This window comes from Pseudomonas sp. RIT-PI-o, from assembly GCF_001297215.1.
GTDB lineage: Bacteria > Pseudomonadota > Gammaproteobacteria > Pseudomonadales > Pseudomonadaceae > Aquipseudomonas > Aquipseudomonas moraviensis_A.
The window spans coordinates 1-115343 of sequence record NZ_LHPA01000028.1; the positions used below are offsets into that span (position 1 = coordinate 1).

Genomic DNA, 115343 nt, shown 5'->3' on the forward strand with positions numbered 1-115343 from the left:
CATCTGAACGCATTACCCCCAAGGACTGGCTGGCGCAACAGCCGCTGCAAAGCGGCGAGCGCCTGTACCTGATCATCAGCGCCGCCAGCGACGCCGACGCGCTGAAAACCCTGTACCTCACCGAACCCACCGCCCAGCTCCTGCCGATCTGGGGCGGCACGCCCTACTCCACCTGGCAACCGGTGATGCCCTACCTCACCGAACTCAAACCGAATTCGGCCTTCCTGCCCTGGATCGCCGAAACTGATGCGCTGGACTGGGGCTGGCTGGCGACATCGCGTTCAGCGCCGAACGAAGTGTTCGAACATCTGCGCAGCCTGACGCAGGTGAAGATGCCGGACGGGACGGAGGTTTTTTTCCGCTTTTGGGATGGGCGGCATATTTATCCGATCCTGCGGGGGCTTGGGGAGAAGGCTGGAGAAGTGCTGCCGGTGTTTGAGCGGTATCTGATCAACGGGCAGGCGCTGGAAGTGGGCACGCGGGTCGTGCCGAAGGTGCGGGACTGGCCGTGGTGGGAGGTGCCGAAGGAGTTGCTGGATGGGTTGATGGCAGAAAATCCATCCACCGTTATCGGCAACATGCTGCAGTGGCTACAGGAGGAACACGCCGATCTGTATTTCTCCTTTCCCGAATCGAACCTGAAACAAAAAGTGGCGCGCTTTGTTAAACGCACGCCACTCACGGAAGAAAACTTTACCGGGCTGTTGAAGGCCTATCTGGAAAAAGAGGTGGTGGTATGAGCGTTTTAATGGGCGGGATCGTTGGCGGTCTCACAGCAAAACAACCCGATGCTCAGGCCATCATCAACGACTTCAAGAAGTGCCTGAAGGATTACCGCGAGCATGCCGAAGCCTGGTACGGCGGCATTCTGGATGCGGAGCAGCAATTCAAAGTCGGTGACGAAGTTGGCACGGCTGACAAGGACAGCAAGAAGGAAAATACCCTTTATGCCAACTGTCCTGCGAACGGCAAGCTGGTGCTGATCCATAGTTTCGAGTCCGCGCGCTTTGTGCCGATCGGCAATACGCCAGTTCAACTGACACCGGTCGTCAATGGTCGCTTCATCGGCAAAAACGAAGTTGGACCGACCATCAATAAAACCATTGATGCATCAGGGATTCTTGAAGTTTCAGGCCTTACTCCCAATCAGCAATACAAAATCACCTTCTTCCCGAATCCTACGCGTGCCCAGATCGACAGTTTATTCAACTCCTACCAAGGTGTGATCGGCGAGCTGGGTGGCTGGCTACAAACCCAATGGAGCACCAGCTTCCTGCCGCTCTGGCAAGCTCACACCGATGCCTCCCTTGGAGGTCGCGCCTTGCAGGAGCTGGAAGCGGCCTGGGAAGGCTTCATGAAAGCGATTATGGGATTGTGGGGCGATATCAAAAGTCTCTACGACCTCATCGCCCATCCTCGCGAAAACTACGAGAAGCTGAAAAACTTTTTCACTGAAGAACAGATCAAGAAAATTTACGACGCCTCTGCCGACGCTATTCACACTGCTTTATTGATCGCGAGCGATGAGCCGTTGATGTGGATATACGTCGCGGCCATCGTGGCCTGGGTGAAAATGCTGCCGCCGCAGACTTGTACCGAAGTGCTGGCGCAAATGTCGACAGAGTTCCTGCTCAACATTTTGATCGGCGTTGTCTTGACTGGTGGTCTTGGCTTGGCCGTACGCGTGGGTACAAAGGCCGTCAAAGGGGTACAAAGCAGCGGCAAAGTCATAAAGCTGATTGAAGACTTCACCGGCATGTTGATGAAAGTCAGCAAGTCCAAAGCGACGCCCCATACCGAAGCATCGAAGCCGTTGCTACTCAATGGTGATTCGAAATTCAATCCGGCACGCAAAGCGGATGTTCAGATTGCGCCCCCCAAACCCGCCGAAACGGCCACAGCTCCTAAAAGCAGGCCACCGATCACTGGCGGAAGTGATTCGAATTTCAATCCGACACCCAAAGCGGATGTTCAGATTGCCGCTCCCAAACCTGCCGAAACCGCGACAGCTCCGAAGAGCAAGCTACCGGTCACCGGCGGAAAACTGGAATCCGATGCGCAGATTCAAACCCGTAAAAAAGATGAGCCAGCCTCACGGATCGAGCAAGTAGAGACCGTCGACAACGCCCCCGAACAGCCGAAGAACCCAGCAAAAAAACCTGCACAATGCGTCGACGACACATGCTCAGACGGCGAACCAGTATCGATGGTGACCGGTGAAGAGTTACTGACGCTCACCGATGGGGAACTGGGTGGCCTGCTGCCTTTTGAGTGGACACGCCTATACCGAAGCAGTGCAGTCGAAATTGATAGCCGCCTCGGCTATGGCTGGAGTCATTCGCTGTCTCATCGCTTGCAGATCGACGATGAGGGTGTGCTGTGGACGGACAACGAGAACCGGCAAACCCGTTTTCCGATGCCCACGGAACAGCGGCCGGCCATCACTAACAGCCTGGCTCAGGCAGCGATTTATCTAGGTAATGAACCCGGCGAACTCATTTTGACCCAAGCCGGGGCAAAAACCCGCTTCTACCATTTCCGTGCCGGTCGACTGACCGCGATCAGCGATGCTTACGAAAATCGTCTGCACATCAGTTATGACTTCGTTGATCGTATCCAGCGCATAGATAACGGCGCAGGGCGCGCCCTTTTGCTGCGCTACGAAGACAGACACATCGTTGCTGTCGACCAACAGCAACAACGCCACGAATACAATGAACGCGGCGAACGCCAAGACCCATGGCTGACGATTCATACCCTCGTCACCTACCGATACAACGCACTCAATCAACTGATTTCTTCCACCAATGCGATCGGCGAAACCGAGCATTACCGCTACAACGATCAGCACGTCATCCTTGAGCGACAAATGGCCGGAGGGGCTAGCTTCTTCTGGGAGTGGGAGCGTGAAGGCAAGCTGTCCCGATGCGTGCGTCACTGGGCCAATTATGCGCAGATGGAAGCGCGTTACGAGTGGGACGATAAAGGCTCGGTCATTGTCCATAACGCTGACGGCAGTGAGCTGGTCTATGTGCATGACGAAAATGCACGCCTGGTCAGTGAGACCGCGCCCGACGGTGGTGAAACGCAGAACGCTTATGACGATCAGGGTCGACTGATTGCTGTTAAAGATCCCATGGGAGCGATCACCGAGTATCAGTACAGCGATGCCGGACGCTTGATTGCAGTGATTCCACCGGAAGGTGTTCCGACGCGTTACAACTACTTCAACGGTCAACTTATTGATGTCCAGCGCGGCAAGGCCCGCTGGAAATACGAACGCAACCGTCAGGGCGATATCACCCAACAAACCGATCCTGACGGCAACGAGACCTTCTACAGCTATGACCGTCAGGGACGCTTGCTGGAGATCCGTCACTCCGACGGCAGTCGTCATCAACTGGGCTGGAACAACCTCGGCCAATTGCTGGAAGAACGCCTGCCGGATGGAGGTCAACGCAAGTATCGCTACGATGCGCTCGGCCGGCAAATCACTCGCCAGGACGAATTCGGAGCGATCACCCAATACCAATGGGATGTCGTCGACCGCCTCACTCAGGTCACCCTGCCCGGCGGCGCCACACGTGCGTTTACCTACAACCCGTATGGCCGCGTCACCGCCGAACGCGACGAGCTCGGGCGGATCACCCGCTACGAATACGCCGACAACCTGCACCTCGTCAGCCGCCGGATCAATCCCGACGGCAGCCAACTGCGCTATCGCTACGACAACTCGCAACTCAACCTCACCGAGATCGAAAACGAGCGCGGCGAACGCTATCAACTCGATTATTACTCGAACGGCCTGATCCAGCAGGAAACCGGTTTCGATGGTCGACGCACCGCGTACGAGTACGACCTCAACGGCCAACTGCTGAAGAAAACCGAGTTCGGTGACGACGGTAGTGAACTGGTTACCGAATACCAGCGCGATGCCGCAGGCCGTTTGCTGGTCAAGACGCTGCCCGATGGCGAAGAGATTCATTACAGCTACGACGCACTCGGTCGCCTGGTAAACGTCGACGACGGCCATTGGCCGCTCGCTTATGAATACGACGTGCAAGATCGCTTGATCACCGAACATCAGGGCTGGGGCACCACGCGTTACGCTTACGACAAAGTCGGTCAGCTCAGCCACTGCCGTCTGCCCGATGGCTGCACGCTCGATTACCGTCATTTGTCCGGTGGACGGCTGAGCAGCATCGACCTCAACGGCTCTCGCCTGACCAGCCACCAGTTCAACGCCGGTCGCGAGCAACAACGCCAACAAGGCTTGCTGCTTAGCCAATACCAATACGATGAACAGGGCCGACTACAGGCCCACAGCGTCAGCCAACGGGACAAGCACCTGTTCCAGCGTCGCTACAACTACGATGCCAACGGCAACCTCGCCGGTATTAACGACAGCCGCAAAGGCAACCGCAGCTATCACTACGATCCACTCGACCGACTGATCAGCGTACGCGGCGCCATGCCAGAGAGCTTCGCTCACGACCCGGCAGGCAACCTCCTCGGGCAAAATGACCTGCCCGCAGCCAACCTCGCCAACGTCAAAGGTAACCGCCTGCTCATGCAGGGCGACCGCCACTACGACTACGACGCGTACGGAAATTTGATCCGCGAGCGTCGCGGCAACGGCCAAAAGCTCATCACCGAATACCGCTACGACTGCCAACACCGCCTGATCGGCGTAAGCCTGCCGGGTGGCAGCACCGCAAGCTACAAATACGACGCCTTCGGCCGCCGCATCGAGAAAACCGTCGACGGCCACACCACTGAATTCCTCTGGCAAGGCGAACGCCTCATCGCCGAAAGCGCAGAAAAACGTTATCGCAGCTACATCTACGAGCCGGGCAGCTTCCGCCCGTTGGCGATGCTCGACGGCGAAGGCCCACTAAAGGCTGCCCCGTTCTACTATCAACTCGACCACCTTGGCACTCCGCAAGAGCTCACCGACTACAGTGGCGAAATCATGTGGTCGGCAAAGTACCGCGCCTACGGCAATCTCGCAGCGCTGGATATCAGCGAAATCGATAACCCGCTGCGTTTTCAGGGTCAGTACTTCGACGTCGAGACAGGGTTACATTACAACCGCCACCGCTACTACAATCCGAGCACTGGGCGGTTCTTGACGCCGGACCCGATCAAGCTTGCGGGTGGGTTGAACAGCTACCAGTACGTGCCTAACCCTACGGGGTGGGTGGATCCGTTGGGGCTGGTGTGTAAACAGACAAACGGTGCCACTCCGAAAAAGCCTCCGCAAAAAACGACCCCGCCCGAGGTTGGCGAGACACTTAAATTTGAGCATTTCGAGCAAGCGCGCAATAAGGCACTTGAATGGCTTGAAAGCAATGGATTCAAAGCAGAAAAGCCAACCATTGGGAAGTTTGGTACAAATGCCGGGAAGGTTGTAGGCATGCAAACCGCTGACGGCAAGACTGGCTATCGAATCGAATATGATGAAAGAAGCGGCGCACATATAAACGTTTGGTCAGGAAAAAAGCCAGCACCACATTACCTTTTCAATGCAAGCGAAAAAACCGTATTAAAATTACTAAAGGCATTTAAAAAATGAGCTACTTCGACGAAGAACTTGAGAAAGAATTGTTAGAATCCAGCATTAACTACATGAAACTTAACAATGATGCGCATGACAACGCCGTCTCACATATCAATAGAAATTTTCCGTTTATTGGATCAAAAATCGCTTGGAGCTCACTTCCCAACAGCATATCGCATTCAAAAAACACTATTAACAAAGCCATTGAAGAAATTTCAGAAAAAGCAAAAGACCTCAAAATAACTGAGATTACCTTTATCGGCGACTCGCTAACAGAGAATGCTTACAAATTCCACACCGCCGATCTTAAAAAAATAATAATGACATTCTCTGAAATACCGCAACACACCTATTTTTTCTCCGAGCAGTTTAGTTTGATAGGTTGCATAAGCAGCGAGGGCGAAATCAATTTTAGTGAGACCACTTAAACATGACACATAGCAGAAAAATAGGGGAAATCGATTTTCTATTGAAATAAATCCGCCCCCATTTGCGCCATTCAATCAGAGAAAACAAATATAAAAAACAGGATAATCACACTCATCATCGAAGATACTCTGAAAGCACTCGCAAACATTGAATTTACCTTGATTTTTCTACAAAAAATGGGAAGTTACTATAGCGACAAACCGGTTAAAGAATATCAAAAACTACAACCGAGCTCATTAACGATGACACGTCACTCAGCGACCAATCCAAGATCAAAAAATCATCAGCAAAAATTTTGCCCCAATTCCTGGTGAGGATTGACATGAATGACATAGAGCGTCATGTGGAGGGAATTGAATTCTGGAAGCCTTGAATGATTAGCCGTACGAAGAAATCGGCTGGGCCGCCTGATACGCGTGAAAAACACATCACTGAAACCTTCAAGGCGACTGTCAACTTAAACTCCCCATTCAAGAATAATGAAAAACAGAAAACTTATGCTCAACGCATAATCACCAGATCACATCTCTGCGACCACTCTCACGGATTAAATAACCAAAGGACTGTTATCTTGAAACACTTGAGCCGCACTCTCGCCTTGCTTTTAGCCTTCACCTTCTCCCTAAGCGCAATCGCGCTGTCACTACGATCCGAACAACGTCCCGACGGCACAACTGCCTTGTTGCTCACAAACGAAGCCAGTCCAGAACGGGCTTCCAAGCTTAACCAAGACCCGGCGGTTCGCTCTGCACTCGTTAATTTTTTTGGGTACCAAACCGGAAGTTACACCAATGACAATACGATGATCGTGCAGCAGGTTCTTGAAGCGCTCGATTCGGAAATGTCGACGTTTGTTGATGGTGTGCCTTCCGGCATAAAAGTAATCACCGCCATGGACGACGGTAATAATGGATTTGAGCGCGGCGCATTGCTGCTGGACGACAAGGGGCAGTTGCTCGCCGTAGGACTGGTCAATGGCCACTGCACCGTCAAGTCTCGCGAGGAACCATTGACTTGTAACGATGCGCCGGAAACCGTGCTGACCATTTTCCAGCCAGAAGGCGCCGGCAAGTCTGACGCCGATGCTTTGATCCCCTGGAGTAAGCAACTGCCTCCTATGATGGCGCTGTGGGCGGAGAGTGACGATCCAGAACGCCGAGCCGCTGCGCAGAAGATTGCCCACGTTGAGTACATCGTGACTCAGCCGAAACAGGGAGCCTGGACTGCGGCTCAATTACCTTCCGATTTTCCAAAAGCGATGCTGCCGTTGCTTCCGCAGCGAGCTCACTTGATTGGCGCCGGCGCTCACGGTGTCTTTACGACACCGGGTATGGAGGGCACGTCAATTGACGGTGACTGGGACAAAATAGCCGGACGCCCTCAGCATGAATATGAGGTCATTCTCAGGACTTTTACCGAATACGCGGATGTTATCGACTTCTATCAGCAACATGCAAAGGACGCCGAAGTCAGCGGCAACGAGCGCAAAGCGCTCGTTGAAGGCCGCATCAATGGTGGTACCTATAAAGTAGAAATCACCAATAGAAAAGAAGCCGGCACAGTGATCACGTTTTCCGCTTGGCGGCAGGAGGTCTAATTCATCTCTGAAGACAGAGCGATCATGTGGTCGCTTTGTCTTCTGAGCAAAAGGGACTGAGTAAAAGAGGACAGATTTCTTTCTTCAAACTGAATATAAATCTGTCCCCTTTTCTTAAGGCAGGCTGCTCAGAGCTGATGGGCGCTGTCAGCCCAATAGGAAAGTGGAAATAACCTGAATGATAATTGAACTTGACGGCCTATCCATTTCTTCCGAGCAGGATTTCCACAAGCGGATAGCTTCTGCATTTTCTTGGGCTCAGTACTATGGAAACAACCTAAATTCTCTGTGGGATTTGCTCAGTACGGACGTGGAGCGTCCGATTGAAATAGTATGGAAAAATTCGAAAGAATCTGAACAAAGCATGGGCGAAACTTTTAAAAAAATGATATTTATATTCGAGCGAACAGAAAATCAGGACATATCCCTGGGCTTAGATGAAAAATTCGAATACAAATTAAAGTAAAAAAATTGATACTTGCCAGCGCATTTATTCAACGCTGCAGTAAGCACGATTATCGTTTGAATGATCAGAGCAAAGTATTCACGAATGCAAAGATTCGGAGAGACCCAATGAGATCAAAACTCGAATACAAACTCCAACCCATCCGAGTACCAAGCGGCTGGACAATAACAATCAACAATCTGTTTGAGGTGCAGCTGACACCGGAGACTTGCAACTGGTTCTCTAGTTCGGTACTGATCGGAGGAGTCCGCCAGAGTACCGGCCATTGCTTTGACACGAGAGTCGAGCCCGAAGGGGATCCCGACGGAGAATTTGTGATTGATATGCTAACGATCGAATACGATAGAAGAGGTGAGCCAATCAAAAACTCCGAAAAGTTTCTAGGTGAATTCAGAACCAAAAGCAAAATCGAATTCATTGAAAGAATTGAAGATTTTATGATTGAGGCTTGATTACATCATTGTTCACGAATCAAAAAGATTAAAAACGGCTTTCCGAGCTAAATCTGTATTGACGCCTCAATAAGCGACACAGGAAAAATCGCAGCACAACACTGCGATTTCTCACCCCATAGAATCAATCTGCCGCCAACCGCACCTGCCTCTCCAACTCCACCTTCAACCCCGGCTCCAGCTTCAACTGCCGTGCCAGTTCATCCAGATAGCTCTTCTCCATAAAATTCTCCTCATCCACCAGCATCACACTGGCGATGTACATCTCCGCCGCCATTTCCGGCGTGCTTGCCGCGCGGGCGACGTCGGTGGGGTCGAGGGGTTTGTTGAGTTCGGCGTGGAGCCAGTGTTGCAGCTCCTGGTCGTTGTCGAGTTTGGTGAATTCGCCTTCGATCAGTTCGCGCTCGCGCTCGTCGATGTGGCCGTCGGCTTTGGCGGCGGCGACCAAGGCTTTGAGGATTGCCTGGCTGTGCTGCTCGACTTGCGCGGGTGGCAGGCGGTCGAGGGTTTGTGGTTCGCGTTGGGGTGCGCTGCCTTTCTGGGCGTTGTAGTTGCCGTAGGCCTTGTAGGCCAGCACGCCCAGCGCGGCGAGGCCGCCGTAGATGGCGACTTTGCCGCCGACCTTGCGGACTTTTTTGTTGCCGAGCAGCAGGCCCATCGCGCCAGCGGCCAATGCGCCGCCGCCCGCGCCGGAGAGCAGGCCGCCGAGGCCGCTGGAGCCTGACGAGCCGCCGAGCAAGCCGCCCAGTCCGCTGGCAGCCGACTTGTTGGAAGCGCCACCAGTCTTGTTCTGCAGCATTTCCTGCCCGGACTTGAGCAGTTGATCGAGCAATCCACGGGTGTTCATGTTCCGTCTCCAAACAAGGGTTATCCGGATCTAAGGCCCTCAGCCTAGTTCGAAAGTGCCCGACCCCGACCTGCGAGTGTGCTTCGAGATGTTGCTCGCCACTCAGAAGGGCATGTTTCAAGCGTTACCCAATTGAAAAGGGGCAGGCCTCTCGGCCTGCCCCCTTCTCCCCTCCCCCTTAGAATCGCGAAACACTGCGCATCGCATCCACCAAATACCGCATGGCGATCCGGTCGCTCTCTGACAGCTCTCGATAACGTTCCACCAGTTTCAGTTCCTCGGAGTTGAGGCGGCGTCTTCTGCGCCCGCCGCCCAAGCAAGGGAAGATGCCTAACATTTCGGTGATGCCTTGTATTTTTGCCATGGACGATGTCCTTCTCTATTGAGTCAAGAAACTGCTGAACCTCACATCGCCCTGCCTCTTCGAGCAGCGTCGTGTGCCCCGCCGGCACGAAGGCTTGTATCCGGTCTTGCCCATAGAATAGGAATTAAATCGGCGTTGAAAAGTGGTTTTTAGAGTAATTAATCGAAAAAAGCAGATATGCCCTCTAAATCAGAGAGCCCTGTCAGAAAAATTACAGACATGTCTTGTTTCAATGCCAGATGACACGGTGCAAACAACCCTTTTTGCCCGACAATCGAACCGATTAAGCTAGCGGGCATCTGTTTATAGTCCGTTGCGTTTGGCCGAAGGCATGACCGAACCGTTATTTCCGATCCGACACGTGCCAGGAAAGGCGCGGGATTGCACACGACAGGTTGTATTTATGCACCGCAGGAATTTGCTCAAAGCGTCCATGGCCATTGCGGCCTATACCGGTCTTTCCGCGTCGGGCCTGTTGGCCGCTCGCGCTTGGGCGGCCAATGGTGGCGCCGCCGATGGCGAGGCCCAGGCCTTCGATTTCGAGTCGTTGAAGCGTCAGGCCAAGCAGCTCGCCGGCAATGCCTATCAGGATACGAAACAGGTATTGCCGCCGACCCTGGCGACCATGACTCCACAGAATTTCAACGCGATCCGCTATGACGGCGAGCATTCCCTGTGGAAGGAGAACAAAGGCCAGCTGGACGTGCAGTTCTTCCACGTCGGCATGGGTTTCCGTCAACCGGTGCGCATGTACAGCGTTGATCCGAAGACGCGCATGGCTCGCGAAGTGCATTTCCGTCCGGCGCTGTTCAATTACGAGAACACTTCGGTCGACACCCAGCAGCTCAAGGGCGACCTGGGTTTCGCCGGTTTCAAACTGTTCAAGGCGCCGGAGCTGGATCGCCATGACGTGGTGTCGTTTCTCGGCGCCAGCTATTTCCGCGCAGTCGACGCCACTGGCCAATATGGCCTCTCCGCACGCGGCCTGGCCATCGACACCTACGCGAAGAAGCGCGAGGAGTTTCCCGACTTCACCAAGTTCTGGTTCGAAACGCCGGACAAAAACGCCACGCGTTTTGTGGTCTACGCCCTGCTCGACTCGCCGAGCGCCACTGGCGCCTATCGCTTCGACATCGATTGCCAGGCCGAGCGCGTGGTCATGGAAATCGACGCGCACATCAACGCTCGAACCACCATCGAGCAACTCGGCGTGGCGCCGATGACCAGCATGTTCAGCTGCGGCACCCACGAACGTCGCATGTGCGACACCATTCACCCGCAAATCCACGACTCCGATCGCCTGGCCATGTGGCGCGGCAATGGCGAGTGGATCTGCCGTCCGTTAAACAACCCGGCGACGCTGCAATTCAACGCATTTGCCGACAAGGACCCGAAGGGCTTTGGCCTGGTGCAGACCGATCACGAATTCGCCAACTATCAGGACACTGTCGACTGGTACAGCAAACGCCCGAGCCTGTGGGTAGAACCTACAACCGCCTGGGGCGAAGGCTCTATCGATCTGCTGGAAATTCCTACAACCGGCGAGACGCTGGATAACATCGTCGCGTTCTGGACGCCGAAGAAACCAGTGGCTGCCGGTGATTCGCTGAATTACGGTTACAAGCTGTACTGGAGCGCACTGCCACCGGTGGGCACGCCACTGGCAAGGGTGCACGCGACGCGTTCGGGCATGGGCGGCTTCACCGAGGGCTGGGCGCCGGGTGAGCACTACCCGCCGGTCTGGGCCCGGCGTTTTGCCGTGGACTTCACCGGTGGCGGCCTCGAGCGCCTGCCACAGGGCACCGGGATCGAGCCCGTGATCACTTGCTCCAACGGCAAGGTGCAGGACTTCAGCGTGCTGGTGCTGGATGACATCAAGGGTTATCGGATTCTGTTCGATTGGTACCCGACCAATGACAGCGTCGAGCCAGTGGAACTGCGCTTGTTCATTCGCACCAACGATCGCACGTTGAGCGAGACCTGGCTGTACCAGTATTTCCCGCCGGCGCCGGACAAGCGTAAATACCCTTGAGGTTATAAGGCGGCTGTTCTGGCGTCATTCGCGAGCAGGCTCGCTCCCACAGGGGTCAGCATTCCTATTGTGGGAGCGAGCCTGCTCGCGAAGAGGCCCGCCTGACAACGCAAACTTGTGCCGAATAGAAAAGCCCCGACCATACCGGCTCGGGGCTTTTGCTTTCCAGCCTTCAATCAATCACGCAAATCAGACTCATGAATCGGCTGATCGCGATGGGTCGCGCGCTGATACTGCGCCGGCCACACCGCCTTGCGCCCGCCCAGATCATCATCGGCGTGCAGCGGCCAGTACGGATCACGCAGCAGCTCGCGGGCGAGGAAAATGATATCGGCCTGACAGGTGCGCAGGATGTGCTCGGCCTGCGCGGGCTCGGTGATCATTCCGACAGTGCCAGTGGCAATGCCTGACTCCTTGCGTACACGCTCGGCGAAGCGCGTCTGATAACCCGGCCCGACCGGAATCTCCGCGTTGGCCGCAGTCCCGCCCGACGACACGTCGATCAGATCCGCGCCAAGGGTGTGCAGACGCCGCGCCAGCTCCACGGTCTCATCCGGATTCCAGCCATCTTCAACCCAATCGGTCGCCGAAACGCGGACGAATACCGGCAGTTCTTCCGGCCACACCGCCCTCACCGCTTCTGTGACCTGCAGCACCAAACGGATGCGATTCTCGAACGAACCACCGTACTGATCGCGGCGTTGATTGCTCAGCGGCGACAGAAACTGATGCAGCAGATAGCCATGCGCGGCATGCACCTCGACCACGCTGAAACCGGCCGTCAGCGCGCGTTTGGCCGCGTCGACGAAGGCCTGGATCACTTCAGCGATCTGCCCTTCATCCAGCTGTTTCGGCTGCGTATGCTGCGGATCGAAAGCAATCGGCGATGGCCCGACCGGGGTCCAGCCGCCATCTTCGGGTTTGACGCTGCCATGCTTGCCGATCCACGGCCGGTGAGTGCTGGCCTTGCGCCCGGCATGGGCCAGTTGAATACCGGCGACCGCGCCCTGGGCGGTGATGAAGCGGGTGATGCGTTGCAGCGGAGCGATCTGTTCGTCATTCCACAGGCCGAGGTCTTCGGCGGTAATGCGCCCGTCGGCAGTGACCGCCGTGGCTTCGGTGAAAACCAGCCCGGCACCGCCCACCGCGCGGCTGCCCAAGTGCACCAGATGCCAGTCGTTGGCCAGGCCGTCGACGCTGGAGTACTGGCACATCGGCGACACGGCAATGCGGTTGGGCAGGGTCAGTTGGCGAAGGGTAAAGGGTTCAAGCAGCAGACTCATGGGGCACCTCTCGAATCAGTGGGCAGGCTCCAGGGTTCTGTTTGAAAAGTCGACGAGTGACAGAAAAAGGGTGCAGCACCCGCCCCCGCGGGCAAAAAATTCGACAAGACGTCACAAGGCCAATCAAGCAGTGCTTAGAGCCTAGTCGACAACCGGGAATGACGGAGGGTTCAGAGTAATTCAGTGTGTGAGGACGCTTCGCGAGCAGGCTCGCTCCCACATTTGGAATACATTCCCTGTGGGAGCGAGCCTGCTCGCGAATGGCGTCAGCGCGGTTCGATGTGAGCAATCATCAACTGCACAGTCTCGTTGCCACGAAACTCGTTAACGTCAAGTTTGTAGGCCAACTCGACCCACTGAATCGTCGGGTTCGGCCAGATATCCCGATCGATCCCAAACGCGATGCCATCGAGTTTCACCGAGCCGCATTCGCTTTTCAGCACCACTTTCAAATGCCGTTCGCCAACCACGCGCTGCTCGACCAGCTGAAACACGCCGTGAAACAGCGGCTCGGGAAAATGCTGACCCCACGGCCCGGCGTGGCGCAAAGCGCGGGCCAGTTCGAGGTGGAACTCTTCGACGGCCAGCGTGCCGTCCGACAACATGCGCCCGGTGAGGTCTTCCTCGCGAAGTTGCCTACGCACTTCGGCGTCGAATGCCTCGGCGAACAGCGGAAAATTCTCCTGCGGCAAGGTCAGACCAGCGGCCATCGCGTGACCACCATATTTGGCGATCAGGTTTGGATGCTGCGCCGCGACCACGCTCAGCGCATCACGTATATGGAAGCCCTGCACCGAACGCCCGGAGCCCTTGAGCAAGCCATCACCAGCATCGGCGAAGGCAATGGTCGGGCGGAAATAGCGTTCTTTCATGCGGGAAGCGAGAATGCCGATCACACCCTGGTGCCACTCCGGATCGAACAGGCACAGACCAAACGGCATCGATTCGACCGGCAGATCCTTGAGCTGCGCCAGGGCTTCACGCTGCATGCCCTGCTCGATGGATTTGCGATCCTGGTTCATGCCGTCCAGTTGTGCAGCCATTTCCCGGGCCAGATTGGCGTCGGCGGTGAGCAGGCATTCGATGCCCAGACTCATGTCGTCCAGACGTCCTGCGGCGTTGAGGCGCGGGCCGACGATAAAGCCAAGATCGGTGGAAGTGATCCGCGCCCCCTCTCGCTTGGCGACTTCGAGGATCGCCTTGATCCCGGGCCGCGCCCGCCCGGCGCGAATCCGCTCCAGACCTTGATGCACGAGGATACGGTTGTTGGCATCCAGCGGCACCACGTCCGCGACGCTACCCAGCGCTACCAGATCCAGCAGCTCGCCAATGTTCGGTTGCGGGTTGCTCTCGTACCAGCCGAGGCTGCGCAGGCGCGCGCGCAAGGCCATCAATACATAGAAAATCACCCCGACGCCGGCCAGTGCCTTGCTCGGAAACTCGCAGCCCGGCTGGTTCGGATTGACCAACGCGTCGGCCTGCGGCAGTTCATCGCCGGGCAAGTGGTGGTCGGTGATCAGCACTTTCAGCCCGGCGCGCCTGGCCGCCGCGACGCCTTCGACACTGGAAATGCCGTTGTCGACGGTGATCAACAATTGCGGTTCGCGGGTCAACGCAACTTCGACGATTTCCGGAGTCAGGCCATAGCCGTATTCGAAACGGTTCGGCACCAGATAATCGACATGCGCCGCGCCCAACAGGCGCAAACCGAGCACACCGACGGTGCTGGCGGTGGCGCCGTCCGCGTCGAAGTCGCCGACGATCAGAATGCGCTGGCGTTGCTCCAGTGCCGTCACCAGCAGGTCGACCGCCGCATCAATGCCTTTGAGCTGCTGAAACGGGATCAAGCGCGCCAGACTCTTGTCCAGCTCCGCTTCCGATTGCACGCCCCGGGCCGCGTACAGGCGGGTCAGCAGTGGCGGTAGATCACCAAGGAAAGGCAGCGTGGCAGGCAATTGACGAGGTTCGATACGCATGGGGCGACGGAGACTTCTCTTTGATTCGTGGGAAATATCAGCGGTGTCGCGACCTCAGCCGCGCTCACCTTGCAGCCATTGCAACTGGACTTCGTGCTGACCGCGGTCGTCGGTGACGAAGATCGTGCCTTCGCTGATCATCACGTCCCACTTGATGACGCGCGGCATGTCCTTGGCCAGGGTTTCCAGCACTTCTTGCGGGACGGCAGCGATGTTGACGTTTTTCAGGTTCTTGATTGCCGGGATCACCTTGGTTTCCCACACGCGCAGGCTGCCGTAGGCCAGCAGGCTGGTGCGTTCGGTGCGGCGCGAGCACCAGGTCAGGCGGTCGGCATCCGGCTGGCCGACTTCGATCCAGTGCAGGACGCGGTCATCCAGGCTTTTTTCCCACAAGGCCGGTTCATCCACGTCTGACAGACCACGGCCGAACGACAGCTGCTCGTTGTACCAGAGGGCGTAGGCCAGCAGCCGCACGGTCATGCGCTCTTCAGTCTCCGAAGGGTGACGGGCGATGGTCTGCTTGACGCTCTCGTAGACACTGCGGTCGAGGTCGGTGAGGTTCAGTTCAAATTTGTACGTAGTGGACGGCTGGGCCATGAACGGGCTTCTTGATACGAGGAAAGTCGGCAAGTCTAACCGATGCCACAGGCAATCATCGAATTGATGGCGATCAAGCTGCGGCGTCGGACAGCCGGCTATGTTAAAACCCTCTATCCGCTCAGCCTTGTCCTACAGGATTTCGCATGCCGTTCACCAGCAAACCGCTCTCGGGTCTGAAAGTCATTGAATTGGGTACGCTGATCGCCGGGCCGTTTGCCTCGCGCATCTGCGGCGAATTCGGCGCCGAAGTGATCAAGATCGAATCGCCGGACGGCGGCGATCCCCTGCGCAAATGGCGCAAGTTGTACGAAGGCACCTCCCTGTGGTGGTTCGTCCAGGCGCGCAACAAGAAGTCCCTGACCCTCAACCTCAAGCACCCCGACGGTTTGGCGATCCTGAAACGATTGCTCGGCGAAGCCGACATCCTCATCGAAAACTTCCGCCCCGGCGTGCTGGAAAAACTCGGCCTGAGCTGGGAAACCTTGCATGCGCTGAACCCGAAACTGGTGATGGTGCGCCTGTCAGGTTTTGGCCAGACCGGGCCGATGAAGGATCAGCCAGGCTTCGGCGCGGTTGGCGAATCCATGGGCGGCCTGCGGTACATCACCGGTTTCGAGGATCGGCCGCCGGTGCGCACCGGGATTTCCATCGGTGATTCGATTGCCGCGCTGTGGGGCGTGATCGGTGCGCTGATGGCGCTGCGTCATCGCGAGGTCAATGGCGGACTGGGCCAAGTGGTCGACGTCGCCCTGTATGAGGCGATTTTCGCGATGATGGAAAGCCTGGTGCCGGAGTTCGACGTCTTCGGTTTCATCCGCGAACGCAGTGGCAACATCATGCCGGGCATCACGCCCTCTTCGATCCACACCAGCGCCGACGGCAAGCATGTGCAGATCGGCGCCAATGGCGATGCAATCTTCAAACGGTTCATGCAGGTCATCGGGCGCGACGACCTGGCGAACGACCCGGCACTGGCCAGCAATGACGGCCGCGACAGTCGTCGCGACGAGTTGTATGGCGTGATTGATCGTTGGGTCAATTCGTTGCCGCTGCAAAGCGTACTTGACCTGCTCAACCAGGCCGACGTCCCGGCCAGCCTGATCTTCAGCGCCGAAGACATGTTCAACGACCCGCAATATCTGGCACGGGAAATGTTCCTGCATGCCAAGCTGCCGGACGGCAAGGATTTCAAGATGCCCGGCATCGTGCCGAAACTCTCCGAAACGCCGGGTTCGTCAGAATGGGTCGGACCACAGCTTGGCGAACACAACGCGCAGGTGCTTGGCGAACTGGGCTACGACGCGGCGCAGATCGCCAAGTTGCGTGAAGACGGAGCCATTTAAGCACCGCTGAGCATTCTGGTTTTCGCGCAACCCAATGCGCCGTGAGCAAACGCCAGGCAAAAAGAAACCCCGAGAAGTGGGGAGACGACTCGGGGTTAAACGTGGTCTGCTTCGAGACCCGTAGCAGCAAGCGACAAGCACCGGAGCACAATGCTTGATCCTGCTGTTATGGGGTCTGACTGACAGGGATGCAGGAAGGTTCCCACAAAAAATATTTCATCTTTACAGGGCCGGACGCTTGTCCAGTGCCGCATTGCGCAACGCCGCGATGACGCAGGGTTCCAGCCGTCCTTCGGCGATCATCACGTCGCGGTGCAGGCCGTCCACCACATCTGTCAGCAAGCGCTTGTCGCTCAACTGGGCCTGATTGAATTCGCGTTCCACCACAATGGCGCCGCTGCTGTTCTTCAGCGTCACCAGACATTCACCATGGCTGCCGCGAGGGGTCAGCGTCACCTGATACGGGCTCAGAGCCTCACCGAGCAATAGACTGATACTTTCCATCTCGATCTCCACTCAATAGTCCGAAAACACAGTGCCTGGGGCGTGTTCACATTAAATGACCACCGGCCCGAGAAGAAAGTTCTGCCTCTCGCGCCCCAATCTCGTGGGGGCTGCGTCTGACAGAGCATGCACGGCGAAGATGACAGAAAAATAACCGTCCCCTTCAGGCCTCGATGAGTTCCGGCGGCGAGATCAGATAACTGTCCAGCAGGCCCCTCATCAACACTGCCGAGACCGGCGTTTGCAGACGCCCCAGCAGGCGCAGGCGTTGTTGTCGAAGCACCGGTTCCAGGTCAGTCAACAGGCTCTGCGCGACCGAGCCCAGCAGAATCAGCGCCCGTGCCTCATGGTGCGCGGCCAGATGGTGGATCAGGGCCAGGCCATCCCCACCCTTGAGTTGCGGATCGCAAATGGCGATATCGACCGCACCGCGGTGCCCCAGGGAACACAAGGCTGACGCTAACGAGGGCGCGGTCAGGACGTCGTAGATGCCGATGGCATTGAGCATTTGATGCAATGCCATCAGCTGGAACGGATTGGGTTCAAGAATCAGGACTTTAAGCGAGCGCATGGGCGACCTCTGGAGCGATCATCGCGGACTCTCACCGCAGTTGTCGTCCACTCTAGGCCAGGCGTCTTAAGCCTCCCATCAGAAAAGTAGTCGCGTCTTGCAGGACATTTCCCTTCTTCAATGCAGACATCGGCAGCCGCTCTCAGTCCGGCGTTGAGTGATGTCGGTCCAGCCACCCAACAAGCCGCGCAATTTGCCGTCACCGCTGTAAAACGGCACCGTCCACTGATAGACCTCACGTGGGCCGCCATTGAATAGCAGCTCGCGCTTGCTGAAGCGCGACTTGCGAGTCTGCAGCTGCGCGATGAACTCATCGTGCAGCATCCGCGCGGTCGTTTCGGGAAACGCATCGACCTCGATCAACAACCGCCCCTGCATCTGGTCCAGGCGCACCGACAGAGCCTCTTCGTAACTGCGGTTGCAGATGATCAGACGCCCCTGGAGATCGCGCACGAACACCGGATCCGGCATGGAATCAATCAGGGCATGTTGAAACGCCAACTGATCACCCAACTCCTTCTCCGCCTCACAGCGCAACTTGATCACCGCCGCCAGACGCCTGTTCCACACCAGCGACAGTATCCCGAAAACACCGATCACCCCCATCGCCCAGCATCCCCATTCAACCAACTGCTGCCAGATCGATGGCACGGGCGCCGGTGAAATGCCTTCGAGCCACTTAAGCCGGATCGCTCGCAACTCAGCGGCCGGGAAAGCTTCCAGTGCCTTGTTGAGAATACTCAGCAGCTCGGGCATGCCTTTTCGTACAGCCAGGTGATCGGCTTCCCACTTGCCCTCCACCAAGCCACCGACTTTGAGCATGCCCAGCGGATAGAGCTGCGCGCCGATTTCGTTTTCGATCGTGGCGTAGGCTTCACCACTTTCAACCAGCGCCCGGGCTTCGGCGTAGGTTTTCACTGAGCGTATTTCAATCGAAGGGAAATCACGCCGAATCACATCTTCCAGTGCGTGCCGGGCAGGTAGCACCAACACGCGCTTCGCCAGTTGCTCGAAAGAGTCCACCACTGGCGCATCCGCATGGCCGACAAAAACCCAGCCCGCACCACCGAAAGCGTGGCTGAAATCAAGGAACAGCTTGCGATCATCGCTCATGGCCAGGGTCGTACTGATGTCCGCGACCCCGCTTTGCAGGCGTTCGAGCATGTGGTCGGTGGAAAAGGATTCCTGATGCTCGAATTGCAGCCCGGTCATCGCGGTGACACGCTTGAGCACGTCGTTGTTCAGACCGTTCCACTGCCCGTGCTCGTCCTGAAACAAATACAGCGGGTATTGCACTGATGCCACTGTCACCTTCGGGTTTTCGCGAATCCATTGACGTTCGCGTGCGTCCAGTTCGACAGGCTGCACATTGACGGGCGCATTCGCCTGATCAAGTACCATTTGCGCTGCCATGGCGCTGTGCATCCACCCCAGCACCGCCGACAAAAACAACCAGCCCAGTGCCGGTTTCAAACCTCTGTAAAACAGCATTGCCATTTCCTTCGTGATCGACTCACCCGTCCTTCGTGGGTGAAAACCCGAGCAGTGTGGCAGCAGAAACAAAAAAGCCCGTCAGGAGACGGGCTTCAAAATGTGACAGCTTTTTCAGGCTTAGAGTGGCTTGCCGCGGTTGCCATGCTGGCTGACAAAGGCTTGCACGGCTTTCAGGTCGTTCGGCAGAACCGTGCAGCGCTCGTTTCGCTCAAACAAATCAGAAAGATGTGCAGGTAGTTCGAGCGCTTTTCCTACACCCGCTTTCTCCACTGCCTCGGGAAACTTGACCGGATGGGCAGTGCCCAGAATCACCATCGGGATGTCCAGACTGCGACGGCACTCGCGCGCGGCTTTGACGCCGATGGCGGTGTGCGGATCGAGGACTTCACCGGTCTGCTCGTAGACTTCGGCGATGGTTTCACAGGTCTGGGCGTCATCCACCGCCAGCGAATCGAACAGTTTGCGCGCTTCGGTCCAGCGCTCTTGTTCGACGCTGAAACTGCCGTCCTTTTTGAACGAGCCCATCAGGCCGGCGATTGCCGCACCGTTGCGACCATGCAGGTCGAACAGCAGGCGTTCAAAGTTGGACGAAACCATGATGTCCATCGACGGCGACAAGGTCGCGTGCAGCGTTTCCTTGACGTACTGGTTGCCGCTCATGAAGCGGTGCAGGATGTCGTTGCGGTTGGTTGCGACGATCAACTGGTTGATCGGCAGGCCCATGTTGCGTGCCAGGTAACCGGCGAAGATGTCGCCGAAGTTGCCGGTGGGTACCGAGAACGACACCGAACGCGCCGGACCGCCCAACTGCAGGGCCGCATGGAAGTAGTAAACGATCTGGGCCATGATCCGCGCCCAGTTGATCGAGTTCACCGCCACCAGACGCGTGCCTTTGAGGAAGCTCTGGTCGGCGAAGCTGTTCTTGACCATTTCCTGGCAGTCATCGAAGTTGCCTTCGATGGCGATGTTGTGGATGTTCTCGCCGAAGATCGTCGTCATCTGCCGACGCTGCACCTCAGATACGCGCTGGTGCGGGTGCAGGATAAAGATGTCGACGTTTTCGCAGTGCTTACAGCCTTCGATGGCCGCCGAACCGGTGTCACCGGAAGTGGCACCGACGATCACCACGCGCTCGCCGCGCTTTTCCAGCACGTAATCGAGCAGACGCCCCAGCAGTTGCAGGGCGAAGTCCTTGAACGCCAGGGTCGGACCGTGGAACAGCTCCAGCACCCACTCGTTGCCGTTCAACTGACGCAGTGGCGCAACGGCACTGTGGGCGAACACACCGTAGGTTTCTTCGAGGATCTTCTTGAAATCGGCATCCGGGATACTGCCGGTAACGAACGGGCGCATCACCCGGAAGGCCAGTTCGTGATAGGGCAGGCCGGCCCAGGAAGCGATCTCTTCCTGAGTGAAACGTGGCAGATTTTCCGGGACGTACAGACCGCCATCGGTCGCCAGACCGGCCAGCAGGACGTCTTCGAAATTCAGGGCCGGTGCCTGGCCGCGGGTACTGATATATCGCATTTTTTCAAACCTTCGGTTTGAGCTGCAAGCTGCAAGCTGCAAGTCGCAAGTAAAAGCCAGACTGCTTCTCTCTTGCCGCTTGCCGCCCGAAGCTTGCCGCTGCTTTTAGTTCAAGTGTTCGACGCGGATCCGTACAACCGGGCCGTCGACGCCAGCCAGTGCTTCCAGCGCAGTGATCGCATCGTTGATACGTTGCTCGACTACGCGGTGGGTCAGCAGGATCATCGGCACCAGGCCGTCATGCTCTTCGACTTCCTTCTGCATGATCGATTCGATATTGATGCCGCGCTCCGACAGGATGCTCGCCACCTGAGCCAGTACGCCCGGGTGGTCCTTGGCGTGAATGCGCAGGTAGTAAGCGCTTTCGCAGGCTTCGATCGGCAAGATCGGATGTGCCGACAGCGAGTCCGGCTGGAAGGCCAGGTGCGGCACGCGGTTTTCCGGGTCGGAGGTCATGGCGCGAACCACGTCGACCAGATCGGCGATCACCGACGAAGCGGTTGGCTCCATGCCAGCGCCGGCACCGTAGAACAGCGTCGAACCGGCGGCGTCACCGTTGACCATCACTGCGTTCATCACCCCGTTGACGTTGGCGATCAGGCGATCGGCCGGGATCAGCGTCGGGTGTACGCGCAACTCGATGCCGGCGTCAGTGCTGCGCGCCACACCGAGGTGCTTGATGCGATAGCCCAGCGCTTCGGCATAGTTGACGTCGGCGGTGGTCAGCTTGGTGATGCCTTCGGTGTATGCCTTGTCGAATTGCAGCGGAATACCGAACGCAATCGACGCCAGAATGGTCAGCTTGTGCGCGGCATCGATGCCTTCGACGTCGAAGGTCGGGTCGGCTTCGGCATAACCCAGCGCCTGCGCTTCGGCCAGCACGTCTTCGAACGTACGGCCCTTCTCGCGCATTTCGGTGAGGATGAAGTTGCCGGTGCCATTAATGATCCCGGCGACCCAGTTGATACGGTTGGCGGACAGGCCTTCGCGGATCGCCTTGATCACCGGAATGCCACCGGCCACCGCGGCCTCGAACGCCACGATCACGCCTTTCTCGCGGGCCTTGGCGAAAATTTCATTACCGTGAACGGCAATCAGTGCCTTGTTCGCGGTGACCACATGCTTGCCATTCTCGATGGCCTTGAGTACCAGCTCGCGGGCAACGGTGTAGCCGCCCATCAGCTCTATGACGATGTCGATCTCAGGGTTCGTGGCCACTTCGAAGACATCGTTGGTAATCGCAATACCGGTCGTCTGGAACTGAGGCTTTGGCGTGCGCGTGGCAATTTGTGCCACTTCGATTCCACGCCCGGCACGACGAGCAATTTCCTCGGCGTTGCGCTGAAGTACGTTGAAGGTACCGCCACCGACGGTCCCTAACCCACAGATGCCTACTTTGACCGGATTCACTGTGAACTCCCCATGAAACGGCCGACGCAGGGTCGGCCGGAAAACAACCGCGTGCTCGCGGTTCTCTGTTGATGGCCCGGCGTTGTTGCTGCCGGACCACGATCGTCAACGGCTGCCCGTGACGATGCGAATTACTTCGCGCCCAGCGCCAGTTTGGCGACTTGTGGCGCAGGCTGGTAGCCCGGAATGACCTGGCCGTCAGCCAAAACGATGGCCGGTGTGCCGTTCACGCCGATCGACTGACCGAGGGCGAACTGTCTGGAAACCGGGTTATCGCACTTGGCAGCGTTGATTTCCTTGCCATCGACCATTTTGTCCATGGCAGCTTTCTTGTCTTTCGAGCACCACACCGCTTGCAGCTGTTCGTCGCCCGGCGAATTCAGGCCCTGGCGCGGGAACGCCACGTAGCGCACTTCGATGCCGCGCTTGTTCAGCTCTGGCACTTCGGCGTGCAGTTTGTGGCAATACGGGCAGGTGGTGTCAGTGAACACGGTGATGTGCGATTTGGTCTCGCCCACCGCCGGGTACACCACGGTTTCGGCGACCGGAATGGCATTGATCAGTTTGGAAATGCCCAGGCGTTCGGTCTTCTCGGTCAGGTTGACCGGTTTGCCGTTCTCCAGCTGGTACAGGTTGCCCTGCACGATGTACTGGCCATCGGCGCTCGCGTAGAGCACGCGGCTGCCTTTGAGTTTGACTTCGTACATGCCGGGCAACGGGCTGGCATTGATGCTTTCGACCGGAACCTCGAGTTCGAGTTTTTCCAGGCTTTGACGAATGGCTTTGTCGGCCGCGTCGTCGGCGACGGCAAAGGTGCTCACCAGCGCAATAGCGGCGGCGGCGAAAATCTGGGTCAGACGCATGAGTACTCCTGAGGGCGGGCCAATGAAACGATCAGAACGCCCGTGCGAAACACCGGGTCATAACCGTCCATCGTGCAAACCGGGAAAGCCTAACACATAAGGCCGCGAGGGCCGAATGCGCCTGTCGCCACACATTTGAACGTCACCGCAGAATCCTTGTAGGAGTGAGCCTGCTCGCGATAGCGGTAGTCCTGCCGACACGGCTTTGACTAACAGACCGCTATCGCGAGCAGGCTCACTCCTACAAGGGTTTGGTGTTCAGCCGCGGGGGTGGTGCTTGGCGTGCAAGTCCTGCAGGCGGGCGCGGGCGACGTGGGTATAAATCTGCGTGGTGGAAAGATCGCTGTGGCCAAGCAGCATCTGCACCACGCGCAAGTCCGCGCCATGGTTGAGCAGGTGCGTGGCAAACGCGTGGCGCAAGGTATGCGGAGACAGCGACTTGTTGATCCCGGCGACCTTGGCCTGGTGCTTGATCCGGTGCCAGAACGTCTGCCGGGTCATCTGCTCGCCGCGCTGGCTGGGGAACAGCACATCGCTGGGGCGGCCACCGAGCAATTCCTGACGGCCATCACGCATATAACGCTCGACCCAGACAATCGCCTCCTCGCCCATCGGCACCAGCCGTTCCTTGCTGCCCTTGCCCATCACCCGCAATACGCCCTGGCGCAGGTTGACCTGCTCCAGCGTCAGGCTGATCAGTTCGGTCACGCGCAAACCACAGGCATACAACACTTCCAGCATCGCGCGGTCACGCTGGCCGATGGCGTCACTCAAATCCGGCGCCTTGAGCAGCGCGTCGACATCGGCTTCCGAAAGCGACTTGGGTAACGGCCTGCCCAGTTGTGGCATGTCGACGCGTAACGTCGGATCGACACTGATCAGCTTTTCCCGCAGCAGATAGCGATAAAAGCCACGCACCCCGGAAAGAAATCTAGCGGTCGAGCGCGGCTTGTAGTTCTGCTCCAGACGCCACGCCAGGTGATCGAGGATCAACTCTCGGCCGGCATTGATCAGTTCGAGATTCTTCTCCTGCAACCAGCCGTTGAACAGCGCGAGGTCGCTTCGATAGGCGTCGCGGGTATTGTCCGAAAGGCCTTTTTCCAGCCATAAAGCGTCGAGGAATTGATCAATCAGCGGATGGTCGATGGCAGGCATGGGGGCTCGGGCAGGCTGCTTTTCGCGCGGCGTGCAAATAGTCATTAAAGGGGCGCCAGTCTTTCATAGCCGGCCAGTTCAAGAAACAGGCAGCTTCATTAAGCGAGGGGCGTGCAAGGTGTCCGGTAAATCGCAGGCAACAAAAAAGCAGCCCGTAGGCTGCTTTTTTCTGCATCGGAAGCTGGGCTTAAGCCAGTTTTTCCTTGATGCGGGCTGCTTTACCCGACAGGTCGCGCAGGTAGTACAGCTTGGCTTTACGTACGTCACCGCGACGTTTAACAGCCATGCTGTCGATCTGCGGGGAGTAGGTCTGGAAAGTACGTTCTACGCCAACACCGTTGGAGATTTTACGAACGGTGAACGCACTGTTCACGCCGCGGTTACGCTTGGCGATTACAACGCCTTCGAACGCTTGCAGACGGGAACGATCGCCTTCCTTCACTTTCACCTGAACGACAATAGTGTCGCCTGGGGCGAAGGTAGGGATTTCTTTGGTCATCTGCTCTGCTTCGAGTGCAAGGATGATTTTGTTGGTCATGCTGTGCTCCTAAGGTAAATCGTTCGATCTACCATCGATACGTTGTTAACTATCGTCCCGCTCGCGGATGTATTCCTCGAGCAGCTTCTTCTCTTCTCCAGAAAGCGAGCGGCTTTCCAGAAGATCGGCGCGTCGTTCATAGGTCCGACCAAGGGACTGCTGTAAACGCCAACGCCGGATATGCGCGTGATTGCCACTCAGCAACACGTCGGGAACACGCTGATCCGCATACACCTCCGGTCGGGTGTAGTGCGGGCAATCCAGCAGACCATCCGTAAAGGAATCTTCCTCAGCGGAATCCGCATGCCCTAAAGCTCCAGGCAGCAGTCGTGTAACCGCATCGATCAGGACCATGGCCGGCAGCTCGCCGCCAGACAGTACATAGTCGCCAATCGACCACTCTTCATCGACATGAGCCTCAATAAAGCGCTCGTCAATGCCTTCGTAGCGGCCGGCAATCAGGATCAATGCATCCGATTGTGCCAGCTCGCGTACCGCCGACTGAGTCAGTTGACGGCCTTGGGGGGACAGGTAAATCACCTTCGCCGCCTCCCCGGCTGCTGCCTTGGCCTGGGCCAGAGCATCTTCCAGGGGCTTGATCTTCATCACCATGCCCGGACCACCGCCAAACGGGCGATCGTCCACAGTGTGATGCCGATCCGTCGTGTAATCTCGCGGATTCCAACAGGTCAGCTGCAAGAGCCCCTGTTTGACCGCACGACTGGTGATGCCGTAATCGCCAATGGCGGAAAACATCTCGGGAAACAGACTGATCACTTCTACGCGCAAGTTAGCCACGTTCAGAAATCCGCGTCCCAATCCACCTTCATCTCGCCCGCTTCCAGGTCGACGGCCAACACGCATTGCTCCGTATAGGGCAACAGGCGTTCGCGATCATCCAGGCTGCCAGCGCAAGGCTTGACGACCATTACATCATTGGCGCCGGTTTCCAGAAGATGATCGATTTTCCCGAGCAATTGCCCAAGAGTGTCGATGACCTTCAGACCTTCCAGCTGGTACCAGTAGTACTCGCCTTCGGTCAATTCAGCGAACAGGTTGCGCGGCACGCAGATCTCATAACCGGCCAGAAGACGAGCTTCTTCACGATCATCGAGACCCTTGAGCTTGGCGACCAGGAACTTGTCGCTCCCGCGTCCACTGACCAGCTCGACCTGTTTGACATTGCCTTCGCGCTTGAGCGTCCAGGTTTTGTACTGCAACAGGTTTTCAGTCGGATCAGTAAAGGAATAAACCTTCACTTCGCCGCGAACGCCATGAACAGAATAAATTTTGCCAATAACGATCAAATCATCGGCAGGAGCTGGCGTCGCGTTCATATTGCTCAGGCCGCAGCCTTGGCAGATTCCTTCAACAACTGAGCAACGCGCTCAGAAGGTTGTGCACCAACGCTCAGCCAGTAGGCAACGCGCTCTTGGTTCACGGACAGACGGATTTCCTGACCACGGGCAACAGGGTTGAAGAAACCAACCTGTTCTTTGTGGGAGCCGTCACGCGGGTTACGCGAGTCGGTTACGGTCAGGTGGTAAAACGGGCGCTTTTTGGAGCCGCCAAGGGCAAGACGGATTGTTAGCATGTGAACATCGTTCCTGTAGTCGGTGCTGCAAATCTAAATGCACAGCGGGCATGGGTGCCCGAAAGGCCGCATATTCTAAGGAATATCCGGACTTTTGCAAATGCCTTTTTCCGGCGCCCATGGCATGCCGTGCAGATTTGCATAGAGAGCCGTCGATGAAAACGGCCAGTCAGCTCCCGCCGAGTGCGGGTTTGCTGTGGATCCTGCTTCCTTGCAGGGTCTGCGCCGGTGCGACGACCGGCGCGGATCTTGTGCCCGCCTTACCCATTTCTCTCGCCATATATAAGAAGAATGGATCAGACAGAACGTCTTACATCTTCGGCATGCCGCCGCCGGGCAACATACCGCCCATGCCGCGCATCATTTTTGCCATACCGCCCTTGGCGGTGAATTTCTTCATCATCTTCTGCATTTGCTTGTGCTGCTTGATCAAGCGGCCGATGTCCTGCACCTGAGTGCCGGAACCCATGGCGATCCGACGCTTGCGCGAACCGCTGATCAGCTCAGGGTCACGGCGCTCGGCCGGGGTCATGGAATTGATGATGGCTTCCATCTGCTTGAACTGCTTCTCTGCGGCGTTCTGGGCATTGCCCATCTGCGACAGGTTGACGCCGCCGATGCTCGGCAGCTTGTCCATGAGCCCGCCGAGACCGCCCATGTTCTTCATCTGTTGCAGCTGATCGCGGAAGTCTTCGAGGTCGAAGCCCTTGCCCTTCTTCAGCTTCTTGGCCAGTTTGTCGGCCTTGTCCTTGTCGAGGGTCGCTTCGGCTTGTTCGATCAGGCTGAGCACGTCGCCCATGCCGAGGATCCGCGAGGCGATCCGCTCAGGATGGAACGGGTCGAGCGCCTCGCTCTTCTCGCCCATACCGATGAACTTGATCGGCTTGCCGGTGATGGCGCGCACCGACAGCGCGGCACCGCCACGGGCGTCGCCGTCGACCTTGGTCAGGATCACACCGGTCAGCGGCAGCGCATCGCCAAAGGCCTTGGCCGTGTTGGCGGCGTCCTGACCAGTCATGGCGTCGACCACGAACAGGGTTTCCACCGGGTTGATCGCGGCGTGCAACGCCTTGATCTCGCCCATCATCTCTTCATCGATGTGCAGACGACCGGCGGTGTCGACGATGACCACGTCGATGAATTTCAGCTTTGCTTCTTTGATAGCCGCGTTGGCGATGTCGACCGGCTTCTGGCTCAGGTCGGACGGGAAGAACGTCACGCCGATGTCGTTGGCCAGGGTTTCCAGCTGCTTGATCGCGGCCGGACGGTAGATGTCCGCAGACACGACCATGACCGACTTCTTCTTGCGCTCTTTAAGGAAGCGCGCCAGCTTGCCGGCAGTGGTGGTTTTACCCGCACCCTGCAGACCGGCCATCAGAATCACGGCAGGAGGAACAGCGCTCAGGTTCAGATCTTCGTTGGCCGCGCCCATCAGGCTTTCGAGTTCGGCCTGGACGATCTTCACGAACGCCTGGCCTGGCGTCAGGCTGCGCGACACCTCGGTGCCGACAGCGCGCTCCTTGACCGAATTGACGAAGTCCTTGACCACCGGCAATGCGACGTCAGCTTCGAGCAACGCCATGCGCACTTCACGCAGGGTGTCTTTGATATTGTCCTCGGTCAGCTTCGCCTTGCCGGTAACATGGCGCAGCGTCTGCGAGAGACGGTCGGTTAAGTTTTCAAACATTGCGCGATCCTTTCAGGCCCTGTACAGACCGGGATAATGGCGGCCCAGACCGGAATCAACATGTGCTCGGCGAGCCTGCGGCGTGGGCAGGTCGCGGATTATAGCGAAGACTGCGGCCGGCGGACACCTCGCCGTCAGCTTGCGGAGTCTTTCGTGCCGTGGCGGTTCTATGCCAAACTCAGCGCCTTTCGGGCTCGCCTAACAGGATTTATGCTCCCCTTGTCACCCAGTTTGCTGACCACCCTCGCCGCCGCCCTGCTCTATGCCGCTGCGACCGTCTATCAAAGTACCCGCCTGGCCACCGGCGCCAAGGCGAACAAGCGCCTGCTGGTCAGCCTCGGCGTGTTCGCCGTGCTCGCCCACGGCGCCAGCCTGCTCACTCATCTGTTGACCCCGATCGGCCTGGGCCTGGACTTCTTCAGCGCCTCGAGCCTGATTGCCGCCGCGGTGATTGCCCTGACCCTGCTCGCCTGTTCGCGGATCCCGGTGGAAAACCTGCTGGTGCTGCTGTTCCCGCTGGGCGCTATCACGGTATTGCTGGCGCAGTTCGCGCCGACCGGCACGGTGCAGATCATCGATGAAGAGCCGGGCATCCTCGCCCACATTCTATTGTCCATCCTCGCCTACGGCATGTTCACCATCGCGGTGTTCCAGGCGTTGCTGTTGCTGGTGCAGGACCATCAGCTCAAGCACAAGCACCCGTCCGGGCTGATCAAGAACTTCCCGCCGCTGCAAACCATGGAGAGCCTGCTGTTCGGTTTTCTCTGGGCCGGCTGGACGCTGCTGTCGCTGTCGCTGATCTCCGGCTGGCTGTTCGTCGAGAACCTGTTTGCCCAGCATCTGGTGCACAAGACCCTGCTGGCCTGCCTGGCGTGGATCGTCTTCAGCGTGCTGCTGTGGGGCCGCAACCGTCTGGGCTGGCGTGGCCACAAGGCGATTCGCTGGACCCTCGCCGGTTTCTGCCTGCTGATGCTGGCGTACTTCGGCAGCAAACTGGTTCGTGAATACATTCTGCACATCTGACGGGCGGCATAAATGGACGGTTTGCCCATAGGGCCGATGCTCGCGGTATTTGTCCTGCTGATTTTATGGTCGGGGCTGTTTACCGCCGTCGAAATCGCGCAGCAGTACCTGCTTGCGCAACGTGTCGCCTCGCGCGCCAGCGATAAACCGCTGGCCAGGCTGAGCTTCCCGCTCGACAGCCTGATCCTCTGCAACACCCTGTGCCGCGCCCTTGCGGTGATCATCGCGACGCTGCTGGCGATCTTCCTCTGTGAAGAAAACGGCCCGTGGGCGGCCTGCCTTGGCGCCGGCGCCATCCTGCTGGTGTTCGCCGATTATTTCCCGCGCGCCGTAGCCCGGCGCTATCCCGACGCCGTACTGGCGTTCGGCAACGCTCTGCTGGCCGTGCCGATGAAAATCGTCTACCCGTTCGCCTGGCTGCTCAGCCGTCTCAGCGTTTTGCTGACGACTCCGTTCACGCGAACGGCTCAGGTGGTGCAGCAGAGCGAAGATGATTTGCCGGCCGATCCTGACGACGCCCCAGAGCACCCGGTTCGCGCCCACCCGGTCGCGGGCATTCACGCGCTGGACAACATTACGGTCAACGACATCCTGGTGCCGCGCAGTGATGTCGACGGCATCAATCTCGACGATTCGATCGAAGAGATCATCGAGCAACTGCGCAACAACACACGCACGCGCCTGCCGGTGTTTCACAGCGACATCAATCAGGTCGAAGCGGTGCTCAACACCCGGCAGATCGGCCATTTGCTGAGCAATGGCGAACTCACCCGCGAAGCGCTGCTGGCCGCCAGTTACGAGCCCTACTTCGTCCCGGAAAGCACGCCGTTGCAACTGCAATTGCTCAATTTTCACAAGCAGCAGCGCCGCCTGGGCATGGTCGTCGACGAGTATGGCGAAGTCCTCGGCATCGTCACCCTTGAGGACATTCTCGAAGAGATCGTCGGCGAATTCGAAAGCGAACACAGCCTCGACAACCCGCATATCCATCCACAAGCCGACGGGCGCATGCTGATCGATGGCGCCGCATCGATCCGCGATGTGAACAAGTGCCTGGGCTGGCATCTGCCAAGCGACGGGCCGAAGACGCTCAATGGCCTGGTCACCGAAGCGCTGGAAACCATTCCGGAAAGCGCGGTGTGCCTGAAGATCGGGCGTTATCGACTGGAAATCCTCGAGACCGAGGAGAACCGGGTGAGCAAGGTGCTGATCTGGCACACCTCTTCTGCTCCTGCTTTGGTGCCCGCCAGATAAAAATCAAAAGATCAAAAGATCGCAGCCTTCGGCAGCTCCTACCCTGCGATCTTTTGCGCTTGTTTGATCGTTAGCCCCCTTCCTATAATCGAGGCGCTTACCCAAGCGCCGTCGATCCCTGTGCCTACCCGGCACTACCCGGATCCTGACTGTTTCCGCTGCAAACCGACGACTGTTCCTACTCGAAACAGCGCTCGCGCCCTACCCCACATCCCTGGGTGTTCGACCATAATAATTCGCTCCACTGGAGCTCATGACTGTCAGGGATCACCGCATGACGACCCATACCGCTTACCGCGAAACCGCGCCTGCCCAGCCGACCAATTCCGCCACCCGCGTGGCCACGGCAAGCTTTATCGGCACCGCTATCGAGTTCTACGACTTCTACGTCTACGCCACTGCTGCGGCGCTGGTAATCGGGCCGGTGTTCTTTCCGCAGACCTCCGGCACGGCGCAGATGCTTTCAGCGTTTCTCACTTTTGGTATCGCCTTTCTCGCCCGACCACTGGGTTCGGCACTGTTTGGCCACTTCGGCGACCGCATCGGTCGTAAATCCACGCTGGTTGCCTCGCTGCTGTTGATGGGGGTTTGCACAACCTTGATTGGCGTCTTGCCGGGCTACGACAGCATCGGTGCCTGGGCGCCGATTCTGTTGTGTGTGCTGCGCTTCGGTCAGGGTCTGGGCCTTGGCGGGGAATGGGGCGGTGCGGCGCTGCTGGCCACGGAAAACGCGCCGAAGGACAAGCGGGCCTGGTTCGGCATGTTCCCGCAGCTCGGGCCATCGATTGGTTTTCTGGCGGCCAACGGCCTGTTCCTGACCTTGGCCATGACCCTGGATGACGAGCAATTCCGCAGTTGGGGCTGGCGCATTCCGTTTCTGCTCAGCGCGGCGCTGGTGATGGTCGGCCTGTACGTGCGCCTCAAGCTGCATGAAACGCCAGTGTTTGCCAATGCCATCGCCCGTCAGGAGCGGGTGAAGGTGCCGCTGGTCGAGTTGTTCAGCCAGTATTGGGCGCCGACACTGCTCGGTGCAGCAGCGATGGTGGTCTGCTATGCGCTGTTTTATATCTCGACGGTGTTTTCGCTCAGCTACGGCGTATCCACGCTGGGTTATAGCCGCGAGACGTTTCTTGGCTTGTTGTGCTTCGCCGTGTTGTTCATGGCGGCGGCTACGCCATTGTCAGCCTGGGCCAGCGACCGTTACGGGCGCAAACCGGTGCTGATCATCGGTGGTGTACTGGCGATTTTGTCCGGATTTCTGATGGAGCCGTTGCTGACTCAGGGCTCGACCTGGGGCGTGGCGCTGTTTTTGTGCATCGAGTTGTTTTTGATGGGCGTGACGTTCGCACCGATGGGCGCACTGCTGCCTGAACTGTTTCCGACCCATGTGCGTTATACCGGCGCGTCGGCGGCGTACAACCTGGGCGGCATCGTCGGGGCCTCGGCGGCGCCGTTCTTTGCGCAGAAACTGGTGGCGATGGGTGGGTTGAGCTATGTCGGCGGGTATGTATCGGCGGCGGCGGTGTTGAGTCTGATTGCGGTGCTGTGTTTGAAGGAGACGCGCGGCAACGACCTGAATCGTGTCGCTTGATAGATAGCTATCGCGAGCAGGCTCACTCCTACAGGGGAACGCATTTCAAATTGTAGGAGTGAGCCTGCTCGCGATCGGCGCGACTCGCTTACAGCTCTACAACAACAGCCTTGGAAGCACGGGTCGCCTTGGCACGCGCCGCCTCGATCGATTCATCCCGCGCGAGCGCCACGCCCATGCGGCGCTGGCCGTTCACTTCCGGCTTGCCGAACAAGCGCAGCGCCGTGTCCGGCTCGCTCAGTGCAGCGCCGAGGTTGGCGAATGCAGTCTGGGTCGACAGGCCTTCCACCAGAATCACCGCCGACGCCGACGGGCCGAACTGACGGATCAGCGGCACCGGCAGGCCGAGAATGGCGCGGGCGTGCAGAGCGAATTGCGACAGGTCCTGGGAAATCAGCGTCACCAGACCGGTGTCATGCGGACGTGGCGAGACTTCGCTGAACCACACCTGGTCGCCTTTGATGAACAGCTCGACGCCGAACAGACCACGGCCACCCAGCGCTTCAGTCACTGCTTTGGCAACGCGCTCGGACTCAGCCAGGGCAATCGGGCTCATCGCTTGTGGCTGCCAGGATTCCTGATAGTCACCTTTCTCCTGACGGTGACCGACCGGCGCGCAGAACGTAGTGCCGCCGATGTGGCGCACGGTCAGCAGGGTGATTTCGTAATCGAAATCGATGAAGCCTTCGATGATCACCCGACCTTTGCCGGCGCGACCGCCCTCTTGCGCGTAATCCCAGGCTTTCTGCACGTCCTCGGCGCTGCGCAGCAGGCTCTGGCCCTTGCCCGACGAACTCATTACCGGCTTGACCACGCAAGGGAAACCCAGATCCTGAACGGCTTTGCTGTAGTCCTCGAATGTGTCGGCAAAGTGGTACGGCGAGGTCGGCAGGTCCAGCTCTTCGGCGGCCAGACGACGGATGCCTTCACGGTTCATGGTCAGTTGCGCCGCACGCGCGGTTGGGATCACGGTGAAGCCTTCGGCTTCCAGCTCAACCAGAGTGGCGGTGGCGATGGCTTCGATTTCCGGCACGATGAAATGCGGCTTCTCCGCTTCGATCACTGCACGCAGGGCGGCGCCATCGAGCATGTTGATCACGTGGCTGCGATGGGCGACTTGCATGGCCGGCGCGTTGGCGTAGCGGTCGACGGCAATCACTTCAACGCCCAGGCGCTGCAGTTCGATTACCACTTCCTTGCCCAACTCACCACAGCCACACAGCAATACGCGGGTCGCGGTTGGCGACAATGGAGTTCCGATACGGGTCATCTCAGGTCCTCAAAGGAAGCGGATCATCGAGGAAAGCCACGCAAGTGCACTTTCCATGGGGAGAAAGCGCGGCATTTTACATGAACCCGACGGTTTGGCTTCAGCTGGCGACAGCCTGTTTGCGATCACGCCAAGCCATGATCAGCCAGACGGCAGTGACGCCGGCGAACTTCGAAGCCAGCGCAGTGATGATCACCGGTGGCGTCAGGGCGTCGATCATGCCGAAAAAGATGAAGGTATCCAGCGGAATGCTCAGCGCCGAGCTGATCCACAAGCGGTCGCGCAACGGCCGCTTGGTGATGCTGAACACCAGCCAGTCGATGCACTCGGAGACCGCAAACGCCGTGGCGCTGGCCAGTGCGATGGAAGGGTCGGAGGTAATGTAGGAAAGCACCAGCGCCGCCAGCATCGCCACGATCGCACCATGACCGAAGCGCGTTTGCACCATGTCGCGCAGTACGAACACCAGCCCGCCCCAGGCCGACCAGATGATGTCCAGGTGCGGCGCGGTGGAAAAGGCGAAGTTGATCAGCACGACGCTGCTGATGTAAGCGATGAGGAAAATCATGGAGGCGACCTGGCAGATTGGCGCACAGATTACTTCAGCCAAAGTAGAATCAAAAGATCGCAGCCTTCGGCAGCTCCTACAGGGAAAACGCATTTCAAATGTAGGAGCTGCCGAAGGCTGCGATCTTTTGATCTTAATGCCCGGTTGTCTTACCAATCATCCACACCAACCCACTCGCCTTCGCCCGCTCATGACACGACCCCAGCACCGCCCGACGCTCGTCATTGCTCATGCGGCCCCAGCGGGTGATCTCCTCGACCGTACGCTGGCAGCCGGTGCAGATATCGTCTTCATCCAGCGCGCAAATATTCACGCACGGCGAGGCAACAGGTCGTTCGATGCTGGTCATTCTTCCTGCTCAACCAGATCGCGGGCGTACCGCTGCGAGTTATGCACATAGTGCGCGGCGCTGGCTTCGAGCATCTTTTTCTGCGGCTCGGTGAGTTCGCGCACAACCTTGCCCGGTGAGCCCATCACCAGCGAACCGTCAGGAATTTCCTTGCCTTCGCCGATCAGCGAATTGGCGCCGATGATGCAGTTCTTGCCGATCTTCGCGCCATTGAGAATCACCGCGTTGATACCGATCAGGCTGTAATCGCCGACCGTGCAGCCGTGGAGCATGGCGTTGTGGCCGATGGTCACGCCGGTGCCGATGGTCAGCGGATAACCCATATCGGTGTGCATCACCGTGCCGTCCTGCACATTGCTGTTCTTGCCGATGAGGATCAGTTCGTTGTCGCCGCGCAACACGGCGTTGAACCAGACGTTGGCGCCCTCTTCCAGGCGGACCTTGCCGACGAGCACGGCATTGGGCGCGACCCAGCTCTGCGGATGGGTTTCGACACGGGCGTCGCCCAGGCGGTATTTCATCTTGTTTTCCTCGGGGCTCACGGCCGTTCGAACGACGGCTCAGGTATCGATAAAACTTTTCGGGGGTTGGTGCAGGCTGATTTTGGCGTCATAGAGCAGGTTGATCAACTCGACGATCATGATCGCCGTCAGCCCCCAGATCTTGTACCCGCCGAAGCGATAGCTCGGCACATACCAACTGCGGCCCTGATAGTCGATGCGATGGGTGTGCTCACGGGGATCTTTGCGGAAGAATTCCAAGGGCACGCTGAAGACGGCGGCGATTTCGGCATCATTGGGTTGGTATTCGACAAAATCGGGAATCACCCCGACATACGGCGTTACCTTGATACCGTGCAGGGAAATCAGCGGACTCAGTGGGCCGATGACTTCGACCAGCCCCGGCGGCAGTCCGATTTCTTCTTCGGCTTCACGCAGCGCGGTGAAGATCAGGTCCGGGTCTTCCGGGTCGCGGCGTCCACCAGGAAAGGCGACTTCGCCGCCGTGGGTCGAAAGCCCGCTGGCGCGCAGGGTCAGAACCAGTTCCGGTTCGTCACTGCGGGTGATCGGCACCAGCACGGCGGCTTCGGGGAAACGTGCGTCGGTCTCCAGCGTGCGCGGTGTGTGGTTGCTTACCCTATGCAGTAGCTCGTCCAGCATGAGTGTTCTCGATCAGTGCCTTGCTCCGCATCATGCACCAATCAAAGCGAGCGCCCAAGCCCCCGAAACCCGTCGTGTCGCGAAACGACAACTTGCCGACCGGCCCCGCTGCACGCCAAGATAGGCGCAGCATTCAGGAACCCGAGCATGAAATTTTGCAGCCACTGCGGTAACCCGGTCACCCAGCGCATTCCCGAAGGCGACTCGCGGCTGCGATTTGTCTGCGACAGCTGTCAGACCATTCACTACCAGAATCCCAATATCGTCGCCGGTTGCGTGCCGACCTGGGGCACGCAAGTGTTGCTCTGCCGCCGCGCCATCGAGCCGCGTCTCGGTTACTGGACGCTGCCGGCCGGCTTCATGGAAAACGGCGAGACCATCGAACAGGCGGCCATCCGCGAGACCGCCGAGGAAGCCTGCGCCCGGGTGCGTAACCTGAGCATCTACACGTTGATCGACGTGCCGCACATCAGTCAGGTGCACGTGTTCTTCCGCGCCGAACTGGCCGACCTGGAATTCGCCGCCGGCCCCGAAAGCCTTGAAGTGCAGTTGTTCGATGAAGCCGACATCCCGTGGGACGAGCTGGCTTTCCGCACGGTCGGGCGTACCTTAGAATGCTTCTTCGCTGATCGGCGCGTCGAGAACTACCCGGTGCGTTCGGAATCGATCCCGCCACTGGTGCAGCCGGTCATTGTTGGCTAGAAGATCAAAAGATCGCAGCCTTCGGCAGCTCCTACCTAAAACCTGATTGCGTCACTCCCTGGGGAATCGTTTCAATGCGCTGGTTGCTTGCCCTGTTCTGCCTGTCGTTCGTCAGCGTTTCGCAAGCGTCATTCGTGACCACCGTGACGCCATCGAATACCCCGCTGATCGAGAAAGTCCTGGTACTCAAATCGGCCCACCAACTGCAGTTGATCGCCGACGGCAAGCCGCTGAAGACCTATCGCATTTCCCTGGGCAAGGGGGCGAAGAAAGGGCCGAAACTGATCGAGGGCGACAAACGCACACCCGAAGGTTTCTATTGGATCGACTGGCGCAAGACCAGCGAGAAATTCAACCTGTCGATGCACATTTCCTACCCGAACATCAGCGACGCCGCCCGCGCACGCCGTGAAGGTGTCGAGCCCGGCGGGATGATCATGATCCACGGCACCCCGGACTCGGAAGACAACCCGGAGCAGCTGTTCCACACCCTCGACTGGACCGATGGCTGCATCGCCATGCGCAACGTCGACATGCGTGAAGTGTGGAACCTGGTGCCGGACGGCACCATGATCGAGATTCGCCCGTAACCTCGACCGCTGGTCACCCGTAAAAAAATAAATCAAAAGATCGCAGCCTTCGGCAGCTCCTACAGGGGTGATACCACTCCGAATTGCAGGAGCTGCCGCAGGCTGCGATCTTTTGCTTTTTATCGCCTATCGTTAATACCACTTGATACCACCGCCCCTGAACACCGCCATTTCACTGGGTTACAGGCCATTTACCTGCGTTGACATGGTATGCAAGTGGTATTAGTTTCCGCCCCACAAGCGAGCCACAACAATCCTATACTCGCGACGGAAACGACCTACATGAACGACCTCCAATCCCTACGTCCCGACGACGCCCAGCCGACGCCGCTGTACTTGCAGCTGGCGCGCAATCTGGAAGCGGCGATTCATGCCGGGCAGTGGAAGGCCGAACAGGCAATGCCGTCCGAGCGCAACCTCAGCGACCAGCTCGGCATCTCCCGGGTCACCGCGCGCAAGGCATTGGAAGTCTTGCTCGAGCAAGGTCTGATCCGCCGCCTGCAAGGCTCTGGCACATTCATCACCCCACGTCTGGAACAACCGCTGTCGCGGCTTTCCGGCTTCAGCGAAATGCTGCGTTTGAAAGGCTTCGTACCCAGCTCGAAGTGGCTGGAGCGGGAAATCACTCTGCCGACCCACGAAGAACTGATCCGCCTCGGCCTGTCGCCCAACGACAAAGTCGCGCGGATGAAGCGCTTGCGCAAAGCCGATGACACGGTCATGGCGATTGAAATGAGTACCCTGCCCGCGTCGATCATGCCCAAACCGCAAGCGGTGGGTGATTCGCTCTACGAATACCTTGACGGCATCGGCAAACCGATCGTCCGCGCCCTCCAGCACATTCAGGCGATCAACGCCTCTGACGAGTTCGCCGCGCTAGTCGGCATCGCCCCCGGCACCGCCATGCTGCTGATGACCCGGGTCGGCTATCTGGAAGACAACACGCCGATCGAAGTCACCGACACCTATTGCCGCAACGATTACTACGACTTTGTTGCAGAGCTGCGCCGCTGAGCGCGGCCCCAAGCGAGAACGAAAATGTCCGAAGACAACATCCTCACCGCCAGCGGCTGGGTTCGCGGCCGGCTGATTCACGAACACGGCAAGGTCGTGTCGATCAACGGCGTGCCCTGCGATCCGGCCGATAACGATCTGCCTTATCTGCTGCCGGGGTTCATCGACCTGCACGTTCACGGCGGCGGAGGCAAAGACATCATGGAAGGCGCGGACGCCTTCGAAACCATCAGCAAAACCCACGTGCGCTTTGGCACGACCTCGTTGCTGGCCACCACCATGACTGCGCCCAGCGCCGAGATCTCCAGCGTCCTCAAAGCGGTAGGAGAATTCTGCGAACAGCGTCCGAAAGGCGCCGCGCGAATGCTTGGCGTGCACCTTGAAGGCCCGTACATCAACCCGGGAAAACTCGGCGCCCAACCCAATTTCGCCCACACCGCGTTGATCGCCGAAGTCGAAGAATATCTGGCGCTGGCGCCGATCCGCGTGATTACGATCGCCCCGGAAATCGCCGGCCACGATGCATTGATTCGTGAACTGAGCAGCCGTGGCATCCGCATGCAGATCGGCCACACCCTCGGCAGCTACGAGGAAGGCGTCGCCGCGCTGGCTGCCGGTGCGACCAGCTTCACTCACCTGTACAACGCCATGAGCCCGCTGCATCACCGCGAGCCGGGCATCGTCGGTGCGGCACTCGCCCATGCGCAGTACGCCGAGCTGATCCCCGATCTGCTGCACGTGCACCCCGGCGCCATTCGCGTGGCCCTGCGCTCGATCCCGTGCCTGTATTGCGTGACCGATTCCACCGCCGCCGCCGGTATGCCCGACGGTGAATACAAGCTCGGCAGCCACACCGTGACCAAATGCCTGGGCGGCGTGCGCCTGCCCGACGGCACGCTGGCCGGCAGCACCCTCACCATGGATCAGGCCCTGCGCAATCTGGTGAAGATCGGCTTGCCGATCGCCGAGGCCTCGCAACGTCTGTCGCAATTTCCCGCCGACTACCTCGGCATCACCGAACGCGGGCGCCTGGCCCCGGGTACCTGGGCCGACTGCGTGCGGCTCGATCGCTCACTCACACTGACCGCCGTCATGGTCGAAGGAGAAGACATTGACTTCAAAAATGCTTGAAGAGGCGCTGTCCTCGTTCGAGGCCGTGCAAGCCCAACTGCAACAGCTCGACGCGCCGATGATCGAAATCGCCGGGCGCCTGCGCCGGCAGCCGCCGCAAGTGGCGATGACCGTTGCCCGTGGCAGCTCCGACCACGCGGCGAGCTACTTCGCCTACCTGACCATGCAGCAACTCGGCGTGCCCGTGGCCTCATTGCCGATGTCCGTAGTGACCATGCAGCAAGCGCCATTGAAAGTCAGCGGTCAGGTTGCGTTCGCGTTTTCGCAGTCGGGACAGAGCCCGGATCTGGTCAACAGCCTGCGCCTGTTGCGCAAGCGCGGCGCGCTAAGTGTGTCGATGGTCAACGCCGCCGATTCGCCCCTGGAGGCAGCCTGTGAATTCAGCCTGCCGCTGCTTGCCGGCACGGAAAGCAGCGTCGCCGCGACCAAGAGTTTTATCGCCACCCTTAGCGCCAGCGCCCGCTTGATCGCGCACTGGAAAGAAGACAGCGAATTGCTCGAGGCCGGCAACGCCCTGCCTGAAGGTTTGCGCGAAGCCGCAAAACAGGACTGGAGCGTCGCCATCGAAGCGCTGCGCGATTGTCAGCGCTTGATGGTGATCGGCCGTGGCGCCGGTTTCGCCATCGCCCAGGAAGCGGCGCTGAAATTCAAGGAAACCTCGGCGATTCAGGCCGAAGCGTTCAGCAGCGCCGAAGTCCGTCACGGGCCGATGGCGCTGATCGACGAACACTATCCACTGCTGGTCTTTGCCCCACGCGGCGCCGAGCAGGCTGGCCTGCTGAGCCTCGCGGCAGAAATGCGCCAACGCGGCGCCCGGGTACTGCTCGCCGCCCCGGATGACGTCAGCGAACGCGACCTGACCCTGACCCGCGCCGAGCACCCGGCCCTCGACCCGATTCTGGCGATCCAGAGTTTCTACGTGATGGCCGCAGGCCTGGCCGTGGCGCGGGGCATGGACCCGGATCAGCCACGCCATTTGAGCAAAGTGACCCGCACGCACTGACCGCCGAGATTCAACTGATGAGACCCAGCCATGCCCGACAACAATAAAGAGCTGACCCTCAGCGCCCCGCTCAGCGGCCCCGTGCTGACGCTCGCCAACGTCCCGGACGCGGTGTTCGCCAGTGGCGCGATGGGCGACGGCATCGCCATCGACCCGCTCAACGACACGCTTTATTCGCCCTGCGCCGGCGTGATCATCCACGTCGCGCGCAGCAGCCACGCGGTGACCGTGCGCGCCGACAACGGCGCCGAAATCCTTCTGCATCTGGGCCTCGACACTGTTGAGCTGAACGGTGAAGGTTTCGCCATGCTGGTCAAGGAAAGCGACCGCGTCAGCCTCGGTCAGCCGCTGTTGCGTTATGACCTGGACAAGGTCGGACAGCAGTGCAAAAGCCTGGTCAGCCTGCTGATTCTGACGAACAGCGCGGATTTTCAGGTGCGGCCGATTACCGTCAAAACGGTGAAGGTCGGCGAGCCACTGCTGCACATCATCGCGCGCCAAGCGGTGGCGGCGAATGCCGATACAAGCGGCGGCCCCGAGGCTCGGGGCAAGGTGCGGGTCGCTCATCGCGGCGGCCTGCATGCGCGCCCCGCTGCACTGATCCGGCAAACCGCCCAGGGTTTCAACAGCCAGGCACAGCTGCACTTCAACGGCAAATCAGCGCCGTGCAACAGCCTGATCGGCTTGATGGGGCTGGCGATCGCTGAACAGGATGAAGTGCAGGTCAGTTGTCAGGGGCCGGACGCCGATGCCGCATTGCAAGCGCTGCTCAGCGCATTGGCCACGGCGCTGCCGGACGATCATCACGGGCAAGCGCCGGTCAGCACTGCGGCGCTGAAACGTCCGGCCGAGGCTGGCGTGTTGCACGGTGTTTGCGCGGCGCCGGGGCTGGTCGCCGGGCCGTTGTTTCGCTTGAACGCAATCACGTTGCCGGCGGATATGGGCAACCACGATCCGGTGCAACAGCAACAGACTCTCGAAACGGCATTGAACGCGGTGCGCAGCGAAATCGCCGCTACTCTCGCCCAAGCGAAAAAGCACAGCAACGCCGACGAAGAAGCGATCTTCGCCGCGCACATGGCGCTGCTCGAAGATCCGGCCCTGCTCGACGCCGCGCAGCAATTCATCGCGCAAGGCATCGCAGCGACGCACGCCTGGAGTCAGTCGATCGACGCCCAGTGCGCCATGCTCCAAGGCACCGGCAGTCCGCTGCTGGCCGAGCGTGCCAACGATTTGCGCGACCTCAGGCAGCGCGTCCTGCGCGCCCTGCTTGGCGAGGCCTGGCAATACCAGGTGCCGGCCGGCGCCATCGTCGCGGCGCAGGAACTGACGCCGTCGGATCTGCTGCAACTCAGCGCACAAGGTGTCGCCGGGTTGTGCATGGCCGAGGGCGGCGCCACCTCGCACGTCGCGATCCTGGCGCGCGGCAAAGGCCTGCCGTGCATCGTCGCTTTGGGTGCGCAATTGCTCGATCAACCGCAAGATCAGGCCGTGGTACTCGACGCCGACGGCGGTCGTCTCGAATTGACGCCAAACGCCGAGCGCCTGAGCGAAGTGCAACAGGCGCAAATCCAGCGCCAGCAGCGTCGCGAAAGCCAGCAAGCCAAGGCGCATTTGCCCGCCGAAACCCGCAATGGCGTGCACATCGAAGTAGTTGCCAATGTCGCCTCCAGCAGCGAAGCGGCAGACGCCTTTGCCAACGGTGCCGATGGCGTCGGCCTGTTGCGCACCGAGTTTCTCTTCGTCGATCGCCAAACTGCACCCGATGTCGAAGAACAGCGCAGCGCCTATCAAGCGGTCATCGATGCCATGGGCAACAAGTCGGTGATCATCCGCACCATCGACGTCGGTGGCGACAAGCAACTCGACTATCTGCCACTGCCCGCCGAGGCCAACCCGGTGCTCGGTCTGCGCGGCATTCGTCTGGCCCAGGCGCGCCCGGAAATTCTCGATCAGCAACTGCGCGCGTTGCTGCAGGTCAAGCCGTTGCACCGTTGCCGGATTCTGTTGCCGATGGTCACCGAAGTCGACGAGCTGCTGCACATCCGCCAGCGCGTCGATGCCTTGTGTCTTGAGCTGGGCATTGCCGAGCGCCCGGAGATCGGCGTGATGATCGAAGTCCCCGCCGCCGCGCTGCAGGCCGAACAACTGGCCGAACACGCCGACTTCCTCTCGATCGGCACCAACGATCTGTCGCAATACACCCTGGCCATGGACCGCGATCACGCCGGCCTGGCAGCGCGAGTCGACGCCCTGCATCCGGCGCTGCTACGCCTGATCGCCATGACCTGCGAGGGCGCGGCGGTGCACAAGCGCTGGGTCGGCGTCTGCGGCGCCCTCGCCTCCGACCCGCTGGCGACGCCGGTGCTGATCGGCCTGGGCGTCACCGAGCTGTCGGTGAGCGCGGTGCAGATCGGTGAGATCAAGGACCGCGTCCGCCAGGTGCACGAAGCCGAGTGCCAGCGCCTGAGCCGCGACCTGCTCAAGCTCTCCAGCGCCGCCGCCGTTCGCCACGCCTGTCATCAACATTGGCCTCTGCGCTAACAAAAACAACAAGGACAAACGCCATGTACCAACTCTTCATCGAAGGCCTGCAACGCCTCGGCCGCGCGCTGATGCTGCCGATCGCGATCCTGCCGATCGCCGGCCTGCTGCTGCGCCTGGGCGACACCGACCTGTTGAACATCGCGATCATTCACGATGCCGGGCAAGTGATCTTCGCCAACCTGGCGATGATCTTCGCCATCGGCATCGCCGTCGGTTTCGCCAAAGACAACAACGGCACCGCCGGCCTGGCCGGGGTGATCGGTTATCTGGTGATGATCTCTACCCTCAAGGTGCTCGATTCGACCATCAACATGGGCATGCTCGCCGGGATCGTCAGCGGCCTGTTGGCCGGCGCGCTGTACAACCGCTTCAAGGACATCAAGCTGCCGGAGTATCTGGCGTTTTTCGGTGGCCGGCGTTTCGTGCCGATTGTCACCGGGTTCGCGGCGGTCGGGCTGGGCGTGCTGTTCGGCTACATCTGGCCGCCGATCCAGCAGGGCATCAACGCGTTCGGCGCGCTGATGATGGAAAGCGGCAGCATTGGCGCGTTCGTCTTCGGCGTGTTCAACCGCCTGCTGATCGTCACCGGCCTGCATCACATCCTCAACAACATGGCGTGGTTCGTCTTCGGCAACTTCACCGATCCGACCACTGGGGCATTGGTGACTGGCGATCTGTCGCGCTATTTCGCCGGCGACCCGAAGGGCGGCCAGTTCATGACCGGCATGTTCCCGATGATGATCTTCGGCCTCCCCGCCGCCTGTCTGGCGATGTACCGCAATGCCCTGCCGGAGCGGCGCAAGGTGATGGGCGGGATATTTTTATCGATGGCGCTGACCTCGTTCCTGACCGGCGTGACCGAGCCGATCGAGTTCGCCTTCATGTTTCTCGCACCGCTGCTGTTCCTCCTGCATGCGCTGCTGACCGGGCTGTCGATGGCGATCACCAACGGCCTGAACATTCATCTGGGCTTTACCTTTTCCGGTGGCTTCATCGACATGATTCTCGGCTGGGGCAAGTCCACCAACGGCTGGCTGGTGGTGCCTGTCGGCCTGGCTTACGCGGTCATTTATTACCTGGTGTTCGACTTCTGTATCCGCCGCTTCAACCTCAAGACGCCGGGACGCGAAGACGTGGCCACGGCAGAAAAAGCCGTGCTTTCGCAAACCGAACGCGCCAGCGCTTACATCAAGGCCTTGGGCGGCGCAGAGAATCTGCTGACCGTCGGCGCGTGCACGACCCGACTGCGCCTGGAAATGGTCGACCGCAACAAGGCGTCGGACGCCGGGCTGAAAGCGCTGGGCGCGATGGCCGTGGTGCGCCCGGGCAAGGGTGGCAGTTTGCAGGTCGTGGTCGGACCGCTGGCCGATAGCATCGCTGATGAAATCCGCTTGGCGATGCCGGCGCTGGGCCGTGGGGCGCCGGTTGACACTGCCGTGACAGTCGAGGAGCCGAAGACCGTTGCACTTGCCAGCAACGAGGCGCAGCAGTGGCTGAATGCTCTGGGCGGCCGCGACAATGTGCTGCAGCTTGATTGCATCGCCATGACCCGGATCCGCCTGCAACTGGCCGATGACAAGGCGTTGTCCGAGACGCAGCTCAAAGCGCTGGGCTGCCTGGGTGTCAGCCGCCTGGACGGTGGGGTCTGGCATTTGCTGGTGGGCGACAAGGCAGCGAGTTTGAGTGGGGCGCTGGAGGGGTTGGTCAGTCGCCGGGAGGTCAGCGCGCAGATTTGAATCTGCGCTGGTCTGGCGGGCCTCTTCGCGAGCAGGCTCGCCGCCACCCAGACAGGACATTCCACAAAGAGGCTCCCGACACATACATATATACCACCCCGCAAAACACCTCCCTCGCCATGCTGAGCCTTCATCCTCAGCCTGGAGAAAGTGCCCGTGAGCACCCCCAAAGCACCTACCCCCGAAGAGATCAGAAGCGACCTCAACCAGATCGGCGATTATCTGTTCAACACACCCACGCCGCTGCTTCCCGAACTCAAACCGACCACCGGACAGACCTACCTTAAACGCCTCAACGAACAGCTGAAAACCTACCGGACAAGCTATCAGCAACGCAGCCGTCTGCTTTTTCAGGAGCTGGACACCAGCGACCTGCAAAGCGAAAACGGCAAGAAGCTGATCGCAACCCTGAAGATCAGGCTCAACACCCAACTGATCAACATGGACCTGCGGGACCAGATCGACGGCAAGCCGGCAAAAACCTTCCTCAAATATGACGCGGGCTTCACCGCCATCGAACACGAGGCACAACAGGCCGTCAGTGATCGCCTGCTGCACCCGCAAGCCGGCGAGTTGCTGAAAAAAACCGGCCTGGGCCCGATGCTGCGTCCCGCCATGTATGCACTGCAGTTCAGCTATCAGGCCACCACCGTCGAATTGGCCGGCGCCTTTGTCGTCACGCAAAATGACAGCCCGCGAGTCATCGACCTGCTGAACGGCTCAAACGTCGGCTACGCCGTGCTGTTCACGCCCGCACGAGGCATCGAGTTCTTCAATTCTCTGACCGATCTCGATAGTCACCTGCGCGAGTCGCTGAATTCGCGCAGTGGCCGTCTCGACTTCATGCAAATGCTGCCGACGCGCTATCACGACGTCGGTGCCGCAGGGATCTGGCCGCTATCGCTCGCGCCAATCGACAGCAAACCCCTGTTCGAACACACCTACGACGCGCTGATCGAAAAACGCACGCAGGATATCGAGCGCGCCTTGAGCTTCGCCGACAACCCGCAACAAGACCCCGCGCTGTTGGTCACAGCGCTGGAAAAAGCGGTCACCGCCACCCTGCCGGATCTCACGCCGCGCCTGGAGTTACGCGCACTGACCCTGTTCGAACGCCACTTGCGCTACAGCGCACCGGACTGGTACCGCAGCGCCAGCAGCACAAAACAGATCGAACTGGCGCAGCACTTGAGCAACTACCAGCAGGCGCGGGAACGTTTGCTCGATCTGATGGAGCCCGTCGGCAGTCTGATCGCACTGGCGCGCCAGCAATGGCTGGAACGCCTGAGCGATGATCTGGAGATCGACGATCTCGAGCCGGAAAAACTGCAGATCAGCACCGATCGCCGAGTGCCGGGCTATGGCGTTTATACGCATCAATGCAATCTGCTCGATCTGTCCTTGCGCGGCCCGCACACGGGCGATGAATTGCCGGGCTCGGAATTCCTGAGCTACACCACGCTCACCTACGACGGCGCGCCCTTGCCGGAGCGTTATGTCGACTTGACACCGCAATGGCTGGTCAAGGAAGCGATAAGCCTGGAGCCCCGGGTTGACTTCAATCGCCTGCAAAAAGACATGCACGCCCGAGCCGCAATCAAGCCCGCCATTGAGCGAATGCTTGATCAACGCATCGTCGCCCTCGCCCATACGGCAGTCCTGCAGGGGCACCTGCTCGACAGTGATTTGTCGTTGATCCAGCGCTTGCACAGCGGCGGCGATCCGCTCCTGAGCGCCGCCACTCTGTCGGTGCACGGCGCACAACTGCAGGATGTATGGGTCTTGCGCCAGAGCGACGCCAGCGGCGCGGTCAAGCGTGTCTTGCTGTGCACCCCGCAGGCCCCTCGCGAGCGACAGTTCCAGGCCTTCGACAGTGAGCTTGAATGCCAGACCCATCTGCTGGGCTGGGCCACACACAGCGATACCGCCGACAGCATGACGGGCTACCTGATCAGCCGCGCACCGATGCGCTTTCGCCCGGCGCTGCGCAAAGTACTGGCGGGCCTGAGCTTCAGACCTGAAGCGATGGAACACCAGAAGGTCACTTTCGAACACTGTGGCGACCATCTCGTCTGCCTGAAGGCGATGGCGGTTCACATGCTCGCTACGCGCGTCGATGACTACGACTTCAGCACCCCCCTGTGGTATCGCTCGACCACCGCTGCCGATCGCAGACAACTCTCGACCCTGAGCGAAGAGGCCGAAGGCGCGTTGCGCGGGTTCAACCAGCACGCCTTGTCCGGCAGCCAATTTCCGGCTTTTGATGACTACGTGCACCAACAGGCGAAGATCAGTCTGAACCGCCTGCTCAAGCGCTCGGCCAATGATGTCGACCCGGATACCGTCTGGGCCTACGCGCCGATGTCCATCGTGCCCTCATTGACGCCGAAACCGCTGACGTATACCCAGTTGTATCGCGACGGCTATGCCGATGGCGTCGGTTTTCTCGATGAGAAATTCTCCCGCTCGGCACGTTTCAAGGGGCCGCCGGGTATCGATGTCAGCAACCTGACCGCACAGAACGTCGCACGCTCGGTCACCGGGGTGTGGATCGGCGAACGCTACACCAACAAGGTCAGGGATGACCTGCAGAGCTCGACCAGCGAGGGCTACGATTTCAGACGCAACGCGACCCTGGCGATTACTCAGCGCCAGATGAAGGTCGCCGCGCTGGAATGCCAGCTGCAAGGACATATCAGCCGCAGCGATCGGCAATGGCTGGAGCAAAGCATCACCAGCATGGAGGAAACCTCGGGGCCGACGCGCACCAAATACCCGATCCATCGATTGATGATCGATGGCGAGTGGGTGATGGATGTGTGGCTGTTCAGCCATTCCGATAACCCGGTGTTGCTCTATACCCCGGACGCACCCGACGGTGTCAGGTTTCGCGAAGCGCGGCTGTTCAACTACCTGCTCCAACAGCAGGCCGGCATGATCGAATACCTCACCTCTCGGGTAGGCGTGAGTGCTCAGACGCGAGTGCGGACGTTCCTCGAAAACGCAAAAAAACAGCTCCCCAAAGACCTCGACAAGACTACGCCCAGCCCGGCGCGCTACGATTCAACGCCCGCCACCGCTGCCGTCAGCGATTTGCGCTCGGCGCTGTACAACATGAAGCTGCAGCGCCGGATCGACAACGTCCACGCCACGACCACCAGTCGAGCGCAGATGATCGCCGGGCTGATCTGGACCAGTGTCGAATGGATCGCGGCCATTGCCACCGCCCCTTTCCCGCTGCTCAGTCTGAGCACCGGACTGCTGCTGGCTTTCAAGGACGCGATGCTCGCCCTGCACGCTTATCGGCAGGGTGACCACGGTGAAGCTTTCCAGCATTTGCTCGGTTACCTGTTCAACAGTGTCGGCGCGGTGCTGACCGATCTGCGCCCCGCCCTGCGCTCACTCAAGCTCGCGCGCCGACCGCTGCGCCAAGCGATCGCCAGTGCTGGCAACGAACAGCAGAATGTCGTGACCTTGGTCGATCAGGTAGCGCCTCGACCTGACTGGGATGACATGCGTCCGGTGGTTTTCAGAGGCCGGATTTACCTTGCCGGGAAAAATCCCGACGCACTCGGTCGTTATCTGCTCTATCGCAGCAAGCCGAACTCCCCTGACATCGTCTCGACCGGCATCCTCGTTGTTCGCAATTCAGACGGGGTGATGGTGCGCAGTGGCATGATCGGCGGCGCGCCGAAATACGATGCCGTGCCAGACACACCGAGCCCACGCAAAGACTACGGCGTGGTGCCCAAATACCGGGAGCGCGTCGCGATGCTGATGAATCCGCAATTCCGCGACGACGTAATCAAGAGAGGTCAGGACTACATGGGCGTCTCGCCCCTCTCAACCATGAGCGGCGTAGTTGAGGGTCTGGCCTCGACACGCGCCGCCTATATGGATCAGGTAGAAAAACTCACCACCGATGCCACAGGTCATTTCGCCGAACTCGCCGCCCTGCCCGCTCGCGCCGAAGTCCCGGCAGTTGCTGCCGATACTTCATTTGCGCAGTTGATCAACAGCGACGCATTCAAAGGGAAAAACCTGGTGATCGGCGCCCAACCCGGTTCCATCGCCAGCAAACAGGTGCTGATCGACTCTCTGGACGAACTCATTGCCAGCGGTTTCAAGCGCTTGCATGTCGAGTATCTGGCGGACGACATCTTTCATGCCAAGCTGGAAAATTTCAACAAGAAGCTCAGCTGGGAAAACATCAAAACCCACCTCAGAGGTGTTGACCACGCGCTGGGGCACACGGAGAAGGCGCCGTTCTCCTATCTGGCACTTATGCGCGCCGCCCGGAAAAAGAACTTGCGCGTCCATGCTCTGGACGCCTCGACCAGTTATCAACTGGAGCGCGTCATGACGCTGGCCGACGCCTCGCCGTTGACCCCACGAAGCAACAGCATCAGAAATTTTTATTCGCACAGGAAACTGTCTGCCGATATCGCCGACGCCCCCGACGAACGCTGGATCGTCCTCACCGAACAGTCACGCATGTGCACCTTCGACGAGACACCAGGCCTGGCCGACCTGCACGATGCCATCGCCGTGCGGATTGAAGACATCGACCTGGGTCAACCCGCACGCATCAGCCTCGATTCACCCGGTGCGATCAGCGGTGATGCAGCCGCGAAGGGAGATTATCTTGTGCAAATGCCGACTGCGTACAAGGCACCACGGGCCGTCCCGAAGCCAGTGGCACCGGCCGCGGCTTCCGCTCAATTGGGCGACTACGACATGGCGTCGTCGTTTCACGAGGGTGTGGTCAGGCTGATGCGCGACCGAAACGGCCTCGACACTTTCTTCAATCCCGCGAAAGAAGACCGTGAATTGTTCACGGCCTTTATCGCTACCCGACAGCGCCTGGGCAAAGCGGCCAGAGCCGCCTCCAGCGAATTCAAACATGCGAAGCCAGACGCGCTGCCGGTGATTGCCAGCGACGAAACCTTTGACACGTTTCTGCAAAAACTGGCCGACGGCCGCTTGAATCTGCTGATCGGAGAAAATCCAACCGAGGTGTCAGGCAAGGCGCTGCTCAGGAAACACATGAAGGCATTCAAGGATGCGGGTTATGACACGCTGTACCTTGCGAATATGTTCACCGATCTGCATCAGGCCGAACTGGATATTTTTCATCTGACGCAGCGCATGCCCGAGCGCCTCAGAGCCCATCTGCAAAAGCTGAGCGCGGACCGCCCGAGTGGTTATGTGGGTAACGACAATTTCAACGAGGTCTGTGAGGCGGCGGCCAAATACAACATCCGTATCCGCGCCATCGATTGCGTCGCCAGCTACCACGTTAAAGGGCTGCCGGATCCCGAGCTGTCGAGGAAAGAGATATTCAGCTATTTCGCCACGCAAGTGATCAAGAATGACCAATTGGTCCACGGGCCGCATAAATGGATGGCACTCGTTGACGCCACGCAGACCAACTACAGTCTGGGGGTTCCGGGGCTGGGCGAGACGCTGGGCGCGGTCAGTCTTCACGTCCGCGACAGTACGCCTGGTCTGGCCAGCTCGATCCAACAGGGCGCGTGGTCGACAATGATTCCGGAAAAAGCGGTCAACACACGGGCCGTGCGCAGTGATTTCACCCTGAACATCGCGGTGCCTGGCAAAAAGAACATTGCGCCGACGCCGCCTGTCAGACGCAGCAAACTGACCCAGCCCGGTATGTTCCTGATCGAAAACGAAGGCACGAGCGGAACACGTCTGGTGCATAAATCCAAAGCGGGTGAAATTGTCGTCACGCCGATTCAGGCCAACGACCAAGGCTTGTTGTTCATAGATCGCTGGGATAAGAAAGACCAGGGGTTCAAATACCTGCGAACGCTGATCGAGATGCTTGTGACCGACGTGAAACTGACCCAGGTGAAATAACACCGGTTCGCTTGCGCGTTGTGTAAGAACCACTGGGTCTGGAAGCCCAGTGGTTTTTTTATGACCGAAAGCAAGCGAACGGCCAGGGACCCGGGTTTCAGGTTCGCGGATCAACCCGATCCAGCGCCCGATTCACCGCCAGCTCCGCGAGCATGATGATCTGCTGGATGGCCAGCGCCGTATTGCGCTGCGGCCGACCCAGCTGATCGGCGAAATCGCTGGCCAGAGTGTTGGCTGAAGCGAGGGATTCACAGGCGTGGGCCAGGAGGGTTTCGGTGTCGATTTCCGGCTGGATCACAAACATGGTGCTGGGCGGGTGCGGTTTGCCTGACTGCGGGCACAGGTAAAAATCCAGAGCACGCTTGATCGCTTCGCGGTTTTTGGCGAGGTCGTCGGCGCGGATGGCTTGTTCGAGGGGGGTTGTGGGTTCGAGGGGTGGGTCGGGAACGATTTTGTCCACAGTGCTACTCCTGCTGATATTGATGGGCAGCCATCGATCGCCGGATCTCACGCGGCGAGTAGGTGGCAGCTATGTGCGAGGTGAGATCCACCGGAGCAGGCAACCGGCCAGACCGAAGTCTGCCCGCACACAGCCGCCATAAAGCAGGCAGCAGATTGAGCTGGCGCCAATTATCGTGGTGCTGGCGCCAGTTGCAAGCTATCCGGGGATCTCACTCCCGATCGCTGATTCGCAGCGACGGGAAAAGACTAGAGCCCACACGTCCGACGGACAACCTGAAAACCTTGTGGGAAGGTTCTGGTCATCGGGTACCTGATTTAAACAATCTCAAATTCTCGAGCGCCTGGATGGGCCTCATCGCGAGCAGGCTCACTCCTACAATTGGATCGAGTACAACCTCAAGAAACAGGTCGGCTGTCAGGCCGCCTTCGCGAGCAGGCTCGCTCCCACAGAAAAGCAAAGGCAAGATCACAAGATCGCAGCCTTCGGCAGCTCCTACACGATGAGCGTTAGCTCGAGTAAAGCTTTTGATCTTGATCCACCGGCGACGTCGGAAGGCTGAGTGGAGGGATTGATCCGGGCGTGGGAGCGCAGCGACCGTCTGGCGCAGCCAGACACAGCGAGTGTAGGTGCAGCGGAGCAAACCGGAGCCGCTGCGCCCGGATCAGTCCCGCAGCGAAGGAACCCGAGCCTGCGAGGGCCGAACGCAGGAGCAAGCCTTTTGGGTTACCTTTTTGGCGTTTGAAAAAGGTGACTCGCCGTAAGGGCGAAACCGCCAGCCGCAGCCCCCGAAGAAACGGATATTCACTCAGTCAGCCAGAGCATGGTCGCCTATAAGGGCGCCATCGCGAGCAGGCCAACTCCTACAGAAAAGCAAATCGCAGGCAACAAAAAACCCGCAGACAATCCCTCATCTGCGGGTTTCCCGTTTCAGCAGCCAAGAAGATCAGAAATCTTCCAGCCGCCACACCTCATAAGCCGGCGTCTCGTACGGATGGCTAAGCTTCAAAGCCGCCACAACAGCAACAATCAACTCATCCGCAACAACAAGCTCAACCTTCCATTCCTCAACCCGCTCAACCTGCCCCGCCTCACCAATAAATGGCTGACTCCCGTCCAAAGGTCGAAACTGGCCCAGACCGAGCACCTGCCACGCACAGTGGTCATAGTCACCGATCCGCCCACCACCGGCAGCGAACACAGCCCCTTTGACCACCTCGACATGACTGTCAGGAACAAAAAACGCCAGCTTGTACACAGGCCTTAGTTCACCCAGACGCGAGCATTACGGAACATACGCATCCAAGGTGCGTCCTCGTTCCAGTCTTCCGAACGCCACGAGTTCTGCACCGCGCGGAACACTCGCTCCGGGTGCGGCATCATGATCGTCACGCGACCGTCACGGCTGGTAAGACCGGTGATCCCGCGCGGCGAGCCGTTCGGGTTGGCCGGGTAGGCTTCGGTGACCTTGCCGTGGTTGTCGACAAAACGCATCGCCACGCAACCGGACAGATCGGCTTCCAGCAGCGCTTCTTCGCTGGCGAACTCGGCATGTCCTTCACCGTGGGCGATGGCGATCGGCATGCGCGAACCGGCCATGCCCTGCAGGAAGATCGAGTTCGACTCCTGGATCTGCACCATCGCCACCCGCGCTTCGAACTGCTCGGAGCGGTTGCGCACGAAGTGCGGCCAGAACTCGCTGCCCGGGATCAGCTCGTGCAGGTTGGACATCATCTGGCAACCGTTGCACACGCCCAGCGTGAAGCTGTCGTTACGTTCGAAGAAGCCCTGGAACGCGTCGCGGGCGCGGCTGTTGAACAGCGCCGACTTGGCCCAGCCTTCACCGGCGCCGAGCACGTCGCCGTAGGAGAAACCGCCGCAGGCCACCAGGCCTTTGAACTCGTTGAGGTCGACACGACCGGCGAGGATGTCGCTCATGTGCACGTCGATGGCGCTGAAACCGGCGCGGTCGAATGCGGCGGCCATTTCCACCTGACCGTTGACGCCCTGCTCACGCAGCACGGCAACCTGTGGGCGAATGCCTTTCTTGATGTAAGGCGCAGCGATGTCCTGATTGACGTCGTAGCTGAGCTTGACGCTCAGGCCCGGGTTGTCTTCTTCCAGCAGCGCGTCGAATTCCTGCTCGGCGCAGTCGGCGTTGTCACGCAGACGCTGGATCTGGTAGCTGGTCTCGGCCCACTGACGCTGCAGCAGACGACGCTGGCCTTCGAACACGGTGTCACCGTTGAAGGTGATGTTGATCTGGCCATTGTTGATCGGTTGACCGATCACCGACACGCAGTCGCCCAGACCGGCAGCGCTGAACTGCGCGAGGATGTCCGGGGTGGCGTCCTGGCGAACCTGGATCACCGCGCCGAGTTCTTCGTTGAACAGGATCGCGGCGATTTCCGACGCGGATTCGGCAACACTGTCCAGGTTCAGGCTCAGACCGCAGTGGCCGGCGAAGGCCATTTCCACCACGGAGGTCAGCAGACCACCGTCGGAACGGTCATGGTAAGCCAGCAGGTGACCGTCGGCGTTGAGGCCCTGGATCACGGCGAAGAAGGCCTTCAGGTCTTCGGCATCATCGACGTCCGGCGCGTGTTTGCCGAGCTTGCCGTGTGTCTGAGCAAGGATCGAAGCACCCATACGGTTCTGACCGCGACCGAGGTCGATCAGGATCAGGTCGGTGGTGCCCTTGTCCATGCGCAGTTCCGGGGTCAGGGTCTGACGGATGTCAGCCACTGGCGCGAAACCGGTAACGATCAGCGACATCGGCGAGGTGACAGTCTTGTCTTCGCCGTTGTCGTTCCAGCGCGTGGCCATGGACATCGAGTCCTTGCCCACCGGAATGGTGATGCCCAGCTCCGGGCACAGCTCCATGCCGACCGCTTTGACGGTGTCATACAGACGCGCGTCTTCACCCGGGTGGCCGGCCGCCGACATCCAGTTCGCCGACAGCTTGATGTCGGAGAGCTTGTTGATGCGCGACGCGGCAATGTTGGTGATGGTTTCGCCGATGGCCATGCGGCCCGAGGCCGGGGCGTCCAGCAGAGCCAGCGGAGTACGCTCGCCCATTGCCATGGCTTCACCGGTGTAGACGTCGAAACTGGTGGCGGTGACGGCAACGTCGGCCACCGGTACCTGCCACGGGCCGACCATCTGGTCACGAGCGACGAGGCCGGTGATGGTGCGATCGCCGATGGTGATCAGGAAGCTCTTGCTCGCCACGGCCGGGTGATGCAGAACGCGTTCGATGGACTCGCTGATGTCGAGGTTCGACGGATCGAAGTCATCGCCCAGTTCGGCTTCGCGAACCACCGACCGGTGCATGCGCGGCGCCTTGCCGAGCAACACTTCCAGTGGCATGTCCACCGGGTTGTTGCCGAAGTGGCTGTCGGTCACGGTCAGTTGCGGTTCGGCGGTGGCTTCACCGACGACGGCAAACGGGCAGCGCTCGCGTTCGCAGATCGCCTGGAAGCGCTCGAAGTCTTCCGGGCCGACCGCCAAGACGTAACGTTCCTGGGATTCGTTGGACCAGATTTCGTGCGGGGCCATGCCCGGCTCGTCGTTGGGAATGTTGCGCAGTTCGAAACGGCCACCGCGGTCGCCATCGTTGACCAGTTCCGGGAAGGCGTTGGACAGACCGCCCGCGCCGACGTCGTGGATGAAGCTGAGGGGGTTCTTGTCACCCAGTTGCCAGCAGCGGTCGATGACTTCCTGGCAGCGGCGCTCCATTTCAGGGTTTTCACGCTGCACGGAAGCAAAATCCAGATCCGCCGAGCTGGTGCCGGTGGCCATCGACGAAGCCGCGCCGCCGCCCAGACCGATCAACATCGCCGGGCCGCCGAGCACGATCAGCTTGGAGCCGACGACGATCTCGCCTTTCTTGACGTGCTCATCACGGATGTTGCCCATGCCGCCAGCGAGCATGATCGGCTTGTGGTAACCGCGCACTTCGTCACCGTGCGGGGTGCTGATCGACTGTTCGAAGGTACGGAAGTAGCCAGTCAGGGCCGGACGACCGAATTCGTTGTTGAACGCGGCGCCGCCGAGCGGGCCTTCGATCATGATGTCCAGGGCGGTAACAATGCGCTCAGGCTTGCCGTACGGCACTTCCCACGGCTGTTCAAAGCCCGGGATCTGCAGGTTCGATACGGTGAAACCGGTCAGGCCGGCCTTCGGCTTGGCGCCACGACCGGTTGCACCTTCGTCACGGATCTCGCCACCGGAACCGGTGGATGCGCCCGGGAACGGGGCGATCGCGGTCGGGTGGTTGTGGGTTTCGACCTTCATCAGGATATGCACCGGCTCCTGCACCGCGCCGTACTGGCGGGTTTCAGGGTTCGGGAAGAAGCGGCCGGCAACATTGCCGACGATCACCGAAGCGTTGTCCTTGTAAGCCGACAACACGCCTTCGCTGTGCATCTGATAGGTGTTCTTGATCATGCCGAACAGGCTTTTTTCCTGGCTCTGGCCGTCAATGTCCCAACTGGCGTTGAAGATCTTGTGGCGGCAGTGCTCGGAGTTGGCCTGGGCGAACATCATCAGTTCGATGTCGTGCGGGTTGCGCTTCAGACCATTGAAGGCATTGACCAGGTAGTCGATCTCGTCTTCGGCCAGGGCCAGGCCCAGCTCGGTGTTGGCCTTTTCCAGCGCCGCGCGGCCGCCACCGAGAATGTCGATTGCGGTCAGCGGCTTCGGCTCGGCGTGGCTGAACAGACCGGCGGCCTGCTCGAGGTTGGCCAGCACGATCTGGGTCATGCGGTCATGCAGGGCGTCCGAAATCAGCCGGGCTTCGGCTTCGCTGAACTGGCCGGCGACGTAGAAGGCGATGCCGCGTTCCAGGCGCTGGATCTTGCTCAGGCCGCAGTTGCGGGCGATGTCGCTGGCCTTGCTCGACCACGGCGAGATGGTGCCGAAACGCGGCAACACCAGAAACAGACGACCGGTCGGCTCTTGAACCGGAACACTTGGGCCGTACTTCAGAAGGCGCGCTAGCACCTGCTGTTCGTCGCCGGTCAGGACGCCGGTGACTTCGGCGAAGTGAGCGAATTCAGCATACAGGCCACTGACAGCTGGAACCTTCTGGCTCAGTTGCTCAAGGAGTTTGCTGTGGCGAAAGGCAGAAAGGGCAGGAGCGCCGCGCAGGATCAACATCTTCGGGACAGCCTCGGGAAGGGGTGTGCTTTGAGGCCGTGCATTCTAGCCTAAACCGACCTCAACATCACCCGAAACGCTACGCACGGTTGCACTCGGGTGGCGATCTGTGTTTCTGCCTCCGGGGTCAGGTAAATCGGGCGTTCAGGGACGGCTTATTTTTACTGTAACAAAATGCCGGCAAGGCCCGTATTCAAGGGATTTCGCTCGGATTTGTGATCGCTAGCAGACTACTCCTACGCTGTCGAGATATGGCGCCCGTGGCCGTTTGCGTATACTGCGCAGATGTTTTTCCCAACGGCTTTGCGTCCGCGATACGCCAAATGGCTGATCGCAACCGGACTCTTCCTGATGCTCGGTGGTTGTGTTGATAAACCCAACACACTCGAGCGCGTAAAGGAGGACGGTGTGCTGCGCGTGGTTACCCGCAACAGCCCCGCCACCTACTTTCAGGATCGCAGCGGTGAAACCGGCTTCGAATACGAGCTGGTGAAGCGCTTTGCCGACGATTTGGGCGTCGAGCTGAAGATCGAAACCGCCGACAACCTCGACGACCTGTTCAATCAGGTCGGCAAGCCGAACGGCCCGGTGCTCGCGGCGGCCGGTCTGGTCAGCAGCGACGAGCGCAAGAAGCAGGTGCGGTTCTCCCACTCCTACCTTGAAGTTACCCCGCAGATCATCTACCGCAACGGCCAGTCGCGGCCCACCGATCCGGCGGATCTGGTCGGCAAGAAGATCACCGTGCTCAAGGGCAGCACCCACGCCGAGCAGCTGGCCGAGCTGAAACAGAAATATCCCGGTATCGAATACGAAGAATCCGACGCGGTTGAGGTGGTCGATCTGCTACGCATGGTCGATGAGGGCCAGATTGACCTGACCCTGGTCGACTCCAACGAAGTGGCGATGAATCAGGTGTACTTCACCAACATCCGCGTGGCCTTCGACCTTGGCGACGCGCGCAGTCAAAGCTGGGCGGTTGGTCCGGGCGAAGACAACAGCCTGCTCAACGAAATCAACGCCTACCTGGACAAGGTGCAGAAGAACGGCACCCTGCAGCGCCTGAAAGACCGCTACTACGGCCACGTCGATGTCCTTGGTTACATGGGCGCTACCACCTTCGCCCAGCACCTGCAGCAGCGCCTGCCGAAATACGAACAGCACTTCAAGAATTACGCAAAGAAAGAGAAAGTCGACTGGCGCCTGCTCGCCGCCATCGGTTATCAGGAATCGCTGTGGCAGCCGACGGTGACCTCGAAAACCGGCGTCCGCGGTCTGATGATGCTGACCCAGAACACCGCCCAGGCGATGGGCGTGTCCAACCGCCTCGACCCCAAGCAAAGCATCATGGGCGGCGCCAAGTACCTGGCTTACATGAAGGATCAGCTCGACGATTCGATCCAGGAGCCGGACCGCACCTGGTTCGCCCTGGCGGCGTACAACGTCGGCAGCGGCCATCTGGATGACGCGCGCAAACTGGCGGCGAAGGAAGGACTGAATCCGGACAAGTGGCTGGACGTGAAAAAGATCCTGCCGCGCCTGTCGCAGAAGCAGTGGTACAGCAAGACCCGTTACGGCTACGCCCGCGGCGGCGAACCGGTGCATTTCGTGGCGAACATCCGGCGCTACTACGACATCCTGACCTGGGTGACCCAGCCGCAGCTTGAGGGCGACCAGGTGGCCGAAGGCAACCTGCATGTGCCGGCGATCGACAAATCAAAGCCAACGCAAGAGCCCGCCCCGCTCTAACCCACACCACAAATCGAATTGTAGGAGTGAGCCTGCTCGCGATAGCGGTGTGTCAGTCAATTTGATGTTGGCTGACACACCGCTATCGCGAGCAGGCTCACTCCTACAGGGGGTTGCGGTGTGGCTTATTGCTTGGCGGCCGCGAGGATCAGCGCTTTCATTTCCGACACAGCCGACTTGAAGCCGACGAACAACGCATGCGCCACCAGCGCGTGGCCGATGTTCAGTTCGTTGATGCCCTTGATCGCCGCCACGGCCTCGACGTTGTGGTAATGCAGGCCATGCCCGGCATTGACGATCAGGCCCTGCGCCAGACCGAATGCCACGCCATCAGCGACACGCTTGAGCTCCTCGGCCACTTCGGTGGGGGTTTCGGCATCGGCGTAGCGACCGGTATGCAGCTCGATGGCCGGCGCACCAACGCGCCTGGACGCGGCGATCTGGCGCTCGTCAGCATCGATGAACAGCGACACTTCGCTGCCGATTTTCGACAAACGTTCGACCGCAGCCCTGATGCGCTCTTCCTGCCCCGCTACATCCAGGCCACCTTCGGTGGTCAATTCCTGACGGGTTTCCGGGACCAGACAGATGTGCGCCGGGCGAATGCGCTCGGCGAACGCCATCATTTCTTCGGTGACGCCCATTTCGAAATTCATGCGCGTTTGCAGCACATCCTTGAGCAGCAGCACGTCGCGCTCCTGGATGTGCCGGCGATCTTCGCGCAGGTGCACGGTGATGCCATCGGCGCCCGCCTCTTCTGCGTCCAGCGCCGCCTTGACCGGGTCCGGGTAGCGCGTGCCACGGGCCTGACGCAGGGTGGCGACGTGGTCGATGTTCACGCCGAGAAGAATGCGATTGCTGCTGGTCACGGATGCGCTCCTGAATTGAGAGATTCGGCGCACAGCATATCAGGGCTTGCGAAACAGCTCGCGACTGACAAGCGGACGCCCGCCCAAATGTACCGCGAGTGCCTGGCGCATCAGACGCTTGGCCGCTGACAGCGCACCGGGCGCCGACCAGTCGGCTTCGGCCATGGCCAGCAGTTCAGTGCCGTTGAACAGGCCCGGCTGCAGCAGATAAACCCGCTCGAGTCCGGCGTCCACTTGCAACCGGTAGAGACCGTCCGCAGCCACAGGCTCACCGTGAATGTCGGTGTTCATGGAGAAGCCGTAGCCGAGATCATCAAGCAATCGCCATTCGAAGGAGCGCAGCAACGGTTCCAGTGGTCGACCTTCGGCCAAGGCCAGCAGGGTCGCGGCATAGTGGTCGAATACTCCTGGGTGCGGATCTTCCGCGGGCAACAGGCGAATCAGCAATTCATTGAGGTAGAGACCGCTGAACAGCGCCTCGCCGTTGAGCCATGCGGAGGTGCCGGAGCTCTCCATACGCCCGACATTCTTCAGCTCACCCTTGCCACGGAATTCAACCTCCAGCGCCACGAACGGCCGCGCCAGTGTGCCGGCCTTGCCCCGCGCACTGCGCAACACCGCCCGCAGCCGCCCTTGCGGCGTGAGGAAATCCACCAGTGCACTGGTTTCGCGGTAGGCGCGCGAGTGCAGGACGTAGGCGGGTTGGGCGGGAGGCGGGGTTTGCGACATGAATGTTGTTTCCCGGGTGGGATTGCAAAAAAGATCGCAGCCTTCGGCAGCTCCTACAATGTCTTGTGTACACCTGTAGGAGCTGCCGAAGGCTGCGATCTTTTGATGTTCGAGTCGCTTACAGGTCGCCGTAACCCAGCGAACGCAGCGCGCGCTCGTCATCGGACCAGCCGCCCTTCACCTTGACCCACAGGTTGAGCATGATCTTGGAGTCGAACAGCAGCTCCATGTCCTTGCGCGCTTCGGTGCCGATGCGCTTGATGCGCTCGCCCTTGTCGCCAATGATGATTTTCTTCTGGCCGTCACGCTCGACGAGAATCAGCGCGTGGATGTGCAGGGTCTTGCCCTGCTGCTTGAACTCTTCGATTTCGACGGTGATCTGGTACGGCAGCTCGGCGCCCATCTGGCGCATGATTTTCTCGCGCACCAGTTCGGCAGCGAGGAAGCGGCTGCTGCGGTCGGTGATCTGGTCTTCCGGGAAGAAGTGATCGTTCTCCGGCAGGTGATCGGCGATGACCTTTTCCAGCGCATCGAGATTGTGCCCGTGCTGCGCGGAAATCGGGATGATCTGGGCGTTAGGCAATTGTTCCTGCAACCAGCTCAGGTGCGGCATCAGCTCGGCTTTGTCTTCGATGCGATCGGTCTTGTTCAGCGCGACGATCAGCGGACCGGTCACATACTGCACACGTTCGAGCACCATCTGGTCTTCGTCGGTCCACTTGGTGCGGTCAACGACGAAGATCACCACGTCGACGTCTTTCAACGCCGCCGAAGCGGTTTTGTTCATGTAGCGGTTCAGGGCCTTTTCGCCGCCCTTGTGCATGCCCGGGGTGTCGACGTAGATCGCTTGCACATCGCCCTCGGTCTTGATGCCGAGCATGTTGTGCCGCGTGGTCTGCGGCTTGCGCGAAGTGATCGCGAGCTTCTGCCCGAGGATGTGGTTGAGCAGCGTCGACTTGCCGACGTTGGGACGGCCGACGATGGCAACATAGCCACAGCGAGTTGCGTTTGTATCAGTCATTGCCATTCTCCACGCCCAGGGCAATCAGTGCTGCAGCGGCCGCTACCTGTTCGGCAATGCGACGGCTCACACCCTGACCTCGGCTTTTCTCATTCAGTAAGACCACTTCGCACTCGACGAAGAAGGTTCGGCAGTGCGGTTCGCCCTGGATATCCACCACTTCGTAGCGGGGCAGTTCGCAACTGCGCGATTGCAGGTGTTCCTGCAAGCGGGTTTTCGGATCCTTGTTGGTGTCGACCAGCGTCAAGCCTTCGAACTCACCGGCCAGCCAGGCCAGTACGCGCTCACGGGCGACGTCCATGCCGGCGTCGAGGTAGATCGCACCGATCAGGGCTTCGAGGGCATCGGCGAGAATCGATTCACGACGGAACCCACCGCTCTTCAGTTCACCCGAACCCAGGCGCAGATAATCACCGAGGTCGAAACCGCGAGCCAGTACGGCCAGCGTCTCACCTTTCACCAGGCGTGCGCGCAAACGCGACAACTGGCCTTCGCGGGCCAGCGGAAAGCGATCGAACAGCGCCTCGCCAGCGACGAAGTTGAGGATGGCATCGCCGAGGAATTCCAGACGCTCGTTGTTGCGCCCGGCAAAACTGCGGTGCGTGAGGGCCAGAAGCATCAGTTCCTGGTCCTTGAAGGTGTAACCGAGCTGGCGCTCGAGACGGCTTAGAGAAACGCTCACGGTTTACCCACGCTGAGTTCGTGGCTGGTTTCCACGGCCATCGCCGGGGTACGGCGCAGGCCTGGGACAATTAACGCTGTGTTCAAAAAATAGATCCTGGCGATTGCGAAGCCGATTGTACCGGCTCCAGAAATGCATTCGGCGCTGTGGTCAACAGCGCCGTGTGTAGTTACTTGATCAGACCGACCCGCGAGAAATTCGGCAGGTGGCTGAGTTTCGGCTCCGGCCAGCTCATCCAGACCGCGAAGGCCTTGCCGACGATATTGCGGTCGGGGACCATGCCCAGCAGATCCTTGGGAATGTTCGGATCATCCCAATAGCGACTGTCGTTCGAATTGTCGCGGTTGTCACCCATCATGAAGTAGTGCCCGGCAGGCACCGTCCACGACCGATCCGGAGTGGCGCGGTAGCGGCTCATTTCCTTGCGGATCAGGTGCTCGGCTGCACCGAGTTTTTCCTGGTAGAGCTCCGCGCTGCCCAGCGATCCCGCTTCGGCGCCGACCATCTTCTCGGCAATCGATTCGCCGTTGACGAACAGACGCTTGTCGGCGGTGTAACGCACCGTGTCACCCGGAAGGCCGACCACACGCTTGATGTAGTTGACGTTCGGGTCGCTCGGGTAGCGGAACACCATGACATCGCCGCGCTGCGGATCACCGACTTCGATGATCTTCTTGTCGATCACCGGCAAACGGATCCCGTAGGAAAACTTGTTCACCAGAATGAAGTCGCCGACGTCCAGGGTCGGTTTCATCGAGCCGGACGGAATCTGGAACGGCTCCACCAGGAACGAACGCAGCACCAGCACAATGAACAGCACCGGAAAGAACGACTTGCCGTATTCGACCAGCAGCGGCTCTTTGTTCAGCTTCTCGACCACCACAGCCTCGGGCTGGCTGACACTGCCTTGATAAGAGGCAATGGCAGCCCGCCGACGCGGTGCCAGGAACAGCAGATCAATCAACGCCAACAAGCCGCAGACGAACACGGCGATGACCAGCAACAGCGGGAAATTTAGCGACATAGGACCTGATTATTCCAACCTGAGCACGGCGAGGAAGGCTTCCTGTGGAATTTCCACGTTGCCGACCTGTTTCATGCGTTTCTTACCGGCCTTCTGCTTCTCGAGCAGTTTCTTCTTACGACTGACGTCACCGCCGTAGCATTTGGCCAATACGTTCTTTCTGAGTGCCTTGACGGTTGTCCGGGCCACGATCTGACCACCGATGGCGGCCTGAATCGCCACGTCGAACATCTGACGAGGAATCAGTTCTTTCATCTTCTCGGTCAACTGGCGACCTTTGAAGTGCGAATTGTCACGGTGCACGATCAATGCCAGGGCATCGACCTTGTCGCCGTTGATCAGCACGTCCAGTTTCACCAGATTAGCCGATTGGTAACGATCGAAATGGTAGTCCAGCGAAGCATAGCCGCGGCTGGTGGATTTGAGACGGTCGAAGAAGTCCAGGACCACTTCGTTCATCGGCAGGTCGTAGGTGACTTGCACCTGATTGCCGAGGAACAGCATGTCGACCTGAACGCCGCGTTTCTCGATGCACAGGGTGATGACGTTGCCCAGGTGCTCCTGCGGTACGAGGATATTGGCGCGCACGATTGGCTCGCGCATGTCCTCGATCGCCGACACGTCCGGAAGCTTCGACGGGTTGTCGACGTAAATCGTTTCACCGGTTTTCAGCACCAGCTCGAAAATTACCGTCGGCGCGGTGGTGATCAGGTCCAGGTCGTACTCGCGCTCGAGGCGCTCCTGGATGATTTCCATGTGCAGCATGCCGAGGAAGCCGCAACGGAAGCCGAAGCCCAGGGCGTCGGAGCTTTCCGGGGTGTACTGCAGCGACGAGTCGTTCAGGGTCAGCTTCTGCAGTGCTTCGCGGAAATCCTCGAAGTCATCGGAGCTGACCGGGAACAGACCGGCGTAAACCTGCGGCTGGATGCGTTTGAAGCCCGGCAGCACCGGCACATCAGGAGTGGAACTGAGCGTCAGGGTGTCGCCGACCGGCGCACCGTGGATGTCCTTGATGCTGGCGATGATGAAGCCCACTTCGCCGGCCTTGAGGTCAACGGTAGCGGTGTGTTTCGGGTTGAACACGCCAACGCTGTCGACCAGGTGCACCTTGCCGGTGGACTTGACCAGAATCTTGTCGCCCTTCTTCACCCGGCCATGGCGCACACGTACCAGGGAGACAACGCCCAGGTAGTTGTCGAACCAGGAGTCGATGATCAACGCTTGCAGCGGATCTTCGATGTTGCCGGTCGGCGCGGGAATGGTGTGGACCAGACGCTCGAGCACTTCGTCGACACCCAGGCCGGTCTTGGCGCTGCAGGTGACGGCGTCGGTGGCGTCGATGCCGATGATCTTCTCGATCTCGTCCTTGACGCGATCCGGCTCGGCCTGGGGCAGGTCGATCTTGTTCAGCACCGGCATGACCTCGAGGCCCTGCTCGATGGCGGTATAGCAGTTGGCCACGGACTGGGCTTCCACGCCCTGCCCCGCATCGACCACCAGCAAGGCGCCTTCGCACGCGGCCAGGGAACGGCTGACTTCGTAGGTGAAGTCGACGTGGCCCGGGGTGTCGATGAAGTTCAGCTGGTAGGTGATGCCATCTTTGGCTTTGTAATAGAGGGTAACGCTGTGGGCCTTGATGGTGATCCCGCGTTCACGCTCAAGATCCATGGAATCCAGTACCTGGGCTTCCATTTCACGCTCGGCCAGGCCGCCGCACATCTGGATGAAACGGTCAGCCAGCGTCGACTTGCCATGGTCAATGTGGGCGATGATGGAGAAATTGCGGATATGACTCAAATCACTCACGGATCAACACTCAAAAAGGCTGCAGGCTTGGCCCGCCGAAAAATAGCCGGGAATTGTACCTGATACACGGCGCAAGCGTCACGTTCGCCTGTCACCCGGATCGCATGCAAAAACGCCCCGGTCTGGCGACCGAGGCGTTTTCAGGGTTCAGGCGCTGAATGAAAGCTTGTTCATCAGCCCGCTCGCCTGAGCAGCCAGACACCCGCCAGCGCACACACGCCGGCCGGCACCAGCACCGCAAACAGCGGCGAGAAACCGAATACCAGACTGGATGGGCCCAGCAGATCCTGGACGATACGGAAGGTGAATCCCACCAACACGCCGGTGAAGACCCGCTGACCGAGGGTCACCGAACGCAGCGGGCCGAAGATGAACGAGATCGCCATCAGCACCAGCGCCGCAGTCACCAGCGGCTGCAACACCTTGACCCAAAATGCCAGCCAGTAACGGCCATTGCTCAGGCCCTGCTCGGCCAGATAGTGGATGTAGCCCCACAGACCGCTGATCGACAGCGATTCAGGGGCCATGACCACGGTACTGAGCAGTTGCGGGCTCAACGCGACGTCCCATTGCTCGCTCGGGGTATTGACGACTTCAGTACTGCGCTCATGGAACAGCGTGGTGGCAACGTCGGTGAGCTGCCACTTGTTGCCGTCGAACTCGGCCTTTTTGGCGAAGCTGGAGCTGAGCAGATGGCGCTCCTTGTCGAAGTGATAGCGCGTCACGCCGTACAACAGACCGTTCGGTTGCACCGCGTTGATGTGGATGAATTCTTCACCCTGACGGTGCCACATACCGTGTTTGGCGCTTTGCGCATCGCCGCTGCCCTGGGCCAGCGAGCGATTGGCCTGGGCCATGCTCTCGGTGGCCGGGGCGACATATTCGCCGATCAGTACACCGGCGAGCATCAGCACCAGCATCGGCTTCATGACGGCCCAGACGATACGGCCGATCGACACGCCGGCGGCGCGCATGACGGTCAGCTCACTGCTGCTGGCCAGACTGCCGAGACCGATCAGGCAGCCGATCAGTGCAGCCATCGGCAACATTTCGTAGAGCCGGCGCGGCGCGGTCAACACCACGAAACCGAGCACATCGACCAAGGTGTAGGTGTCGCTGACGTCGCCCATTTCATCGATGAAAGCAAACAGCGTCGCCAGGCCGAGGATGATCGCCAGCACGGCGATGATCGCCATGAATACGCTGCTGCCGATGTAGCGGTCGAGTTTAACCACGGGCCACCTCCAGCGCGGCGCTGCGACGGCTGGCCAGCTTCAGGCGCATCGGCTCCCAATAGAGCAGGCCGAGGCCGATGACCAGGAAGATCGCGTGCACCCACCACAAGCCAAGGGCCGGCGGGATCTTGCCTTTTTCAAGGGCGCCGCGGGCGGCAATCAGGATGGTCAGGTAAGCCATATAAAGAAGAATCGCCGGCAGCAGCTTGAGGAAACGCCCCTGACGCGGATTCACCCGCGACAGCGGCACCGCCATCAGGGTCACGATGAACACCAGCAACGGCAGGGACATGCGCCATTGCAGTTCGGTTTTCGAACGGATGTCGTCACTGCCCCACAGGGACGAGGTCGGCATCGCGTCACGATCGGTGACTTCTTCGCTGACATCCGGCTTGGGCAGTAGCACGCCGTAGGTTTCGTAATGGATGGCACGATAGTCGGCCTGACCCGGACTGCCGTCATAGCGATAACCGTTGTCGAGAATCAGGTAGCGATTGCCGTCGGGGCGAATTTCCTGACGGCCCGATTCGGCAACCAACACGGAAATCCCGCGATCCTTCTGGTCGGCGCCAAGGTTTTTCTGCGAGATGAACACGCTGCCGAGATTGACTCGATCGTCGCTCAGGGTTTCGGTATAGGTCACTCGAGTACCGTCACGCAACGCCTGGAAGCGGCCCGGTTCGAGCGTATCGAACTCGGTCAACGCGTCCTGCTTGTTCAGCAACAGCTGAAACTGATTGGCGCCCTGCGGAGCCAGGCCAAGGCTCAGCCACGCCACCACCAGTGCCACCAGCGTCGCCGGAAACAGGGTCATGCGAAACAGTTTCTGCTGGCTCATGCCGGTGGCCGAGAGCACGGTCATTTCGCTTTCGAGGTACAGGCGACCGTAGGCCAGCAGGATCCCGAGGAACAGACCCAGCGGCAGAATCAGTTGCAGGAAACCCGGCAGACGAAAGCCCATGATCAGGAACAGCGAGCCCGGATCGAGCTGACCGGCCGCAGCCTGCGCCAGGTATTTGATGAAGCGACCGCTCATGATGATGACCAGCAGCACGGCACTTACGGCGCTGAGGGTCAACAGGACTTCGCGGGACAGATAACGGAAGACGATCAAACCAGACACTCCAGGGTTGTCAGGCTAAGGCGGCCAAACAAGCAAACACATCGACCGCCCGCCATGCAGAGCGGTCGAAAAAAGATGCGGCATTATCCTGTGATTGGGTGCGCCTGTCACTGCGCACACTCATCCATCTCTGTAATCCTTTGCCGATCGTACAACCTGGGGGGCGTTCTCAATTAGTTTTCACACCGCGCCGGGTCTGCTGTTGTGCAGGACAAGGCGCGAGAAGCGTGGTTTGGTCATTCCAGATAAGCTTCGAGCAACGCAGCCCTGCACAACAGCAGGCCCCGCCCTTCGGGTTGTGCCTTAAAGCCGGCCAGTCTGCGTTGCAGGCCTTGGAAAGGGAACAACCATTCCCAGCGGCCTGCGCCTTGCCTGGCTGGCTTTAAGGCGACAACGCGGTGTGAAAACTAATTGAGAACGCCCCCTAGGGTTGTCAGGCGCGGGGAGCGAGGTTCAAACTGCGGCCCTTGTCGCGGGCTTTGGCCTGCGCCTCTTCTATTTATAAGCAGGCGACTGCGGACAGCGTCGAACGCCTGCATGTTGACCATTCATTAGGGATCCGGACATGGAACTGGTTGTAAAAAGCGTTAGCCCAGAAACGTTGAAAACCGCCACCCTGGTGGTTGCCGTCGGCGAAGGCCGCAAACTCGGTGTCGCCGCCAGACTGGTCGACGAGTCGAGCGGTGGTGCGATCAGCACCGTGCTCAAGCGTGGCGACCTGGCCGGCAAGGTCGGGCAAAGCCTGTTGCTGCACAGCCTGCCGAACCTGAAAGCCGAGCGCGTGTTGCTGGTCGGCGTGGGCAAGGACGAAGAACTGGGCGACCGTCCGTTCCGCAAAATCGTCGCCGGCATCCTCAACACCCTCAAAGGCCTGGGCGGCGGCGATGCCGTGCTGGCGCTGGATGAAGTCATCGTCAAAGGCCGCGACAGCTACGGCAAGACCCGTCTGCTGGCGGAAACCCTGGTCGACGGCGGCTACACCTTCGACCAGTTCAAGAGCCAGAAAGCCGAACCGCGCGCCCTGAAGAAAATCACCCTGCTGACCATCAAGGCTGCACAGGCCGAAGTACAGCGCGCCGTGAACCACGCCACCGCAATCGCCAACGGCATGGCCTTCACCCGCGATCTGGGCAACCTGCCGCCGAACATCTGCCACCCGACGTTCATGGGCGAACAGGCGAAAAACCTCGGCAAAGAGTTCAAGGATCTGAAAGTCGAAGTACTCGACGAGAAGAAGATCAAATCCCTCGGCATGGGTTCGTTCTATGCCGTTGGCCAGGGCAGCGCCCAGCCGCCGCGCCTGATCGTCATGCAATACAACGGTGGCAAGAAATCCGAGAAGCCGTACGCGCTGGTCGGCAAGGGCATCACCTTCGACACCGGCGGCATCAGCCTGAAGCCGGGCGCCGGCATGGACGAGATGAAGTACGACATGGGCGGCGCTGCCTCTGTGTTCGGTACGCTGCGTGCGGTGCTTGAGCTGAAACTGCCGATCAATCTGGTGTGCATCCTCGCCTGCGCCGAAAACATGCCGAGCGGCAACGCGTCGCGTCCGGGCGACATCGTTACCACCATGAGCGGCCAGACTGTGGAAATCCTCAACACCGACGCCGAAGGCCGTCTGGTGCTGTGCGATGCGCTGACCTACGCCGAGCGCTTCAAGCCACAGGCGGTGATCGACATCGCCACTTTGACCGGTGCTTGCGTGGTAGCCCTGGGCGCCCATACTTCCGGCCTGCTGGGCAACAACGACGAACTGATCGACCAATTGCTCAGCGCCGGCAAGGCCGCCGACGACCGCGCCTGGCAACTGCCGCTGTTCGATGAGTATCAGGAGCAACTGGACAGCCCGTTCGCCGACATCGCCAACATTGGCGGGCCGAAGGCCGGCACCATCACCGCCGCCTGCTTCCTGTCGCGCTTCACCAAGAACCTCAACTGGGCGCACCTGGACATCGCCGGCACCGCATGGACCAGCGGCGGCAAGGACAAGGGCGCCACTGGCCGTCCGGTTCCACTGCTGCCCCAGTACCTGCTGGATCGCGCCAAAGCCTGAACCTGCTGAGGGGCGGCGTCGCTTCATGGCGACGCCGCTCGCTGCTCTGGAACCGCAATGACCAAAGTCGACTTCTACATCCTGCCGAGCGCCGATCCTTCGGCGCGCCTGGATTTTGCCTGCAAGCTCACCGAGAAAGCCTGGCGCATGGGCCATCGCATCTACCTGCATTGCAGCGATGCGAGCCAGCGGGACGATCTCGATGCGCGCCTGTGGGCTTTCAAGGGCGAAAGCTTCGTGCCCCACGGCCCTGCCGACAGTGAACCGGACGGCTTGATCGTGCTGGGATTCGGGGAAGACTGCGGTGAGCATCAGGATCTTCTGGTCAACCTCGACCTGAAAGTCCCGGCCTTCGCCAGCAAGTTCGCCCGCGTGGCGGAGGTGGTGGTGGAAGACCCGACCATCCGAGCGGCGGCGCGGGAGAGTTTTCGCTTCTATCGCGAACAGGGCTATTCTCTGCAAGACCACCGTTTACAGCGACTCTGAGCATTCCAATGGACACTCCGAAACCGCAACAGAAATCCGCACACCTGCTGGACGATCTTGAATCGATCCGCCAGTTGCTCGGCGATGACAACCTGCAACCGCCGCTCTTGACCGACACGGTCGATGACAGCGAACAGGAACAGATTCCAATGCTGTTCGATTCCGTCGGCAACGAGCCGGCGGCCGTCGCGCCACCCCCGGCACCAGCCCCGGCTGCCAAGGCTGCGGCACCGGTCGACAAAGGCCCGGACGCCCTTCTCCATCTGGACAGCGAACTGCGCGCGGCCGCGCAACTGATCATGCAAGACGTGATCGACGACTTCGCTCCGCACATCGAAACCGAAATCAAACGCCGCCTCGAGGCGCGGATGGAGCGGCTGCTCAGCCAGTACGAATAACCCCGCCTTCGGTATTTTTTGTGGCGAGGGAGCTTGCTCCCGCTGGGGTGCGAAGCGCCCCCAAAACCATTCAACAGTGTTTTTGCCGCGAAGCCTGCGTGACAGTGTTTACAACTGCTGCGCAGCCGAGCGGGAGCAAGCTCCCTCGCCACAGAGTTCGCGATCACATTTAGATCTCCATCCGGCCCACCCCGCTCGCCCTCGGCACCATGCCCCGCTATACTTCCCGGCTTTTCCTGAATAAATGCCAATAGGGTCCCGCCGCGCATGGATAAGACCTACCAGCCGCACGCCATTGAAACTTCCTGGTACAAGACCTGGGAGTCCGAGAACTACTTCGCCCCGCAAGGCGCGGGCGAGTCCTACACCATCATGATCCCGCCGCCGAACGTCACCGGCAGCCTGCACATGGGTCACGGCTTCAACAACGCGATCATGGACGCCCTGATCCGTTTCCGCCGCATGCAAGGTCGCGACACCCTGTGGCAACCGGGCACCGACCACGCCGGTATCGCTACGCAGATGCTGGTGGAGCGCCAACTCGAAGCCCAGGGGCAGAATCGTCACGATCTGGGTCGCGAGAAATTCCTCGAGAAAGTCTGGGAGTGGAAAGATCAGTCCGGCGGCAATATCAGCCGGCAGATCCGTCGCCTCGGCTCGTCCGTCGACTGGAGCCGCGAGCGCTTCACCATGGACGACGGCCTCTCGGAAGCGGTGAAAGAAGCATTCGTGCGTCTGCATGAAGACGGCCTGATCTACCGCGGCAAGCGTCTGGTCAACTGGGACACCAAACTGCACACGGCGATTTCCGACCTCGAAGTGGAGAACCACGAAGAGAAAGGTTTCCTGTGGAACCTGAAATACCCGCTGGCCGACGGCGTCAAGACCGCCGAGGGCAATGACTTCCTGATCGTTGCCACCACCCGCCCGGAAACCATGCTCGGCGACTCCGCCGTCGCGGTTAACCCGAACGATGAGCGCTACAAAGCCCTGATCGGCAAATTCGTCGAGCTGCCATTGGTTGGCCGTCGTATCCCGATCATCGCCGACGATTACTGCGACCCGGAATTCGGCACCGGCTGCGTGAAAATCACTCCGGCGCACGATTTCAATGACTACGAAGTCGGCAAGCGCCACAACCTGCCGCTGCTGAACATCTTCGACAAGAACGCCAACGTGCTGCCGGCAGCCCAGGTGTTCAACCTCGACGGTACGCTGAACGAAAGCATCGACGGCAAGATTCCGGCCGAGTTCGCTGGCCTGGAGCGTTTCGAAGCGCGCAAGCAGATCGTCGCCGCGTTCGACGCCGCCGGCCTGCTGGTGAGCGTCAATGATCACAACCTGAAAACGCCGAAAGGCGACCGCTCCGGCACGGTCATCGAGCCGTGGCTGACTGACCAGTGGTACGTATCGACCAAGCCTTTGGCCGAGCCGGCGATTGCTGCGGTTGAAGACGGGCGCATCCAGTTCGTGCCCAAGCAGTACGAAAACATGTACTTCTCTTGGATGCGTGACATCCAGGACTGGTGCATCAGCCGTCAGCTGTGGTGGGGCCACCGGATTCCGGCCTGGTACGACGAGGCCGGCAAGGTCTACGTCGGCCGCGACGAAGCCGAAGTGCGTGCCAAGCACAACCTCGGCCCGGACGTTGCGCTGCAACAGGACAACGACGTACTCGATACCTGGTTCAGTTCCGGCCTGTGGACATTCTCGACCCTGGGCTGGCCTGAGCAGACCGAGTTCCTGAAGAAATTCCACTCCACCGACGTGCTGGTGACCGGTTTCGACATCATCTTCTTCTGGGTTGCCCGGATGATCATGATGACCATGCACCTGATGAAGAACGAAGACGGCACGCCGCAGGTTCCGTTCAAGACTGTGTACGTACACGGCCTGGTGCGCGACGGCCAGGGCCAGAAGATGTCCAAGTCCAAGGGCAACGTTCTTGACCCGCTGGACATCATCGATGGCATCGACCTCGAGTCGCTGGTGCAGAAGCGCACCTCGGGCCTGATGCAGCCGAAACTGGCGAAGAAGATCGAAAAGCAGACACGCGAAGAGTTCGCCAACGGCATCGAAAGCTACGGCACCGACGCCCTGCGCTTCACGTTCTGCTCGCTGGCCTCGACTGGTCGCGACATCAAGTTCGACATGGGCCGCGTCGAAGGCTATCGCAACTTCTGCAACAAGATCTGGAACGCCGCGCGCTACGTTCTGGACAAGGGCGAAGACTGCGGCCAGAACGGCGAAGCCTACGAGCTGTCGCTGGCCGATCGCTGGATCATCTCGCAACTGCAACGCACCGAAGCCGAAGTGACCCGTCAGCTGGATCAGTTCCGTTTCGACCTCGCCGCGCAAGCGCTGTACGAGTTCATCTGGAACCAGTACTGCGACTGGTACCTGGAGCTTTCCAAGCCCGTGCTGTGGGACGAGAACGCGCCGGTCGAACGTCAGCGCGGCACGCGCCGTACGCTGGTGCGCGTGCTGGAAGTGGCGTTGCGTCTGGCACATCCGTTCATGCCGTTCATCACTGAAGAAATCTGGCAGCGCATCGCGCCGCTGGCCGGCATTCAGGGCAAGACCATCATGCTGCAACCTTGGCCGGTGGCCAATGAAGAGCGCATCGATCCGGCGGCCGAAGACGATATCGAATGGCTGAAAGGCCTGATGCTCGGCACGCGCAACATTCGTGGCGAAATGAACATCGGCCCGGGCAAGCCACTGCCGATCTACCTGAAGAACGTCAGCGCTGAAGACCAGCGCCGTCTGACCGAGAACGAAGCGCTGCTGAAGAAGCTGGCGCGTCTGGAATCGATCACCGTTCTGAAGGCTGGCGAAGAAGCACCGCTGTCCGCCACCGCACTGGTCGGCGAGATGGAAGTGCTGGTGCCGATGGCCGGTCTGATCGACAAAGGCGCCGAACTGGCACGCCTGGACAAGGAAATCCTGCGTCTGCAGGGCGAAGTCCAGCGGGTTGGCGGCAAACTGTCCAACGCCGGTTTCGTTGACAAGGCCCCGGCCGAAGTCATCGAGAAGGAACGCGCCAAACTGGCCGAGGCTGAACAGGCCTTGGGCAAACTGGCCGAGCAGCACGCGCGGATTGCCAGCCTGTAACGGCAGATCGCAATGAAAAAGGGAGGCCCAGGTGGCCTCCCTTTTTGTTTCCCACATTTCCCTGTAGGAGCTGCCGAAGGCTGCGATCTTTTGATTTGCTTCTAAAAATCAACATCAAAAGATCGCAGCCTCCGGCAGCTCCTACATGGGTTCGGCGTATGGCGCATCAATGTGGGACAATACCCGCCACTTTCAGCCATACCCGAATCGACCACGCCCATGACCGCCCCCCGCACACCCAAACCTGCGCGCAAGAAGCCTGACTCCGCGACCCCGGCCAAGACCGTAGAGCCGCGTGAGAAGGCCAGCCTGCATCCGCGCAATCGCCATCAGGGTCGTTACGACTTCCCGGCGCTGATCAAGACCACGCCCGAGTTGGCCAAGTACGTGATCACCAACCCGTACGGCAAGGAAAGCATCGACTTCGCCAGCCCCGACGCGGTACGCGTGTTCAACCGGGCGCTGCTCAAGTCGTTCTATGGCATCCAGCATTGGGATATTCCGGCGGACTACCTCTGCCCACCGGTGCCGGGGCGTGCCGATTACGTGCACTTTCTCGCCGACCTGCTGGCGAGCATGAACGACGGCAAGGTCCCGCGCGGCGCAATCGTCAATGTGCTGGACATCGGCATGGGCGCCAACTGCGTGTATCCGCTGATTGGCAACAGCGAATACCGCTGGCACTTCCTCGGCTCGGAGATCGATCCGACGGCCGTGGCGGCGGCTCGAGCCATCGTGCAATCCAACGACCTGAGCAAGGTGATCCAGCTGCGCCAGCAGGAAAACCGCAAGCACATCCTGATCGGCTTGCTGGAGCCGGGCGAGCGCTTTGACCTGACCATGTGCAACCCGCCCTTCCACGCTTCGATGGAAGAAGCGACCAAGGGCAGCGAGCGCAAATGGCGTGCCCTGGGCAAGGCCGATCCGAAACGCAAGTTGCCGGTGCTGAACTTCGGCGGCCAGTCGGCGGAACTGTGGTGTGAAGGCGGAGAAGCACGTTTTGTGACGCAATTGATCGCCGAGAGCGCGAACTTCCAGCACAAAGTGCTGTGGTTCAGCACGCTGGTGTCAAAAGCTTCGAACCTGCCAGCCATCGAAACCGCGCTGAAAAAGGCCGGCGTGCTGGAAAGCCAGGTCGTGGAGATGTCCCAGGGACAGAAGCAGAGCCGCTTCGTGGCCTGGACCTTCCAGACCAAGTCCGAGCAGCAGATCTGGCGGCGCGAGCGCTGGGTGCGCTAACACACTGCGGATTACCTTGTGGGAGCGAGCCTGCTCGCGAAAGCGGTCTATCAGTCGAGATCCAAGGTGACTGAACCACCGCATTCGCGAGCAGGCTCGCTCCCACAATGCTTCAGTGGCATACCCACCGAATTGCAGACACAAAAAAACCGTGCCCCGGATCTCTCCGAAGCACGGTTTTTTTTATCGCTGCGTCTTACTTGTTCACAGCGTCGGTCAGGCCTTTGGCCACAACCAGCTTGATCACTTTCTTGGCAGGGATTTCGATGGCAGCGCCAGTCGAAGGGTTACGGCCAGTGCGGGCAGGACGCTCGGTCACTTTCAGCTTGCCGATACCTGGCAAGGTGATTTCGCCGCCGTTTTCCAGCTGATCGGCAACGATTTGGCCCAGTTGGTCCAGAGCGTTACGCGCGGTGGTTTTCGGCGCGTCGATAGCTTCAGCGATGTCGGCGATCAGTTGGTCTTTAGTAAGAGCCATGTAGTGTTCCTTCCCTATCAAATTCATATGGATTGCAGAGTGCAGTGTCAGCCATCGAGCCCGATCTTCTGGATCTGGCACCCTCGGCGATAACCACGACGAGTCGGGTTATAGATGCCGAAATCAGGGTTTGGTTCGACCTGACAAATGCTGAATGCACGCTTAACGCAGTGACTTCGCGTAAGACCGCGCAAAACTAGCACAGCGACAAGGAAATATCCGCCTCTAGCTACCCATTTGGTCAGCTTTATTGCGCTAAATCGGTAAAAAACCGCATAAGGCCGGGCGCGCGCCCCGGTTTTGCCGTGCAACCCGCGCCAAAACCAGTGGTTGCGGTACACTGAGCGCTTTTTCGGGGGAGCCTGCCCTCCTCCCTTCCAACAGCCGAGAAGCCCATGCCGATCCGTCATTGCATCGTCCACCTGATCGACAAAAAACCCGACGGCACGCCCGCAGTTCTGCACGCCCGTGACTCTGAACTGGCGGAGTCCGCAGCCATCGAAAACATGCTCGCCGACCTCAATGAGAGCTACAACGCCAAACAGGGCAAAGCCTGGGGCCTGTTCCATCCGGAGTCCGGCGCGTTCCCCTTCAGCGGCTGGCTGAAGGAGTACATGGAAGGCGGCCGTGACTTCACCGCATTCAGCAAAGTGGCGGTCGAGCACCTGCAGAAGCTGATGGAAGAATCCAACCTGTCGGTGGGCGGCCATGTGCTCTTTGCCCACTATCAGCAAGGCATGACCGACTACCTGGCGATCGCCCTGCTGCACCACAGCGAAGGCGTCGCGGTCACCGATGAGCTGGACGTTACGCCGTCGCGCCATCTTGACCTTGGCCAACTGCATCTCGCCGCGCGGATCAACGTCTCCGAGTGGCAGAACAACAAGCAGTCCAAGCAGTACATCTCGTTCATCAAAGGCAAGAACGGCAAGAAAGTCTCGGAATACTTCCGCGACTTCATCGGCTGTCAGGAAGGCGTCGACGGCCCCGGCGAAACGCGCACGTTGCTCAAGGCCTTCAGTGACTTCGTCGAAAGCGAGGACCTGCCGGAAGACTCGGCCCGGGAGAAAACCAAGACCCTGGTCGACTATGCCAGCAGCCAGGCCAAACTCGGCGAACCGATGGGCCTGGAAGAATTGTCGGAGCTGATCGACGAAGAACGTCCGAAAGCCTTTTACGATCACATCCGCAACAAGGACTACGGCCTGTCACCAGAGATTCCGGCAGACAAGCGCACCCTCAACCAGTTCCGCCGCTTCACCGGCCGCGCCGAAGGCCTGTCGATCAGCTTCGAAGCGCATCTGCTGGGCTCGAAGATCGAATACGACGAAGAGAACGGCACGCTGATCATCAAAGGCCTGCCGACTTCGCTGACTGATCAGTTGAAGCGGCGTAACTGATGCTCGGCAATGTGTTGAAGAAGGTTGCCCTGGTGCTGCTGGTAGTCGTGGTCTACCAGAACTGGGGCAAGATCGAGCGGGTGTTCAATCCCTCGCAAATGGTCTCGGAGCAGACGCGCGCCCAGGCCAATGTCGTGCTCTACGCCACCGACTGGTGCGGCTACTGCAAGCAGACCAAACGCTTTCTCGACAGCAAGGGCATACCGTTCAAGGAGTTCGACATCGAGAAAAATGTTGAAGCGCGCAAGGCGTATGAAGCATTGGGTGGACGCGGGATTCCGCTGATCGATGTGAACGGCACGTTGATTCGCGGGTTCGACCCGGACGAAATCCTCGCTGCCCTGAAATAACACATAACCGGTGGCGAGGGAGCTTGCTCCCGCTCGACTGCGCAGCAGTCGCAAAACCTGCAAACCTGCTATCGCGCTGAGAAGCAGGGGCCGCTTCGCAGCCCAGCGGGAGCAAGCTCCCTCGCCACAGAGTGTTGCGTGTGATCCGTTATTTGGCTTCGATACGGAAACCAAAGCGCGGAAAGTGCACATGCACCACGCCGCCACGCTCGTCTTCACGGCGAACGATGAGCTCTTCACTGCCGGCAAACAGCAATTCGCCTGCCACCGGATCGACGCCGTAATCGATAGCGGCAATCGCCACCTGCTGCCCGGGCTTGAACCCGTTCGGATCAACGAACTGCTCATCCGGCAACGCCGCCGGCGTCGCGTTACGCGCGACCTCCAATGCCTCGGCAGAGGACATCTCGCTCGCTGCGCCATGGCCGAAGACCAGCACCCGACCCAGCCACGCCGCAACCGCCGGATATTCATCCACCAGCGGCGCCGTCACGTGGGTCGCCTTGAGGAACCACAGCGGATGCGCCAGGGCGAAATCAGCAATCGATGGTTCGCCAAACAGGAAGTCCCCCTGCTCGCGCTGCAACTGCTGCTCCAGACGCGCCATGATCGTCGGCCACTGATGCTTGGCCTGCTCGGCGGACAGACGCGTGGCGCTGCCGCCGCTGAACAAACCGGCGCGGTCGGCGAGGAACGCCTTGATCGCTTCCGGCGGCAATTTGCCGAAACGCACGGCCACCGATTCCGGCTGGAACACCAGGCTCACCGCGTGTTGAAACACCACCGAGTCGGCCCACGCCGCAAAACTGGCGCTGGTCATTTCTTGGCCTTCGGGGAAAAACGCCGGCAGGGCTTTTTCCTGTTCCAGGCGTCGAGCAATCAGTGCAGTGTCGCAATATATGTCTGCGCCAATCTGCAGCACCGGGGTCTTGCGGTAGCCACCGGTCAGAGCGGTCAGATCCGGTTTCGGCATCACCGGCGAGATATGCACCGAGCGCCACGACAAGCCTTTGAACCCCAGCAGCAGGCGGGCCTTCTCGGCAAAGGGGGAGGTCGGGTAATGATGCAGAATCAACTCGGACATGCTCGGCTCCGCCGCTCAGATAGTGAGCCAGCAGCTTAGCGCGCATTTGCTTAGCAGCCTACAGATCTGCCTGATGGGAACCAATCAGTCAGATTGATAAGACGCCACCAGGCACTCTTTGGCGCTCTTCCTGAGTTTCTTGATCAAGCGTTCCTGGCGCAACGCATCGCTCTTGTCGCGGCACAGCTCGGTATAAACCAGCGCCATGGCCGGACTGGAGAGGAAGAACCGTGCGCCTTTGCCGCTTTGATGCTTGGCGAAACGGCGCACCGGATCATCGCTGATCCCGCAGTACAACGAGCCATTGGCGGCACGCACGAGGTAGACGAACCAGGATTTGCTCACGGGTTCGGCAACATCGACGGTTTTTTCGCTAAGGCTGGTCACTTCGGGATCTGAACGTGTAGGAAAACAGGCGGCGATCTTATCAGCGCCCGGCCTGAAATGCCTTCAGTCCCTTCAACGCTTGCGCGCGTACGGCGTTGCGCACCAGCGGCGTCCAGCCCAGCAGCAGGCCTTTGAAACCCAGTGCCTGACGCGACCAGCGCCACAGATCGAAGCGGTCGTGGTGCTCGCAGATCTTGCCGTCGCGGAAGACGAAACGCGCGTGGATATCGTTGATAACGATGTTGCCGGTCTGGCTGAACAGGTAGGTCGCGACCCAATGCGCGCCACCGGTACGCTCGTCGGCGCGGACGTTGTCGAAGGTCAGCGAGAAGTCTTTGGCGCGGGTGGTGAGCATGCGCCACATGTCGCCGGCATCGCGCCCGTGCAGCTCGCCAAAGGCCGGATCGCTGAACACGACATCGTCGGTGTAGCAGGCGGCCATGGCTTCGGCGTCGAGGCGCTGAAAGGCCTGGTAGAAGCGGGTGATCAGGGCGCTATGGGCTTCGCTCAAGGCAATCTCCAAAGAAATAGGTACAGATTGCCAGCACCATAATCCGCCGCGCCCAGAAACACTATCGGCAATACGCAAAACCCTTGTGGGAGCGAGCCTGCTCGCGATAGCGCCCTTGCAGTCGACATTGTGCTGACTGAAGCACCGCCATCGCGAGCAGGCTCACTCCTACAGTTTCAATAGCGTCAGATCTTTTCGCTTTGCACCTGCACATACAGCGCCCGTCCGGCACCCAGCCCGGCCAGGATTGCGCCGGCGCCAATAACGCCGAAAATCCAGCCCAGCGCATTCCAGCCGCCGGTCCAGTCATGCACCACGCCCACGGCGAACGGCCCCATCGACGCCAGCGTGTACCCGAAACCCTGGGACATGCTCGACAGGTTCGCCGCGACATGGGAATCGCGCGAACGCAGCACGATCAGCGTCAACGCCAGACTGAACGTCCCGCCCTGCCCCAGTCCGAGCAGAATCGCCCAGCCCCACAGGCCTTCGATCGGTGCGTACAGGCAGCCGAACAGGCCCGCCAGCGTCAGCGCCATGACCACGACGATCGCCAGACGCTGATCCTTGCCCCGGGTCGCCAGCCACGGCGCGGCCAGCGAACTGGCCAGTTGAATGATCACCGAACCGGACAGCACCAATCCTGCCTGGGTCGGTGTCAGCCCGCGTCCGATGAGGATCGACGGCAACCAGCCAAACACGATGTAGGCCAGCGATGACTGCAGGCCCATGTACAAGGTCACCTGCCAGGCCAGCGGATCACGCAGCAACCCGCGCACGCGATAGGCGACGTTGTGCGCGCCGTGCTTCGAGCCGACCTGAGGCAACCAGAACACCGCCGCCACCAAGGCTGGAATCACCCAGAAACCCAGGCCCATCGCCCAGCTGTTACCGAAGTGTTCACTCAGTGGCACGGTCGAACCCGCCGCCATTGCCGCGCCCAGACACAGGGCCATGGTGTAGACACCGGTCATGGTGCCGGCGTGTCTGGCGAAGTCGCGCTTGACGATGCCGGGCAGCAGCACGCCGACGATGCCGATGCTGGCGCCGCCGAGCACACTGCCGGCGAACAGGCCGATCTCACCAAAGTTGCTGCGCAGGATAATCCCGCCGGCCAGCGTCAGCAGAATCCCCAACACCACCCGTTCAGCGCCGAAACGTCGCGCCAGAATCGGCGCCAGCGGCGCGAACAGGCCCAGGCACAGCACCGGCAACGTAGTCAGCAATCCCGCCTGCGCCGCGGACAGCCCGAGACTCCTGGAGACCTCGCTGAGCAACGGCGCCATGCTCGACAGCGCCGGGCGCAGGTTCAATGCCACCAGAATCAGTCCGAGCAGCAACAGCCACGGACGTTTTACCAACGGGTGGCTTTGCTGCACCTGCTCGTCATCGGCTTCGGCATCAATCAGCAGCTCTTCCAGCTCGGTGGTGCGTTTCGACGCTGTGGATAACTCAGTGCGGGACATGGCTTTCTCGGTTTCAAGGTTCATTGATCAACTGCCTCGACAAGGCTTTGGCCCGTTCCGGGTCGCGTTGCTCGACCGCATCGAGCAGGTCGATATGCAGGTCGAACACTTCCTGGCGGCGCGGGGAGATATTCAGGGTCTGGCGCAATTGCGCGCCGACGATGCTGGAGAAATAGCGATACAGCTCGCTGAGAGTCGGGTTATGCGCGGCGTCGACCAGACGTCGATGGAACACCAGATCGCAGGCGATGTAGGTGTCGAGATCGCCGTGGTAATGGCTGCCGCTGGTGCCGAGCGCTTCGCGCAGTGCGGCCAGATCCTCATCGGTACGGCGCAACGCCGCCAGGCCGATGGCCTCGACTTCGAGGATGTGCCGGGTCTCCCGGGCCTGCTCCAGGGAACAGCGGGCCAACGCCTTCAGCGTATCCAGCGGGTCGACCACTGCACGCAGATAACTGCCGTCGCCCTGACGAATTTCGATCAATCCGGAAAACGCCAGAACGCGCATCGCTTCGCGCACCGTGTTGCGGCTGATGCCCAGCTCGGCGCATAGCTCAGGCTCGGTGGGCAGACGCTCGCCGACCTGCCAGACACCACTGTTGATGCGCTGACGCAGTTGGTCCAGAGCCTGATCGACCAGGGACCGCTTGATCAAAGGGGAAATTTCGGACATGAGCCTCGCCTTTTCATCCAATCATAGGATGAATTTTCCGACATGTTAGTCAGACCCATGTAGGACGGCAACCACCTAGGGTCAATCGGAGACACATGGAGCGGCATTTTCGATTGGTCAAAATTACCCTTTAAGGGTAATTTCAGGGACAGGGTTTTGGCTTCTTATGGAAAAGAACACACCCCATTACGACTTGGCGGTGATCAAGTCTGAAGTGAGGCGACTGGGTCAAAATGCTTTCACCAAAACTTCAGTAAGGTCAGCTGAGAAGCTCGGCTTCAACGTCAGCGAAATGCAGGAGATTGTTTTCGAGCTACAAACCAGGATGTTGTACAAATCGATGACTACCTATGACGATCATCGAATCTGGCAAGACGTGTATCACATCAATTCGCGAGATCAGGAGATTTACATCAAGGTGACATACCGCCCCGGCGGCAGCCCACCGGTGATCTCCTTTAAGGAGAAAAACCCATGAAAACCCAGCAATGTGTCAGCTGCGGGGCGCGTGAGGGAATGAGGCATTTTCAGGGGCGCGGCGAAACCCTGAGAGTCAAAGACATGGAGCGTCGTGTCGATAATCTTTCTGGATGGGAATGCCAGAAGTGCGGTGAGATCGAATGGGACCCCGACACCGACAGTGCGCAGCGGTATTGCAAAGCAGGTGATGAGTTGGTTATCGCTGCGAGGCATATGATTGGTGACGAGATGAAGCGTATCCGTCGCAAATTGCACCTGACGCAAAAAGAGACGGTACAACTGCTGTCTGGGGGTGGGCATAACGCATTTTCCCGCTATGAGCGCGGCGATGTATTGCCGCCCAAGGCGCTCATACTGTTGATGCGTTTATTGGATCGTTATCCGTACTTGCTAACCGATGTAAAGACTCTCGGCGAAGGTGCCGACTTGAGAGGTTTCGAGCACATCGTCCACAAAGAACACGAATCCCTCTCCGTGTCCTGAACCGTTCAGAAAAAACAAACCCGGCACATCGCCGGGTTGGTTTTTACTCATCCGCCATCAATGCAAAATCTGACTCAAGAACAACTTGGTCCGATCATTCTGCGGGTTATCGAAGAAGTCGTTCGGCGCTGCCTGCTCGACGATCTCGCCCTTGTCCATGAAAATCACGCGGTTCGCCACGGTGCGGGCGAAGCCCATTTCGTGGGTCACGCAGAGCATGGTCATGCCGTCTTCGGCCAGGCCGATCATGGTGTCGAGAACCTCTTTCACCATTTCCGGATCGAGTGCTGAAGTCGGTTCGTCGAACAGCATGATTTTCGGCTTCATGCACAAGGCGCGGGCGATCGCCACACGCTGCTGCTGACCGCCGGACAGTTGCCCCGGGTATTTGTGCGCCTGCTCCGGAATGCGTACGCGTTCCAGGTAATGCATGGCGATTTCCTCGGCCTTGCGCTTGGGCATCTTGCGCACCCACATCGGCGCCAGGGTGCAGTTCTGCAAAATGGTCAGGTGCGGGAACAGGTTGAAGTGCTGAAACACCATGCCGACTTCGCGGCGGATCGCTTCGATCTGCTTGAGGTCGTTGGTCAGTTCCACGCCATCGACGACGATGCGGCCCTGCTGGTGTTCTTCCAGACGATTCAGGCAACGAATCGTCGTGGATTTACCGGAACCCGACGGGCCGCACAGCACGATGCGTTCGCCCTGCCTGACGTTGAGGTTGATGTCTTTGAGTACGTGAAACTGGCCGTACCACTTGTTCACGCCCTGCATCTGGATGATGCCTTCCGGACCCACAGGCTTTTTGATTGCTTCGCTCATTTACAGAGAACTCCTAACGCTTGTGGCCAGTGTCGAGCTTGCGTTCCAGATGCATGGAATAGCGCGACATACCAAAACAGAAAATCCAGAACACCAGGGCGGCGAACACGTAGCCTTCGGTGGCCATGCCCAGCCATTTCGGGTCGGCGGCGGCTTGCTTGACGCTGTTGAGCAGGTCGAACAGGCCAATGATGATCACCAGGCTGGTGTCCTTGAACAGCGCAATGAACGTGTTGACGATGCCCGGAATCACCAGCTTCAAGGCCTGCGGCAAAATCACCAGGCCCATCGAACGCCAGTAACCGAGGCCCATCGCCGCAGCCGCTTCGTACTGCCCTTTGGGAATCGCTTGCAGACCGCCGCGCACCACTTCGGCGACGTAGGCCGACTGGAACAGGATCACCCCGATCAGCGCCCGCAGCAGTTTGTCGAAGTTCATGCCTTCGGGCAGGAACAGCGGCAGCATCACCGAGGACATGAACAGCACCGTGATCAACGGCACGCCGCGCCAGAATTCGATGAAGGTCACGCAGACCACTCGAATCGCCGGCATGTTCGAACGCCGCCCCAGCGCCAGTACGATGCCCAGCGGCAAAGCGCCGGCAATGCCGACGGTGGCGATCACCAGGGTCAGCATCAGCCCGCCCCACTGGCTGGTCGGCACGGTGGTCAGACCGAAACCGCCGTGCAACAAGGTGAAGGCGATGATCGGGTACAGCACCAGAAAGCTCAGGCCATAGACGGCTTTACGCGGCATCCGCGAGATGAACAGGGGTGCTGCGCCGATGACCGCCAGCCACACGGTCAGGTCGACGCGCCAGCGCAGTTCGGTCGGGTAATAACCGTACATGAACTGGCCGAACCGCTGCTGGATGAACACCCAGCAGGCGCCCTCCTTGGTGCAGTCGGCGCGGGTGGTGCCAACCCAGTTGGCATCGACGATCGCCCAACTGAGGATCGGAGGTACCACGAGATAAATCAGGTAGAACGCAAACAGCGTCAGCAGGGTGTTGAGCCAGCTGGAGAACATGTTCGCGCGCATCCACGCCACCACGCCGATGCTGCTGTTGGGTGGAGGCATGTCGGGTTTGAAAGTATGAGTACTCATGCGCTTTTCCTTACCGCTCGATCAGCGCAATGCGCTTGTTGTACCAGTTCATCAGCAGGGAAATGCTGATACTGATCGCCAGGTACACGCTCATGGTGATGGCAATCACTTCGATGGCCTGCCCGGTCTGGTTGAGCACGGTGCCAGCGAACAGCGAAACCATTTCCGGGTAACCGATACCGGCGGCCAGCGAGGAGTTTTTCGCCAGGTTGAGGTATTGGCTGGTCAGTGGCGGAATGATCACGCGCAAAGCTTGCGGGATGATCACCTTGCGCAGGGTCGGGCCGTTGCGCAGGCCAAGCGAACGCGCCGCTTCGGTCTGGCCATGGCTGACCGACTTGATCCCGGAACGCACGATTTCGGCGATGAATGCCGCGGTGTACACGGTGAGCGCGAGGGTCAAGGCCAGCAGTTCCGGGATCAGCACCCAGCCGCCGACAAAGTTGAAGCCCTTGAGCTCGGGCATTTCCCAGTGCAGCGGAGCGCCGAAGATCAGCGCGCACAAGGTCGGGATCACCAGCACAATTGCCAGGCCGGTCCAGAACTTGTGGAACGGTACACCGGTTTCTTCGAAGCGCTTGTTGGCCCAGCGGCACATCAGCACGATGCCGACGATCGCCAGCACGATGCTGACCACGAACGCCCAGAAGCCGTCAGCTGCAAGTGCGGCCGGCATGTTCAGGCCACGGCTGCTGACGAAGAAGGTGTCGCCGAAGTTATGGCTGTTGCGCGGCCCCGGCATGGTCAGGAATACCGCGAAGTACCAGAACAGGATCTGCAGCAGTGGCGGAATGTTGCGGAACACTTCCACATATACCGTCGCCAGTTTGGCGATGATCCAGTTCTGCGACAGGCGCGCCACGCCGACGATGAAACCGAGAATCGTCGCCAGAATCACGCCGATAAAGGTTACCAACAGGGTGTTGAGCAGGCCGATGACAAACACCCGCGCGTAGCTGTCCGCTTCGGTGTAGTCGATCAGGTGTTGAGCGATGCCGAACCCGGCACTGCGCTCCAGAAAGCTGAAACCGGAAGTGATGCCCCGGTGCTGAAGGTTGGTTTGCGTATTGTCGAACAGGTACCAGCCAAGCGAGACCACCGCCACAACCGTGATGATCTGGAATAGCCACGCACGCACTCGTGGATCGCTGAGGCTGAGCCTCTGCTTTGGTGCGCCGATAGAATTTTGCATGAAGTGCCCCGAAAGAAATGGAACAAGAACATCACCCGGCGGTTGGCCCGCCGGGTGATAGAACCATTAGCGCACTGGTGGTGCGTACTGAATGCCGCCGTTGTTCCACAGGGCGTTCAGGCCACGGTCGATTTCCAGCGGAGTGCTCTTGCCGAGGTTTTTCTCGAAGATTTCACCGTAGTTGCCGACTTGCTTGACGATCTGCACAACCCAGTCTTTCGGCAGTTTCAGGTCTTTGCCGTATTCTCCGTCAGCGCCGAGCATACGGGCCACGTCCGGGTTCTTGGTCGACTTGGCTTCAGCTTCGACGTTCTTCGAAGTGATGCCGGCTTCTTCGGCATTGAGCAGCGCGTAGCCGACCCAACGCACGATCGCCAGCCACTCGTCGTCGCCATTACGTACGACCGGGCCCAGTGGCTCCTTGGAAATGGTTTCCGGCAGAACCACGTAGTCCTTCGGCGAGGCCAGCTTGCTGCGCTGGGCGAACAGCTGGGACTTGTCGGAGGTCAGCACGTCGCAACGACCGGATTCCAGCGACTTGGCGCTTTCATCGGAGGTGTCGAAGGTGATCGGGGTGTATTTCAGACCGTTGCCACGGAAGTAGTCGGAAACGTTCAGCTCGGTGGTGGTACCGGCCTGGATGCAGATGGTCGCGCCGTCGAGCTCTTTGGCACTTTTCACGCCCAGCTTGTTGTTCACCAGGAAGCCGATGCCGTCGTAGTAGGTAATGAAGCCCGGAAATTTCAGACCCATGCCCGCGTCACGGGAGCTGGTCATGGTGGTGTTGCGCGACAGGATGTCGATCTCGCCGGACTGCAGCGCGGTGAAGCGCTCCTTGGCGTTCAACTGGCTGAACTTGACCTTGTTGGCGTCGCCGAAAACGGCAGCGGCCACAGCGCGGCAGACGTCGGCGTCGATGCCGAGGATCTTGCCGGTCGCATCCGGTACCGAGAAGCCCGGCAGACCGTCGCTCACGCCACACTGCACGAAACCTTTTTTCTGTACCGCATCCAGGGTTGCACCCGCCTGAGCGAACCCGCTGACACCGAGTACTGCTGCAGCAGTCACGACCGCCAGAGTGGATTTCAACATCTTCATTCAAACCTCCAGTTTTGCTCTTGTTGTGTCGGAGCTTGAGTCCTGTCGCACCCTTTTGAGGCGTTGTTGACCCGTGTTGGCTTTTTTTGGGGTCAACCGACGTAAGACCTTCGCTATGAGTCTAGTAGGAGAAGATCCACATCATGGATCACTCACTTCTCACCAATCGGCCGAACGGGCTGTAGCCCTTTCACGTTCGCTAAGCCCGTAGCGGCCATTGGCGAACATCCATCACCGGATTCGTTGCTATCCCATCGCGCGACTGACACTGATAGTGTTACCGCCGCGCAACGGATGCTTCGTACGCAAAGCTTCATAGCAAAGGCCGTACCACACCGCTTGCCGAAGTCATTGCGCGACACGTCAATAGCTAAACTTGTAACCTTGCGACATCTTGTTAACGGATCAACCGGGCGCGCACTTCAATCACGCACTCAATGAGAGCGCCCGCACATTTTTGGAGCAGACATGACCGAGCCCTTGATTCTTCAGCCTGTTAAGCCCGCGGATGCCTGCGTGATCTGGCTGCACGGCCTCGGCGCCGACCGTTACGACTTCCTGCCGGTCGCCGAGGCGCTGCAGGAAAGCCTGCTGAGCACACGTTTTGTGCTGCCCCAGGCACCCACTCTTCCAGTGACGATAAATGGCGGATATGCCATGCCCAGCTGGTACGACATCAAGGCCATGAGCCCGGCCCGGGCGATTGACCGTGACCAGTTGGAAGCGTCGGCAGATCGCATCATCGAACTGATCGAAAGCGAACGCGCCAGCGGAATAGACGCCTCGCGGATCTTTCTGGCCGGATTCTCCCAGGGCGGCGCCGTGGTATTGCACACCGCTTTCCTGAAATGGCAGGGGCCGTTGGGTGGGGTGCTGGCGTTGTCGACATATGCGCCGACCTTCACTGACGAGATGGAGCTTTGCGCCAGTCAGCAGCGCATTCCTGCGCTGTGTCTGCACGGTCAGTTCGATGGGGTGGTGCAGAACTCGATGGGGCGCAGTGCCTATGAGCATTTGGTGAAGCATGGTGTCACCGTGACATGGCAGGAATACCCAATGGAGCACGAAGTGTTACCTGAAGAGATTCGCGACATCGGCGTCTGGTTGAGCGAACTCCTGCGCTGATTGGCGACCAATCCCTGCCCTTTGATCCCTCCTACTACGCCGCGCCCGTTTCTTGCATTACACTGGCCGGCGTACATTCCTTAACCAATTGATGAGATGACCGTGCTCAAAGCACTCAAGAAAATGTTCGGTAAAAGCGAGGCTGAGCAGCTCGCGCCAGTTTCCAGCGCGCCGTCGCACGCCCCCGGTCATCGCACCGATGCCCCACAGGCCGACCGCCCCGCTCCCGCAGCCACACCGAAGCCAGAAGAAAAACCCGCTACGGCCGCGCCAATTGCCGCCGAGCCTGCGCGCAGCGAAACGCCGAAACCGGCCAGACCGCGTCGCGAACCGAAGCCCAAGACAGCGGTAATTCCCTGGAAACTCGAAGACTTCGTCGTCGAGCCGCAGGAAGGCAAAACCCGCTTTCACGATTTCAAGCTCGCCCCGGAACTGATGCACGCCATCCAGGACCTGGGCTTTCCTTACTGCACGCCGATCCAGGCGCAGGTGCTGGGCTTCACCCTCGCTGGCAAAGACGCCATCGGCCGTGCGCAGACCGGCACCGGCAAGACCGCCGCGTTCCTGATCTCGATCATCACCCAACTGCTGCAGACGCCGCCGCCCAAAGAGCGCTACATGGGCGAACCGCGCGCGTTGATCATCGCGCCGACCCGCGAACTGGTGGTGCAGATCGCCAAGGACGCCGCAGACCTGACCAAGTACACCGGCCTCAACGTGATGACGTTCGTCGGCGGCATGGACTTCGACAAACAGCTCAAGCACCTCGAAGCGCGCTATTGCGACATTCTCGTCGCGACCCCGGGCCGCTTGCTCGACTTCAACCAGCGCGGCGACGTGCATCTGGACATGGTCGAAGTGATGGTGCTGGACGAAGCCGACCGCATGCTCGACATGGGTTTCATCCCGCAGGTTCGGCAGATCATTCGTCAGACCCCGCCGAAGTCCGAGCGCCAGACCTTGCTGTTCTCCGCGACCTTTACCGAAGACGTGATGAACCTTGCCAAGCAATGGACCACGGATCCGGCGATCGTCGAAATCGAAATCACCAACGTCGCCAATGAGAACGTCGAGCAGCACATCTACGCCGTGGCCGCCGCCGACAAATACAAACTGCTCTACAACCTGGTCAACGACAACGGTTGGGAGCGGGTCATCGTGTTTGCCAACCGCAAGGACGAAGTGCGCCGCATCGAGGAGCGCCTGGTGCGTGACGGCATCAACGCCGCGCAATTGTCCGGTGACGTGCCGCAGCACAAACGCATCAAGACCCTCGAAGGTTTCCGCGAAGGCAAGATTCGCGTGCTGGTGGCCACCGATGTCGCCGGTCGCGGCATCCACATCGACGGTATCAGCCACGTGATCAACTTCACCCTGCCGGAAGTGCCGGACGATTACGTGCACCGCATCGGCCGTACCGGTCGCGCCGGCGCTGACGGTGTGTCGATCAGCTTCGCCGGTGAGGACGACTCCTATCAGTTGCCGTCCATCGAAGAAAAACTCGGTCGCAAGATCAGCTGCGAAACACCGCCGACGCATCTGCTCCGCGCGGTTGAGCGCAAGCGCCCACAATAAGCCTCGCGATACGAAAAAGCGCAGCCGGAAACGGACTGCGCTTTTTTTACGCCCGACGGTTGCTCGCCAGAACTAAAAGTCCATAATGGAAAAATAAGTTTATCTTTGGAGAGCGAGATGTCCGGTACCCCGTACGTGATCGATCAAGCCCTGGCCCGTGATCTACTGACGCGAATCGACGTGCCGCAGATCCTGCGCAAACTGTTCCGTGATCTGGCGGCCGGTAACGCCGTGCAGCCAGCTCAGCAGTTAGTGGAATTCCCACAGGGCGCCGGCGACTTCATCAATTATCTGGGCGTGCTGGCCGAGGACGGCGTGTACGGCGTGAAGACTTCGCCGTATATCGTTCGTGAGCAGGGTGCGCTGGTGACGGCGTGGACATTGTTGATGTCGATGAAAACCGGCCAACCGCTACTGCTCTGCGATGCCGGCGAACTGACCACCGCGCGCACCGCCGCGACCACGGCAGTGGCGGTTGACGCCCTCGCACCGGCGAATGCCCAACGACTGGCGATCATCGGCAGCGGGAAAGTCGCTCAGGCGCATCTGCATTACGTCAAAACCTTGCGCGAATGGCAAAGCATCAGCGTGTACTCGCCGTCGCTGCTGGAAGATCCTGAGATACAGGCCGTGTTGAGGACCATCGCGCCGCAACTGAAGATTGCCGACAGCCGCGAGGCCGCTATCGCCGAAGCTGACGTGATCATGCTCTGCACCTCGTCTGCCGGGCCGGTGATCGATCCTGCCGAATTGAGCAAACCGGCGCTGATCACCTCGATCAGCACCAACGCCCCCCGCGCACATGAAGTGCCGCCGGGCAGCCTCAACGACATGCAGGTGTTCTGCGACTATCGTCAGACCACGCCGGGGTCGGCGGGTGAGATGTTGATTGCCGCTGAGCAACATGGATGGCACAAGGAATCGATTGTGGGCGATCTGGCGGATTTGCTCAGCGACAAAGTCCTGCGCCCTGATTACCAGCGGCATGTGTTTTTCCGTTCGATCGGTCTGGGCCTAGAAGACATTGCCTTGGCCAATGCCGTTTATCACCTCACCACAAATCCCTTGTAGGAGTGAGCCTGCTCGCGATAGCGGTCTGACATTCGATATTGATGTCGGCTGATCGACCGCTATCGCGAGCAGGCTCACTCCTACAGGGGGCGACGTCATTTCTGGATATCGCGTACACACCGGAGAGTTTCATGAACCACGCAGATTTCATCATCATCGGCGGCGGGATTGCCGGCGCTTCCACCGGGTTCTGGCTGGCGCCGCACGGCAAAGTGATCGTGCTCGAACGTGAAACCCATCCCGGCTATCACTCCACCGGTCGTTCCGCCGCGCTGTACACCGCCGCCTACGGCACCGCTCAGGTACGCGCACTCACTCAGGCCAGCCGCGCGTTCTTCGACAATCCTCCCAGCGGCTTCTGCGAGCATCCGCTACTGACCCCACGCGGCGAAATGACCGTCGACTTCATCGGCGACCCTGCCGAACTGAACAACCAATACCTCAGCGCCAAAGCCACCGTGCCGCAGATGCAGCTGCTCAGCGCCGACGAAGCCTGCGCACGCCTGCCGATCCTGCGCCGGGATAAAGTCCACGGTGCGATCTACGATCCTTCGGCGTGCGACATCGACACCGACGCGCTGCATCAGGGCTACCTGCGCGGCATCCGGCGCAACCACGGCGAAGTCCACACCGATTGCGAAGTGCTTGGCCTGGATCGCGATGCCGATGGCCTGTGGATCGTGCAAACCAACGGCGAGACGTTCAGCGCACCGGTGCTGATCAACGCCGCCGGTGCCTGGGCCGACAGGATCGGCGCCCTGGCCGGTGCGCAGCCGCTGGGTCTGCAACCGAAACGTCGTGCTGCGTTTATCTTTGCCGGTCCTGAAGGCGTGGATATTCATCACTGGCCGATGCTGGTCAGCCTCGACGAATCCTTCTACATGAAGCCCGACGCCGGCATGTTCCTCGGCTCGCCGGCCAACGCCGACCCGGTTGAACCGCACGACGTGCAGCCGGAAGAACTCGACATCGCCATGGGTATTTATCAGATCGAAGAAGCCACCACACTGACCATCCGCCGCCCGACCCGCACCTGGGCCGGGCTGCGCAGTTTCGTTGCCGACGGTGATCTGCTCAGCGGTTTCGATTCAAAAGTGCCGGGGCTGTTCTGGGTTGCGGCACAGGGCGGTTACGGCATTCAGACGTCGCCGGCGATGGGTCAGGCCAGTGCGGCGCTGGTGCGCGGCGAGCCGTTCCCCGAGCAGCTGCAGCAATTCGGTCTGGACAGCGCCATGCTCTCCCCCGCCCGACTGGGGTGATCGCATCGACTCGCCCAAGAGATTGCGGCACACTCGCAGCGCCCCGGCACATGGGGCGCTGACGCTGCCTGGAGTTCCACTGTCATGACCGCCCCCGAATTCGACCCGGCGCTGGATAACTTCCGCGCCATCGCCGATGCCATCGCCACGCTGTTCTTTCCCCATGCCGAGGTGGTGCTGCACGACCTGCGCACGCAGAAGGTCGACTACATCGCCAACAACCTGTCCAAGCGTGAAATCGGCGACGACTCCTCGCTGGAAGACATGCTCAGCGAGGAGGTCAGCGAAAGAAACATCGGCCCGTACGAAAAGCTCAACTGGGACGGTCAGAAGATTCGCAGCCTGAGCACTGTGCTGCGCGACAGTGAAGATCGACCGCTCGCAGTGCTGTGCATCAATCTGAATATTTCCCTGTTCGAGAACGCCAAAGCGGCACTCGACCTGTTTCTGTCGCCGAGCAAACTGATTCCGCAGCCGGACTCACTGTTCCGTGATGACTGGCAGGAACGCATCAACACCTTCCTCCACGCGTGGCTGCGCGAGCGGCAGTTGAGCCTGAACCTGCTGACCCGTGATCACAAACGCGAACTGGTGCTGGCGCTGCACGCCGAGGGCGCGTTCAAGGGCAAAAGCGCCTCGAACTACGTGGCCAATGTGCTGAACATGGGCCGGGCGACGGTGTACAAGCATTTGAAGGAATTGAAGGGCTGAAAAGCAAAAGATCGCAGCCTTCGGCAGCTCCTACAGGAGAGCGCATTCCCATGTAGGAGCTGCCGAAGGCTGCGATCTTTTTATCAGTCGCCGTAGATATCGGTCTTGAAATACTTCTGGGAAATCTTCTGATACTCGCCACTCGCGCGAATCCCGTCGATGGCGCTGTTCAACTGGCTGACCAGCTCGGCATTGCCCTTGCGCACCGCAATCCCCGCGCCTTCACCGACATACTTGGGATCCTTCAACTCCGGACCGACAAACGCATAACCCTTGCCGCGGGGCATCGACAGGAAGTCATTGAGCGGAATGGTGTCGGCGAAAATCGCATCGAGGCGCCCCGCCGCCAGGTCCATGTAGATTTCTTCGTTATTGCTGTAGCGCTTGACGTTGATGCCCTTGGGTTCGAACACCTCGGTGGCATAACGATCAGTGGTGGTCGCACGCTGCACGCCAACATTCTTGCCTTTGAGGCTGGCGTACTGATCATCGACGCTGGCGCCTTCCTTCATCACCAGGCGCGAGGATGTGAAGTAGTACTTATGGCTGAAATCCACTGACTTCTTGCGATCTTCGTTGATGGTCATCGACGACAGCGCCATGTCGATCTTCTTCACTTTCAGCGAAGGAATCAGCCCGTCGAACTCACCTTCGACCCACACACACTTGACCTTCATCTGCGCACACAAGGCATTGCCGATGTCGTAGTCGAAACCGACGATTTCACCCTTGTCGGTTTTCGACGCGAACGGCGGATAGGCCGCTTCGATGCCGATGCGCAGGGTTTTCTCGGCGGCGAACACGCTGGCGGAGGCCAACAGGCTGAGGGCCAGACCGGTGATGAGGGGAAGTTTCTTCATGTTCGTTCTCTCGCGAAGTTGTTGTTGGTTTGGCAAGAAAGCAGCTACAAGCGGCAAGCTATTAGCTGCAAGACAGAAGCTTTTTTTGTACTTGGAAATCCATACTGGACTCTCAGGTACAAATCGTCAATCGGGTAGAGAGGGAGGATTTCGGTGTTGCAGATGACGCCTTCGCGAGCAGGCTCACTCCTACATTTGCAATGCGTTCCCCTGTAGGAGTGAGCCTGCTCGCGATAGCGGATTTGAGGGCAATACAGAACTTACTTCTTCCAGCGATCCGCAGCCACATGATCACTGTCCCGCCCCTCAACCCAACGGGGCCCATCGCTGGTGTTTTCTTTCTTCCAGAACGGCGCGCGGGTTTTCAGGTAGTCCATGACGAACGCGCAGGCATCGAACGCGGCCTGGCGATGGGCGCTGGCGGCGCCGACGAAGACGATCGGCTCGCCCGGCTCCAGCGCGCCGATGCGGTGCAGCACTTCCAGTTTCAGCAGCGGCCAGCGCTGCTGCGCTTCGACAGCGATCTTGCCGAGGGCTTTTTCGGTCATGCCCGGGTAGTGCTCGAGAAACATCCCCGCGACGTCGAGCCCGTCGTTGAAGTCGCGCACGTAACCGACAAAGCTCACCACCGCACCGACGCCCACATTGGCCGCGTGCATCGCATTGACTTCAGCGCCCGGATCGAACGGCATGGCCTGCACGCGAATCGCCATGTTCAGCCCCCGGTCACAGTTGGAAAAAACGCCACTTCGTCGCCATCGGTCACTGGCTCGTCAAGCTGACAAAGATCCTCGTTGCGTGCGCACATCAGGTTCTGCTCGCTCAACACCTCAGCGCCATCACGTTGCGCCAACAATGCGCGAACGTCATCGACGCTAGCGAAATCGCCTTCAACCACGACTGAATCCACGCCCAGCGCCTCGCGGTAACGGGCAAAAAACTTCACGGTCAGTTTCATGCCGGCTCCGCTTGGAAATGGCCGCTCTTGCCGCCGACTTTTTCCAGCAGACGCACGCTTTCGATGGTCATGCCACGATCGACGGCTTTGCACATGTCATAGATGGTCAGGGCGGCGACACTGGCGGCGGTCAGCGCCTCCATTTCGACGCCGGTCTGCCCGGACAACTTGCAGCGGGCGACGATGCGCACGCTGTCTTCGCCTTCGGCGCTGAGTTCGACTTTGACGCCCGTCAGCATCAGCGGATGGCACAGCGGAATCAGATCGCTGGTTTTCTTCGCTGCCTGAATCCCGGCAATGCGTGCCACGGCGAACACATCACCTTTGGGATGGCCGCCGCTGACGATCATCTGCAGGGTTTCAGGGAGCATGCGCACCAGCGCTTGAGCCGTCGCTTCACGGAACGTCACGGCTTTTTCAGTGACGTCGACCATGTTGGCGCGACCTTGGGAATCGAGATGAGTCAGCACGGGATTACTCCTGATCAGGAGCGTGGATTGTAAACCTGTGGGTCAGATATCCGCATCACTGATTATGAAATCACCGCTATCACCTGTAGGAGTGAGCCTGCTCGCGATAGCGGTCTGGTATTCAACATTGATGTCGACTGATCGACCGCTATCGCGAGCAGGCTCACTCCTACATTTTGATTTGCATAGGCCATAAAAACGGGCGGCCGACTGGCCGCCCGGTTTTGGGTGAAGGATTACAAATGCGATTCGGCGTATTCGGCCAGGATCGAGCGAGGCACCCCTTGCAGGGTGATGTGCACACCGTTGGGGAAATCCTTGAAGCGTTCGGTCAGGTAGGTCAGCCCGGAGCTGGTCGCGGACAGGTAAGGGGTATCGATCTGTGCCAGGTTACCCAGGCACACCACTTTGGAACCGGCGCCGGCACGGGTGATGATGGTCTTCATCTGGTGCGGCGTGAGGTTCTGGCATTCGTCGATCAGGATCAGGCTCTGCTGGAAGCTGCGACCGCGAATGTAGTTGAGCGATTTGAACTGCAACGGCACTTTGCTGAGGATGTAGTCGACGCTGCCATGGGTGTTCTCGTCATCCATGTGCAAGGCTTCGAGGTTGTCGGTGATGGCGCCCAGCCAAGGCTCCATTTTTTCCGCTTCGGTGCCGGGCAGGAAACCGATTTCCTGATCCAGACCCTGCACGCTGCGGGTGGCGATGATGCGGCGGTAGCGCTTGCTGACCATGGTCTGCTCGATCGCAGCGGCCAGCGCCAGGATGGTTTTACCCGAACCGGCGGCGCCGGACAGGTTGACCAGATGAATGTCCGGATCAAGCAACGCGTACAGCGCCAGACTCTGATAGATGTCGCGCGGCTTCAGCCCCCACGCCTCCTGATGCAGCAGCGGTTCCTGATGCAGGTCGAGGATCAGCAGTTTGTCTTCCTGGATTTCCTTGATCCAGCCGACAAAGCCCTGCTCGTCGATAATGAATTCGTTGATATGCACTGCTGGCAGGTTGTCGATCAACTGCACCTGGTGCCAGGTGCGGCCATGGTCCTGGCGGGTTTCGACCTTGCTCACGCGGTCCCAGAAGGAGCCGGTCATGTTGTGGTAGCCATTGGGCAGCAGGGACACGTCATCGACCAATTGGTCGGTGCTGTAGTCCTCGGCGTCGATGCCGCAGGCGCGCGCCTTGAGGCGCATGTTGATGTCTTTGGTGACCAGCACCACCGGTTTCTGCGGATCGCGAGTGTGCAGATCGATCAGTTGGTTGATGATTTTGTTGTCGTTCAGGTGCTCGGGCAGAATCAGATTCGACTCGGCCTGCTTGCTCATCAGAATTGACAGCAAGCCCTTCGGCCCGCCCTTGCCACGCTGGATCGGCACACCGAGCTCAACATCTTCGGGAGACGCGTCGCCCAGGGTCTTGTCGATCAGGCGGATCGCCTGGCGGCATTCGGCGGCCACGCTGTGATGGCCGCTCTTGAGCTTGTCCAGCTCTTCCAGCACGGTCATCGGGATGGCGACGTGGTGTTCTTCGAAATTCAGCAGGGCATTTGGATCGTGAATCAATACGTTGGTATCGAGTACATACAGGATTGGCTGGTTGGAGGAAGGGCTGCGTCCGTGATCATCCATACTCGGTCACCTATGTGGGAGCCATTCGACGCAATACCGTGACAGTGCTGCGCCTCGAGGTGACTGCCGAATTCATCCACGAGGGCCTGGATGAACTGCACACAATAGGAGTCTGGGAAGACGCCACCTGTGTTGCAGGTTTCGGCGGTCTGTCTTCGTAATACTCCAAAACCGATGACATAAAAAAGTACTTTGACGGTTTTTTTAAGTTTATTTTGCAGAGTGACGAAAAGGCCTTGGCGGACTCCCCAGACACCGCTAAAGTCGGAAGTCCGCCTGCATCGAATTCCCGTCAAAAATCACCCCAAGCCCAATGTTTCCGGGCTTTGTTTAGTTTCTCAACGAAACGCGTCCTGGCAGTCTTCCCAACCGATACCGCTCTGCGCAGTCTGGGTGATCAGCCACGGCAGCGAAGTCTTCACGGCGTCCTGTTTCATGTTGAAATTGATCACCCCGTGACGCCACAACAGCATCAGGGTCAACACCCGCTGCGCGCTGGCCGGGCCCTTGAGCTTGCCCGCGCCGTCTTGAGCATCGATGTCCCACAGCGCCACTTGCAGGCCCTGGGTATTGAAGAAACCTTGCGCGTCGCTGCGGCGCTGGCCATCCGGCGGACGGAACAGCGGCACGAAGTTTTCCGGCAGTTTGTTCTTCACCAGATCGGCGCTGCGCCGTACCGAATCCTGCCAGTCCTGCCAATGGCTGTGGGAGCGGAATTCCCAGCCCTGCACGCCAACGCACTGCCGGGAGAAGCTCGCTTGCAGGCTGCTGACCGAACGGCCGGCGAGCCGCGCCTGGATATCCTTGCCCAAGACGAAAAATGTTCCGCTCAGATTCGATTTACGCAGATATTCGGTCAGCCAGTCGGTGTTGTCCGGTTGCAGGTTGGCGGCGCTGTCGAAAGTCAGCAGAAACAGCCGGTCGTGCATGTCTTCGCCGTTACGCTCGTAGTCACCGAAACGATCGAATTCATTGCTGGTTTGCGGCGACAGCGCGGCCTTGCGCATCAGCTCGTCCAGATACTGCAAATGGAAGATCCGGCTCGGCTCGGCCCATTTGGTGTAATAACTGTCGTCGCTGACCACGAACTTGGCGGCCTGCTCGCGCAGAGTCGGCAGGTCTTCGACGAGGAAGCAGAACGAGGCGTCCTGATCGCAGCTTTGCTGGGCGTGATTGTAATTGGTCAGCAAGCGCTGCCAGAGACGCTGGCGCAACTGATTGATCGCATCGATATTGACCGTGCGCAGGCCCAGGCGCTGGGCGAGTGCCGCCTCGTCGATGGATTCGGTGCCGAGCAGGCCGCGAGCGAACATGAGGATTTCCGCCCGAGACGCGACGTCGAACAAGGTCGGATTGCTCAACTGCTCCGGCCAGGTCGTGCGGTCCAGCGTCGCCGCATCGCCGGGCGCCGCCAAGGCCGCGTAGCTCAGCAGCCACGCGGTGAATAAAAGAACAATGCGCAAAGGGATGCCTCCATAACAAAACCCGCGCGGCACTATATCGCGGGTGGATCAAAACAAAGATCAAAAGATCGCAGCCTTCGGCAGCTCCTACCTGTCCCCATTGAATTCATTGCGGTTTCATCTCGAGCGCAATCTGTAGGAGCTGCCGAAGGCTGCGATCTTGTTCCATGACACCACCGATCACCTATCACGCTCATAGCTGGAGTCAACAAGGACAACCCCCTAGAATCGCCCCCACGATTAAAGGAGACGACTTCATGCTGATGGTGATTTCCCCCGCCAAGACTCTCGACTACGAAACACCGCCGGCGACCCAGCGCTTCACCCAGCCGCAATACCTCGACCATTCCCAGGAGTTGATCCAGCAGCTGCGCGAGCTGAGCCCGGCGCAGATCAGCGAATTGATGCACGTGTCCGACAAGATCGGTGGCCTCAATGCCGCGCGATTCGGCAGCTGGACGCCAGCCTTTACCCCAGAGAACGCCAAGCAGGCCCTGCTCGCATTCAAGGGTGACGTGTATACCGGCCTTGACGCTCAATCCTTCAGCGAGGCGCAATTCGATTACGCGCAAAAGCACTTGCGCATGCTCTCCGGCCTTTATGGCCTGCTGCGCCCGCTGGACCTGATGCAACCGTATCGTCTGGAAATGGGCACCAAACTGGCCAACGCCCGTGGCAAGGATCTGTATGCGTTCTGGGGCACGCGCATCAGCGAATGGCTGAATGAGGCGCTGGCCGAGCAAGGCGATGACGTGCTGCTCAACCTTGCATCAAACGAGTACTTTTCCGCGGTCAAGCGCAACGCTCTGAAGGCGCGGATCATCAACACCGAGTTCAAGGACCAGAAGAACGGCCAGTACAAAATCATCAGTTTCTACGCGAAGAAAGCGCGCGGCCTGATGAGCCGTTTTGTGATTCAGGAACGCATCAACGACCCGGCTCAGCTCAAGCAGTTCAATGTGCAGGGTTATCGCTACAGCGCCGAGCAATCGAAACCCGACAATCTGGTGTTTTTACGCGACCACGCCCCGGAATAAAGCATGCCCTTTGCACGACTCTTTTCTCTGGGAGTCGTGCAGTCCGCCCGAAGTCAAAATCCCCCCGCAGCATATCGCCAATTTCATGGCGCCAATAAAACCACGACCTGTTTTCTAATTTTAGTTTCACTCGACACTCAAGTTTTTTTTCAGTAGTGGCACCTAAATTTTTTACCCGTAGTGGCACAAAACTATCGACCCCGTTTTCACCTCGATCAATAAAGGCCCAAGTCGCTAGTGCTATCAATTTGCTCTCAGTGCCATCTTGGTCAATATTTCAAAAAATTTCGGGTGGCACGATGAGCGGGCTGGAACTATGTCCAAATGCGTTGCTCATACCACCGGTAACGATTCTCGCCGAGTTTGTACGAGATAACTTACGCAGAGCTGATAGCCATGTAACCAAGTTGTCACACCAACTTGCCTGAGTGACTAACGAGTCTCAAAACAATCGAAGGACAGGAGATACGCACCATTAATATCCCCTACTAAGGCCAAGGCCGCGCCCCTATAAACGTGCTCGCCTGAGCACCTAACTGCTTGATTTACGGGCCCCCTACCCGACGTCGAGCAGGCTACATAACTGCACAAGAGTCTTCCCGCACGGAAGATCGGCTGCATAACAGGGCAAGTCATAACAACAAGGCCTAGTTGCGCACTTCTTGAGTGCATTTATTAGACACTCGGAACTTTGTATGCCTGCACACGGCATTGTGGCGCCTGTAAGCCGCACTTTCGAGTGCACTAGTGACCGCTGAACACCATTAACTCCGGCCATCTAAGGCCAGATATATACAGAGGTAATTGCGATGCGCATCAGCATATTTGGTTTGGGTTACGTTGGCGCAGTATGTGCCGGTTGCCTGTCTGCACGGGGCCATGACGTAGTTGGCGTCGACGTTGCCAAAGACAAGATCGACATGATTAACGCCGGCAAATCGCCAATCGTTGAACCGGGCCTGGGCGAACTTCTGCAACAGGGCGTCCAGACCGCTCGTCTGCGCGGTACGACCAACTTCGCCGAGGCGATTCGTGATACTGACCTGTCGATGATCTGCGTCGGCACGCCAAGCAAAAAGAACGGCGACCTGGAACTGAACTACATCGAGGCCGTGTGCCGCGAGATCGGTTTTGTCCTGCGTGAAAAAACCACCCGTCACACCATCGTCGTACGCAGCACCGTGCTGCCAGGCACCGTGGCCAACGTGGTAATCCCGATTCTGGAAGACTGCTCGGGCAAGAAGGCTGGCGTCGATTTCGGCGTAGCGGTCAACCCGGAATTCCTGCGTGAATCCACCGCCATCGCCGACTACGATCACCCACCGATGACCGTCATCGGCGAGTTCGATACCGCGTCGGGCGACGTTCTGCAATCGCTGTACGAAGAACTCGACGCACCGATCATCCGCAAGGACATCGCCGTTGCCGAGATGATCAAGTACACCTGCAACGTCTGGCACGCCACCAAAGTGACCTTCGCCAACGAGATCGGCAACATCGCCAAAGCGGTCGGCGTCGATGGCCGTGAAGTGATGGACGTGGTCTGCCAGGACAAGACACTGAACCTGTCCCAGTACTACATGCGCCCGGGCTTCGCTTTCGGCGGTTCGTGCCTGCCCAAGGACGTACGTGCGCTGACCTACCGCGCCGGCTCCCTGGACGTCGAAGCACCGCTGCTCAACTCGCTGATGCGCAGCAACGAATCGCAAGTGCAGAACGCTTTCGACATCGTTGAAAGCCATGACAAACGCAAAGTCGCCCTGCTCGGTCTGAGCTTCAAGGCCGGCACCGACGACCTGCGCGAAAGCCCGCTGGTCGAACTGGCGGAAATGCTGATCGGCAAGGGCTACGACCTGAGCATCTACGACAGCAACGTCGAGTACGCCCGCGTCCACGGTGCGAACAAGGACTACATCGAATCGAAGATTCCGCACGTGTCGTCCCTGCTCAACTCGGACTTCGACTCGGTGATCAACAACTCCGACGTGATCATCCTCGGTAACCGCGACGAGAAATTCCGTTCGCTGGCCCACGAAGCGCCGCAAGGCAAGCAAGTCATCGACCTGGTGGGCTTCATGTCCAAAGCCACCAGCGCCGGTAGCCGCACCGAAGGCATCTGCTGGTAAAGCAGCCCTAAGCGACAAGCCTCGAGCTGCAAGCCAAAGCGTTTCGCTTGCAGCTCGAAGCTTGCGGCTTGAAGCCTTCTCACCTTCGGATGACGGTTATGACCAAGCTCAAACATTTTTTTCTGCAATCAGCCGGCTGGCTTTTTTATCTCAGTCTGCTGATGGGCCTGGCCTTGATGCTGCCCACGTCCACATTCGACTCCGAGTCGAAGGACTTCATTTTCCTGATTGGCGCCGTGGGTATCTGGCGCTACTCGATGGGTGCAACGCACTTTGTGCGCGGCATGATTTTTCTCTACATCGTTTACCCGCACCTGCGTCGCAAAGTACGCAAGCTGGGTAAAGCGGCCGACCCGTCGCATGTGTTTCTGATGGTCACCAGCTTCCGTATTGACGCGCTGACAACCGCGCAGGTCTACAGCTCGGTGATCCGCGAAGCCATCGACTGCGAACTGCCGACCACCATTGTCTGCTCGATCGTGGAAATGTCCGACGAGTTGCTGGTCAAGGCACTGTGGGCGCGGATGAATCCGCCGGAGCGAGTCAAGCTCGACTTCGTACGCATTCCCGGCACCGGCAAGCGCGATGGTCTGGCGTTCGGATTCCGCGCGATCTCCCGTCACCTGCCGGACGACCGTGCCGTGGTGGCCGTGATCGACGGCGACACCGTGCTCGGCGAAGGCGTCGTGCGCAAGACCGTGCCGTGGTTCCAGCTGTTCGGCAATGTCGGCGGCCTGACCACCAACGAGTTCTGCGAAGTGCGCGGCGGCTACATCATGAGCGAATGGCACAAGCTGCGTTTCGCCCAGCGCCACATCAACATGTGCTCGATGGCCCTGTCCAAGCGCGTACTGACCATGACCGGTCGGATGTCGGTGTTCAAAGCCTCCGTGGTGACCAATCCGGAATTCATCGCCGACGTTGAAAGCGACTCGCTGCAACACTGGCGTCTGGGCCGTTTCAAGTTCCTGACCGGTGACGACAAGTCGAGCTGGTTCAGCCTGATGCGCCTGGGTTACGACACCTTCTACGTGCCGGACGCCGCGATCAACACCGTTGAGCACCCGCCGGAAAAGAGCTTCATCAAGGCCAGCCGCAAGCTGATGTTCCGCTGGTACGGCAACAATCTGCGCCAGAACTCGCGCGCACTGGGCCTGGGTATCCGTCGCCTCGGCGTGTTCACCTCGGTGGTGCTGTTCGACCAGCGCGTGTCGATGTGGACCTCGCTGCTCGGTCTGACCGTGGCACTGATCGCCAGCTTCAAATACGGCACCGCGTTCATCCTCGTGTACCTGCTGTGGATCGGCATCACCCGCCTGATCCTGACGCTGTTGCTGTCGTGTTCCGGCCACCGTATCGGCCCTGCTTACCCGGCGATTCTGTATTACAACCAGATCGTTGGCGCCCTGGTGAAGATCTACGTGTTCTTCCGCCTCGACCAACAATCCTGGACTCGCCAGCCCACATCCCTGACCCGTGATCTCGCCAGCTTTCAACGTTGGTTCAACACCTGGTCGTCTCGGACCATGACCTTCTCCGCCGGCAGCATTTTTGTCGCCGTGCTGCTGATGATGGTCTGACCCGCTCCTATTGAATTAACAAGGAAATCGCCCCTATGAATACCGCCGTCAACGTCAACGTAGTGCATGAATCCGAAGCCCAGCGCCAGCACGCTCGCGTGAAAATCCCGGCCAAGCTGCGTTTCTTCGGCCCTGACCGGACTCCGCTCGAAGCGCGGGTCCTCGATCTGTCCGCTGGCGGTCTGGCGTTCAACGCCGGGCAGATGCCGCTGACCATCGGCGAGGTGTACAAGGCGCGTCTGCAATTCGTCATCGACAACCTCGGCCTGGCCATGGACGTTGAACTGCAGGTGCGCTCCTTTGATCGCGCTACCGGCCGTGCCGGCTGCCAGTTCCAGAACCTCGAGCCGCAGGACATTTCCACTCTGCGCCACCTGATCACTTCGCACCTGGCCGGCGACATCGTCAGCATCGGCGAAGTGCTGGCGACCCTGCAGCGCGACAACTTCACCAAGGCGCGCAAGAACAAGACCGACGATACCGGCATGACCCCGTTCGGCCGTCTGAAAGCGGTGACCTTCAGCGCCGGTATTTTCGCTGTCGGCCTGGTCGCTGCCGGTTTCATCTTCAAGTCGGTGTACGGCATGTACTTCGTCAGCCATGCGCAGGCCGGTCTGGTCAGCGTGCCGGGGATGAACATCACCATGCCGCGCGACGGCACCGTGCAAAGTCTGGTCAAGTCCGACGGCGTCGCTGCCAAAGGCGCACCGCTGGCGACCTTCAGCACCAGCATGCTCGACGTGCTCAAGGGCCATCTGGCCGAAGATCAACTGGCCCCGGCCAAGGTTGAAGAATTGTTCGGCAAGCAAATGACCGGCACCCTGACTTCGCCGTGCGACTGCACCGTGGCCCAGCAACTGGTGGCTGACGGTCAGTACGCGAGCAAGGGCGACGTGATCTTCCAGTTGGTGCCGCGCAACACCCAGGCCAACGTTGAAGCACGCTTCTCCTATCGCCAGTTCGGCGACGTGCGTCCGGGTACACCAGTCAGCTTCCAGATCGCCGGCGAAGACAAGACCCGCACCGGCAAGATCGTCAGCAGCACCAGCCTGAAGAGCGCCGACCTGTCCTCCGACATCCGCGTGCAGATCCAGCCAGACGAGCCGCTCGACAGCAGCCTCGCCGGCCGCCCGGTGGAAGTGAACAGCGACCGTGGCCCGAACCTGAACTGGCTGATCGACAAAGCCATGGCTGCCGGTCTTTAAGTCGAGGACATGCCTGTGACTACGCATAACTTGAACACACCGCCGACCCTGTGGGAGCGAGCCTGCTCGCGATGGGATCGCCGCGGTTTGTCTGATGTACCGAGTCGCTTGCATCGCGAGCAGGCTCACTCCTACAAGGGAACGGTGTGTGCCCTGGCATTGGCAGTGAGTCTGGCCGGTTGCGCCGGGCTGCCCGATCAGCGTCTGGCCAACGAAGCGCTCAAGCGTGGCGACACCGCCACCGCCGCGCAGAATTACCAGCAACTGGCCGATCTGGGTTACAGCGAGGCGCAAGTCGGTCTGGCCGATATCCAGGTCGACAGCCGTGACCCGGCGCAGATGAAACAGGCCGAAGCGACCTATCGCGCAGCGGCCAGCGTATCGCCGCGTGCCCAGGCACGTCTGGGTCGTCTGCTGGTGGCCAAGCCGGGCTCCACCGAAGCCGAACACCATGAAGCCGAAACCCTGCTGAAAAAAGCCGCCGCCAATGGCGAAGGCAATACGTTGATCCCGCTGGCGATGCTGTACCTGCAATACCCGCACAGCTTCCCGAACATCAACGCCCAGCAGCAGATCGATCAGTGGCGCAAGTCGGGCTACCCGGAAGCCGGTCTGGCGCAGGTGCTGCTGTATCGCACCCAGGGCACTTACGACCAGCACCTGGATGACGTGGAAAAGATCTGCAAGGCCGCAATCAACACCACCGACATCTGCTATGTCGAACTGGCTACCGTCTACCAGAAACGTGGCCAGGCGGAGCAACAGGCCGAACTGATCAAGCAGATGCAGGCCGGTTACAGCCGTGGCACCGTCACCGCGCAGCGAGTCGATTCCGTGGCCCGCGTGCTGGCCGATTCGACCCTGGGCAAGACCGACGAAAAAACTGCGCAGGCGCTGCTCGAGCCGATCGCTCCGGGCTACCCGGCGTCGTGGGTCACCCTCGCCCAATTGCTTTACGACTTCCCCGAACTGGGCGACGTCGACCAGATGATGAAGTACCTGGACAATGGCCGCGCCGCCGATCAGCCGCGCGCCGAACTGTTGCTGGGCAAGGTCTACTACGAAGGCAAAATGGTTCCGGCCGACGCCAAAGTCGCCGAGGAACACTTCCAGAAAGCCGTTGGCCGCGAAGTCGCCGCCGACTACTACCTCGGCCAGATCTATCGCCGTGGCTACCTCGGCAAGGTCTATCCGCAGAAGGCCCTCGACCACCTGCTGACCGCTGCGCGCAACGGCCAGAACAGTGCCGACTTCGCCATCGCCCAGCTGTTTTCCCAAGGCAAGGGCACCAAGCCCGATCCGCTGAACGCCTACGTATTCAGCCAACTGGCCAAGGCGCAGAACACCCCGCAAGCCGATGAACTGGCAGCGACCCTCGAGGCGCAATTGCCGCCCGAGCGCCTTCCCGAAGCCCGCCGCCTGTTGCAACAGGAACAGGCCAGCCGTGGCGCCCCGAACTCGAACACGCTGCAACTGCACGCCCTGCAAGAAGAAGACGGCGAGGAAAAACTATGAAGCTGAACCCATTCGTGAAGGCCGGTATTGGCCTCACCTTCGCGCTGATCTGGTCTTGCCCGACACTGGCTGCGATGACTGAAAGCAAGAACTTCGGTCTGGAAGTGAAACTCACCGGTCAATCCGAAGACGACCGTGACCTCGGCACTGCCGGTGGCGGCGACGTCAACGGCGTCGGCCTGGACCTGCGTCCGTGGATCTACGGCGAAAGCGGCGCGTGGAGCGCCTACGCGATGGGTCAGGCAGTGACCTCGACCGACATCATCGAGACCGACACCCTGCAACAATCCGACGGTGAACAAGCCACCGACAACAGTGATCGCAAAACCAAGAAGAACTACCTGGCGATGCGCGAGTTCTGGGTTGGCTACAGCGGCTTCACGCCGTACCCTGGCGAGATCCTCAAGTTCGGTCGCCAGCGTCTGCGCAATGACGACGGCCAATGGCGCGACACCAACATCGAAGCCCTGAACTGGACCTTCGACACCACCCTGCTGCGCGCCAATGCCGGTGTGGCCGAGCGCTTCAGCGAATACCGCACCGACCTCAAAGAGCTGGCGCCGAAAGACAAGGATCGCCTGCACGCCTACGCCGATGCCGCTTACCAGTGGACACCGGGCCAGTGGGTCGGCATTCGCGGTCACCACACTCACGACGACGGCAAACTCGATTACGCCGAGCCGGGCGTCCCGCGCGACTCGCTGGACAAGACCGAGAACGGCGACATCAGCTGGATCGGCCTGACCGCTGACAGCGACGCCTACAACTGGCGCAACACCAACACCGTCAACTACTGGGGCAGCATCACCGGCATGAGCGGCGACCGCGATACGGTCAACGCGCTGAACGCCGATGGCACGCGCCCGACACAAGCCAAGCGCAGCGATGACATCAGCGGCTGGGCCGCCGATGTCGGCGTGCGCCTGCGCCTCGATCCGCAATGGCAAGTCGGCGGTGCCTACGCCCGCGCCAGTGCCGATTACGAACAGAACGGTCTGGAGAGCAACCGCTCCAACTACACCGGTACCCGTTCACGCGTACACCGTTTCGGCGAAGCGTTCCGTGGCGAAATGAACAACATGCAGACCGCCACCCTGTTCGGTTCGTGGATGGTCAACGACGAGTACGACGCCAGCCTGATCTACCACAAGTTCTGGCGTGTCGACGGCAACAAGCCGGTCGGCAGCAACGGCATCAACGCGGTGGAAAACAACACCGACGACGTCACCGGCGCGATCCTCTCCAGCACCTCGCTGCCGCTTGAAGATGGCAACAAGGACCTGGGTCAGGAAATGGACCTGGTCGTCACCAAGTACTTCAAGCAAGGCCTGTTGCCGGCGGCGTTGAGCCAGTCGATCGACGAGCCTTCGGCACTGGTGCGTTTCCGTGGCGGTGTGTTCAAACCGGGCGATGCCTACGGCAGCCAGGTTGATTCCTACATGCACCGCGCATTCATTGACGTGATCTGGCGCTTCTGATGCAAACCGCCAAGGGAGTGCCCGACATGATCAGCACCAGAACAGGCTCACTCAGCCTGCTGGCCGGCGCGATGCTGCTGGCCAGCGCCGGCGCCTTCGCCAATGTTGAACCGGCGAAACCTGCGACCGTGGCCAAGGAATTGCAACAGGCCAAGACCTACACCGTCAGCAGCGCGCCGACCGAGGCGCTGCAACTGGCCAAGCCGAAACTGCCCGACCTGTCCGGCTTCACCGCCGAGGCCGCTGCGGCGAAAATCGTGCGCAGCAAACCGGGCAAGATCAGCGTGCGCCGGATGATGCAGGAAAACGCCCTGAAGGATTTCATCGGCGGCGATAACAAGATGGCCGAATGGGTTGTGCGTCAGCACGGCATCCCGCAGGCGATCTTCATCGACGACGGCTACATGAACCTCAAGGATCTGGCGAAAAAACTGCCCAAGCAGTATTTCAGCGAGACCTCGCCGGGCGTGTACCTGGCCAAATTGCCGATCGTGGTCGGCGAGAAAGGCATCCTCGAAATAGACGGTCAGACCCAGGAACTGCGCCTGTCGCAAGAGGCCGGTTCGTTCCTGATCAACGACGGTCAGTTGTTCGTGCGTGACACCAAAGTCACCGGCTGGCGCGAAAAGGACAACGGCCCGGCAACCTTCCGTTCGCCGAAGGAATTCCGTCCGTTCCTGCTCGCCTGGGGCGGCACCGAGACCTACATCGTCAACAGCAAGATGGCCAGCTTCGGTTACGCCAACAGTAAGTCGTACGGAGTGAGTATTTCCCAGTACACGCCGAACATGGCCAAGGTTCTCAAGCGCCCGGAACCGACCGGCTGGATCGTCGGCTCCGAGTTCTCGGACATGTGGTACGGCTTCTACTGCTACGAAACCCGCGACTTCGTGGTCAAGGGCAACACCTACAAAGACAACATCGTCTACGGCATCGACCCGCATGACCGCTCGCACCGTCTGATCATTGCCGAGAACACCGTTCACGGCACGAAGAAGAAGCACGGGATCATCATTTCCCGTGAGGTCAACGACAGCTTCATCTTCAACAACAAGAGTTACGACAACAAGTTGTCGGGCCTGGTGATCGACCGTAACAGCGTCAACAACATCATTGCCTACAACGAGATCTACAAGAACCACACCGACGGCATCACGCTCTACGAGTCCGCCGACAACCTGCTGTGGGGCAACAAGGTCATCAGCAATACCCGTCACGGCATCCGTATTCGTAACAGCGTGAACATCCGCCTCTACGAAAACGTCGCCATGACCAACGGCCTGACCGGTATCTACGGCCACATCAAGGACCTGACCGACACCGACCGTGACATCAAGCTCGACCCGTTCGACGCGCAGGTGTCGCTGATCGTGGTTGGCGGCGAACTGGCGGCCAATGGCAGCGGCCCGCTGTCGATCGACTCGCCGCTGAGTGTCGAGCTGTATCGCGTGTCGATGCTGGCGCCGACCAAGTCCAGCGGCATCAGCTTCAACGGCATCCTCGGCGAGCGCCAGGATGAAATTCTCGACCTGCTGGTGCGCCAGCAGAAAGCCGTGCTGATCGACCCTGTCGAACGCCAGACCGAATTGCAGGACTGAGGATAATTTTTATGCACCCACACATGATCAAACTGCTCAGCCTCTCGGCCCTGACTCTCGGCATTCTTGCTGCCGGCAACGCACGCGCCGACGCTGAAGGCGCAAGCGTCACGCCACCGAAGTTCACCGCCGAGCCGTGCTGCAACTTGTGCCCGGCGGCCCATGACGCAAAAAACTACACCACGCGTTATCAGCAGAACTTCACCACCCTGGTACAGGCGCAGGGCGACTGGCTGTTCCGTACCCAGGAAGATCTGCGCACCGAGTTCAACACCACGCCGGCCGGCTACAAGCGCCTGCAACAGTTGCACGATGCGTTCAAGAGCAAAGGCGTCGAACTGGTGATCGTTTACCAGCCGACCCGAGGCCTGGTGAACCGCAACAAGCTCAACCCGCAGGAGAAAGCCGCGTTCGACTACGAGAAAGCCTTGGGCAACTACAAGACCATGCTCGGTCGTTTCGCCAAGATGGGTTACGTGGTGCCGGACCTGTCGCCGCTGACCAACGAATCGTTGCCGGACACCCTGCCCGCCCACGATTTCTACTTCCGTGGCGACCAGCACTGGACGCCATACGGCGCTCAGCGCACGGCAAAAATCGTGGCGGAAAAGGTCAAGCAGATCCCGGCTTTCGCCGACATTCCCAAGCGTGAATTCGAGACCAAGAAGTCCGGGCGCATGGGCAAGACCGGCACCCTGCACAACATGGCCGGGCAACTGTGTGGCACCAGCTACGCGATCCAGTACATGGACCAGTTCACCACCGAGCCGAAAGGCGAGGCAGGCGACGGCGATCTGTTCGGCGATTCCGGCAATCCGCAGATCACTCTGGTCGGTACGTCGCACAGCGGCAAGAACTACAACTTCGCCGGTTTCCTTGAAGAAGCCATCGGCGCCGACATTCTCAACGTGGCCTTCCCCGGCGGCGGTCTGGAAGGTTCGATGTTGCAGTACCTGGGCAGCGAAGAATTCCAGAAGACCCCGCCGAAGATTCTCATCTGGGAATTCTCGCCGCTGTATCGCCTCGACCAGGAAACCATCTATCGCCAGATGATGGCGCTGCTCGACAACGGTTGCGAAGGCAAAGACGCACAGATGTCCGCCAGCACCACGCTGAAACCGGGCAGCAAGCAAGAACTGCTGGTCAACAGCAAGAACCTGAACCTGCAGAACGCCAGTCATCAGGTCGACATCCGCTTCGCCGACACCTCGGTGAAAACCCTGCAAGCCACCCTCTGGTACATGAACGGTCGCCACGAGGACATCAAGATCGAGAAACCGGAAACCTCCGACACCGACGGTCGTTTCGCCTTTGAGCTGCGCACGGACGAAGACTGGGCCTCGCAAAACCTGCTGGCGGTCGAAGTCCAGGGTCCTGAAGCCGGACCTGGCGCCGCGCCACAAAAAGTCGAAGCGAAAATCTGCAAACGCAACGTATTCCCGGGCGCTGGTCAACAGACCGCGCAGCTCGGGCAATGAGGTCTGCTATGCGAAATCCGAAACTGAAAAATCTGTTGGCACCGACGCTCCTGAGCCTGGCGATGTTCGCCGGGGCGACCCAGGCCGCTGCGCCATTGCGTCCACCGCAGGGCTACTTCGCTCCGGTGGATAAATTCAAGACCGGCGACAACAGCGATGGCTGCGATGCCATGCCGGCGCCGTACACCGGACCGCTGCAATTTCGCAGCAAATACGAAGGTTCGGACAAGGCCCGCGCAACGCTGAACGTGCAGTCGGAAAAAGCCTTTCGCGACACCACCAAAGACATCACCACGCTGGAGCGCGGCACCGCCAAACGCGTCATGCAGTTCATGCGCGACGGTCGCCCGGAGCAGCTCGAATGCACGCTCAACTGGCTGACCGCGTGGGCCAAGGCCGATGCGTTGATGTCGAAAGACTTCAACCACACCGGCAAGTCGATGCGCAAATGGGCGCTGGGCAGCATGGCCTCGTCGTACATTCGCCTGAAGTTTTCCGACTCGCATCCGCTGGCCCAGCATCAGCAGGAAGCGCAGCTGATCGAAGCCTGGTTCAGCAAAATGGCCGATCAGGTGGTCAGCGACTGGGACAACCTGCCGCTGGAAAAAACCAACAACCACTCGTACTGGGCCGCCTGGTCGGTGATGGCCACCGCCGTCGCCACCAACCGCCGCGACCTGTTCGACTGGGCGGTGAAGGAATACAAGGTTGGCGTCAATCAAGTCGACGCCGACGGCTTCCTGCCCAACGAACTCAAGCGCCAGCAACGCGCCCTCGCCTATCACAACTACGCCCTGCCGCCGCTGGCGATGATCGCCAGTTTCGCTCAGGTCAACGGTGTCGATCTGCGTCAGGAAAACAACGGCGCGCTGAAGCGTCTCGGTGATCGTGTGCTGGCCGGTGTGAAGGACCCTGACGAGTTCGAAGAAAAGAACGGCAAAAAGCAGGACATGACTGACCTGAAAGAGGACATGAAATTCGCCTGGCTCGAACCGTTCTGCACCCTCTACACCTGTGCGCCGGATGTGATCGAGAAGAAGCACGGCATGCAGCCGTTCAAGACCTTCCGCCTTGGCGGCGACCTGACCAAGGTCTACGACCCGTCCCATGAAAAGGGCAACAAGGGTTCTTGAAAGGCGAAGAGCAAAAGCCCCTCACCCTAACCCTCTCCCGGAGGGAGAGGGAACTTGACGAGGTGCTTTTCTGAAATTCGCCGACCTGAAATACCGAGTCGATCTCCATTTTTGAAAACCATGGAGATCAGGCTCCCTCTCCCTCCGGGAGAGGGCGGGGGGTGAGGGGCGTGGTTTGACGGCCAGCCCAGACCTCAAGCAAACACTGTGTCACCCCTCCACTACCACGGGGGGTTTGGGGGGGCTTTGGCCCTTGACTGTTGGTTCAAACATGGAGAGATCAGGATGGTATTTTCATCCAACGTGTTCCTGTTTCTGTTCTTGCCGATCTTTCTCGGCTTGTACTACTTGAGCGGGCAACGCTATCGCAACCTGCTGCTGCTGATCGCCAGCTACGTGTTCTACGCCTGGTGGCGGGTGGACTTCCTCGCGCTGTTCGCAGCGGTCACGCTGTGGAACTACTGGATCGGCCTGAAAGTCGGTGCCGCCGGCGTCAGGACCAAACCGGCGCAGCGCTGGCTGTTGCTCGGCGTGGCGGTGGACCTGTGCATCCTCGGCTACTTCAAGTACGCCAACTTCGGCGTCGACAGCATCAATGCGATCATGACCTCGTTCGGTCTCGAGCCGTTCATCCTCACCCACGTACTGCTGCCGATCGGTATTTCGTTCTACATCTTCGAATCGATCAGCTACATCATCGACGTGTACCGTGGCGACACTCCGGCGACGCGCAACCTGATCGACTTCGCAGCGTTCGTGGCGATCTTCCCGCACCTGATTGCCGGCCCGGTTCTGCGTTTCCGCGACCTCGCCGACCAGTTCAACAACCGCACGCACACCCTCGACAAGTTCTCCGAGGGCTGCACGCGGTTCATGCAGGGTTTCATCAAGAAAGTCTTCATCGCCGACACCCTCGCCGTGGTTGCCGACCATTGCTTCGCCCTGCAGAACCCGACCACGGGCGACGCCTGGCTCGGTGCGTTGGCGTACACCGCGCAGCTGTATTTCGACTTTTCCGGTTACAGCGACATGGCCATCGGCCTGGGCTTGATGATGGGTTTCCGCTTCATGGAAAACTTCAAGCAGCCGTACATCAGCCAGTCGATCACCGAGTTCTGGCGCCGCTGGCACATCAGCCTGTCGACCTGGCTGCGTGACTATCTGTACATCACCCTCGGCGGTAACCGCAAAGGCACGCTGATGACTTATCGCAACCTGTTCCTGACCATGCTGCTCGGTGGTCTGTGGCACGGCGCGAACATCACTTACATCATCTGGGGCGCCTGGCACGGCATGTGGCTGGCGATCGAAAAAATGCTCGGCCTGAACACTTCGCCGCGCAGCCTCAATCCGATCCGCTGGGCACTGACCTTCCTGCTGGTGGTGATGGGCTGGGTGATCTTCCGTGCCGAGAACCTGCACGTTGCCGGACGCATGTACGGCGCGATGTTCAGCTTCGGTGACTGGTCGCTGTCGGAACTCAATCAGGCCAGCCTGACCGGCCTGCAAGTGGCAACCCTGGTGGTGGCTTACGTGACCCTGGCGTTCTTCGGCCTGCGTGATCTGTACACCAATCAGCCGCCAGCCAAGACCAAACCTGAAGTCAACGTCGAAGCCGATGGCCCTGCCACTGCGACCCCGGGAATGATCAAGGCAGCGCCTGGTGAAAATCCTGCGAGCATCCATGAACCTGGCTACACCGTCGGCGTCGAAGCCCAGGTGCAACCGGCCTACTGGACCGCGGACTGGTCGCGCTACGTGATGCGCGGGCTGATCCTGCTGCTGTTCATCGCCTCGATTCTCAAACTCTCGGCGCAAAGTTTCTCGCCGTTCCTTTACTTCCAGTTCTGAGGGATCTGACATGACCCGCTCATTACGCATCTTCTACATCGCCCTGTTCCTGGTGACGCTGTTGGTCCTGGGCCTGTGGTCGGTTCGCAGCTTCTTCGGCTTCAGCACCAACGCCGATGCGACGGTGCTCAACGGCCGCTGGACGAAGGCGGTGGAAACCCACTATGACGATGAATTCCCGATCAAGCGTCTGGGCACCAACCTCTGGGCCGCGCTGGATTTCAAACTGTTCAACGAAGGTCGTCCGGGCGTCGTGCTCGGCCGCGACCAGTGGTTGTACAGCGATGAGGAATTCAACCCGATCGTCAACGAGGAGCAGAACCTGCAAGGCAACTACGCGCTGGTCGAAGGCGTGCGTCAGACCTTGAAAGAGAAAGGCGTGAAACTGGTGATGGCGATCGTGCCGGCCAAGGTGCGTCTGTATCCGGAGCATCTGGGTGAAGTGAAGCCCGCAAGCATTCACCAGAACCTGTATCAGGATTTCCACGCCCGTGTCGCTGCCGACAAGATCCTCGCCCCTGACCTGCTCGGCCCGCTGCAACAGGCCAAGCAGAATGGTGAGCAAGTGTTCCTGCGCACCGACACCCACTGGACCCCGGAAGGCGCCGAAATCGCGGCCAACACGCTGGCCAGGACCATTGCCGAGAAATTCCCGCTGAGCGGCGAGCCACAGCGCTTCGTTACCACGCCAGCAGAGAAGGTCACGCACAAGGGCGATCTGCGTCTGTTCCTGCCGCTCGACCCGCTGTTCGAAAACATGATGCCGGCGCCTGAGCCTCTGCTCAAACGCAACACCGTGGCCGCCGAGCAACCTGCCGGTGACGACGCCCTGTTCGCCAACAGCGAAGTACCGGTGGCACTGATCGGCACCAGCTACAGCGCCAACCCCAACTGGAACTTCGTCGGTGCGCTCAAGCAAGCGCTGCACAGCGACGTCGTCAACTACGCCGAAGACGGCCACGGCCCGATTCTGCCAATGCTCAGCTACCTGAAAAGCGATGACTTCAAGAACAGCCCGCCACAAGTGCTGATCTGGGAGTTTCCTGAACGATATCTGCCTGTGAACAACGAAATCGGCGACGCCGACCCACAGTGGGTCGCAGAGCTCAAACAAGCCGGCGCCCGCCAACAAAACGTAGCCATCAACACTAAATCCGAGACGCCCGATCGGGCGCAAAACTGAAAGAGAGGTACACCATGACTTTCACTACTACTCCTCGTCGTCTCGCTAAAAGCTTCGCACTGGTTGCTGGCCTCAGCGTGCTTTCCGTCCCAGCCTTCGCCGGTGGCGATGCTGCACTGTACGGCCCGACCGCGCCGAAAGGCTCGACCTTCGTACGTGTCTACAACGCCAGCAACGCTGAAGTCAGCGCCACTGTCGGCAGCACCAGCCTGAGCGATATCGCGCCACTGGCCAGCAGTGACTTCAGCTTCATGCCGGGCGGCGACTACAGCGCCAAGATCGGCAGCCAGACCCTGCCAGTGAAACTCGCCGGTGACCACTACTACACCCTGGTCAACAACGCTTCCGGCGCGCCACAACTGATCGAAGAACCACCGTTCAAGAACAAGCAGAAATCCCTGGTGCGCGTGCAGAACCTCAGCGACAAGCCGCTGACCCTGAAGACCGCCGACGGCAAGACCGAAGTGGTGCCGAACGTCGCAGCCAAGGGCCGTGGCGAACGTGAAATCAACCCGGTGAAAGTCAGCCTGGCGCTGTACGAAGGCGACAAGAAAGTCGGCGACGTAAAACCGGTCGCGCTGGAGCGTGGTGAGGCAGCCGTGCTGTACGTCACCGGCAACGGCAGCAACCTGTCGCCAGTCTGGGTAAAACGCCCGGTGTCGACTCGCTAACCCTTTTCCCGAACTGACGCAGTAACCCTTGTAGGAGCGAGCCTGCTCGCGAATACGGTCTGACATGCAGCATCAATGTCGACTGAGCCAGCGCTTTCGCGAGCAGGCTCGCTCCCACAGGGCTCTAACCAAATTGATTTTATGGAGTAAAAACTATGATTCCGGTGATCTTGTCAGGTGGTAGCGGTTCGCGTCTGTGGCCTCTTTCGCGCAAGCAATTCCCCAAGCAATTCCTCGCCCTGACCGGCGAACACACCCTGTTCCAGCAAACTCTCGAGCGCCTGGTGTTCGAAGGCATGGACACGCCGATCGTGGTCTGCAACAAAGAGCACCGTTTCATCGTCAACGAGCAATTGGCCGCACGCAATCTGGAGTGCCAGCGCATTCTGATGGAACCGTTCGGCCGCAACACTTCGCCGGCCGTGGCCCTGACCGCGATGATGCTGGTCAATGAAGGACGCGACGAACTGATGCTGGTGCTGCCGGCCGACCACGTGCTGGAAGACCAGAAAGCCCTGCAACGCGCCCTGGCCCTGGCCACCGTCGCGGCGGAAAACGGCGAAATGGTCCTGTTCGGCGTGCCGGCGACCAAACCGGAAACCGGCTACGGCTACATCAAGTCCACCGCTGATTCGCTGCTGCCCGAAGGCGTCAGCCGTGTCTCGCACTTCGTCGAAAAACCGGACGTGAAGCGCGCCACCGAGTACGTCGAATCCGGCGGTTACTACTGGAACAGCGGCATGTTCCTGTTCCGCGCCAGCCGCTTCCTCGAAGAACTGAAAAAACACGATCCGGACATCTACGACACCTGCCTGCTGACCCTCGAGCGCAGCCAGCAGGACGCCGACAGCGTCACGTTCGATGAAGCCACCTTCGCTTGCTGCCCGGACAACTCCATCGACTACTCGGTGATGGAAAAGACCCAGCGCGCCTGCGTGGTGCCGCTGACTGCAGGCTGGAGTGATGTCGGTTGCTGGTCGTCGCTGTGGGAAGTCAATGAAAAAGACGCCAACGGCAACGTCAGCAAAGGCGATGTGGTGATTCAGGACAGCAAGAACTGCATGATCCACGGCAACGGCAAACTGGTTTCGGTAATCGGTCTTGAAAACATCGTCGTGGTCGAAACCAAGGACGCGATGATGATTGCCCACAAGGACAAGGTCCAGGGCGTCAAGCAGATGGTCAACACGCTCAACGAGCAGGGCCGCAGCGAAACCCAGAACCATTGCGAAGTGTATCGTCCGTGGGGCTCGTACGACTCGGTGGACATGGGCGGGCGTTTCCAGGTCAAGCACATCTCGGTCAAGCCGGGCGCGTGCCTGTCGCTGCAAATGCACCACCACCGCGCCGAACACTGGATCGTGGTCAGCGGCACCGCCGAAGTGACCTGCGACGAGAACGTGTTCCTGCTCACTGAAAACCAGTCGACCTACATCCCGATCGCCTCGGTGCACCGCCTGCGCAACCCGGGCAAGATCCCGCTGGAAATCATCGAAGTGCAATCGGGCAGCTACCTGGGCGAAGACGATATCGAGCGTTTCGAAGATATCTACGGCCGCTCCACCCCGGTCGAGCGCGGCGTCTCGGTGAAAACCATCGCGCAGTAATCGCTCGCTGAAACAAGAAGCCCTCGTCCAGCCCGTTGCGTCCCCTATCCGCAGCGGGCTGGGCGGGGGCTTTTTTTGTCTTGATTCTGTGTCGCCAGAAATGGCCTGCTCGCGAAGAGGCCCTCTCAGACACCCCTGGTCCCGATGCCCATCGCCAACCTCCCCTGCGCTTAGGTAGGATGCCTCTCTGTCTCTGCGAGGTTATCCGACATGTTCATCGGCATCCTGCTGGTCATCACCTGGTTGATCCTGCTGCTGCGCTATCCGGCCAAGGCCTTGCCGGTTTCGGTGGCCGCGGCAATCGGGCTGGGTTTTGTGGCCATGTGGGTGGTGTGGCTGGACAACCGCGAGATCAAGCAACTCGCGCGCCTGGAACTGCGCATCGCTTACGCTCCCGAACAATGCCCGGCCGACCGTCCGCTGCAATTGAAAATGAACAACGGCAACGACGTGCCGCTGACCGAACTGCGTTGGCGCATCGCTGCCTATGCGCCGGGCGATACGGTCAACCTGGCGGACAATCAATACACAGCCCCGCGTTATCGCGGCCCCGGCGAACTGCAGGCCGGCGCCACGTGGGAAGACTGCTTGCCACTGCCGCCGCTGCGCCCCGGCTATCGCCCGCAAAGCCTGGAGTTTCGCGCCGAGCATTTGCAGGGCAGTTTCTCCGACTGATCTCCTCCACACCTTATTTTGCACAAGGAATGCGCCATGCCCGTTGCGTTGATTACCGGTTGTTCCAGCGGCATCGGCCGCGCCCTTGCCGATGCGTTCAAAGCCGCCGGCTATGAAGTCTGGGCCAGCGCGCGCAAGACGCAAGACGTCGCCGCGCTCAGCGCCGCCGGTTTCATCGCCATCCAGCTGGACGTCAACGATGGCGCCGCGCTGGAACAACTCGCCGAGCGACTCAACCAGCAACACGGCGGCCTCGATGTATTGATCAACAACGCCGGTTACGGCGCCATGGG

98 protein-coding genes (1 of these 98 running past the window's edge) are annotated in these 115343 nt (G+C 59.7%); 49 read left to right on the forward strand and 49 right to left on the reverse strand.

From position 1 onward, the window contains the following. From AEQ63_RS18790 to AEQ63_RS18815, 6 genes are all read left to right on the forward strand, one after another. A partial coding sequence (locus AEQ63_RS18790) for a DUF4123 domain-containing protein (protein ID WP_236705266.1) occupies positions 1-740 on the forward strand: 740 nt, incomplete at its 5' end. Next, positions 737-5575 (forward strand): RHS repeat-associated core domain-containing protein, encoded by a 4839-nt coding sequence (locus tag AEQ63_RS18795; protein WP_064364372.1) that lies wholly within the window; start codon positions 737-739, stop codon positions 5573-5575. The genes AEQ63_RS18790 and AEQ63_RS18795, both read left to right, overlap by 4 nt. Then, on the forward strand, positions 5572-5988 hold the full coding sequence (locus tag AEQ63_RS18800) for a hypothetical protein (protein ID WP_064364373.1): 417 nt from the start codon (positions 5572-5574) through the stop codon (positions 5986-5988). The genes AEQ63_RS18795 and AEQ63_RS18800 overlap by 4 nt, the downstream gene beginning before the upstream one ends. A gap of 374 nt (positions 5989-6362) precedes the next feature. Further along, the gene (locus AEQ63_RS18805; RefSeq protein ID WP_231982450.1) at positions 6363-7586 is read left to right on the forward strand and encodes a hypothetical protein; all 1224 of its coding nucleotides are present in this window, start codon (positions 6363-6365) and stop codon (positions 7584-7586) included. A 178-nt stretch (positions 7587-7764) separates the two neighbouring features. Beyond that, positions 7765-8052 carry a barstar family protein gene (locus AEQ63_RS18810; RefSeq protein ID WP_064364374.1) on the forward strand — a complete coding sequence of 96 codons (288 nt, stop codon included), beginning with the start codon at positions 7765-7767 and terminating at the stop codon, positions 8050-8052. Between the two features lie 107 nt (positions 8053-8159). Beyond that, the gene (locus tag AEQ63_RS18815) at positions 8160-8504 is read left to right on the forward strand and encodes a hypothetical protein (protein ID WP_064364375.1); all 345 of its coding nucleotides are present in this window, start codon (positions 8160-8162) and stop codon (positions 8502-8504) included. Between the two features lie 124 nt (positions 8505-8628). On the opposite strand, the gene AEQ63_RS18820 is transcribed toward AEQ63_RS18815, so the two are convergent. Both AEQ63_RS18820 and AEQ63_RS18825 read right to left on the reverse strand, forming a co-directional pair. After that, entirely contained in the window at positions 8629-9351 is a 723-nt protein-coding gene (locus AEQ63_RS18820; protein WP_064364376.1) for a tellurite resistance TerB family protein, read from the reverse strand. Between the two features lie 178 nt (positions 9352-9529). After that, a complete protein-coding gene (locus tag AEQ63_RS18825) occupies positions 9530-9715 on the reverse strand; it encodes a hypothetical protein (protein ID WP_016771524.1) in 186 nt (61 codons plus the stop codon). 403 nt (positions 9716-10118) lie between these two features. On the opposite strand from AEQ63_RS18825, the gene AEQ63_RS18830 reads away from it, so the two are divergent. Then, complete coding sequence (locus AEQ63_RS18830) at positions 10119-11747, forward strand: glucan biosynthesis protein D (RefSeq protein ID WP_064364377.1); 1629 nt, start codon at positions 10119-10121, stop codon at positions 11745-11747. 176 nt (positions 11748-11923) lie between these two features. Here the strand turns inward: AEQ63_RS18830 and AEQ63_RS18835 are convergent, their stop codons facing one another. The 3 genes from AEQ63_RS18835 to AEQ63_RS18845 all read right to left on the reverse strand — a co-directional run bounded on the left by AEQ63_RS18835 (position 11924) and on the right by AEQ63_RS18845 (position 15603). Further along, entirely contained in the window at positions 11924-13030 is a 1107-nt protein-coding gene (locus tag AEQ63_RS18835) for an NADH:flavin oxidoreductase/NADH oxidase (protein WP_041478189.1), read from the reverse strand. 266 nt (positions 13031-13296) lie between these two features. Beyond that, positions 13297-15006, reverse strand: a complete 1710-nt coding sequence (recJ, locus tag AEQ63_RS18840; protein ID WP_064364378.1) for a single-stranded-DNA-specific exonuclease RecJ — start codon at positions 15004-15006, stop codon at positions 13297-13299. Between the two features lie 54 nt (positions 15007-15060). Next, on the reverse strand, positions 15061-15603 hold the full coding sequence (locus AEQ63_RS18845; RefSeq protein WP_007908961.1) for a YaeQ family protein: 543 nt from the start codon (positions 15601-15603) through the stop codon (positions 15061-15063). Positions 15604-15749: 146 nt separating this feature from the next. On the opposite strand from AEQ63_RS18845, the gene AEQ63_RS18850 reads away from it, so the two are divergent. After that, complete coding sequence (locus AEQ63_RS18850) at positions 15750-16949, forward strand: CaiB/BaiF CoA transferase family protein (protein ID WP_064364379.1); 1200 nt, start codon at positions 15750-15752, stop codon at positions 16947-16949. Between the two features lie 222 nt (positions 16950-17171). On the opposite strand, the gene AEQ63_RS18855 is transcribed toward AEQ63_RS18850, so the two are convergent. The 12 genes from AEQ63_RS18855 to ffh all read right to left on the reverse strand — a co-directional run bounded on the left by AEQ63_RS18855 (position 17172) and on the right by ffh (position 28292). Further along, positions 17172-17453 carry a DUF3509 domain-containing protein gene (locus AEQ63_RS18855; RefSeq protein WP_016771530.1) on the reverse strand — a complete coding sequence of 94 codons (282 nt, stop codon included), beginning with the start codon at positions 17451-17453 and terminating at the stop codon, positions 17172-17174. 163 nt (positions 17454-17616) lie between these two features. Beyond that, entirely contained in the window at positions 17617-18024 is a 408-nt protein-coding gene (locus AEQ63_RS18860) for a response regulator (RefSeq protein WP_042606921.1), read from the reverse strand. Positions 18025-18141: 117 nt separating this feature from the next. After that, a complete protein-coding gene (locus AEQ63_RS18865; RefSeq protein ID WP_064364380.1) occupies positions 18142-19515 on the reverse strand; it encodes a transporter substrate-binding domain-containing protein in 1374 nt (457 codons plus the stop codon). Positions 19516-19635: 120 nt separating this feature from the next. Next, the gene (thrC, locus tag AEQ63_RS18870; protein ID WP_042606919.1) at positions 19636-21045 is read right to left on the reverse strand and encodes a threonine synthase; all 1410 of its coding nucleotides are present in this window, start codon (positions 21043-21045) and stop codon (positions 19636-19638) included. Between the two features lie 105 nt (positions 21046-21150). After that, a complete protein-coding gene (locus tag AEQ63_RS18875; protein WP_024011722.1) occupies positions 21151-22455 on the reverse strand; it encodes a homoserine dehydrogenase in 1305 nt (434 codons plus the stop codon). A gap of 131 nt (positions 22456-22586) precedes the next feature. After that, on the reverse strand, positions 22587-23318 hold the full coding sequence (gene dsbC, locus AEQ63_RS18880) for a bifunctional protein-disulfide isomerase/oxidoreductase DsbC (RefSeq protein WP_064364381.1): 732 nt from the start codon (positions 23316-23318) through the stop codon (positions 22587-22589). Positions 23319-23576: 258 nt separating this feature from the next. Beyond that, positions 23577-24473 (reverse strand): site-specific tyrosine recombinase XerD, encoded by an 897-nt coding sequence (xerD, locus tag AEQ63_RS18885; protein ID WP_064364382.1) that lies wholly within the window; start codon positions 24471-24473, stop codon positions 23577-23579. A gap of 187 nt (positions 24474-24660) precedes the next feature. Continuing rightward, a complete protein-coding gene (rplS, locus tag AEQ63_RS18890; protein WP_003175895.1) occupies positions 24661-25011 on the reverse strand; it encodes a 50S ribosomal protein L19 in 351 nt (116 codons plus the stop codon). Positions 25012-25056: 45 nt separating this feature from the next. Next, complete coding sequence (trmD, locus tag AEQ63_RS18895; protein ID WP_038860625.1) at positions 25057-25809, reverse strand: tRNA (guanosine(37)-N1)-methyltransferase TrmD; 753 nt, start codon at positions 25807-25809, stop codon at positions 25057-25059. A gap of 2 nt (positions 25810-25811) precedes the next feature. Further along, a complete protein-coding gene (gene rimM, locus AEQ63_RS18900; RefSeq protein ID WP_016771538.1) occupies positions 25812-26348 on the reverse strand; it encodes a ribosome maturation factor RimM in 537 nt (178 codons plus the stop codon). 5 nt (positions 26349-26353) lie between these two features. Further along, positions 26354-26605: a 30S ribosomal protein S16 gene (gene rpsP / locus AEQ63_RS18905; RefSeq protein WP_003185073.1), complete on the reverse strand. Its 252-nt coding sequence runs from the start codon at positions 26603-26605 to the stop codon at positions 26354-26356. A gap of 310 nt (positions 26606-26915) precedes the next feature. Next, the gene (ffh, locus tag AEQ63_RS18910) at positions 26916-28292 is read right to left on the reverse strand and encodes a signal recognition particle protein (protein ID WP_007967791.1); all 1377 of its coding nucleotides are present in this window, start codon (positions 28290-28292) and stop codon (positions 26916-26918) included. Positions 28293-28502: 210 nt separating this feature from the next. Here ffh and AEQ63_RS18915 point away from each other — a divergent pair, with 210 nt between their 5' ends. The 3 genes from AEQ63_RS18915 to AEQ63_RS18925 all read left to right on the forward strand — a co-directional run bounded on the left by AEQ63_RS18915 (position 28503) and on the right by AEQ63_RS18925 (position 32160). Beyond that, entirely contained in the window at positions 28503-29315 is an 813-nt protein-coding gene (locus AEQ63_RS18915) for a cytochrome C assembly family protein (RefSeq protein ID WP_016771539.1), read from the forward strand. Positions 29316-29327: 12 nt separating this feature from the next. Continuing rightward, the gene (locus AEQ63_RS18920; protein ID WP_064364383.1) at positions 29328-30569 is read left to right on the forward strand and encodes a transporter associated domain-containing protein; all 1242 of its coding nucleotides are present in this window, start codon (positions 29328-29330) and stop codon (positions 30567-30569) included. Between the two features lie 274 nt (positions 30570-30843). After that, a complete protein-coding gene (locus tag AEQ63_RS18925) occupies positions 30844-32160 on the forward strand; it encodes an MFS transporter (protein WP_042606915.1) in 1317 nt (438 codons plus the stop codon). 88 nt (positions 32161-32248) lie between these two features. On the opposite strand, the gene purT is transcribed toward AEQ63_RS18925, so the two are convergent. From purT to AEQ63_RS18950, 5 genes are all read right to left on the reverse strand, one after another. Continuing rightward, the gene (gene purT / locus AEQ63_RS18930) at positions 32249-33430 is read right to left on the reverse strand and encodes a formate-dependent phosphoribosylglycinamide formyltransferase (protein WP_064364384.1); all 1182 of its coding nucleotides are present in this window, start codon (positions 33428-33430) and stop codon (positions 32249-32251) included. 100 nt (positions 33431-33530) lie between these two features. Continuing rightward, on the reverse strand, positions 33531-33998 hold the full coding sequence (locus tag AEQ63_RS18935) for a VUT family protein (RefSeq protein WP_016771544.1): 468 nt from the start codon (positions 33996-33998) through the stop codon (positions 33531-33533). A 133-nt stretch (positions 33999-34131) separates the two neighbouring features. Continuing rightward, positions 34132-34347, reverse strand: a complete 216-nt coding sequence (locus tag AEQ63_RS18940; protein ID WP_064364385.1) for a DUF1289 domain-containing protein — start codon at positions 34345-34347, stop codon at positions 34132-34134. Next, positions 34344-34868, reverse strand: coding sequence for a gamma carbonic anhydrase family protein (locus AEQ63_RS18945; RefSeq protein ID WP_042606912.1), 525 nt, complete (start codon positions 34866-34868; stop codon positions 34344-34346). The genes AEQ63_RS18940 and AEQ63_RS18945 overlap by 4 nt, the downstream gene beginning before the upstream one ends. Positions 34869-34907: 39 nt before the next feature. Beyond that, the gene (locus AEQ63_RS18950; protein WP_064364386.1) at positions 34908-35507 is read right to left on the reverse strand and encodes a CoA pyrophosphatase; all 600 of its coding nucleotides are present in this window, start codon (positions 35505-35507) and stop codon (positions 34908-34910) included. Between the two features lie 147 nt (positions 35508-35654). On the opposite strand from AEQ63_RS18950, the gene AEQ63_RS18955 reads away from it, so the two are divergent. The 8 genes from AEQ63_RS18955 (at position 35655) to AEQ63_RS18990 (ending at position 50110) form a co-directional block, all read left to right on the forward strand. After that, positions 35655-36209: an NUDIX hydrolase gene (locus tag AEQ63_RS18955; protein WP_042606910.1), complete on the forward strand. Its 555-nt coding sequence runs from the start codon at positions 35655-35657 to the stop codon at positions 36207-36209. 74 nt (positions 36210-36283) lie between these two features. Then, positions 36284-36799, forward strand: coding sequence for a L,D-transpeptidase family protein (locus tag AEQ63_RS18960; protein WP_042606909.1), 516 nt, complete (start codon positions 36284-36286; stop codon positions 36797-36799). A 282-nt stretch (positions 36800-37081) separates the two neighbouring features. After that, positions 37082-37813: a GntR family transcriptional regulator gene (locus AEQ63_RS18965; protein WP_042606908.1), complete on the forward strand. Its 732-nt coding sequence runs from the start codon at positions 37082-37084 to the stop codon at positions 37811-37813. A 24-nt stretch (positions 37814-37837) separates the two neighbouring features. Beyond that, complete coding sequence (gene nagA, locus AEQ63_RS18970; RefSeq protein WP_064364387.1) at positions 37838-38944, forward strand: N-acetylglucosamine-6-phosphate deacetylase; 1107 nt, start codon at positions 37838-37840, stop codon at positions 38942-38944. Beyond that, a complete protein-coding gene (locus tag AEQ63_RS18975) occupies positions 38925-39947 on the forward strand; it encodes an SIS domain-containing protein (RefSeq protein WP_152972390.1) in 1023 nt (340 codons plus the stop codon). The genes nagA and AEQ63_RS18975 overlap by 20 nt, the downstream gene beginning before the upstream one ends. A 30-nt stretch (positions 39948-39977) precedes the next feature. Further along, positions 39978-42491 (forward strand): phosphoenolpyruvate--protein phosphotransferase, encoded by a 2514-nt coding sequence (gene ptsP / locus AEQ63_RS18980; RefSeq protein ID WP_064364389.1) that lies wholly within the window; start codon positions 39978-39980, stop codon positions 42489-42491. Positions 42492-42514: 23 nt separating this feature from the next. Continuing rightward, on the forward strand, positions 42515-44230 hold the full coding sequence (gene nagE / locus AEQ63_RS18985) for an N-acetylglucosamine-specific PTS transporter subunit IIBC (RefSeq protein ID WP_064364390.1): 1716 nt from the start codon (positions 42515-42517) through the stop codon (positions 44228-44230). A 156-nt stretch (positions 44231-44386) separates the two neighbouring features. After that, the gene (locus AEQ63_RS18990; RefSeq protein WP_064364391.1) at positions 44387-50110 is read left to right on the forward strand and encodes a membrane-targeted effector domain-containing toxin; all 5724 of its coding nucleotides are present in this window, start codon (positions 44387-44389) and stop codon (positions 50108-50110) included. 97 nt (positions 50111-50207) lie between these two features. Here AEQ63_RS18990 and AEQ63_RS18995 read toward each other — a convergent pair whose 3' ends face one another. From AEQ63_RS18995 to purL, 3 genes are all read right to left on the reverse strand, one after another. Continuing rightward, entirely contained in the window at positions 50208-50570 is a 363-nt protein-coding gene (locus tag AEQ63_RS18995; RefSeq protein ID WP_064364392.1) for a DUF6124 family protein, read from the reverse strand. A 946-nt stretch (positions 50571-51516) separates the two neighbouring features. After that, positions 51517-51828 (reverse strand): Nif3-like dinuclear metal center hexameric protein, encoded by a 312-nt coding sequence (locus AEQ63_RS19000; RefSeq protein WP_042607740.1) that lies wholly within the window; start codon positions 51826-51828, stop codon positions 51517-51519. Between the two features lie 5 nt (positions 51829-51833). Next, entirely contained in the window at positions 51834-55730 is a 3897-nt protein-coding gene (gene purL / locus AEQ63_RS19005) for a phosphoribosylformylglycinamidine synthase (protein ID WP_064364393.1), read from the reverse strand. Positions 55731-56015: 285 nt separating this feature from the next. Between purL and mltF the strand changes: the two genes are divergently transcribed. Further along, positions 56016-57476: a membrane-bound lytic murein transglycosylase MltF gene (gene mltF, locus AEQ63_RS19010; RefSeq protein WP_082367907.1), complete on the forward strand. Its 1461-nt coding sequence runs from the start codon at positions 56016-56018 to the stop codon at positions 57474-57476. 125 nt (positions 57477-57601) lie between these two features. Here mltF and pdxJ read toward each other — a convergent pair whose 3' ends face one another. The 8 genes from pdxJ to lptF all read right to left on the reverse strand — a co-directional run bounded on the left by pdxJ (position 57602) and on the right by lptF (position 65956). Next, the gene (pdxJ, locus tag AEQ63_RS19015) at positions 57602-58345 is read right to left on the reverse strand and encodes a pyridoxine 5'-phosphate synthase (RefSeq protein ID WP_064364394.1); all 744 of its coding nucleotides are present in this window, start codon (positions 58343-58345) and stop codon (positions 57602-57604) included. A gap of 39 nt (positions 58346-58384) precedes the next feature. After that, positions 58385-59074: a DNA repair protein RecO gene (gene recO / locus AEQ63_RS19020; protein ID WP_064364395.1), complete on the reverse strand. Its 690-nt coding sequence runs from the start codon at positions 59072-59074 to the stop codon at positions 58385-58387. Positions 59075-59192: 118 nt separating this feature from the next. Then, complete coding sequence (gene era, locus AEQ63_RS19025) at positions 59193-60095, reverse strand: GTPase Era (protein ID WP_007909024.1); 903 nt, start codon at positions 60093-60095, stop codon at positions 59193-59195. After that, positions 60088-60777: a ribonuclease III gene (gene rnc / locus AEQ63_RS19030; RefSeq protein WP_042607736.1), complete on the reverse strand. Its 690-nt coding sequence runs from the start codon at positions 60775-60777 to the stop codon at positions 60088-60090. Before rnc ends, era begins: the two co-directional genes overlap by 8 nt. 169 nt (positions 60778-60946) lie before the next feature. Next, a complete protein-coding gene (gene lepB, locus AEQ63_RS19035; RefSeq protein WP_064364396.1) occupies positions 60947-61801 on the reverse strand; it encodes a signal peptidase I in 855 nt (284 codons plus the stop codon). Between the two features lie 9 nt (positions 61802-61810). After that, positions 61811-63607 (reverse strand): translation elongation factor 4, encoded by a 1797-nt coding sequence (lepA, locus tag AEQ63_RS19040; protein WP_016771564.1) that lies wholly within the window; start codon positions 63605-63607, stop codon positions 61811-61813. Positions 63608-63780: 173 nt separating this feature from the next. Further along, positions 63781-64842: an LPS export ABC transporter permease LptG gene (lptG, locus tag AEQ63_RS19045; RefSeq protein WP_042607734.1), complete on the reverse strand. Its 1062-nt coding sequence runs from the start codon at positions 64840-64842 to the stop codon at positions 63781-63783. Beyond that, the gene (gene lptF / locus AEQ63_RS19050) at positions 64835-65956 is read right to left on the reverse strand and encodes an LPS export ABC transporter permease LptF (protein WP_042607733.1); all 1122 of its coding nucleotides are present in this window, start codon (positions 65954-65956) and stop codon (positions 64835-64837) included. Before lptF ends, lptG begins: the two co-directional genes overlap by 8 nt. Positions 65957-66530: 574 nt before the next feature. On the opposite strand from lptF, the gene AEQ63_RS19055 reads away from it, so the two are divergent. From AEQ63_RS19055 to rlmF, 5 genes are all read left to right on the forward strand, one after another. Further along, the gene (locus AEQ63_RS19055) at positions 66531-68021 is read left to right on the forward strand and encodes a leucyl aminopeptidase (protein ID WP_064364397.1); all 1491 of its coding nucleotides are present in this window, start codon (positions 66531-66533) and stop codon (positions 68019-68021) included. 57 nt (positions 68022-68078) lie between these two features. Then, complete coding sequence (locus AEQ63_RS19060; protein ID WP_064364398.1) at positions 68079-68507, forward strand: DNA polymerase III subunit chi; 429 nt, start codon at positions 68079-68081, stop codon at positions 68505-68507. A gap of 8 nt (positions 68508-68515) precedes the next feature. Further along, on the forward strand, positions 68516-68905 hold the full coding sequence (locus tag AEQ63_RS19065; protein WP_064364399.1) for a hypothetical protein: 390 nt from the start codon (positions 68516-68518) through the stop codon (positions 68903-68905). 267 nt (positions 68906-69172) lie between these two features. Beyond that, positions 69173-72019 carry a valine--tRNA ligase gene (locus AEQ63_RS19070; protein ID WP_064364400.1) on the forward strand — a complete coding sequence of 949 codons (2847 nt, stop codon included), beginning with the start codon at positions 69173-69175 and terminating at the stop codon, positions 72017-72019. A 219-nt stretch (positions 72020-72238) separates the two neighbouring features. After that, a complete protein-coding gene (gene rlmF / locus AEQ63_RS19075) occupies positions 72239-73258 on the forward strand; it encodes a 23S rRNA (adenine(1618)-N(6))-methyltransferase RlmF (RefSeq protein ID WP_064364401.1) in 1020 nt (339 codons plus the stop codon). Positions 73259-73454: 196 nt separating this feature from the next. Here rlmF and AEQ63_RS19080 read toward each other — a convergent pair whose 3' ends face one another. Next, positions 73455-73736 (reverse strand): HU family DNA-binding protein, encoded by a 282-nt coding sequence (locus AEQ63_RS19080; RefSeq protein ID WP_003221909.1) that lies wholly within the window; start codon positions 73734-73736, stop codon positions 73455-73457. 395 nt (positions 73737-74131) lie between these two features. On the opposite strand from AEQ63_RS19080, the gene yejK reads away from it, so the two are divergent. Further along, complete coding sequence (yejK, locus tag AEQ63_RS19085) at positions 74132-75136, forward strand: nucleoid-associated protein YejK (protein ID WP_039759184.1); 1005 nt, start codon at positions 74132-74134, stop codon at positions 75134-75136. Continuing rightward, entirely contained in the window at positions 75136-75486 is a 351-nt protein-coding gene (locus AEQ63_RS19090) for a glutaredoxin family protein (protein ID WP_064364402.1), read from the forward strand. Before yejK ends, AEQ63_RS19090 begins: the two co-directional genes overlap by 1 nt. A 148-nt stretch (positions 75487-75634) precedes the next feature. On the opposite strand, the gene AEQ63_RS19095 is transcribed toward AEQ63_RS19090, so the two are convergent. From AEQ63_RS19095 to AEQ63_RS19115, 5 genes are all read right to left on the reverse strand, one after another. Then, positions 75635-76570 (reverse strand): glutathione S-transferase family protein, encoded by a 936-nt coding sequence (locus tag AEQ63_RS19095; protein ID WP_064364403.1) that lies wholly within the window; start codon positions 76568-76570, stop codon positions 75635-75637. Positions 76571-76654: 84 nt separating this feature from the next. Beyond that, positions 76655-76957 (reverse strand): GIY-YIG nuclease family protein, encoded by a 303-nt coding sequence (locus AEQ63_RS19100; protein WP_064364404.1) that lies wholly within the window; start codon positions 76955-76957, stop codon positions 76655-76657. A gap of 40 nt (positions 76958-76997) precedes the next feature. Further along, positions 76998-77468 (reverse strand): nuclear transport factor 2 family protein, encoded by a 471-nt coding sequence (locus AEQ63_RS19105; RefSeq protein WP_042607724.1) that lies wholly within the window; start codon positions 77466-77468, stop codon positions 76998-77000. Between the two features lie 185 nt (positions 77469-77653). Further along, complete coding sequence (locus AEQ63_RS19110) at positions 77654-78958, reverse strand: CynX/NimT family MFS transporter (protein WP_064364405.1); 1305 nt, start codon at positions 78956-78958, stop codon at positions 77654-77656. Next, on the reverse strand, positions 78948-79607 hold the full coding sequence (locus tag AEQ63_RS19115; RefSeq protein ID WP_064364406.1) for a FadR/GntR family transcriptional regulator: 660 nt from the start codon (positions 79605-79607) through the stop codon (positions 78948-78950). The genes AEQ63_RS19110 and AEQ63_RS19115 overlap by 11 nt, the downstream gene beginning before the upstream one ends. 166 nt (positions 79608-79773) lie before the next feature. Here AEQ63_RS19115 and AEQ63_RS19120 point away from each other — a divergent pair, with 166 nt between their 5' ends. Then, complete coding sequence (locus AEQ63_RS19120) at positions 79774-80085, forward strand: type II toxin-antitoxin system MqsR family toxin (RefSeq protein WP_042607721.1); 312 nt, start codon at positions 79774-79776, stop codon at positions 80083-80085. Further along, positions 80082-80570, forward strand: a complete 489-nt coding sequence (locus tag AEQ63_RS19125) for a type II toxin-antitoxin system MqsA family antitoxin (RefSeq protein WP_064364407.1) — start codon at positions 80082-80084, stop codon at positions 80568-80570. Before AEQ63_RS19120 ends, AEQ63_RS19125 begins: the two co-directional genes overlap by 4 nt. 57 nt (positions 80571-80627) lie before the next feature. Here AEQ63_RS19125 and AEQ63_RS19130 read toward each other — a convergent pair whose 3' ends face one another. The 4 genes from AEQ63_RS19130 to AEQ63_RS19145 all read right to left on the reverse strand — a co-directional run bounded on the left by AEQ63_RS19130 (position 80628) and on the right by AEQ63_RS19145 (position 84790). After that, positions 80628-81392, reverse strand: a complete 765-nt coding sequence (locus AEQ63_RS19130; RefSeq protein WP_007957337.1) for an amino acid ABC transporter ATP-binding protein — start codon at positions 81390-81392, stop codon at positions 80628-80630. 13 nt (positions 81393-81405) lie between these two features. Continuing rightward, positions 81406-82500, reverse strand: coding sequence for an amino acid ABC transporter permease (locus AEQ63_RS19135; protein WP_042607719.1), 1095 nt, complete (start codon positions 82498-82500; stop codon positions 81406-81408). Positions 82501-82510: 10 nt separating this feature from the next. Next, positions 82511-83692 (reverse strand): amino acid ABC transporter permease, encoded by a 1182-nt coding sequence (locus AEQ63_RS19140; RefSeq protein WP_064364408.1) that lies wholly within the window; start codon positions 83690-83692, stop codon positions 82511-82513. Positions 83693-83758: 66 nt separating this feature from the next. Further along, positions 83759-84790, reverse strand: a complete 1032-nt coding sequence (locus AEQ63_RS19145) for an amino acid ABC transporter substrate-binding protein (RefSeq protein ID WP_016771583.1) — start codon at positions 84788-84790, stop codon at positions 83759-83761. Positions 84791-85258: 468 nt separating this feature from the next. On the opposite strand from AEQ63_RS19145, the gene AEQ63_RS19150 reads away from it, so the two are divergent. The 5 genes from AEQ63_RS19150 (at position 85259) to AEQ63_RS19170 (ending at position 90531) form a co-directional block, all read left to right on the forward strand. After that, positions 85259-85915 carry an alpha/beta hydrolase gene (locus tag AEQ63_RS19150; RefSeq protein WP_064364409.1) on the forward strand — a complete coding sequence of 219 codons (657 nt, stop codon included), beginning with the start codon at positions 85259-85261 and terminating at the stop codon, positions 85913-85915. Positions 85916-86011: 96 nt separating this feature from the next. Then, a complete protein-coding gene (gene rhlB / locus AEQ63_RS19155; RefSeq protein ID WP_064364410.1) occupies positions 86012-87490 on the forward strand; it encodes an ATP-dependent RNA helicase RhlB in 1479 nt (492 codons plus the stop codon). Positions 87491-87607: 117 nt separating this feature from the next. Then, complete coding sequence (locus AEQ63_RS19160) at positions 87608-88561, forward strand: ornithine cyclodeaminase family protein (protein ID WP_064364411.1); 954 nt, start codon at positions 87608-87610, stop codon at positions 88559-88561. Between the two features lie 131 nt (positions 88562-88692). Next, positions 88693-89820 (forward strand): NAD(P)/FAD-dependent oxidoreductase, encoded by a 1128-nt coding sequence (locus tag AEQ63_RS19165; protein WP_064364412.1) that lies wholly within the window; start codon positions 88693-88695, stop codon positions 89818-89820. Between the two features lie 84 nt (positions 89821-89904). Further along, entirely contained in the window at positions 89905-90531 is a 627-nt protein-coding gene (locus AEQ63_RS19170; protein ID WP_042607713.1) for a helix-turn-helix transcriptional regulator, read from the forward strand. 83 nt (positions 90532-90614) lie between these two features. Here AEQ63_RS19170 and AEQ63_RS19175 read toward each other — a convergent pair whose 3' ends face one another. The 6 genes from AEQ63_RS19175 to AEQ63_RS19200 all read right to left on the reverse strand — a co-directional run bounded on the left by AEQ63_RS19175 (position 90615) and on the right by AEQ63_RS19200 (position 95913). Then, positions 90615-91391, reverse strand: a complete 777-nt coding sequence (locus AEQ63_RS19175) for an ABC transporter substrate-binding protein (protein ID WP_064364413.1) — start codon at positions 91389-91391, stop codon at positions 90615-90617. 260 nt (positions 91392-91651) lie between these two features. Then, a complete protein-coding gene (gene moaE, locus AEQ63_RS19180) occupies positions 91652-92104 on the reverse strand; it encodes a molybdopterin synthase catalytic subunit MoaE (protein WP_064364414.1) in 453 nt (150 codons plus the stop codon). 2 nt (positions 92105-92106) lie between these two features. Then, positions 92107-92349, reverse strand: a complete 243-nt coding sequence (locus tag AEQ63_RS19185; RefSeq protein ID WP_042607710.1) for a MoaD/ThiS family protein — start codon at positions 92347-92349, stop codon at positions 92107-92109. Then, positions 92346-92819 carry a cyclic pyranopterin monophosphate synthase MoaC gene (gene moaC, locus AEQ63_RS19190; protein WP_064364415.1) on the reverse strand — a complete coding sequence of 158 codons (474 nt, stop codon included), beginning with the start codon at positions 92817-92819 and terminating at the stop codon, positions 92346-92348. Before moaC ends, AEQ63_RS19185 begins: the two co-directional genes overlap by 4 nt. Before the next feature lie 236 nt (positions 92820-93055). Next, positions 93056-94450 (reverse strand): PhoH family protein, encoded by a 1395-nt coding sequence (locus AEQ63_RS19195; RefSeq protein WP_042607708.1) that lies wholly within the window; start codon positions 94448-94450, stop codon positions 93056-93058. 338 nt (positions 94451-94788) lie between these two features. After that, positions 94789-95913: a polysaccharide deacetylase family protein gene (locus AEQ63_RS19200; RefSeq protein WP_042607707.1), complete on the reverse strand. Its 1125-nt coding sequence runs from the start codon at positions 95911-95913 to the stop codon at positions 94789-94791. Between the two features lie 257 nt (positions 95914-96170). On the opposite strand from AEQ63_RS19200, the gene yaaA reads away from it, so the two are divergent. The 15 genes from yaaA to AEQ63_RS19275 form a co-directional block, all read left to right on the forward strand. Further along, positions 96171-96950 carry a peroxide stress protein YaaA gene (gene yaaA / locus AEQ63_RS19205; RefSeq protein WP_064364416.1) on the forward strand — a complete coding sequence of 260 codons (780 nt, stop codon included), beginning with the start codon at positions 96171-96173 and terminating at the stop codon, positions 96948-96950. A gap of 809 nt (positions 96951-97759) precedes the next feature. Further along, positions 97760-99076, forward strand: coding sequence for a nucleotide sugar dehydrogenase (locus tag AEQ63_RS19210; RefSeq protein ID WP_042607705.1), 1317 nt, complete (start codon positions 97760-97762; stop codon positions 99074-99076). 98 nt (positions 99077-99174) lie between these two features. Beyond that, on the forward strand, positions 99175-100656 hold the full coding sequence (gene alg8 / locus AEQ63_RS19215) for a mannuronan synthase (RefSeq protein WP_161806094.1): 1482 nt from the start codon (positions 99175-99177) through the stop codon (positions 100654-100656). A gap of 35 nt (positions 100657-100691) precedes the next feature. Beyond that, positions 100692-101861 carry an alginate biosynthesis protein Alg44 gene (locus tag AEQ63_RS19220; RefSeq protein ID WP_042607703.1) on the forward strand — a complete coding sequence of 390 codons (1170 nt, stop codon included), beginning with the start codon at positions 100692-100694 and terminating at the stop codon, positions 101859-101861. Positions 101862-101870: 9 nt separating this feature from the next. Beyond that, entirely contained in the window at positions 101871-103376 is a 1506-nt protein-coding gene (algK, locus tag AEQ63_RS19225) for an alginate biosynthesis TPR repeat lipoprotein AlgK (protein WP_177330606.1), read from the forward strand. Continuing rightward, positions 103373-104854, forward strand: a complete 1482-nt coding sequence (locus AEQ63_RS19230) for an alginate export family protein (RefSeq protein WP_064364418.1) — start codon at positions 103373-103375, stop codon at positions 104852-104854. The genes algK and AEQ63_RS19230 overlap by 4 nt, the downstream gene beginning before the upstream one ends. 26 nt (positions 104855-104880) lie before the next feature. Continuing rightward, entirely contained in the window at positions 104881-106452 is a 1572-nt protein-coding gene (algG, locus tag AEQ63_RS19235; RefSeq protein ID WP_064364545.1) for a mannuronan 5-epimerase AlgG, read from the forward strand. Between the two features lie 11 nt (positions 106453-106463). Continuing rightward, positions 106464-107930, forward strand: a complete 1467-nt coding sequence (locus tag AEQ63_RS19240; RefSeq protein WP_042607700.1) for an alginate O-acetyltransferase — start codon at positions 106464-106466, stop codon at positions 107928-107930. An 8-nt stretch (positions 107931-107938) separates the two neighbouring features. Further along, positions 107939-109063, forward strand: coding sequence for a mannuronate-specific alginate lyase (locus AEQ63_RS19245; RefSeq protein ID WP_064364419.1), 1125 nt, complete (start codon positions 107939-107941; stop codon positions 109061-109063). Positions 109064-109348: 285 nt separating this feature from the next. Then, positions 109349-110914, forward strand: coding sequence for an MBOAT family O-acyltransferase (locus AEQ63_RS19250; protein WP_042607698.1), 1566 nt, complete (start codon positions 109349-109351; stop codon positions 110912-110914). 10 nt (positions 110915-110924) lie between these two features. Further along, entirely contained in the window at positions 110925-112097 is a 1173-nt protein-coding gene (locus tag AEQ63_RS19255; RefSeq protein ID WP_064364420.1) for an alginate O-acetyltransferase, read from the forward strand. A 14-nt stretch (positions 112098-112111) separates the two neighbouring features. Continuing rightward, positions 112112-112768, forward strand: a complete 657-nt coding sequence (locus AEQ63_RS19260; protein WP_042607696.1) for an alginate O-acetyltransferase AlgF — start codon at positions 112112-112114, stop codon at positions 112766-112768. A gap of 155 nt (positions 112769-112923) precedes the next feature. Next, the gene (locus tag AEQ63_RS19265) at positions 112924-114375 is read left to right on the forward strand and encodes a mannose-1-phosphate guanylyltransferase/mannose-6-phosphate isomerase (protein WP_042607695.1); all 1452 of its coding nucleotides are present in this window, start codon (positions 112924-112926) and stop codon (positions 114373-114375) included. Between the two features lie 210 nt (positions 114376-114585). Further along, the gene (locus AEQ63_RS19270; protein ID WP_042607694.1) at positions 114586-115050 is read left to right on the forward strand and encodes a hypothetical protein; all 465 of its coding nucleotides are present in this window, start codon (positions 114586-114588) and stop codon (positions 115048-115050) included. Positions 115051-115086: 36 nt separating this feature from the next. Beyond that, positions 115087-115343 carry the 5' end (the start) of an SDR family oxidoreductase gene (locus AEQ63_RS19275; RefSeq protein WP_064364421.1) on the forward strand. The gene runs 568 nt beyond the window's last position, so the window shows 257 of its 825 coding nt (coding positions 1-257); it begins with the start codon at positions 115087-115089; the stop codon falls past the right edge of the window.

What these genes read in the sequence shown, in the direction of transcription:
- algG (WP_064364545.1), top strand. Translation starts at nt 104,881, where the DNA reads ATGATCAGCACCAGAACAGGCTCACTCAGCCTGCTGGCCGGCGCGATG.
- AEQ63_RS19060 (WP_064364398.1), top strand. Translation starts at nt 68,079, where the DNA reads ATGACCAAAGTCGACTTCTACATCCTGCCGAGCGCCGATCCTTCGGCG.
- AEQ63_RS19170 (WP_042607713.1), top strand. Translation starts at nt 89,905, where the DNA reads ATGACCGCCCCCGAATTCGACCCGGCGCTGGATAACTTCCGCGCCATC.
- AEQ63_RS19160 (WP_064364411.1), top strand. Translation starts at nt 87,608, where the DNA reads ATGTCCGGTACCCCGTACGTGATCGATCAAGCCCTGGCCCGTGATCTA.
- AEQ63_RS19065 (WP_064364399.1), top strand. Translation starts at nt 68,516, where the DNA reads ATGGACACTCCGAAACCGCAACAGAAATCCGCACACCTGCTGGACGAT.
- AEQ63_RS18915 (WP_016771539.1), top strand. Translation starts at nt 28,503, where the DNA reads ATGCTCCCCTTGTCACCCAGTTTGCTGACCACCCTCGCCGCCGCCCTG.
- AEQ63_RS19150 (WP_064364409.1), top strand. Translation starts at nt 85,259, where the DNA reads ATGACCGAGCCCTTGATTCTTCAGCCTGTTAAGCCCGCGGATGCCTGC.
- AEQ63_RS18800 (WP_064364373.1), top strand. Translation starts at nt 5,572, where the DNA reads ATGAGCTACTTCGACGAAGAACTTGAGAAAGAATTGTTAGAATCCAGC.
- AEQ63_RS19175 (WP_064364413.1), bottom strand. Translation starts at nt 91,391, where the DNA reads ATGAAGAAACTTCCCCTCATCACCGGTCTGGCCCTCAGCCTGTTGGCC.
- AEQ63_RS18820 (WP_064364376.1), bottom strand. Translation starts at nt 9,351, where the DNA reads ATGAACACCCGTGGATTGCTCGATCAACTGCTCAAGTCCGGGCAGGAA.
- AEQ63_RS18920 (WP_064364383.1), top strand. Translation starts at nt 29,328, where the DNA reads ATGGACGGTTTGCCCATAGGGCCGATGCTCGCGGTATTTGTCCTGCTG.
- AEQ63_RS19255 (WP_064364420.1), top strand. Translation starts at nt 110,925, where the DNA reads ATGACCCGCTCATTACGCATCTTCTACATCGCCCTGTTCCTGGTGACG.
- purL (WP_064364393.1), bottom strand. Translation starts at nt 55,730, where the DNA reads ATGTTGATCCTGCGCGGCGCTCCTGCCCTTTCTGCCTTTCGCCACAGC.
- AEQ63_RS19110 (WP_064364405.1), bottom strand. Translation starts at nt 78,958, where the DNA reads ATGAACCTTGAAACCGAGAAAGCCATGTCCCGCACTGAGTTATCCACA.
- AEQ63_RS19080 (WP_003221909.1), bottom strand. Translation starts at nt 73,736, where the DNA reads ATGGCTCTTACTAAAGACCAACTGATCGCCGACATCGCTGAAGCTATC.
- AEQ63_RS19095 (WP_064364403.1), bottom strand. Translation starts at nt 76,570, where the DNA reads ATGTCCGAGTTGATTCTGCATCATTACCCGACCTCCCCCTTTGCCGAG.
- AEQ63_RS18940 (WP_064364385.1), bottom strand. Translation starts at nt 34,347, where the DNA reads ATGACCAGCATCGAACGACCTGTTGCCTCGCCGTGCGTGAATATTTGC.
- yejK (WP_039759184.1), top strand. Translation starts at nt 74,132, where the DNA reads ATGCCGATCCGTCATTGCATCGTCCACCTGATCGACAAAAAACCCGAC.
- AEQ63_RS19265 (WP_042607695.1), top strand. Translation starts at nt 112,924, where the DNA reads ATGATTCCGGTGATCTTGTCAGGTGGTAGCGGTTCGCGTCTGTGGCCT.
- AEQ63_RS18795 (WP_064364372.1), top strand. Translation starts at nt 737, where the DNA reads ATGAGCGTTTTAATGGGCGGGATCGTTGGCGGTCTCACAGCAAAACAA.
- AEQ63_RS19120 (WP_042607721.1), top strand. Translation starts at nt 79,774, where the DNA reads ATGGAAAAGAACACACCCCATTACGACTTGGCGGTGATCAAGTCTGAA.
- mltF (WP_082367907.1), top strand. Translation starts at nt 56,016, where the DNA reads ATGTTTTTCCCAACGGCTTTGCGTCCGCGATACGCCAAATGGCTGATC.
- AEQ63_RS18850 (WP_064364379.1), top strand. Translation starts at nt 15,750, where the DNA reads ATGCCGTTCACCAGCAAACCGCTCTCGGGTCTGAAAGTCATTGAATTG.
- ffh (WP_007967791.1), bottom strand. Translation starts at nt 28,292, where the DNA reads ATGTTTGAAAACTTAACCGACCGTCTCTCGCAGACGCTGCGCCATGTT.
- era (WP_007909024.1), bottom strand. Translation starts at nt 60,095, where the DNA reads ATGACTGATACAAACGCAACTCGCTGTGGCTATGTTGCCATCGTCGGC.
- AEQ63_RS19135 (WP_042607719.1), bottom strand. Translation starts at nt 82,500, where the DNA reads ATGAGTACTCATACTTTCAAACCCGACATGCCTCCACCCAACAGCAGC.
- dsbC (WP_064364381.1), bottom strand. Translation starts at nt 23,318, where the DNA reads ATGCGTCTGACCCAGATTTTCGCCGCCGCCGCTATTGCGCTGGTGAGC.
- AEQ63_RS19145 (WP_016771583.1), bottom strand. Translation starts at nt 84,790, where the DNA reads ATGAAGATGTTGAAATCCACTCTGGCGGTCGTGACTGCTGCAGCAGTA.
- moaE (WP_064364414.1), bottom strand. Translation starts at nt 92,104, where the DNA reads ATGGCGATTCGCGTGCAGGCCATGCCGTTCGATCCGGGCGCTGAAGTC.
- alg8 (WP_161806094.1), top strand. Translation starts at nt 99,175, where the DNA reads ATGACCAAGCTCAAACATTTTTTTCTGCAATCAGCCGGCTGGCTTTTT.
- AEQ63_RS18855 (WP_016771530.1), bottom strand. Translation starts at nt 17,453, where the DNA reads ATGGAAAGTATCAGTCTATTGCTCGGTGAGGCTCTGAGCCCGTATCAG.
- AEQ63_RS18810 (WP_064364374.1), top strand. Translation starts at nt 7,765, where the DNA reads ATGATAATTGAACTTGACGGCCTATCCATTTCTTCCGAGCAGGATTTC.
- AEQ63_RS19270 (WP_042607694.1), top strand. Translation starts at nt 114,586, where the DNA reads ATGTTCATCGGCATCCTGCTGGTCATCACCTGGTTGATCCTGCTGCTG.
- AEQ63_RS19090 (WP_064364402.1), top strand. Translation starts at nt 75,136, where the DNA reads ATGCTCGGCAATGTGTTGAAGAAGGTTGCCCTGGTGCTGCTGGTAGTC.
- AEQ63_RS18935 (WP_016771544.1), bottom strand. Translation starts at nt 33,998, where the DNA reads ATGATTTTCCTCATCGCTTACATCAGCAGCGTCGTGCTGATCAACTTC.
- AEQ63_RS18860 (WP_042606921.1), bottom strand. Translation starts at nt 18,024, where the DNA reads ATGCGCTCGCTTAAAGTCCTGATTCTTGAACCCAATCCGTTCCAGCTG.
- thrC (WP_042606919.1), bottom strand. Translation starts at nt 21,045, where the DNA reads ATGCGATATATCAGTACCCGCGGCCAGGCACCGGCCCTGAATTTCGAA.
- AEQ63_RS18965 (WP_042606908.1), top strand. Translation starts at nt 37,082, where the DNA reads ATGAACGACCTCCAATCCCTACGTCCCGACGACGCCCAGCCGACGCCG.
- nagE (WP_064364390.1), top strand. Translation starts at nt 42,515, where the DNA reads ATGTACCAACTCTTCATCGAAGGCCTGCAACGCCTCGGCCGCGCGCTG.
- AEQ63_RS19125 (WP_064364407.1), top strand. Translation starts at nt 80,082, where the DNA reads ATGAAAACCCAGCAATGTGTCAGCTGCGGGGCGCGTGAGGGAATGAGG.
- lepB (WP_064364396.1), bottom strand. Translation starts at nt 61,801, where the DNA reads ATGTCGCTAAATTTCCCGCTGTTGCTGGTCATCGCCGTGTTCGTCTGC.
- yaaA (WP_064364416.1), top strand. Translation starts at nt 96,171, where the DNA reads ATGCTGATGGTGATTTCCCCCGCCAAGACTCTCGACTACGAAACACCG.
- AEQ63_RS19070 (WP_064364400.1), top strand. Translation starts at nt 69,173, where the DNA reads ATGGATAAGACCTACCAGCCGCACGCCATTGAAACTTCCTGGTACAAG.
- rpsP (WP_003185073.1), bottom strand. Translation starts at nt 26,605, where the DNA reads ATGCTAACAATCCGTCTTGCCCTTGGCGGCTCCAAAAAGCGCCCGTTT.
- AEQ63_RS18925 (WP_042606915.1), top strand. Translation starts at nt 30,844, where the DNA reads ATGACGACCCATACCGCTTACCGCGAAACCGCGCCTGCCCAGCCGACC.
- AEQ63_RS19230 (WP_064364418.1), top strand. Translation starts at nt 103,373, where the DNA reads ATGAAGCTGAACCCATTCGTGAAGGCCGGTATTGGCCTCACCTTCGCG.
- AEQ63_RS18845 (WP_007908961.1), bottom strand. Translation starts at nt 15,603, where the DNA reads ATGGCCCAGCCGTCCACTACGTACAAATTTGAACTGAACCTCACCGAC.
- recJ (WP_064364378.1), bottom strand. Translation starts at nt 15,006, where the DNA reads ATGCGTATCGAACCTCGTCAATTGCCTGCCACGCTGCCTTTCCTTGGT.
- AEQ63_RS18945 (WP_042606912.1), bottom strand. Translation starts at nt 34,868, where the DNA reads ATGAAATACCGCCTGGGCGACGCCCGTGTCGAAACCCATCCGCAGAGC.
- rimM (WP_016771538.1), bottom strand. Translation starts at nt 26,348, where the DNA reads ATGAACGCGACGCCAGCTCCTGCCGATGATTTGATCGTTATTGGCAAA.
- AEQ63_RS19245 (WP_064364419.1), top strand. Translation starts at nt 107,939, where the DNA reads ATGCGAAATCCGAAACTGAAAAATCTGTTGGCACCGACGCTCCTGAGC.
- AEQ63_RS18815 (WP_064364375.1), top strand. Translation starts at nt 8,160, where the DNA reads ATGAGATCAAAACTCGAATACAAACTCCAACCCATCCGAGTACCAAGC.
- AEQ63_RS19115 (WP_064364406.1), bottom strand. Translation starts at nt 79,607, where the DNA reads ATGTCCGAAATTTCCCCTTTGATCAAGCGGTCCCTGGTCGATCAGGCT.
- AEQ63_RS19240 (WP_042607700.1), top strand. Translation starts at nt 106,464, where the DNA reads ATGCACCCACACATGATCAAACTGCTCAGCCTCTCGGCCCTGACTCTC.
- AEQ63_RS18830 (WP_064364377.1), top strand. Translation starts at nt 10,119, where the DNA reads ATGCACCGCAGGAATTTGCTCAAAGCGTCCATGGCCATTGCGGCCTAT.
- AEQ63_RS18825 (WP_016771524.1), bottom strand. Translation starts at nt 9,715, where the DNA reads ATGGCAAAAATACAAGGCATCACCGAAATGTTAGGCATCTTCCCTTGC.
- AEQ63_RS19130 (WP_007957337.1), bottom strand. Translation starts at nt 81,392, where the DNA reads ATGAGCGAAGCAATCAAAAAGCCTGTGGGTCCGGAAGGCATCATCCAG.
- AEQ63_RS19210 (WP_042607705.1), top strand. Translation starts at nt 97,760, where the DNA reads ATGCGCATCAGCATATTTGGTTTGGGTTACGTTGGCGCAGTATGTGCC.
- algK (WP_177330606.1), top strand. Translation starts at nt 101,871, where the DNA reads ATGCCTGTGACTACGCATAACTTGAACACACCGCCGACCCTGTGGGAG.
- rlmF (WP_064364401.1), top strand. Translation starts at nt 72,239, where the DNA reads ATGACCGCCCCCCGCACACCCAAACCTGCGCGCAAGAAGCCTGACTCC.
- AEQ63_RS19055 (WP_064364397.1), top strand. Translation starts at nt 66,531, where the DNA reads ATGGAACTGGTTGTAAAAAGCGTTAGCCCAGAAACGTTGAAAACCGCC.
- AEQ63_RS18805 (WP_231982450.1), top strand. Translation starts at nt 6,363, where the DNA reads ATGATTAGCCGTACGAAGAAATCGGCTGGGCCGCCTGATACGCGTGAA.
- AEQ63_RS18955 (WP_042606910.1), top strand. Translation starts at nt 35,655, where the DNA reads ATGAAATTTTGCAGCCACTGCGGTAACCCGGTCACCCAGCGCATTCCC.
- AEQ63_RS18950 (WP_064364386.1), bottom strand. Translation starts at nt 35,507, where the DNA reads ATGCTGGACGAGCTACTGCATAGGGTAAGCAACCACACACCGCGCACG.
- purT (WP_064364384.1), bottom strand. Translation starts at nt 33,430, where the DNA reads ATGACCCGTATCGGAACTCCATTGTCGCCAACCGCGACCCGCGTATTG.
- AEQ63_RS19185 (WP_042607710.1), bottom strand. Translation starts at nt 92,349, where the DNA reads ATGAAACTGACCGTGAAGTTTTTTGCCCGTTACCGCGAGGCGCTGGGC.
- AEQ63_RS19140 (WP_064364408.1), bottom strand. Translation starts at nt 83,692, where the DNA reads ATGCAAAATTCTATCGGCGCACCAAAGCAGAGGCTCAGCCTCAGCGAT.
- rplS (WP_003175895.1), bottom strand. Translation starts at nt 25,011, where the DNA reads ATGACCAACAAAATCATCCTTGCACTCGAAGCAGAGCAGATGACCAAA.
- AEQ63_RS18865 (WP_064364380.1), bottom strand. Translation starts at nt 19,515, where the DNA reads ATGCTGTTTTACAGAGGTTTGAAACCGGCACTGGGCTGGTTGTTTTTG.
- xerD (WP_064364382.1), bottom strand. Translation starts at nt 24,473, where the DNA reads ATGCCTGCCATCGACCATCCGCTGATTGATCAATTCCTCGACGCTTTA.
- AEQ63_RS18835 (WP_041478189.1), bottom strand. Translation starts at nt 13,030, where the DNA reads ATGAGTCTGCTGCTTGAACCCTTTACCCTTCGCCAACTGACCCTGCCC.
- AEQ63_RS19250 (WP_042607698.1), top strand. Translation starts at nt 109,349, where the DNA reads ATGGTATTTTCATCCAACGTGTTCCTGTTTCTGTTCTTGCCGATCTTT.
- rhlB (WP_064364410.1), top strand. Translation starts at nt 86,012, where the DNA reads ATGACCGTGCTCAAAGCACTCAAGAAAATGTTCGGTAAAAGCGAGGCT.
- ptsP (WP_064364389.1), top strand. Translation starts at nt 39,978, where the DNA reads ATGCCCGACAACAATAAAGAGCTGACCCTCAGCGCCCCGCTCAGCGGC.
- AEQ63_RS18960 (WP_042606909.1), top strand. Translation starts at nt 36,284, where the DNA reads ATGCGCTGGTTGCTTGCCCTGTTCTGCCTGTCGTTCGTCAGCGTTTCG.
- AEQ63_RS19165 (WP_064364412.1), top strand. Translation starts at nt 88,693, where the DNA reads ATGAACCACGCAGATTTCATCATCATCGGCGGCGGGATTGCCGGCGCT.
- nagA (WP_064364387.1), top strand. Translation starts at nt 37,838, where the DNA reads ATGTCCGAAGACAACATCCTCACCGCCAGCGGCTGGGTTCGCGGCCGG.
- AEQ63_RS19220 (WP_042607703.1), top strand. Translation starts at nt 100,692, where the DNA reads ATGAATACCGCCGTCAACGTCAACGTAGTGCATGAATCCGAAGCCCAG.
- AEQ63_RS19260 (WP_042607696.1), top strand. Translation starts at nt 112,112, where the DNA reads ATGACTTTCACTACTACTCCTCGTCGTCTCGCTAAAAGCTTCGCACTG.
- recO (WP_064364395.1), bottom strand. Translation starts at nt 59,074, where the DNA reads ATGTCGCAAACCCCGCCTCCCGCCCAACCCGCCTACGTCCTGCACTCG.
- AEQ63_RS19195 (WP_042607708.1), bottom strand. Translation starts at nt 94,450, where the DNA reads ATGGATGATCACGGACGCAGCCCTTCCTCCAACCAGCCAATCCTGTAT.